103 protein-coding genes, 1 other RNA gene and 1 pseudogene (2 of these 105 running past the window's edge) are annotated in these 111,270 nt (G+C 68.4%); 63 read left to right on the forward strand and 42 right to left on the reverse strand.

Annotated features, from left to right (window positions below; genetic code table 11):
- Together QTN24_RS13175 and QTN24_RS13180 are read left to right on the forward strand one after the other, a co-directional pair.
- Window positions 1–118, forward strand: partial view of an MFS transporter gene (locus tag QTN24_RS13175; protein WP_124682518.1) — the final stretch only. The gene continues 1,133 nt to the left of window position 1, outside the view; only the last 118 of its 1,251 coding nucleotides appear in the window; its start codon lies off the left edge, out of view; its stop codon occupies window positions 116–118.
- A 219-nt stretch (window positions 119–337) separates the two neighbouring features.
- A complete protein-coding gene (locus QTN24_RS13180) occupies window positions 338–898 on the forward strand; it encodes a single-stranded DNA-binding protein (protein ID WP_124682517.1) in 561 nt (186 codons plus the stop codon).
- A gap of 67 nt (window positions 899–965) precedes the next feature.
- Here the strand turns inward: QTN24_RS13180 and QTN24_RS13185 are convergent, their stop codons facing one another.
- From QTN24_RS13185 to QTN24_RS13210, 6 genes are all read right to left on the reverse strand, one after another.
- Window positions 966–1,481: an arsenate reductase ArsC gene (locus QTN24_RS13185; RefSeq protein ID WP_313837609.1), complete on the reverse strand. Its 516-nt coding sequence runs from the start codon at window positions 1,479–1,481 to the stop codon at window positions 966–968.
- A 35-nt stretch (window positions 1,482–1,516) separates the two neighbouring features.
- Window positions 1,517–2,014 (reverse strand): ArsI/CadI family heavy metal resistance metalloenzyme, encoded by a 498-nt coding sequence (locus tag QTN24_RS13190; RefSeq protein WP_313837611.1) that lies wholly within the window; start codon window positions 2,012–2,014, stop codon window positions 1,517–1,519.
- A 3-nt stretch (window positions 2,015–2,017) separates the two neighbouring features.
- Window positions 2,018–2,347, reverse strand: coding sequence for an ArsR/SmtB family transcription factor (locus tag QTN24_RS13195; RefSeq protein WP_124682510.1), 330 nt, complete (start codon window positions 2,345–2,347; stop codon window positions 2,018–2,020).
- A gap of 75 nt (window positions 2,348–2,422) precedes the next feature.
- The gene (gene cax, locus QTN24_RS13200; RefSeq protein WP_313837614.1) at window positions 2,423–3,487 is read right to left on the reverse strand and encodes a calcium/proton exchanger; all 1,065 of its coding nucleotides are present in this window, start codon (window positions 3,485–3,487) and stop codon (window positions 2,423–2,425) included.
- Between the two features lie 9 nt (window positions 3,488–3,496).
- A complete protein-coding gene (gene aspT, locus QTN24_RS13205) occupies window positions 3,497–5,188 on the reverse strand; it encodes an aspartate-alanine antiporter (RefSeq protein ID WP_313837616.1) in 1,692 nt (563 codons plus the stop codon).
- A 73-nt stretch (window positions 5,189–5,261) separates the two neighbouring features.
- Complete coding sequence (locus QTN24_RS13210) at window positions 5,262–6,896, reverse strand: bifunctional aspartate transaminase/aspartate 4-decarboxylase (RefSeq protein WP_313837618.1); 1,635 nt, start codon at window positions 6,894–6,896, stop codon at window positions 5,262–5,264.
- A 256-nt stretch (window positions 6,897–7,152) separates the two neighbouring features.
- Here QTN24_RS13210 and QTN24_RS13215 point away from each other — a divergent pair, with 256 nt between their 5' ends.
- The 6 genes from QTN24_RS13215 to QTN24_RS13240 all read left to right on the forward strand — a co-directional run bounded on the left by QTN24_RS13215 (window position 7,153) and on the right by QTN24_RS13240 (window position 14,147).
- Complete coding sequence (locus tag QTN24_RS13215) at window positions 7,153–9,918, forward strand: decarboxylase (protein ID WP_313837620.1); 2,766 nt, start codon at window positions 7,153–7,155, stop codon at window positions 9,916–9,918.
- Between the two features lie 121 nt (window positions 9,919–10,039).
- Window positions 10,040–10,633: a hypothetical protein gene (locus QTN24_RS13220; RefSeq protein WP_313837622.1), complete on the forward strand. Its 594-nt coding sequence runs from the start codon at window positions 10,040–10,042 to the stop codon at window positions 10,631–10,633.
- A 366-nt stretch (window positions 10,634–10,999) separates the two neighbouring features.
- On the forward strand, window positions 11,000–11,788 hold the full coding sequence (locus QTN24_RS13225; protein ID WP_313837624.1) for an amino acid ABC transporter substrate-binding protein: 789 nt from the start codon (window positions 11,000–11,002) through the stop codon (window positions 11,786–11,788).
- 52 nt (window positions 11,789–11,840) lie between these two features.
- Window positions 11,841–12,494 (forward strand): amino acid ABC transporter permease, encoded by a 654-nt coding sequence (locus tag QTN24_RS13230; RefSeq protein WP_313837626.1) that lies wholly within the window; start codon window positions 11,841–11,843, stop codon window positions 12,492–12,494.
- Window positions 12,495–12,522: 28 nt separating this feature from the next.
- Window positions 12,523–13,272: an amino acid ABC transporter ATP-binding protein gene (locus tag QTN24_RS13235; protein ID WP_313837760.1), complete on the forward strand. Its 750-nt coding sequence runs from the start codon at window positions 12,523–12,525 to the stop codon at window positions 13,270–13,272.
- Between the two features lie 101 nt (window positions 13,273–13,373).
- Window positions 13,374–14,147: a DeoR/GlpR family DNA-binding transcription regulator gene (locus QTN24_RS13240; protein ID WP_124682503.1), complete on the forward strand. Its 774-nt coding sequence runs from the start codon at window positions 13,374–13,376 to the stop codon at window positions 14,145–14,147.
- Between the two features lie 10 nt (window positions 14,148–14,157).
- On the opposite strand, the gene QTN24_RS13245 is transcribed toward QTN24_RS13240, so the two are convergent.
- Complete coding sequence (locus QTN24_RS13245) at window positions 14,158–14,709, reverse strand: cytochrome P460 family protein (protein ID WP_313837628.1); 552 nt, start codon at window positions 14,707–14,709, stop codon at window positions 14,158–14,160.
- Window positions 14,710–15,001: 292 nt separating this feature from the next.
- On the opposite strand from QTN24_RS13245, the pseudogene QTN24_RS13250 reads away from it, so the two are divergent.
- A pseudogene (locus QTN24_RS13250) lies at window positions 15,002–16,663 on the forward strand (SulP family inorganic anion transporter); the annotation flags it as partial.
- A gap of 16 nt (window positions 16,664–16,679) precedes the next feature.
- Here QTN24_RS13250 and QTN24_RS13255 read toward each other — a convergent pair.
- Both QTN24_RS13255 and QTN24_RS13260 read right to left on the reverse strand, forming a co-directional pair.
- Entirely contained in the window at window positions 16,680–17,471 is a 792-nt protein-coding gene (locus QTN24_RS13255) for an IclR family transcriptional regulator (protein WP_124682500.1), read from the reverse strand.
- A complete protein-coding gene (locus tag QTN24_RS13260) occupies window positions 17,468–18,247 on the reverse strand; it encodes an IclR family transcriptional regulator (RefSeq protein ID WP_313837629.1) in 780 nt (259 codons plus the stop codon). Before QTN24_RS13260 ends, QTN24_RS13255 begins: the two co-directional genes overlap by 4 nt.
- A 253-nt stretch (window positions 18,248–18,500) precedes the next feature.
- Here QTN24_RS13260 and QTN24_RS13265 point away from each other — a divergent pair, with 253 nt between their 5' ends.
- The 4 genes from QTN24_RS13265 (at window position 18,501) to QTN24_RS13280 (ending at window position 22,823) form a co-directional block, all read left to right on the forward strand.
- On the forward strand, window positions 18,501–19,460 hold the full coding sequence (locus QTN24_RS13265; protein WP_124682498.1) for an MBL fold metallo-hydrolase: 960 nt from the start codon (window positions 18,501–18,503) through the stop codon (window positions 19,458–19,460).
- 89 nt (window positions 19,461–19,549) lie between these two features.
- Window positions 19,550–21,310 carry an FAD-dependent oxidoreductase gene (locus tag QTN24_RS13270; RefSeq protein WP_313837632.1) on the forward strand — a complete coding sequence of 587 codons (1,761 nt, stop codon included), beginning with the start codon at window positions 19,550–19,552 and terminating at the stop codon, window positions 21,308–21,310.
- A 25-nt stretch (window positions 21,311–21,335) separates the two neighbouring features.
- A complete protein-coding gene (locus tag QTN24_RS13275; RefSeq protein WP_124682496.1) occupies window positions 21,336–21,548 on the forward strand; it encodes a DUF2783 domain-containing protein in 213 nt (70 codons plus the stop codon).
- 75 nt (window positions 21,549–21,623) lie between these two features.
- Window positions 21,624–22,823: a pyridoxal phosphate-dependent aminotransferase gene (locus QTN24_RS13280; RefSeq protein WP_313837634.1), complete on the forward strand. Its 1,200-nt coding sequence runs from the start codon at window positions 21,624–21,626 to the stop codon at window positions 22,821–22,823.
- 429 nt (window positions 22,824–23,252) lie between these two features.
- Here the strand turns inward: QTN24_RS13280 and QTN24_RS13285 are convergent, their stop codons facing one another.
- The 5 genes from QTN24_RS13285 to QTN24_RS13305 are packed head-to-tail and all read right to left on the reverse strand — an operon-like array spanning window position 23,253 to window position 28,533.
- Window positions 23,253–24,716: an efflux transporter outer membrane subunit gene (locus QTN24_RS13285; RefSeq protein WP_313837636.1), complete on the reverse strand. Its 1,464-nt coding sequence runs from the start codon at window positions 24,714–24,716 to the stop codon at window positions 23,253–23,255.
- 15 nt (window positions 24,717–24,731) lie between these two features.
- Window positions 24,732–25,895, reverse strand: coding sequence for an ABC transporter permease (locus tag QTN24_RS13290; protein ID WP_313837638.1), 1,164 nt, complete (start codon window positions 25,893–25,895; stop codon window positions 24,732–24,734).
- Complete coding sequence (locus QTN24_RS13295) at window positions 25,892–26,881, reverse strand: ABC transporter ATP-binding protein (RefSeq protein WP_313837640.1); 990 nt, start codon at window positions 26,879–26,881, stop codon at window positions 25,892–25,894. The genes QTN24_RS13290 and QTN24_RS13295 overlap by 4 nt, the downstream gene beginning before the upstream one ends.
- Window positions 26,878–27,834 carry an HlyD family efflux transporter periplasmic adaptor subunit gene (locus QTN24_RS13300; RefSeq protein ID WP_313837642.1) on the reverse strand — a complete coding sequence of 319 codons (957 nt, stop codon included), beginning with the start codon at window positions 27,832–27,834 and terminating at the stop codon, window positions 26,878–26,880. The genes QTN24_RS13295 and QTN24_RS13300 overlap by 4 nt, the downstream gene beginning before the upstream one ends.
- Before the next feature lie 27 nt (window positions 27,835–27,861).
- The gene (locus QTN24_RS13305) at window positions 27,862–28,533 is read right to left on the reverse strand and encodes a TetR/AcrR family transcriptional regulator (RefSeq protein ID WP_313837644.1); all 672 of its coding nucleotides are present in this window, start codon (window positions 28,531–28,533) and stop codon (window positions 27,862–27,864) included.
- A 194-nt stretch (window positions 28,534–28,727) separates the two neighbouring features.
- Here QTN24_RS13305 and QTN24_RS13310 point away from each other — a divergent pair, with 194 nt between their 5' ends.
- Window positions 28,728–30,098, forward strand: a complete 1,371-nt coding sequence (locus QTN24_RS13310; RefSeq protein ID WP_313837646.1) for a carbohydrate porin — start codon at window positions 28,728–28,730, stop codon at window positions 30,096–30,098.
- 255 nt (window positions 30,099–30,353) lie between these two features.
- Here QTN24_RS13310 and queF read toward each other — a convergent pair whose 3' ends face one another.
- The gene (gene queF, locus QTN24_RS13315; RefSeq protein WP_313837648.1) at window positions 30,354–31,187 is read right to left on the reverse strand and encodes an NADPH-dependent 7-cyano-7-deazaguanine reductase QueF; all 834 of its coding nucleotides are present in this window, start codon (window positions 31,185–31,187) and stop codon (window positions 30,354–30,356) included.
- Window positions 31,188–31,195: 8 nt separating this feature from the next.
- Window positions 31,196–32,731 carry a threonine ammonia-lyase, biosynthetic gene (gene ilvA / locus QTN24_RS13320; protein WP_313837650.1) on the reverse strand — a complete coding sequence of 512 codons (1,536 nt, stop codon included), beginning with the start codon at window positions 32,729–32,731 and terminating at the stop codon, window positions 31,196–31,198.
- Between the two features lie 201 nt (window positions 32,732–32,932).
- Between ilvA and otsB the strand changes: the two genes are divergently transcribed.
- Genes otsB through QTN24_RS13335 form a run of 3 tightly spaced genes read left to right on the forward strand, consistent with a single transcriptional unit; the run spans window position 32,933 to window position 37,021 of the window.
- Entirely contained in the window at window positions 32,933–33,733 is an 801-nt protein-coding gene (gene otsB, locus QTN24_RS13325; protein ID WP_313837652.1) for a trehalose-phosphatase, read from the forward strand.
- Entirely contained in the window at window positions 33,730–35,595 is a 1,866-nt protein-coding gene (locus QTN24_RS13330; protein WP_409559019.1) for a glycoside hydrolase family 15 protein, read from the forward strand. Before otsB ends, QTN24_RS13330 begins: the two co-directional genes overlap by 4 nt.
- A 31-nt stretch (window positions 35,596–35,626) precedes the next feature.
- The gene (locus tag QTN24_RS13335; RefSeq protein ID WP_124682484.1) at window positions 35,627–37,021 is read left to right on the forward strand and encodes a trehalose-6-phosphate synthase; all 1,395 of its coding nucleotides are present in this window, start codon (window positions 35,627–35,629) and stop codon (window positions 37,019–37,021) included.
- 522 nt (window positions 37,022–37,543) lie between these two features.
- Here QTN24_RS13335 and QTN24_RS13340 read toward each other — a convergent pair.
- The 8 genes from QTN24_RS13340 to QTN24_RS13375 form a co-directional block, all read right to left on the reverse strand.
- Window positions 37,544–38,149, reverse strand: coding sequence for a nucleotidyltransferase family protein (locus QTN24_RS13340; RefSeq protein WP_313837655.1), 606 nt, complete (start codon window positions 38,147–38,149; stop codon window positions 37,544–37,546).
- Window positions 38,146–39,201 carry an XdhC family protein gene (locus QTN24_RS13345; RefSeq protein ID WP_313837657.1) on the reverse strand — a complete coding sequence of 352 codons (1,056 nt, stop codon included), beginning with the start codon at window positions 39,199–39,201 and terminating at the stop codon, window positions 38,146–38,148. Before QTN24_RS13345 ends, QTN24_RS13340 begins: the two co-directional genes overlap by 4 nt.
- Window positions 39,174–39,779: a carbon monoxide dehydrogenase subunit G gene (locus tag QTN24_RS13350; protein ID WP_313837659.1), complete on the reverse strand. Its 606-nt coding sequence runs from the start codon at window positions 39,777–39,779 to the stop codon at window positions 39,174–39,176. Before QTN24_RS13350 ends, QTN24_RS13345 begins: the two co-directional genes overlap by 28 nt.
- Window positions 39,780–39,810: 31 nt before the next feature.
- Window positions 39,811–41,007: a VWA domain-containing protein gene (locus QTN24_RS13355; RefSeq protein WP_313837661.1), complete on the reverse strand. Its 1,197-nt coding sequence runs from the start codon at window positions 41,005–41,007 to the stop codon at window positions 39,811–39,813.
- A gap of 1 nt (window position 41,008) precedes the next feature.
- Complete coding sequence (locus QTN24_RS13360) at window positions 41,009–41,905, reverse strand: MoxR family ATPase (RefSeq protein WP_313837663.1); 897 nt, start codon at window positions 41,903–41,905, stop codon at window positions 41,009–41,011.
- A gap of 125 nt (window positions 41,906–42,030) precedes the next feature.
- Window positions 42,031–42,831, reverse strand: a complete 801-nt coding sequence (locus QTN24_RS13365) for an FAD binding domain-containing protein (protein WP_124682478.1) — start codon at window positions 42,829–42,831, stop codon at window positions 42,031–42,033.
- Between the two features lie 14 nt (window positions 42,832–42,845).
- Window positions 42,846–45,230 carry a xanthine dehydrogenase family protein molybdopterin-binding subunit gene (locus QTN24_RS13370; protein ID WP_124682477.1) on the reverse strand — a complete coding sequence of 795 codons (2,385 nt, stop codon included), beginning with the start codon at window positions 45,228–45,230 and terminating at the stop codon, window positions 42,846–42,848.
- Window positions 45,231–45,241: 11 nt separating this feature from the next.
- Window positions 45,242–45,757, reverse strand: coding sequence for a (2Fe-2S)-binding protein (locus QTN24_RS13375; protein WP_124682476.1), 516 nt, complete (start codon window positions 45,755–45,757; stop codon window positions 45,242–45,244).
- Window positions 45,758–46,024: 267 nt separating this feature from the next.
- On the opposite strand from QTN24_RS13375, the gene QTN24_RS13380 reads away from it, so the two are divergent.
- The 16 genes from QTN24_RS13380 (at window position 46,025) to QTN24_RS13455 (ending at window position 65,316) form a co-directional block, all read left to right on the forward strand.
- Window positions 46,025–46,603: a YqaA family protein gene (locus tag QTN24_RS13380; protein ID WP_124682475.1), complete on the forward strand. Its 579-nt coding sequence runs from the start codon at window positions 46,025–46,027 to the stop codon at window positions 46,601–46,603.
- 174 nt (window positions 46,604–46,777) lie between these two features.
- Complete coding sequence (locus tag QTN24_RS13385; protein WP_313837667.1) at window positions 46,778–50,752, forward strand: FAD/FMN-binding oxidoreductase; 3,975 nt, start codon at window positions 46,778–46,780, stop codon at window positions 50,750–50,752.
- A 90-nt stretch (window positions 50,753–50,842) separates the two neighbouring features.
- Window positions 50,843–51,277, forward strand: a complete 435-nt coding sequence (locus tag QTN24_RS13390; RefSeq protein WP_313837669.1) for an HIT family protein — start codon at window positions 50,843–50,845, stop codon at window positions 51,275–51,277.
- 123 nt (window positions 51,278–51,400) lie between these two features.
- On the forward strand, window positions 51,401–53,338 hold the full coding sequence (locus QTN24_RS13395; RefSeq protein ID WP_313837671.1) for an ABC transporter ATP-binding protein/permease: 1,938 nt from the start codon (window positions 51,401–51,403) through the stop codon (window positions 53,336–53,338).
- Between the two features lie 51 nt (window positions 53,339–53,389).
- A complete protein-coding gene (locus QTN24_RS13400) occupies window positions 53,390–53,806 on the forward strand; it encodes a gamma-butyrobetaine hydroxylase-like domain-containing protein (RefSeq protein ID WP_124682471.1) in 417 nt (138 codons plus the stop codon).
- A gap of 22 nt (window positions 53,807–53,828) precedes the next feature.
- Window positions 53,829–54,560 carry a bifunctional demethylmenaquinone methyltransferase/2-methoxy-6-polyprenyl-1,4-benzoquinol methylase UbiE gene (ubiE, locus tag QTN24_RS13405; RefSeq protein ID WP_124682470.1) on the forward strand — a complete coding sequence of 244 codons (732 nt, stop codon included), beginning with the start codon at window positions 53,829–53,831 and terminating at the stop codon, window positions 54,558–54,560.
- A gap of 49 nt (window positions 54,561–54,609) precedes the next feature.
- A complete protein-coding gene (locus QTN24_RS13410) occupies window positions 54,610–55,611 on the forward strand; it encodes a Tim44-like domain-containing protein (RefSeq protein ID WP_313837674.1) in 1,002 nt (333 codons plus the stop codon).
- 119 nt (window positions 55,612–55,730) lie between these two features.
- Window positions 55,731–56,408, forward strand: a complete 678-nt coding sequence (locus QTN24_RS13415) for an SCP2 domain-containing protein (protein ID WP_313837676.1) — start codon at window positions 55,731–55,733, stop codon at window positions 56,406–56,408.
- Between the two features lie 56 nt (window positions 56,409–56,464).
- A complete protein-coding gene (gene ubiB / locus QTN24_RS13420; protein WP_124682467.1) occupies window positions 56,465–58,042 on the forward strand; it encodes a ubiquinone biosynthesis regulatory protein kinase UbiB in 1,578 nt (525 codons plus the stop codon).
- A gap of 264 nt (window positions 58,043–58,306) precedes the next feature.
- Window positions 58,307–59,743 (forward strand): sodium:solute symporter family protein, encoded by a 1,437-nt coding sequence (locus tag QTN24_RS13425; protein ID WP_124682466.1) that lies wholly within the window; start codon window positions 58,307–58,309, stop codon window positions 59,741–59,743.
- Window positions 59,744–59,939: 196 nt separating this feature from the next.
- On the forward strand, window positions 59,940–60,269 hold the full coding sequence (locus QTN24_RS13430; RefSeq protein WP_313837678.1) for an FmdB family zinc ribbon protein: 330 nt from the start codon (window positions 59,940–59,942) through the stop codon (window positions 60,267–60,269).
- Between the two features lie 14 nt (window positions 60,270–60,283).
- Window positions 60,284–60,976 carry a DUF502 domain-containing protein gene (locus tag QTN24_RS13435; RefSeq protein ID WP_124682464.1) on the forward strand — a complete coding sequence of 231 codons (693 nt, stop codon included), beginning with the start codon at window positions 60,284–60,286 and terminating at the stop codon, window positions 60,974–60,976.
- A 49-nt stretch (window positions 60,977–61,025) separates the two neighbouring features.
- Complete coding sequence (gene aspS / locus QTN24_RS13440; protein WP_313837680.1) at window positions 61,026–62,834, forward strand: aspartate--tRNA ligase; 1,809 nt, start codon at window positions 61,026–61,028, stop codon at window positions 62,832–62,834.
- Window positions 62,835–63,033: 199 nt separating this feature from the next.
- Complete coding sequence (locus tag QTN24_RS13445) at window positions 63,034–64,005, forward strand: hypothetical protein (protein WP_409559020.1); 972 nt, start codon at window positions 63,034–63,036, stop codon at window positions 64,003–64,005.
- Window positions 64,006–64,090: 85 nt separating this feature from the next.
- A complete protein-coding gene (gene nudB / locus QTN24_RS13450; protein ID WP_124682462.1) occupies window positions 64,091–64,564 on the forward strand; it encodes a dihydroneopterin triphosphate diphosphatase in 474 nt (157 codons plus the stop codon).
- Window positions 64,561–65,316, forward strand: coding sequence for an endonuclease/exonuclease/phosphatase family protein (locus QTN24_RS13455; RefSeq protein WP_313837682.1), 756 nt, complete (start codon window positions 64,561–64,563; stop codon window positions 65,314–65,316). The genes nudB and QTN24_RS13455 overlap by 4 nt, the downstream gene beginning before the upstream one ends.
- Window positions 65,317–65,329: 13 nt before the next feature.
- Here the strand turns inward: QTN24_RS13455 and mobB are convergent, their stop codons facing one another.
- Window positions 65,330–65,842, reverse strand: a complete 513-nt coding sequence (gene mobB / locus QTN24_RS13460; protein WP_313837683.1) for a molybdopterin-guanine dinucleotide biosynthesis protein B — start codon at window positions 65,840–65,842, stop codon at window positions 65,330–65,332.
- Between the two features lie 93 nt (window positions 65,843–65,935).
- Here mobB and clsB point away from each other — a divergent pair, with 93 nt between their 5' ends.
- From clsB to QTN24_RS13495, 7 genes are all read left to right on the forward strand, one after another.
- Window positions 65,936–67,276 (forward strand): cardiolipin synthase ClsB, encoded by a 1,341-nt coding sequence (gene clsB, locus QTN24_RS13465; RefSeq protein WP_409559021.1) that lies wholly within the window; start codon window positions 65,936–65,938, stop codon window positions 67,274–67,276.
- Between the two features lie 353 nt (window positions 67,277–67,629).
- Window positions 67,630–68,220: a TetR/AcrR family transcriptional regulator gene (locus QTN24_RS13470; protein ID WP_026035162.1), complete on the forward strand. Its 591-nt coding sequence runs from the start codon at window positions 67,630–67,632 to the stop codon at window positions 68,218–68,220.
- 88 nt (window positions 68,221–68,308) lie between these two features.
- Window positions 68,309–70,096: an acyl-CoA dehydrogenase C-terminal domain-containing protein gene (locus QTN24_RS13475; RefSeq protein WP_313837685.1), complete on the forward strand. Its 1,788-nt coding sequence runs from the start codon at window positions 68,309–68,311 to the stop codon at window positions 70,094–70,096.
- Between the two features lie 110 nt (window positions 70,097–70,206).
- Complete coding sequence (locus QTN24_RS13480; RefSeq protein WP_313837687.1) at window positions 70,207–72,633, forward strand: 3-hydroxyacyl-CoA dehydrogenase/enoyl-CoA hydratase family protein; 2,427 nt, start codon at window positions 70,207–70,209, stop codon at window positions 72,631–72,633.
- 20 nt (window positions 72,634–72,653) lie between these two features.
- The gene (locus QTN24_RS13485) at window positions 72,654–73,853 is read left to right on the forward strand and encodes an acetyl-CoA C-acyltransferase (protein ID WP_313837762.1); all 1,200 of its coding nucleotides are present in this window, start codon (window positions 72,654–72,656) and stop codon (window positions 73,851–73,853) included.
- 126 nt (window positions 73,854–73,979) lie between these two features.
- A complete protein-coding gene (locus QTN24_RS13490; RefSeq protein ID WP_313837689.1) occupies window positions 73,980–74,936 on the forward strand; it encodes a DegV family protein in 957 nt (318 codons plus the stop codon).
- 32 nt (window positions 74,937–74,968) lie between these two features.
- Window positions 74,969–75,745 (forward strand): enoyl-CoA hydratase, encoded by a 777-nt coding sequence (locus QTN24_RS13495; protein WP_124682455.1) that lies wholly within the window; start codon window positions 74,969–74,971, stop codon window positions 75,743–75,745.
- A 113-nt stretch (window positions 75,746–75,858) separates the two neighbouring features.
- On the opposite strand, the gene QTN24_RS13500 is transcribed toward QTN24_RS13495, so the two are convergent.
- Window positions 75,859–76,263, reverse strand: coding sequence for an acyl-CoA thioesterase (locus tag QTN24_RS13500; RefSeq protein WP_124682454.1), 405 nt, complete (start codon window positions 76,261–76,263; stop codon window positions 75,859–75,861).
- Window positions 76,264–76,375: 112 nt separating this feature from the next.
- Here QTN24_RS13500 and QTN24_RS13505 point away from each other — a divergent pair, with 112 nt between their 5' ends.
- From QTN24_RS13505 to QTN24_RS13520, 4 genes are all read left to right on the forward strand, one after another.
- Window positions 76,376–78,271, forward strand: coding sequence for an ABC transporter ATP-binding protein/permease (locus QTN24_RS13505; protein WP_313837693.1), 1,896 nt, complete (start codon window positions 76,376–76,378; stop codon window positions 78,269–78,271).
- A gap of 172 nt (window positions 78,272–78,443) precedes the next feature.
- Window positions 78,444–79,502, forward strand: a complete 1,059-nt coding sequence (locus QTN24_RS13510; RefSeq protein ID WP_313837695.1) for an ABC transporter substrate-binding protein — start codon at window positions 78,444–78,446, stop codon at window positions 79,500–79,502.
- Window positions 79,499–80,350: an ABC transporter ATP-binding protein gene (locus tag QTN24_RS13515; RefSeq protein WP_124682451.1), complete on the forward strand. Its 852-nt coding sequence runs from the start codon at window positions 79,499–79,501 to the stop codon at window positions 80,348–80,350. The genes QTN24_RS13510 and QTN24_RS13515 overlap by 4 nt, the downstream gene beginning before the upstream one ends.
- A complete protein-coding gene (locus QTN24_RS13520) occupies window positions 80,347–81,126 on the forward strand; it encodes an ABC transporter permease (protein ID WP_409559022.1) in 780 nt (259 codons plus the stop codon). Before QTN24_RS13515 ends, QTN24_RS13520 begins: the two co-directional genes overlap by 4 nt.
- A 17-nt stretch (window positions 81,127–81,143) precedes the next feature.
- Here the strand turns inward: QTN24_RS13520 and QTN24_RS13525 are convergent, their stop codons facing one another.
- Window positions 81,144–81,602, reverse strand: a complete 459-nt coding sequence (locus QTN24_RS13525) for an Lrp/AsnC family transcriptional regulator (RefSeq protein WP_313837701.1) — start codon at window positions 81,600–81,602, stop codon at window positions 81,144–81,146.
- A 54-nt stretch (window positions 81,603–81,656) separates the two neighbouring features.
- A complete protein-coding gene (locus QTN24_RS13530) occupies window positions 81,657–82,226 on the reverse strand; it encodes a cysteine dioxygenase family protein (RefSeq protein WP_124682448.1) in 570 nt (189 codons plus the stop codon).
- A 180-nt stretch (window positions 82,227–82,406) separates the two neighbouring features.
- On the opposite strand from QTN24_RS13530, the gene QTN24_RS13535 reads away from it, so the two are divergent.
- The 6 genes from QTN24_RS13535 (at window position 82,407) to QTN24_RS13560 (ending at window position 88,246) form a co-directional block, all read left to right on the forward strand.
- Window positions 82,407–83,375: a LysR family transcriptional regulator gene (locus QTN24_RS13535; RefSeq protein ID WP_124682447.1), complete on the forward strand. Its 969-nt coding sequence runs from the start codon at window positions 82,407–82,409 to the stop codon at window positions 83,373–83,375.
- A 132-nt stretch (window positions 83,376–83,507) separates the two neighbouring features.
- The gene (locus QTN24_RS13540) at window positions 83,508–84,815 is read left to right on the forward strand and encodes a Glu/Leu/Phe/Val family dehydrogenase (protein ID WP_124682446.1); all 1,308 of its coding nucleotides are present in this window, start codon (window positions 83,508–83,510) and stop codon (window positions 84,813–84,815) included.
- Between the two features lie 311 nt (window positions 84,816–85,126).
- Entirely contained in the window at window positions 85,127–86,026 is a 900-nt protein-coding gene (locus QTN24_RS13545; protein ID WP_124682445.1) for a glutamate/aspartate ABC transporter substrate-binding protein, read from the forward strand.
- Window positions 86,027–86,091: 65 nt separating this feature from the next.
- Window positions 86,092–86,820: an amino acid ABC transporter permease gene (locus QTN24_RS13550; protein WP_313837704.1), complete on the forward strand. Its 729-nt coding sequence runs from the start codon at window positions 86,092–86,094 to the stop codon at window positions 86,818–86,820.
- An 11-nt stretch (window positions 86,821–86,831) separates the two neighbouring features.
- Window positions 86,832–87,515 (forward strand): glutamate/aspartate ABC transporter permease GltK, encoded by a 684-nt coding sequence (gene gltK / locus QTN24_RS13555; RefSeq protein ID WP_124682443.1) that lies wholly within the window; start codon window positions 86,832–86,834, stop codon window positions 87,513–87,515.
- Window positions 87,512–88,246: an amino acid ABC transporter ATP-binding protein gene (locus QTN24_RS13560; protein ID WP_313837705.1), complete on the forward strand. Its 735-nt coding sequence runs from the start codon at window positions 87,512–87,514 to the stop codon at window positions 88,244–88,246. The genes gltK and QTN24_RS13560 overlap by 4 nt, the downstream gene beginning before the upstream one ends.
- Before the next feature lie 54 nt (window positions 88,247–88,300).
- Here the strand turns inward: QTN24_RS13560 and QTN24_RS13565 are convergent, their stop codons facing one another.
- Window positions 88,301–89,131, reverse strand: a complete 831-nt coding sequence (locus QTN24_RS13565) for a class II glutamine amidotransferase (protein ID WP_124682441.1) — start codon at window positions 89,129–89,131, stop codon at window positions 88,301–88,303.
- A 119-nt stretch (window positions 89,132–89,250) separates the two neighbouring features.
- Here QTN24_RS13565 and QTN24_RS13570 point away from each other — a divergent pair, with 119 nt between their 5' ends.
- The 5 genes from QTN24_RS13570 to rnpB all read left to right on the forward strand — a co-directional run bounded on the left by QTN24_RS13570 (window position 89,251) and on the right by rnpB (window position 93,828).
- Entirely contained in the window at window positions 89,251–90,324 is a 1,074-nt protein-coding gene (locus QTN24_RS13570; protein WP_124682440.1) for a tartrate dehydrogenase, read from the forward strand.
- Window positions 90,321–91,619 (forward strand): glycerate kinase, encoded by a 1,299-nt coding sequence (locus QTN24_RS13575; protein WP_313837706.1) that lies wholly within the window; start codon window positions 90,321–90,323, stop codon window positions 91,617–91,619. Before QTN24_RS13570 ends, QTN24_RS13575 begins: the two co-directional genes overlap by 4 nt.
- Before the next feature lie 15 nt (window positions 91,620–91,634).
- The gene (gene pyrC / locus QTN24_RS13580) at window positions 91,635–92,669 is read left to right on the forward strand and encodes a dihydroorotase (protein WP_313837707.1); all 1,035 of its coding nucleotides are present in this window, start codon (window positions 91,635–91,637) and stop codon (window positions 92,667–92,669) included.
- A 4-nt stretch (window positions 92,670–92,673) separates the two neighbouring features.
- On the forward strand, window positions 92,674–93,450 hold the full coding sequence (locus QTN24_RS13585) for a DUF3025 domain-containing protein (protein ID WP_313837708.1): 777 nt from the start codon (window positions 92,674–92,676) through the stop codon (window positions 93,448–93,450).
- Window positions 93,451–93,484: 34 nt separating this feature from the next.
- Window positions 93,485–93,828, forward strand: an RNA gene (rnpB, locus tag QTN24_RS13590) — RNase P RNA component class A.
- A 63-nt stretch (window positions 93,829–93,891) separates the two neighbouring features.
- Here the strand turns inward: rnpB and QTN24_RS13595 are convergent.
- Window positions 93,892–94,314 (reverse strand): OsmC family protein, encoded by a 423-nt coding sequence (locus QTN24_RS13595; protein WP_124682436.1) that lies wholly within the window; start codon window positions 94,312–94,314, stop codon window positions 93,892–93,894.
- Window positions 94,315–95,059: 745 nt separating this feature from the next.
- Between QTN24_RS13595 and rplM the strand changes: the two genes are divergently transcribed.
- From rplM to erpA, 4 genes are all read left to right on the forward strand, one after another.
- Window positions 95,060–95,488, forward strand: coding sequence for a 50S ribosomal protein L13 (rplM, locus tag QTN24_RS13600; protein ID WP_124682435.1), 429 nt, complete (start codon window positions 95,060–95,062; stop codon window positions 95,486–95,488).
- 12 nt (window positions 95,489–95,500) lie between these two features.
- Entirely contained in the window at window positions 95,501–95,893 is a 393-nt protein-coding gene (rpsI, locus tag QTN24_RS13605; RefSeq protein WP_124682434.1) for a 30S ribosomal protein S9, read from the forward strand.
- Window positions 95,894–96,176: 283 nt separating this feature from the next.
- A complete protein-coding gene (locus tag QTN24_RS13610) occupies window positions 96,177–96,653 on the forward strand; it encodes a polymer-forming cytoskeletal protein (protein WP_124682433.1) in 477 nt (158 codons plus the stop codon).
- A 97-nt stretch (window positions 96,654–96,750) separates the two neighbouring features.
- On the forward strand, window positions 96,751–97,119 hold the full coding sequence (gene erpA / locus QTN24_RS13615) for an iron-sulfur cluster insertion protein ErpA (RefSeq protein WP_092135946.1): 369 nt from the start codon (window positions 96,751–96,753) through the stop codon (window positions 97,117–97,119).
- 74 nt (window positions 97,120–97,193) lie between these two features.
- On the opposite strand, the gene QTN24_RS13620 is transcribed toward erpA, so the two are convergent.
- Both QTN24_RS13620 and QTN24_RS13625 read right to left on the reverse strand, forming a co-directional pair.
- Window positions 97,194–98,327: an anhydro-N-acetylmuramic acid kinase gene (locus QTN24_RS13620; RefSeq protein ID WP_313837716.1), complete on the reverse strand. Its 1,134-nt coding sequence runs from the start codon at window positions 98,325–98,327 to the stop codon at window positions 97,194–97,196.
- A 3-nt stretch (window positions 98,328–98,330) separates the two neighbouring features.
- Window positions 98,331–99,725 (reverse strand): M23 family metallopeptidase, encoded by a 1,395-nt coding sequence (locus tag QTN24_RS13625; protein WP_124682431.1) that lies wholly within the window; start codon window positions 99,723–99,725, stop codon window positions 98,331–98,333.
- A gap of 216 nt (window positions 99,726–99,941) precedes the next feature.
- Here QTN24_RS13625 and tyrS point away from each other — a divergent pair, with 216 nt between their 5' ends.
- The 4 genes from tyrS to QTN24_RS13645 are packed head-to-tail and all read left to right on the forward strand — an operon-like array spanning window position 99,942 to window position 103,074.
- Entirely contained in the window at window positions 99,942–101,183 is a 1,242-nt protein-coding gene (tyrS, locus tag QTN24_RS13630; RefSeq protein ID WP_313837717.1) for a tyrosine--tRNA ligase, read from the forward strand.
- A 7-nt stretch (window positions 101,184–101,190) separates the two neighbouring features.
- Window positions 101,191–101,661 (forward strand): D-aminoacyl-tRNA deacylase, encoded by a 471-nt coding sequence (gene dtd / locus QTN24_RS13635; RefSeq protein WP_124682429.1) that lies wholly within the window; start codon window positions 101,191–101,193, stop codon window positions 101,659–101,661.
- Between the two features lie 33 nt (window positions 101,662–101,694).
- On the forward strand, window positions 101,695–102,354 hold the full coding sequence (locus tag QTN24_RS13640) for a YbhB/YbcL family Raf kinase inhibitor-like protein (protein ID WP_124682428.1): 660 nt from the start codon (window positions 101,695–101,697) through the stop codon (window positions 102,352–102,354).
- A gap of 45 nt (window positions 102,355–102,399) precedes the next feature.
- Window positions 102,400–103,074 (forward strand): histidine phosphatase family protein, encoded by a 675-nt coding sequence (locus QTN24_RS13645; protein ID WP_313837718.1) that lies wholly within the window; start codon window positions 102,400–102,402, stop codon window positions 103,072–103,074.
- Window positions 103,075–103,089: 15 nt separating this feature from the next.
- On the opposite strand, the gene QTN24_RS13650 is transcribed toward QTN24_RS13645, so the two are convergent.
- The 10 genes from QTN24_RS13650 to dusB form a co-directional block, all read right to left on the reverse strand.
- Complete coding sequence (locus tag QTN24_RS13650) at window positions 103,090–103,824, reverse strand: queuosine precursor transporter (RefSeq protein WP_124682426.1); 735 nt, start codon at window positions 103,822–103,824, stop codon at window positions 103,090–103,092.
- A gap of 141 nt (window positions 103,825–103,965) precedes the next feature.
- Window positions 103,966–104,553 (reverse strand): YSC84-related protein, encoded by a 588-nt coding sequence (locus tag QTN24_RS13655; protein ID WP_124682425.1) that lies wholly within the window; start codon window positions 104,551–104,553, stop codon window positions 103,966–103,968.
- 49 nt (window positions 104,554–104,602) lie between these two features.
- Entirely contained in the window at window positions 104,603–105,193 is a 591-nt protein-coding gene (locus tag QTN24_RS13660; RefSeq protein WP_124682424.1) for a hypothetical protein, read from the reverse strand.
- Between the two features lie 138 nt (window positions 105,194–105,331).
- Window positions 105,332–106,399 (reverse strand): Holliday junction branch migration DNA helicase RuvB, encoded by a 1,068-nt coding sequence (gene ruvB, locus QTN24_RS13665; RefSeq protein ID WP_313837719.1) that lies wholly within the window; start codon window positions 106,397–106,399, stop codon window positions 105,332–105,334.
- 49 nt (window positions 106,400–106,448) lie between these two features.
- Window positions 106,449–107,027, reverse strand: a complete 579-nt coding sequence (gene ruvA, locus QTN24_RS13670) for a Holliday junction branch migration protein RuvA (RefSeq protein WP_313837720.1) — start codon at window positions 107,025–107,027, stop codon at window positions 106,449–106,451.
- Window positions 107,028–107,100: 73 nt separating this feature from the next.
- On the reverse strand, window positions 107,101–108,267 hold the full coding sequence (locus QTN24_RS13675) for a glycerophosphodiester phosphodiesterase (protein WP_124682421.1): 1,167 nt from the start codon (window positions 108,265–108,267) through the stop codon (window positions 107,101–107,103).
- A 116-nt stretch (window positions 108,268–108,383) separates the two neighbouring features.
- Complete coding sequence (gene ruvC / locus QTN24_RS13680) at window positions 108,384–108,929, reverse strand: crossover junction endodeoxyribonuclease RuvC (RefSeq protein WP_124682420.1); 546 nt, start codon at window positions 108,927–108,929, stop codon at window positions 108,384–108,386.
- Window positions 108,930–108,947: 18 nt separating this feature from the next.
- On the reverse strand, window positions 108,948–110,522 hold the full coding sequence (gene purH / locus QTN24_RS13685; RefSeq protein ID WP_124682419.1) for a bifunctional phosphoribosylaminoimidazolecarboxamide formyltransferase/IMP cyclohydrolase: 1,575 nt from the start codon (window positions 110,520–110,522) through the stop codon (window positions 108,948–108,950).
- Between the two features lie 16 nt (window positions 110,523–110,538).
- Window positions 110,539–110,772, reverse strand: coding sequence for a Fis family transcriptional regulator (locus QTN24_RS13690; protein WP_061954782.1), 234 nt, complete (start codon window positions 110,770–110,772; stop codon window positions 110,539–110,541).
- Window positions 110,769–111,270: the end of a tRNA dihydrouridine synthase DusB gene (gene dusB, locus QTN24_RS13695; RefSeq protein WP_124682418.1), read on the reverse strand. The gene runs 566 nt beyond the window's last position; only the last 502 of its 1,068 coding nucleotides appear in the window; its start codon lies beyond the right edge, outside the window; the stop codon is at window positions 110,769–110,771. The genes QTN24_RS13690 and dusB overlap by 4 nt, the downstream gene beginning before the upstream one ends.

Below are 111,270 nucleotides of genomic sequence, written 5' to 3' on the forward strand. Positions count from 1 at the left end.
CCGCCCGGCAGTGTTCGTGGGCTGCGCGGCCGTGCTGCTGCTCTGGCTTATAATCGCCTGGAGCATGAAGGCGCCGCCGGCCCGCAAGCAGGAAGCCGGCCCGGCCGTGGCGGCTTAGACACACTTTTTAAAGTCTCCGCAACAGCCCGAAACGCTTTTTCCCGATACAGGCGGTAGCATTCGACACGCGCCCGACGGTCTCTCCGGACGGCGCGTGATGTCGTTAACGGGCGGCATCCCGGGCGTTCCGGCGCCCGTCGCGCCGCCACCCATCCCGCGAACCTCGCACTACGTTTAACGCCGCGCTGAAAGGGCGCGGTCCTTGGAGATCTTCACCATGGCATCGGTCAACAAAGTCATCCTCGTCGGCAACCTGGGCGCCGACCCGGAAACCCGCTACATGCCCAGCGGCGACGCCGTCACCAACATCCGGCTCGCGACGACCGACCGCTACAAGGACAAGCAGAGCGGCGAGTTCAAGGAAGCGACCGAATGGCACCGCATCGCGTTCTTCGGCAAGCTGGCCGAGATCGCCGGCCAGTACCTGCGCAAGGGTTCGTCGGTCTATATCGAAGGCCGCATCCGCACCCGCAAGTGGCAGGACCAGTCCGGCCAGGACAAGTACAGCACCGAAATCGTCGCCGACCAGATGCAGATGCTGGGCGCCCGCCAGGGCGGCGGTGGCGGCGGTGACGAGGGTGGCTACGGCGGCGGTGGCGGTGGTGGCGGCGGCTACAGCCGCGAATCGCAAGGCGGCAGCGGTGGCGCCGGCTACGGCGGCGGCCGCGGCCAGGGCGGCGGCGGTGCTGGTGGCAGCGGCGGCCAGCAGGGCGGCCAGCGTCGCCAGCAACAGTCGTCGAACGGCTTCGAGGATATGGACGACGATATTCCGTTCTGAAGCGGCCCCGGCCCCCACGGAAAGACAAGAACCCCGCGATTCGCGGGGTTTTTTTATTGCGGCAGGCTCACGCGCCCGCCGCGGGCGGCTGCTCGCCGATGGCGCGCATTTCGCGGTGGATGGCGTTGCGGTCCAGCACGTGCAGGGGCAGGTTCACGAACAGCGTGACGCGGTTCAGGATCTGGCGGAAGACCTGGTCGAAGACCTTGCGCTTCTCGTCGTCGGAGCCCTGAATGGCGGCCGGGTCCATGAAGCCCCAGTGCGCGGTCATCGGCGTGCCGGGCCAGATCGGACAGGTCTCGCCGGCGGCCTGGTCGCAGACCGTGATGACGAAGTCCATCTGCGGCGCGCCGGGCTGGGCGAACTCGTCCCAGCCCTTGCTGCGCAGGTTCGCGGTGTCGTAGCCAATGGACCGGCACAGGTCGACCGCCATCGGATGGACCCGGCCGGTCGGCTGGCTGCCGCCGCTGTAGGCCCGGAAGCGGCCCTTGCCCAGCACGTTGAACAGCGCCTCGGCCATCACGCTGCGGGCGGAGTTGCCGGTGCAGAGCACCAGCACGTTGTACGTCTTGTTGTCGGACATGGCTGCCTCGGGATGCGGTTGAGGGGGCGGGGGGCTCAGCAGCAGCCGGAGGCCGGCGTGCAGCCACGGGCCGGGGTGGCCGGGGAGGCGGGCTGCGGCACGGCGTCGAACTGACGTGGCACGCAGCAGGCCGACGCCTCGGCGCCGCGGTCGCGCGATTCGCCGTAGGTGGGCGCGTCGCCGAGCGTCTGGAACGATTCCCACGCGATGCCGGTGGGGTCCACCGACCAGTGCTTGCTCGATCGGGCGTAGCAGCAGTTCGTCTCGGACTGCGTCTGCATCGGCAGGTCCGCGCTGGCCAGCCGCGCCTGCATTGCCGCCAGTTCGTCGGCCGTTTCCACCTGGATGCCCAGGTGGTCCACGCCGGGCTGGTCGGTGCGATTCGAGATCGCGAAGTTCACGTGTGGGTCGTCGAGCGCCCACTTGGCATAGTCGTCGCGCACGACGGTGGGTTCGGCGTCGAACAGGGCCGAGTAGTAGCGGATGCTGGCCGACAGGTCGGCCACGCTGACGTGGACGTGAAAGCGCTTCATGGTTCAGGACTCCGTGGCGGCGGAACAGGCGGACACCGGCGAACACGGCGCGCCGCCGCAGCAGTTCTCGGTGAGGTAGCCCAGCAGGGCATTCATGGTTTCGAAGCGGGCCATGTAGACGATGGAGCGGCCTTCCTGGCGGCTGGCCAGCAGGCCCGCGCGGTGCAATTCCTTGAGGTGGAACGACAGCGACGAGGCCGGCATCTCCATCAACTCGGCAATGCGGCCGGCCGGCAGCCCGTCGGGGCCGGCCTGGACCAGCAGACGGAAAACGGCCAGCCGGGCGGCATGGGCCAGTGCGGCGAGCGCTTCGATGGCTTGAGTAGTTTCCATTATTCGAATGTAGTCGAAATATGGAAACTAGGCAAGGTGGGAATGTGTCCCGTGCCGGGGTGGAACTTCCGCAACTTACGCAGGCAGGAAGAAAAACGTCAGCGCCAGCGTGAAGTAGACGACCAGCAGTTGCATGCCCTTGAACCAGTCGGCATACCCGTCGCTGGCCATCTGGGCCGTGACGACCACGGCCAGGATCACCACCAGCACCAGCGCCGGCCGGAACGCCAGGTCCATCGGCACGGGGCCGATGAACAGGCTGGCCAGTACCAGGACCGGGGCGACGAACAGCGCCACCTGCACGCTGGAGCCGACGGCGATGGAAAAGGACAGGTCCATGCGGTTGTTCATCGCCGCGGTAATGGCCGTGGCGTGCTCGGCGGCGTTGCCGAGGATGGCCACCACGAACGCGCCGACGAAGATCGTGCTGAGCCCGTACCGCGCCATCATCGGCGTGATCGACCCCACGAGGATCTCGCTCATCCAGGCCGTGCCGGCGGTGGCAACTACCAGGATCGCCACGGCGCGCGGGATGGAGACGTGGGCCGGGGCCGCCGGCGCGTGCCCCGTGTCGGCCGGGCGGACGCCACGAAACAGGTCCGGGTGCGTGGCCAGCGAGAACACCAGGTACAGCGCGTAGACCAGCAACAGCGCCACGGAGAGATAAACGCTGAGCCAGTTCAGCGTGGCCGATGTACCGCCGACGGTCTCGAACGCCGCGGGCAGGATCAGCGCGATGGCCGACAGGATCAGCATGGTCGCCTGCGAGCGCGCCCCGCGCGGGTTGAACTGCTGCTCGTGGTAGCGCGTGCCGCCGGCCAGCATTGCCGCGCCAAACACCAGCAGCAGGTTGCCGACGATGGACCCGACGATCGACGCCTCCACCACCTCGTGCAGCCCGGCGCGCAACGCCACCAGCGCGATGATCAGCTCGGCCGCGTTGCCGAACGTCGCGTTCAGCAGGCCGCCCACGGCTTCGCCCAGGTGCTCGGCCAGCGCCTCCGTGGCCCGGCCCATCTGCTGCGCCAGCGGCAGGATGGCCACGGCCGAGACGACGAAGATGGCCAGGTGCTGGTGCGGCGCGAGCAGCTCGGCCGCGATGGCGATCGGGACGAAGACCAGCAGGTAGTGCAGCCGCATGCCGCGCCGTCAAGACAGGATCATGATGACCACCATCCCCCAGATCGTCAGCAGCGTGTTGCCGACCGCGTAGGTTACCGTATAGCCCAGCCCCGGCACCTGGCTCCTGGCCGCCTCGCAGACCATGCCCAGGGCCGCCGTGGTGGTGCGGGAGCCGGCGCAGATGCCCAGGATCAGCGCCGGGTGGAAGCGGAACACGTACTTGGCCAGGAACATGCCCAGGATCAGCGGCACCGTGGTGGCGAAGATGCCCCACAGGAACAGGCTGATGCCCAGCTTCTGCAGCCCGGCAATGAATCCCGGCCCGGCCGAGATGCCCACGACGGCGATGAACACGTTCAGCCCCACCGAGTTCATGAACCAGAGCGTCGGCTCGGGAATGCGGCCGAACGTCGGGTGGATGGCGCGGAACCAGCCGAACACGATGCCGGCGATCAGCGAGCCGCCAGCCGTCGAGATCGTGATCGGGATGCCCGCCACGTTGATGACGATGGCGCCGATCAGCGCGCCCACCGTGATCGCCAGCGACACGAACGCCACGTCGGTGACCGTGGTCGGCCGGTCCACGTAGCCGAGCTGCCGCGCGGCGGCGTTGATGTCCTGCGTGCGGCCCACCACCGTGATGACGTCGCCGCGGTATAGCCGCGTCTTCGGCAGCACGGGGATGACCGTCTCGGTCGGGCCGCGCTTGATCTTCTTCAGGAACACGCCGCGCGCGCCGGGCCAGCGCGCCAGCGCCTCCAGCGGCTTGTCGTCCACCTCCTTGCTGGTGATGTAGATGTCCACGCCTTCGGTCGGCATGTTCAGCAGTTCGGCGTCTTCCACCTCGCGCCCGCTCGGGCCCAGCCGCAGGATCATCTGGTCGCGCTTGCCGCCGATGGCCACCACGTCGTTGGCCTCGATCACGGTGTTCTGGTCCACCTCGATGATCTTGCCGTCGCGGCGAATCCGCTCGATGAACGCCCGCACGCCTTCGCGCGTGCCGGCTTCGAGCTCGGCCACCGTCCGGCCGATGAACACGCTTTCCGGCGCCACGGCATAGGCGCGCACCTCGAAGTCGTGCCACTCGGTGGCGCCGCTGGCGCTCGACGTGCCGGCGCCAAGCATCGCCTCGTACTCGCGGCAGGCGCCCACCAGGTCGATGCCGAGCAGCTTGGGCCCGATCTGCGCCAGGATGATGGCCGACCCGACCGTGCCGAAGATGTACGTCACGGCGTAGGCAATGGGCATGCCGTCCAGCAGCACCTTGGTTTCCTCGGGCGAGCGGCCGAGCCGGTTGATGGCGTCGGTGGCCAGCCCCATCGACGCCGAGATGGTCTGCGAGCCGGCAAACAGCCCGGCCGCCGACCCAAGGTCGTAGCCGGCGATCATCGCCGCCGCCACGGCCGCGCCCAGCGAGAACACCGCCATGATCGCCGCGAAGATGGCCTGCGGCACGCCGTCCTTGGCGATGCCGCGCACGAACTGCGGCCCCACCCCGTACCCCACGGCGAACAGGAACATCAGGAAGAAGACCGACTTCACGTTGGCCGATATCTTGACGCCCAGGATGCCGATGACGATGGCCACCAGCAGCGTCGACGTCACCGCGCCCAGGCTGAACCCCTTGAAGCTCTTGCCGCCCACCCAGTATCCGATGCCGAGCGCCAGGAAGATGGCGATCTCCGGATAGGCCTTCAGCGTGTCGACGAACCAGGTCATGGTCTTCCCTCCGGGTGTTCGAGCCGTGTTGTGCGGGAGCGAAAGGGGCAGCAGGGCGCGGGCCGTCCGCGCGCTACGTCTTCTTCGGCTTGTCCGACTTGTTCCCGTTGCCGTTGCCCTTGCCCAGCGCGCGGTACCGTTCCAGGTACTCGTCGCGCAGCTTGCGCACCGAGCGGCCGATCTTCACGTAGTCCTCTTCGTTGAGATTGGCCAGCGAGACGCGGCCCGACGGGTGCCGCGTGCCAAAGCCGCCGCCGGGCAGCAGCACCACGCCGGCCTCCTCGGCCAGCCGGAACAGCAGCTCGTGTGGCTGCACCTGGTCCAGCAGCCAGGTCACGAACTCCGGTCCCACCTCGCGGCTCATCTGCTCGACGTCGAGCAGCGTGTAGTAATCCACCACGTTCTCGTCCACCTCGGCCATCCGGGCGCCCATGCCGCGGTACAGCGCCGCCTTGCGGCTGCGGATCAGGCGCTTCATCGTCTGCTTGTAGGTCTCGGCCGTGTCCATGAGCGAGAACAGCGAGAACAGCACCATCTGCACCTGCTGCGGCGTGGACAGGCCGGCCGTATGGTTCAGCGCCACGGTGCGGCTGTCGGCCACCACGCGGTCGATGAACGGCAGCTTCTCCGGCGCGGTGGTGATCGACGCATAGCGCTTGTTCAGGCCCTCGCGCTCGTCCCTGGGCAGCTCGGCGATCTTGCTGTCCAGCAGGTTGGTCTTGTGCGTGGCGATGACGCCCAGCCGCCAGCCCGTGGCGCCAAAGTACTTCGAGTACGAATAGACCAGGATGGTGTTCTGCGGGCACATGGCGAACAGCGACACGAAGTTGTCGGCAAAGGTGCCGTAGACGTCGTCGGTCAGGATGATCAGGTCGGGCCGCTCCTGCACGATCTCGGTGATGTACTGCAGGCTTTCGTCGCTGACGCGCACCGACGGCGGGTTGCTCGGGTTGACCAGGAAGAACGCCTTGACCTTGGGGTCGCGCAGCCTGTCCAGTTCCTCCCTGGCGTACTGCCAGCCGGCCGCCGGGTCGGCGTCGATCGACAGTTCGGTCAGGTGGTACTCGGCCAGCTCGGGAATCTCGATGTAGGGCGTGAAGATCGGCATGCCCAGCGCGATGGTGTCGCCCGGCTTGAGCAGGTGGTTCACCCGCATCGAGTTGAACAGGTACGTCATGGCCGCCGTGCCGCCTTCCACGGCGTACAGGTCGAAGTCGCCCACGAACGGGTGCCGGCCAATCATCTCGCGGCGGACGTACTGCTTGACGATCTTCTCGGTCAGCCGGAGCATCCGGTCCGGCACGGGATAGTTGCAGGCCAGGATGCCTTCGCACATCTCGTACAGGAAGTCGCCGCCGTCCAGCCCGAGCTGGTCCCGCACGAACGACACCGCGCCGGCCAGGAACTGCACGCCGGGCACGTCGCGGTGCTCGCGGGCGAACAGGTCGAAGCGCTCCTCGATGCCGGCGCGGCGCGGAAAGCCGCCCACGCCGGCCGTCAGGTACGAGAACGACCGCTCCGACTCGATCATCGCGAACAGGCCAAGCTGCCAGAAGCCATGGCGGGGCACCGTGGCCAGGAAGTTCGGATTGCCGCGCCCGGCGTTGAGCATCAGCCGGTTCGTGGCGCTGCCCGCGAGCTTGATCAGCTCGTCCTTCAGTTCGAATGGCGAAAGGTTCTCCAGGCCGGAGGTATCCCGCTTGTTCATTGCCCGTCTCCTCGAATCGTCAGAGGGCCGTCCGCGGCTGCCGGTGTGCCGGGCGCGGGCGTGGCCACAAAATCCCGATACTCAAGCTAGTCGGCGATTGGCACGCGCTCAATTGGCCCAAAGCCCTACCACGGGGCATTGCGTGCATTGCTGCGGTGCACGGGGGACCAAGGTCCAATGGCAGCGGCGTGTGGATGTCCAACATTGATGGGATGGACGCCGGCCCAGGCCGGTCCCTTGCCTGTGGAGGCGAATCATGGAACGTTCCGAGCACCCGTCCCGGCCGCGCGGCCTGCACCAGTTCCTTTCGGCGTCGGAAGGCCGCATCGACCGGTGGCGCACGCTGCATCGGCTGGCGCGCCAGCTGGCCGCGGCGCCGCAGGACGACGCGTCTTACGCCACCCAATGCCGCGAGGTGATCCAGGAGCTGGCGCCGCTGGAGCAGTACAACGGCTATCCGGGCGTGGAACTGTTCGGCCAGGTGGAGGCGCGGCTGGCGCAGCGTGACTGGGCCAGCCTGGAAAAGCTCGTGCGGCGCATCAGCACGGCGCTGCTGTCCAACAGCTACCGCGACGAGCGCGAGGCGTGGCTGGTGGAGGACGAGGGCGAGACGCGGTTGCCCGAGTTCCTGCCGCCGTCGATCGGCAAGGGCCAGAGCCGCAAGCCGTACTTCGAGCTGCTGATCGTGGCGGCCGGCGAGCCGTCCACGTGGGGCGATCTGCGCGCGTCGTTCCGCCGGCTGCGCCGCGACGAGGACGCGTTCATCTACGAGACCGTGGTGGTGGGCAACTTCGAGGACGCGCTGCTGGCGGCGATCTTCAACTACAACCTGCAGTCGGTGCTGATCGTCGACGGCTTCACGTTCGCGTCGCCGAACACGACGCCCGCGCTGCGCGAGATCATCACGCGCAACACGCCGGTGGGCACGGGGCAGGGCACCGGCGATACCGGCGCCACGCTGGCGCGCGTGCTGCGCCGGCTGCGGCCGGAACTGGACGTCTTCCTGTCGACGGACCGCGACGTCGGCCACCTGGCCGGCTCCGACGAGGCCGCGCCGCTGCGCCGCATCTTCTACGGCGCCGAGGAACCGATGGAGATCCACCTGGCCATCCAGGAAGGCGTCAAGGACCGCTACGAGACGCCGTACTTCGACAACCTGAAGCACTACGCCCAGCGGCCCATCGGCACGTTCCACGCGCTGCCGGTGGCGCGCGGCAAGTCGATCTTCAAGTCGAACTGGATCCGCGACATGGGCGAGTTCTACGGCGCCAACCTGTTCCTGGCGGAGTCGTCGGCCACCACGGGCGGCCTGGACAGCCTGCTGGAGCCTACCGGCAACATCCGCCGCGCGCAGGAAAAGGCGGCCCGCGCGTTTGGTGGCGACCGCAGCTTCTTTGTCACGAACGGCACGTCCACCGCCAACAAGATCGTGCACCAGGCGATGCTGATGCCCGGCGACATCGTGCTGATCGACCGCGACTGCCACAAGTCGCACCACTACGGCGTGGTGCTGGCCGGCGCGCAGCCGCTCTACATCGACGCCTACCCGCTGACCCAGTACTCGATGTACGGCAGCCTGGCCATCCGGCCGATCAAGCAGGCGCTGCTGGCGCTGAAGGCCGAAGGCAAGCTCGACCGCGCCCGGATGCTGGTGCTGACCAACTGCACGTTCGACGGCCACATCGCCAACGTGCGGCGCACCATGCTGGAATGCCTGGCCATCAAGCCGGACTTGGTCTTCCTGTGGGACGAAGCCTGGTACGGCTACGCGCGGTTCTCGCCGCTGCTGCGCATGCGCACCGCCATGGGCGCCGCCTACAAGCTGCGCCGGATGATGGCCGACCCGGCCTACCAGAGCCGGTACGAGGCGTACCGCGAGACGGTCAAGGACATCCCCGACGACGACCCGCGGCTGCTGGACATGGAACTGCTGCCCGACCCGGCGCGCACGCGGGTGCGGGTCTACCAGACCGAGTCCGTCCACAAGTCGATGTCGGCGCTGCGGCAGGGGTCGATCATCGTCGTGGCCGACCAGGATTTCCACACGGTGGAGGCGCCGTTCAAGGAGGCGTTCTTCACGCACACGTCGACGTCGCCGAACCTGCAGATCATCGCGTCGATCGACCTCGCGCGGCGCCAGATGGAGCTGGAAGGCTACGAGTTGGTGCAGCGCGCGCTGCAGCTTGCCATCGAGCTGCGCCAGGAGATCAACGAGCACCCGCTGATCTCGAAGTATTTCCGCGCGGCCACGCCGGCCGAGATGATCCCCGAGCAGTACCGGCTGTCCGGCTTTGCCGACTACGCCGCGCCCGACAAGACGCTGGCGGACACCGCCCAGGCCGTGCGCGAGGACGAGTTCTTCCTGGATCCCACCCGCATCACGCTGCTGTGCGGCGCGGCCGGCTACGACGGCACCCAGTTCAAGGGGCTGCTGGCCGAGCAGTACGATATCCAGATCAACAAGACGTCGCGCAACAGCGTGCTGGTGCAGATCAACATCAACAACACCCGCAGCGACCTGGCGCACCTGATCAAGGCGCTGGCCGACATCTCGCGCAACCTGGACCGCAGGCTGGAGGAAGGCGGCGAGAGCGAGCGGGCCACGTTTGCCGCGCGCGTCAAGGCGCTGGTGGAGGACGTGCCGGACCTGCCCAACTTCAGCCGCTTCCACGACGCGCTGCGGCTGGATCCGCGCAGCCAGACGCCCGAGGGCGACATGCGTCGCGCCTACTACCTGGCATACCGGCCGGAATGCTGCGAATGCATCAGGCTGAACGACCCGCGCATCGACCAGCGGCTCGCCGACGGCCCGGAACTGGTATCGGCCAAGTTCGTCATCCCGTATCCGCCGGGCTTTCCGATCATGGTGCCGGGGCAGGTCATCACGCCCGAGACCATCATGTTCATGCGCAAGCTGGACGTGAAGGAGATCCACGGCTTCAACGCGGCGCGCGGGCTGGAGCTGATCCGCCCCGAAGCGCTGGGCGCGGATGGCGACGGGGCGCGGGCGGACCGGGGCTGACGTTGGCCCAAAGGCCATTCGGGAAAGCGGCGCGAACTCCTAGAATCGAGATCGAACGCAGGCCCGGCCCGGCCCGGCCGGGGCCGCCGCAACGCCTCTTTGACCGCGAAGGAGTACCACGATGAGAAAGACGCTGCTCGCATCCCTGTTCATGGCTGCCGGGCTGCTGGCCGCCTTGCCGGGCCATGCACAACCCGACATGAAGACCGACCTGACGCGCACGCCGGGGCAGGCCACCGCGTCGGGCACGGTCACGGCGACCGCCGTCATCACCGCCATCGACGCGGCCAACCGCAAGCTGACGCTGAAGACGCAGCAGGGCAAGACCGTGGAGATGACGGTCGGCCCCGAGGCGCGCAACTTCGAACAGCTCAAGGTGGGCGACAAGGTCACAGTGTCTTACCGCGAGGCGCTGACCGTGAGCCTGAAGAAGGGCAGTGGCGCCGCGTCGATGCAGGAAAAGGAGATTGCCGACCGCGCGCAGCCGGGCGCGCGTCCCGGCGGCACCGTGGGCCGCGAGGTCACGGTGGTGGCCCAGGTGGTGGCCGTGAACCGCGAGGCGCAGATCGTGACCGTCAAGGGCCCGCGCGGCCAGATCGTCGACCTGATGGTCAGCGATCCCGACCAGATGAAGGACGTCAAGAAGGGCGACCGCGTGCAGGCCGTCTACACCGAGGCCGTGGCGGTGTCCGTGGAACCGGGCGCTGCCAAGTAGCCCCGCCGGCGCCGGCCGGGGAGGATCCGGCCCGGCGCGTGGCCTTGTCGAAGTGCCTCGCGCGCAACATATTGCGCCGCTTTCGCACGGATTTTTGCCGCCGCATCAGGGTTTTCGCGGGGAGGGGCGCTGTAGAATAGCGCCCTGCCGACTCCCCGGCCGGCCCGGCGCGCCCTGCGACGCCGCCCGCGCCGGGTAGCCGAGCGTCCAGGCATCCCCGCTTTCCTGCGCGAATCGCCCAGCGCGACTCCGCCGATCGCAATCCCGATCCCGCCTTTTCCTGCCCGCCGGCCGACACTGTCCCTGGGCCGGCGGCGTGACGCGGATGCCGGACGCGCCACCGCGACACCCTTATCTCCTCGAACCATGAAGAAAATTGCAGCCGTATTCCTGATCTCCGGTCTTTCGTTGCTGGCCGCCTGCGGCAAGGGCGACCCGAAGCCGGCGGCCAGCCAGCCCAGCGCCAGCACCGCCATCGTCGTCGGCCTGGACGACAACTTCCCGCCGATGGGCTTCCGCGACGCCAACAACCAGCTCGTCGGCTTCGACATCGACATGGCCAAGGAGGCCGCGCAGCGCCTGGGCATGACCGTGGAGTTCAAGCCGATCGACTGGAGCGCCAAGGAGGCCGAGCTGAACGGCAAGCGCGTGGACGTGCTCTGGAACGGGCTGACGATCACCGAGGAGCGCAAGAAGAACATCAGCTTCACGGACCCGTACATGACCAACCACCAGATCGTCATCGTCACGGCCAAGTCGCCCATCCAGGCCAAGGCCGACCTGGCCGGCCGCATCGTCGGCGCGCAGGACGGCAGCAGCGCCGTGGACGCCATCAAGAAGGAAGCCAGCCTGGCCGCCAGCATGAAGGAGCTGAAGACCTTTGGCGACAACGTCACCGCGCTGATGGACCTGTCCGCCGGCCGGCTGGACGCCGTGGTGGTGGACGAGGTGGTGGGCCGCTACCTGGCAGGCAAGCGCGCCGGCGAATACCGCGTGCTGACCGAGAACTTCGGCACCGAGGACTACGGCGTGGGCGTGCGCAAGGACGACGCGGAGCTGCTGGCCAAGCTGAACAAGACGCTGGCGGCAATGAAGCAGGACGGCACGGCCGGCCGCCTGGCCACGCAGTGGTTCGGCGCCGACATCACCAAGTAAGACTCACCCAGGCCGCCGGCGCCCGGTCGGGCCAGCGGCGTGACGTTTCAGCATGGACTACGTTCTTTCTCTCCTGCCGCCGATGGTGGACGGGGCCAGGGTCACCCTGACCCTGTTCGCCATCACGCTCGCGCTGTCGGTCCCGCTGGGCCTGGTGCTGGCCCTGCTGCGCATTTCGGCCTGGAAGCCGGTCAGCACGCTCGTCAACGGCTATATCTGGCTGATGCGCGGCACGCCGCTGATGCTCCAGATGCTGTTCATCTACTTCGCGCTGCCGTTCGTGCCGTACGTCGGCATCCGGCTGCCGGACTTCCCGGCCGCCGTGGTGGCGTTCGCGCTGAACTACGCGGCGTACTTCGCCGAGATCTTCCGCGCGGGCATCCAGTCCGTGGAGCGCGGCCAGTACGAGGCCAGCAAGACGCTGGGCCTGAGCTACTTTCAGACCATGCGGCGCATCGTGCTGCCGCAGATGATCGGCCGCGTGCTGCCGCCGGTCAGCAACGAGACCATCACGCTGGTCAAGGACACGTCCCTGATCTACGTGCTCGCGCTCAACGACATCCTGCGCACCGCCCGCAGCATCGTGCAGCGCGATTTCACGACCACCCCGTTCCTGGTGGCCGCGCTCTTCTACCTGGTGATGACGCTGGTCCTGACGTGGATGTTCCAACGGCTGGAGAAACGCTATGCAAGATACGATCAATGAGCCCGCCGGCGTGCGCGCGCGCCCGTTGATGGTGGGGGCGCGCGACATCCACAAGTCGTTCGGCCCGCTGGAAGTGCTGAAGGGCGTGTCGCTGTCGCTGCGCAAGGGCGACGTGACGGCCGTGATCGGGCCGTCCGGCTCGGGCAAGAGCACGCTGCTGCGCTGCCTGAACCACCTGGAGGTGATCGACGCCGGCACGCTGGAGATCGAGGGCGAGCGGCTGGCGTACACGGAGGGCGGCGTCGTGCACTACGCGCGGGGCGCCGACCTGCGCCGCATCTGCGGCCGGATGGGCATGGTGTTCCAGTCGTTCAACCTGTTCCCGCACCTGACCGTGCTGCAGAACCTGATCGAGGCGCCGATGACGGTCAAGGGCCTGTCCCGCGACAGCATCGTGCCGGTGGCCGACGACCTGCTGCGCAAGGTGGGCCTGTTCGACAAGCGCGACAGCTACCCGTCGCGGCTGTCGGGCGGGCAGAAGCAGCGCGTGGCGATTGCCCGCGCGCTGGCGATGGCGCCCGACATCATGCTGTTCGACGAGCCCACGTCGGCGCTGGACCCGGAACTCACCGGCGAGGTGCTGCGCACGATGCGCCAGCTTGCCGACGAGCACATGACGATGCTGGTGGTCACGCACGAGATGGGCTTTGCCCGCGAGGTGGCCAACCACGTGGTGTTCATGGACGGCGGCAAGGTGGTCGAGGAAGGCGCGCCGGCGCAGTTGTTCGGCGCCCCGGGCCACGCCCGCACGCGGGAATTCCTGACCCGCGTGTTCTAGGCGGCGCACGCGGCGCCGGGTCAGTGGGAAGGCGTCACGGAAGTGTCACATTCCCGGCTTACATTTTCGTTCGACCATGCACCATGCGCGAATGAAACCCGATGAGCCCGACCCTGACCCCGCGGCAGCGTGAAATCTTCGGCTGGCTGAACGACGCCGGCTACCTGAGCACCGAGCAACTGGCCAGCCGCTACGGCGTGAGCAGCCAGACCATCCGGCGCGACATCAACGAACTGAGCCTGCAGGGGCTGGCACGGCGCATGCACGGCGGCCTGAGCCTGCCGGCCAGCCAGCACAATATCAGCTACCTCCAGCGCAGCACGGCCCACGTTGAGCGCAAGCGCCGCATCGCGCAGGCCGCGCTCGGCATGGTCGAGGCCGATGCCACGGTATTCCTGGGCTACGGCACCACGGTCACCGAGTTCGCGCGCGCACTGCCGGCCGACCTGCCGCTGCGCGTGGTGACCAACAACCTGGGCGTGGTGCACGCGCTGGCCGACAAGCCGCGCATCGAGACCTGGGTGGCCGGCGGCCGGCTGCGCACGGGCGACCTGGACGTGATGGGCAGCGCCACGCTGGACTTCATGCGCCGGTTCCGCGCGCACGTCACCATCTGCAGCGCCGCCGGGCTCGACGAGGACGGCACGTTCTACGAATTCCAGCCCGAGGAGGCCGAACTGAGCCAGGTGCTGCTGGCGCAGAGCCATCTGCGCGTGCTGCTGGCCGACAGCAGCAAGTGCCTGCGCAACGCGCCATGCCGCGTGGCCGGGCTGGAACAGATCGACCACCTGTTCACCGACGCCGGCGCCACCGACACGCTGCCCACGCTGCCGGCCCTCTGCGAGCACGCCAGCGTGGCGCTGCACGTGTGCTGACCGGGCCCGCCTACTGGCCGATGCCGCCGGTATCCACCGGGGCCAGCCGGTTGAACACGTAGTCGCGGTCCTTGACCACGGTGTGGCACGCAAAGCAGGCCTGCGGGTTGCCCGCCGCCTTGCCGCTGTCGAACTCGGCATAGCCCCAGCCGCCCGTGGACGCGTACTTGACCGAATCCTTGACCATGAACTGCACGCCGTTCTTCGGATGCCCGGCCACGTGCGACTGCGGCTTGCCGAACGCGGCGGCGCTCTCGGGCAGCGCGTCGTAGCTCCACGCCAGCCGCGCCAGCACGGTGCCGTCGGGCAGCGGGTACTTGCCGCGTTGCAGCGCGGCAATCGCCACGTCGTTGCCCAGGATGGCGCGGATGTCGTCGTTCTTGCCTTCCTCGCGCGCCACGGTCACCAGCTTCCAGTCGCGGAAGCCGGGCGGGATGCGGACGCCGTTCGGCGCCACGCCGTCCGGGGTGGCGGGTTCGGCGTGCAGGGCCGGCGCGGCGGCTGCGGCGGCTGCGGCGGCCAGGGCCAGCGCGGACAGCCAGGTCGGGATCGATCGCTTCATGGGAATCTCCTGCGCGTCGGGCGCATGTCGTCATGACCGCCAGCATGGCCGCGCGGCGGCGCCGGCCGTTTTGTGCAGCGCGCAGCCGTTTCGGGTTTGCCGGATCGGTCACGCCCGGCTTGCTTTGGCCGCCCCGGGGCCTATGCTGAATCCGACCGGTCGCCCGGCGTGATTCCACGACAAGAAGGGTTCCATGGCATCGACTACCCCCACGCCCAACCCCTCCGGCCCCTCGGGACTGGACGCCCCCGCGCCCCCGGCTGGCTGGCTGCGCTGGCTGCCCGGGCTGGCCATGCTGAAGACCTACCAGCCGGCGTGGCTGCCGCGCGACCTGGCCGCCGGGCTGGTGCTGACCACGATGCTGGTGCCGGTGGGCATCGCCTACGCCGAGGCGTCGGGCGTGCCGGGCGTCTACGGGCTCTACGCGACGATCATCCCGCTGCTGGCCTACGCGCTGTTCGGGCCCAGCCGCATCCTGGTGCTGGGCCCCGATTCCGCGCTGGCCGCGCCGATCCTGGCCGTGGTGCTGAGCGTGTCCGGCGGCGACCCGGCGCGCGCGGTGGCCACCGCCAGCCTGATGGCCATCGTCTCGGGCGTGTTCTGCATCGTGCTGGGCCTGCTGCGGCTGGGGTTCATCACCGAACTGCTGTCCAAGCCCATCCGCTACGGCTACATGAACGGCATCGCGCTGACCGTGCTGGTCAGCCAGCTACCCAAGCTGTTCGCCATCCCGATCGACGACGCCGGCCCGCTGCGCGAACTCTGGCAGCTGGTGCAGCGCATCGCGCAGGGCCAGACCAACTGGTACAGCTTTGGCGTGGGCGCGGCCAGCCTGGCGGTGATCCTGGCGCTCAAGCGCTTCGACCGCGTGCCGGGCATCCTGATCGCCGTGATCCTGGCCACGCTGGCGGTCAGCGTGTTCCAGCTGGATGACCGCGGCGTCAAGGTGCTGGGCGAGATCCCGCAGGGCCTGCCGGTCTTTGCCATCCCGTGGCTGACCGGCGCCGACGTGGTCAAGATCGTGCTGGGCGGCTGCGCCGTGGCGATGATCGCGTTTGCCGATACCAGCGTGCTGTCGCGCACGTACGCCGCGCGCACCCATACCAAGGTCGATCCGAACCAGGAGATGGTGGGGCTGGGCGCGGCCAACCTGGCGGCAGGTTTCTTCCAGGGCTTTCCGATCAGCAGCAGCGCATCGCGCACGCCGGTGGCCGAGGCGGCCGGCGCGCGCTCGCAACTGACCGGCGTGGTCGGCGCCCTGGCCGTGGCCGCGCTGCTGCTGGTGGCGCCCAACCTGCTGCGCTACCTGCCGAACAGCGCGCTGGCCGCCGTGGTCATCGCCGCCGCCATCGGCCTGTTCGAGTTCAAGGACTTGCGGCGCATCTACCGCATCCAGCAGTGGGAGTTCTGGCTGTCGATGCTGTGCTTCGCGGCCGTGGCCGTGTTCGGCGCCATCCCGGGCATCTGCCTGGCGATCGTCGTGGCCGTGGTCGAGTTCCTGTGGGACGGCTGGCGGCCCCATTTCGCGGTGCTGGGCCGCGTGCCGAACCTGCGCGGCTACCACGACCTGAAGCGCTACCCGCACGCGGCGCGCGTGGACGGGCTGGTGCTGTTCCGCTGGGATGCGCCGCTGTTCTTCGCCAACGCCGAGCTGTTCCAGCAACGGCTGCTGGAGGCCGTGGAGGCATCGCCCACGCCCGTGCGCCGTGTGGTGGTGGCCGCCGAGCCCGTGACCAGCGTCGACGTGACGTCGGCCGACATGCTGCGCGAACTGGGCCAGCACCTGGCGCAGGACGGCATCGCGCTCCATTTCGCCGAGATGAAAGACCCGGTGCGCGACAAGCTCAAGCGCTTCGAGCTGACCGAGGTGTTCAGCGACCACCGCTTCCACCCGACCGTGGGCAGCGCGGTCGACGACTACATGGACAGCCGCGGCATGCGCAAGCCGCCCGAAAAGCTGGCGCTGACGGTCAGCCGCCCAGCGCGGCGCCGAAGCGCCACGACAGCCGCCGCGCGGCCTGCCGCACCACCTGGGCCACGTCGCTGTCGGTCGCGCTGTCAAAGCTGCCGCTGCTGCCCATCACGGCGATGACCAGCGCCAGCGCGCCGGTGTGGTCGAACACCGGGGCGGCGAGCGTGTCGATGCCGGGCACCGGCCGGCTCACGGCGTGGTCGATGCCGGCCGCGCGGATCGCGCGCCAGCGCGGCGCCCATTCGGCCTGCAGCGCGGCGTCCACCGCCACGCCGGCCATGCGGATCGCGTCCTGCGCCAGCGCCTGCGCCAGCACGTCGTCGGGCAGATGGGCCGCAAAGGTCCGGCCGATGGCCGTGTTGACCATCGACAGCACCGTGCCCACGCGCAGGCTCACATGCTGCGGGCGCGACGCTTCTTCCAGCCGGATCACCGTGGGACCCAGCGGCCCGAATACCGCCATCGCCACCGACAGCCCCGTGGCATGCGCCAGCGCCACCACCTCGGGCTCGGCCTCGCGCGTGGGCGACAGCCGCTGCAGCGCCACCAGCCCCAGGTCCAGCGCCAGCGGGCCGGCTTCGAAATCGCCATCGGCATTGCGCGCCAGCAGGCCGATCTTCTGCAGGCTGACCAGGTGCGGAAACGCCTTGGCCGGCACCATGCCGGCCGCGCGCGCCAGTTCGCCAAGCGAAAGCGGGCGGCCCGCGTCGGCCAGCGCATCGAGCAACTGGCCGGTGTTGTCCAGCGACTGGATGCCGCGCTGGGGCTTGCTGTCTTCCGGCTGGCTCATGCGGGCTCCATCTCGCGGGCGATGCGGTCGAGCGTGTCGCGCATCGCGCGGGCCACGGGGCCCCGCCAGCCGACGTCGATCGCGCCCGTCGAGCCAATCGCGGTCAGCACCAGCCGCAGCGCGCCGTCGGCGCCGGCCAGCGGCATCGCCAGGCTGCTGACCGCCGGGCTGGGGGTGTCGATGCTGTGTTCCATGCCGCGCGCGCGGATGGCGTCCAGTTGCGCCTGAAAGGCGGGCAGCGCGGCGGCCGACGCGCCGGTCTGCTGGCGCGCCCAGATCGGCTGCCAGTGCGACGCGGGCTGGAACGCGCAATAGGTGCGGCCCGTGGCCGTGGTCGCCAACGCCATCACGGTGCCCACGTGCAGGTTCACGTGGAGCGGCGTGCCGGCCGGGGCAAAGTGGACGATGGTCGGCCCCTGCGGCGTCGGCAGGCTGATCGCCACGTTGCAGCCGATGGCCGCCGCCAGCGCGCGCACGTGCGGCACGGCCGCGCGATAGGCGGGCGCATGGTCCAGGTGCAGCATGCCCAGCCGCAGCGCCAGCGGGCCGGGCTCGTAGCTGCCGTCCAGGTGGTCGCGCTTGATCAGCCCGAGCCGCGTCAGGCTGACCAGGTAGGTGTGGGCCTGCGCCGGCGCCAGTTGCGCGGCGGCCGCCAGTTCGGCAAGGCCCAGCGGTCGCCGCGCATCGGCCAGCGCCCGCAGCAGGCGGCCGCCCACCTCCACGCTCTGGATGCCGCGCTGCGTCTTGCCGGCGGGTTCGCCCGGGGGTCGTGCCATGTCCGCGTGTCGGGTTGGAAAGGTGCCCATGGTAAGCGATCCGCCCCGCGCGGGCGGCCCCGGCGCCGCATGGGGCGGCTGCGGGGCGCTGGGGGTTTTCCCGGGGGCGGGCACGGTGCGGCAAGGGTTTGCGGTCTGTTTATCCAATAGCAAGCGGATTTGCCATTGATTAAAAACGGCGGCCTTCCTAAGATTCAGTCACGCCGATCCCCACAGATCGCTGGCCCATACCTATCGAGACAACGAGGCAGACATGGCAAAAGCATTCGCATCCCAGGCCGACCTGGAAGCCAAGCAGATCACCTTCACGCAGCTCTCCGAGAACGCCTGGGCCTACACGGCCGAGGGAGACCCCAACTCGGGCGTGATCATTGGCGACGACGGCGTGATGATCGTCGACACCACGGCCACGCCCGCCATGGCGCAGGACCTGATTGCCCGCATCCGCACCATCACCGACAAGCCGATCAAGTACGTGGTGCTGTCGCACTACCACGCGGTGCGCGTGCTGGGCGCGTCGGCCTACTTTGCCGAGGGCGCGCAGCAGGTGATTGCCAGCCGCGGCACCTACGAGATGATCGTGGAGCGCGGCGAGGCCGACATGAAGTCCGAGATCGAGCGCTTTCCGCGCCTGTTCGCCGGCGTGGAGACCGTGCCCGGCCTGACGTGGCCGACGCTGGTCTTCGACCAGGAAATCACGCTGTTCCTGGGCAAGCTGGAGGTGCGCATCGCCCACCTGGGCGCCGGCCACACCAAGGGCGACACCGTCGTCTGGCTGCCGCAGCAGAAGGTGCTGTTCTCGGGCGATCTGGTCGAGTACGACGCGGCCTGCTACTGCGGCGACGCCCAGCTCGAACAATGGCCCGCCACGCTCGACGCGCTGGCCGCGCTGCAACCCGAAAAGCTCGTGCCCGGCCGTGGCCCCGCGCTGACCAGCCCGGCCGAGGTGGCCAAGGGCCTGGCCTATACCAAGGATTTCGTCTCCACGCTGCTGCAGGCCGGCCGCGAGGCCGTGGCCGGCAAGATGGACCTGAAGGCCGCCATGGCGCACACCCGCAAGTCGATGGACCCGAAGTTCGGCCACGTCTTCATCTACGAGCACTGCCTGCCGTTCGACGTCTCGCGCGCCTACGACGAAGCCGCCGGCATCCAGCATCCGCGCATCTGGACGGCCCAGCGCGACCAGGAGATGTGGGCCGCGCTGCAGGCGTAGGGCAGGCGCGGCGGTTTTCCCGCTCGCCCGGATGGCGGGGGCGGGCAGCAGAACAAGCGTGACGACACGCACACATGGACGGAGACACCATGCGCAGTACGCCGGTCGACATCGACTACCAGAAGCAAACGTACGCCTACGCGCCGTGCGCCGAGCAGCAGCCGGGCCACTGCGCCGGCGCCCCCCACCCGGTGGTGGTGGTCGGCGCCGGGCCCGTGGGCCTGGCCACGGCCATCGACCTCGCGCGCCAGGGCGTGCCCGTAATGCTGGTCGACGACGACTGCACGCTTTCCACCGGCTCGCGGGCCATCTGCTTCGCCAAGCGCACGCTGGACATCTTCGACCGGCTGGGCTGCGGCGGCCGCATGGTCGACAAGGGCGTGCGCTGGCACGTCGGCAAGGTGTTCCTGCAGGACCGGCAGATCTACGCGTTCGACCTGCTGCCCGAAGGCGGCCACCAGCGCCCGGCGTTCATCAACCTGCAGCAGTATTACGTCGAGGGCTACCTGCTGGAGCTGGCGCAGTCGCTGCCGAACCTGGAAATCCGCTGGAAGAGCCGGGCGGTGGGCGTGGCCCAGCACCCCGACCACGTGGCGCTGACCATCGAGACGCCCGACGGCTGCTACACGCTGTGCGGGCGCTACGTGGTGGCGGCCGATGGCTCGCGCAGCCCGCTGCGCAAGCTGCTGGGGAAGGAAAGCCACGGCCACACGTTCCGCGACCGCTTCCTGATCGCCGACGTGAAGATGGAGGCGCCGTTCCCGGCCGAGCGCTGGTTCTGGTTCGACCCGCCATTCCATCCGAACCAGTCGGTGCTGCTGCACCGCCAGCCCGACAACGTCTGGCGCATCGACTTCCAGCTCGGCTGGGATGCCGATCCGGTGGCCGAGAAGGCGCCCGAGCGCGTGATCCCGCGCGTGCAGGCGCTGCTGGGCCCCGACGCTAGGTTCGAACTCGAATGGGTCAGCGTCTACACGTTCTCGTGCGTGCGGATGGACAGCTTCCGCCACGGCCGCGTGCTGTTTGCCGGCGACGCCGCGCATGGCGTGTCGCCGTTCGGCGCGCGCGGCGCCAACAGTGGCGTGCAGGATGCCGAGAACCTGGCCTGGAAGCTGGCCTACGTGCTGCAGGGCAAGGCGCCCGACAGCCTGCTGGACAGCTACGCCAGCGAGCGCGAGTTCGCCGCCGACGAGAACATCCGCAATTCCACGCGTTCCACCGACTTCATCACGCCCAAGAGCCCGGTCAGCCGCGTGTTCCGCGATGCCGTGCTGACGCTGGCGCGCGACCATGCATTCGCCCGGCAACTGGTGAACAGCGGCCGGCTGTCGGTGCCGGCGGTGCTGCACGGCTCGCCGCTCAACACGGCCGATCTCGACGGGTTTGCCGGCCCGATGGTGCCCGGCGCGGCCTGCGTCGATGCGCCCGTGGCCGAGGCCGCCGACGGGGCGGGGCGACCCTGGCTGCTCCAGCACCTTGGCGATGCGTTCGTCGTGCTGGTGTTCGGCGCGCCGTCCGGCCTCGACGCCGCGCAGGCCCAGGCGCTGCGCACGCTCCAGCAGGGCGGCATCCCGCTGCGCGTGGTGTTCGTGACCGATGCGTCGATCTCGGCCTCGGCGCAGGCGTGGCCCGGCGCCACCGTGCTGCGCGACGCCGAGGGCCTGGCCGCCCGCCGCTACGACGCGCGCGCCGGCACGTGCTACCTGATCCGCCCGGACCAGCACGTCTGCGCCCGCTGGCGCGGCGTGGACAGCGCCCGCATCGGCGCCGCGCTGGCCCGCGCCACCGGCAACGCCCCGGCATCGCCGCTGCCGCAGCCGGCCCCGGCCACCGCCGCGGCCCTGGCCTGACGGCCCCGCAACCCAGGACAGGCCCATGCCACTGAACACCGCCCCCAACCTCGCCCGCCCCGACGACTTCTACGAGGCGCTGATCGACATGCACCGCGACCTCGACGACGCCGCCAGCCAGGCCGCCAACGCGCGGCTGATCCTGCTGCTGGCCAACCACATCGGCGACCACGACACCCTGGTCGAGGCGATGCGGCTGGCCCGTTCGGCAGCCCACGCCGACGCCCCGGCCGCTTGATTCCGATCGGCAGCGGGCGTGGGCGGAAATCCGGTACGCTAGGCGCTTCATCCATTTCCGCCGCAAGGAGTGCCGATGTCCGCCAGCCTGCCCCGCCAGTCTTCCGCCCCAGACGCCGCGCCGCTGGCGCGGGACGTCGTCCACGGCCTGCGCGCGTCGCGCATCCGCGAGGTAGCCAACGCCGGCATCGGCCTGCCCGACGTGCTGCCGTTCTGGTTCGGCGAATCGGACCAGGTAACCCCGGCGTTCATCCGCGACGCCGCGGCCCGCGCGCTGGCCGAAGGGGCCACGTTCTACACCCACAACCTCGGCATCGCGCCGCTGCGCGCGGCACTGGCCGGCTACGTGACGCGGCTGCACGGCGACACGGCCGTCGACCACATCGCCGTGACCAGCGCCGGCGTCAACGCGCTGATGCTGGCCGCGCAGGTGGTGACCGGGCCGGGCGACCGCGTGGTCTGCGTCACGCCGCTCTGGCCGAACCTCGTTGAAATCCCGCGCATCCTGGGCGCCACCGTGGAAACGGTCACGCTGGACTTTGGCGCCGACGGCTGGACGCTCGACGTCGACAAGCTGCTGCGCGCGCTGACGCCCGGCACGCGCGCCGTGATGATCAACTCGCCGAACAACCCCACGGGCTGGGTCATGCCGCGCGCGCAGCAGCAGGCGGTGCTGGACCACTGCCGCCGGCACGGCATCTGGATCATCGCCGACGAGGTCTACGAGCGGCTCTACTACGGCGCCGAGGGCGGCAACGCGCCGTCCTTCCTCGACATCGCCAGCCGCGACGAGCGCGTGATCGCCGTGAACTCGTTCTCGAAGGCCTGGCTGATGACGGGCTGGCGGCTCGGCTGGATGGTGCTGCCGGCGTCGCTGATGGACGACCTGGGCAAGCTGATCGAGTACAACACGTCGTGCGCGCCATCGTTCGTCCAGCAGGCCGGCATCGTCGCCGTGAACGAGGGCGAGCCCTTCACGCAGGATCTGGTGCAGCGGCTGCACACGTCGCGCGACCATCTGGTGACCCGGCTGGCAGCGCTGCCCGGCGTGGAAGCCCACGCGCCCGACGGCGCGATGTACGTGTTCTTCCGGCTTGCGGGCACCACGGACAGCCTGGCGCTATGCAAGCGCCTGGTCCGCGAGGCCCGGCTGGGCCTGGCCCCCGGCAGCGCCTTCGGCGACGAGGGCGAGGGGTTCGTCCGGTGGTGCTATGCGTGCGACACGGCCAGGCTGGACGAAGGCGTGCAGCGGCTGGCGGGGTTTCTGGGGCGGTAGGGGGGCGGTTTTGGTTCTCCTCGCGCGCGTGGGAGACGGGTTGGGGGAGACGGTCAGGGGGTTCAAATTGCCACACGTCGGCAAGCAGAGGCTCGACGCCCTCACCCCCGGCCCCTCTCCCGCCAGGCGGGAGAGGGGAGCAAACCGACAGCGTCTGAAGCTCCGACTGTTTTCTCCCCTCTCCCGCGCGCGGGAGAGGGGCCGGGGGTGAGGGCCAGCGCATCCAGAGCAAACAGCCGGTGCTTCAGATGCTGCTGTTTTCTCCCCTCTCCCGCGCGCGGGAGAGGGGCCGGGGGTGAGGGCCAGCGCATCCAGAGCAGATAGCCGGTGCTTCAGATGCTGCTGTTTTCTCCCCTCTCCCGCCCGCGGGAGAGGGGCCGGGGGAGAGGGCCAGCGCATCCCATTGCCACCACCGCCCCCGTCAACACCTCACCGCCCGCCCACCACCGTCTCCCCTTGCCACCACCCGCCGCCCAGCGCCTGCATCAGCGCGGCGGAATCAGCCAGCCGCGCCGCGCGGGCCTGGGCCAGGTCCAGTGCGGCCTGGCGGGCCTGGCGTTCGGCGTCGATGACCGTGAACTGGCTGACGCCGCCAAGCCGGTATTGCTCGCTGACGATGGTCAGCGTGTCGCGCGTCTGGCGGGCGTTGTCGGCGCGGGCCTGTAGCGTGGCGGCGTCGGCTTCCAGCGCGCGCAGCGTGTCGGCCACGTTCTGCAGGCCCTGCAGCACGGCCTGCTGGTAGGCGCCCAGCGACTGCTCGTACGCCGCTTCCTTGGCCCGCTTCTGCGCGCGCAGCTCGCCGCCGTGGAACACCGGCTGCACCACGCCGGCGGCCAGGCTCCAGACGTTCAGGCTGCTGAACAGGTCGCGCGCGCGCATCTGCTGCGTGCCGCCGCTGGCGGTCAGCGTGATCTGCGGGTACAGGTTGGCCGTTGCCACGCCGATGTCGGCCGATGCCTGGTGCAGCAGCGCCTCGGCCGCGCGGATGTCGGGGCGGCGGCGCGCCAGTTCGGCGGGCAGGCTGACCGGCAGCGATTCGGGCAGGTGCAGGTCTTCGAGCCGGAATTCCGGCAGTTGGGCGCTGGCCGGGGTCTGGCCCGTATAGACGGCGAGCTGGTGGCGCGTGGCGTCGAGCTGCTGCGACAGCCCCGGGATCAGCGCCTGCGTCTGCGCCAGTTCCGCCTGCTGGCGCTGCACGTCCACGCGCGCCACGCCGCCCGCTTGCAGCCGCTGCCGCATGATGTCGAGCTGGCGCTGCTGCGCGGCGGCGATGGCTACCGTATCGGCCAGTTGCGCGCGCAGGCCGGCTTCGCGGATGGCGGCCGTCGCCACGTTGGCGGCCAGCGACAGGCGCGCCGCTTCCAGTTCGTAGCGCTGGTAGTCCACGGCGGCCCGCAGGCCCTCCAGCTCGCGCCGCTGTCCGCCGAACAGGTCCAGCGCGTACGACACCTGCACGCTCGCGTTGTACAGCGTGAATGGCCCGGGGCTCGGGAACTGCGTGATGCCGACCGACGTCAGGTCCACCTGCTGGCGCGTGGCGTTGAGCTTGGCGTCCACCTGCGGGAACTGGGTAGCGCCGGTGCGCGCGTTCAGGTTCTCCTGCGCCTCGCGCAGCCGGGCGCGGGCCTGCGTCAGCGTGGGGCTGCTGGCCAGCGCCAGGCGCACGGTCTCGTCCAGCGGCGCGCTGCCGAAGGCGGTCCACCAGTCGGCCGGGATGTCGCCGGGCGCCACGGTCTGGGTGGGATAGCCCTGCGCGGCCATCTGCGACGGCTGCGGGCCGGCCGTGAAGCGCGGGTCGGCCGGCGCGTCGGGCGTGCGGAAGTCGGGGCCGACCGCGCAGCCGGCCATCAGCAGGACGGCGGCGGCGGTGGCAAGAAGGGGTGGGATACGCATGACGACGCTCCGCAGTCAGTCGAGCGTGCGCTTGTAGAAGCGCACCGCAATGGCCATGACGATGACCGTGAACAGCGCCACGGGCCAGACGTTGGGCCACAGTTCGGTCCAGCCGCTGCCCTTGAGCATGATGCCGCGGACCATCCGGTTGAAATAGGTCATCGGCAGCACGTTGCCGATCCACTGCGCCCAGGTGGGCATGCCCGCGAACGGGAACATGAAGCCCGACAGCAGGATGTTGGGCAGGAAGTAGAAGAACGTGAGCTGCACCGCCTGGAGCTGGTTGGCCGCCAGCGACGACAGCGTGATGCCGACCGTCAGGTTGGCCGCGATGAACAGCAGCGCCGCCAGGTAGACCGCCACCACCGACCCCAGGAACGGCACGCCGAACACGAAGTGCGCGGCCAGCACGATGATCGTGGCCTGGATCAGGCCGATGAAGATGTACGGGACGATCTTGCCCGAGATGACCTCGATAGGCTGCACCGGCGTGGCCAGCAGGTTCTCCATCGTGCCGCGCTCGCGTTCGCGCGTCATCGCCAGCCCGGTCATCATCACCATCGTCATGGTCAGGATCACGCCCATCAGCCCCGGCACGATGTTGTACTGCGTGATGCCCTCCGGGTTGTACAGCCGCTGGACGTTGACGTCGAACGCCGGCGCCCCGCCGGCCAGCGGCGCCAGCGCGCCCTTGAGGTCGACGCGGGCGACGGTGGCCGGCAACTGCGCCAGCGCGCCGATGGCCGGGCCCGTGGCCGACGGGTCGGTGGCGTCGGCCTCCACCAGGATCGCCGGGCGGTCGCCGTGCAGCAGCCGGCGCGAGAAGTCCGTGGGGATGGTGACCACGAACTGCACGTCGCCTCGCAGCAGCGCCTCGCGGCCGCTGCGCTCGTCGGGCATCGTGCGCACGACCTTGAAGTACGTGGTGTTTTCCAGCGCGGCGACGAACGACCGCGAGAAATCGCTGTGCTCGGCCACGATCACGGCCGTGGGCATGTGGCGCGGGTCGCTGTTGATCGCAAAGCCGAACAGCAGCAGCTGCACGATGGGCAGGCCGACGATCATGCCGAATGTGATGCGGTCGCGCCGTAGCTGCAGGAATTCCTTCAGGACGATGCTCCACCAGCGCTGCACCGAGAACCGGCGCTGGCGCGGGGCGGCCGGGCGGGCGGTGCTCATGGCGCCTCCTTCGGGCCGACGGCCGGCTGGCGGGCCGGCGTGGCCATGTTGTCCTGCGCGCCGCCCATCATGTGGATGAACACGTCTTCCAGGCTGGTCTGCGCCTGGGCGATGCGATGGCCGGTGCCGGCGTACTGCCGCAGCGTGCGTTCCAGCTGGCCGGCGTCCTTGCCGGTCACGTGCAGCGCGGTGCCGAAGGCCACGGTCTGGTCGACGCCGGGCTTGCCCTGCAACTGCGCGGACAGCTCGGCCAGGTTGTCGCCTTCCACGCTCCAGGTGCTCAGGTGCTGGCTGGCCACCACTTCGTCGGACGTACCCTGCGCCAGCAGCGTGCCATAGGCGATGTAGGCCAGCTTGTGGCAGCGCTCGGCCTCGTCCATGTAGTGCGTACTGACCAGCACCGAGATGCCCCGCGCGGCCAGTTGGTGGAGCTGTTCCCAGAAGTCGCGCCGGGCCTTGGGGTCCACCCCGGCGGTGGGCTCGTCCAGCAGCAGTAGCTGCGGCTCGTGCAGCAGGCAGGCGGCCAGCGCCAGCCGCTGCTTCCATCCACCCGACAGCGATCCGGCCAGCTGCTCGGCGCGCGACTGCAGGCCCAGGTCTTCCAGCGCGCGGTCCACGGCCTCGCGTCGGCTGGGCATGTCGTAGACGCGGGCGACGAAGTCCAGGTTCTCGCGGATCGAAAGGTCTTCCCAGTACGAGAAGCGCTGCGTCATGTAGCCGACGTTGCGCTTGATCTCGGCGGCCTGGGTCAGGATGTCGTAGCCCAGGCAGGTGCCCGAGCCGGAGTCTGGCGTCAGCAGGCCGCACATCATCCGGATCGACGTGGTCTTGCCGCTGCCGTTGGGGCCCAGGAAGCCGAAGATCTCGCCACGCGCCACCTGCATGGTCAGGTTGTTGACCACGTGCTTGTCACCGAAATGCTTGTTCAGGTCGCGCACGTCGATGGCCAGCTCGCCGTTGCGGGCGGGGGAGGGGGACGTGCTCATGACCGCGCCACCTCCACGGGCTGGCCGGGGCGCAGCCGGGGCGCGTCGGCGGCGGTGGGGCGGGCCTCGATCAGGAACACGAGCTTGCCGCGCGTTTCGTTGCTGTAGATGACCGGCGGCGTGAACTCGGCCTCGTTCGACACGTAGGTGATCTTCGCCGGCACCGGGGCCGCGCAGCCGTCGCAGCGGATGGTGATGGCCTGGCCCGGCTGCAGGGCGCCGACCACGGCTTCGGGCACGAAGAAACGCACCTTGACGTTGCCCGGCGGCAGCATCCGCACCACGGCGCTGCCGGCCGGCACCCATTCGCCGGGGCGGAACGGCACGTCGTAGACCAGGCCCGGCACGGTGGCGTTGACCGACTTGCGCGACAGCTTCCACTCGGCCTGCGCCAGCGCGGCCCGCGCGGCGTCGATCTGCGCGCGCTGGGCGGCCAGCTGGTCCTTGCGGCCGGGCAGGCGGGCCACTTCGATGTCGCGCTGCAGCTCGCGCACGCGCGCGGCGTCGGCATCGGCCGTGGCGCGGCTCTCGTCAAGCTGGGCGCGCGAGATGCCGCCGATCTCGAACTGGGCCTCGTCGCGCCTGCGTTGCGCGGCGCTGCGGGTGGCCTGCGCCTGGGCCTGCACGAGCTGGGCCTGGTTGACGGCCACTTCCACCGGCCGCTTGCCGGTCTGGATATCGGCAAGCTGCGCCTCGGCCACGCGTACCTGCTCGGCGGCCTGCTGGCGCGCGGCGCGTTCGTCGTCGGATTCGAGCACGAACAGCGGGGCGCCGGTGCCCACCTGCTGGCCGCGCTCGACCGACAGCGTTTCCAGGCGGCCGGCGAACGGCGAGGCCACGGCCACGAATTCGCCTTCGACGTAGCCTTGCCACGTGTCGGGCTTGTCGTTGCCGCAGGCGCCGAGCAGCGCGGCGGCCAGCAGCAGGGGCGGGGTGCGGAGGATCAGGGACATGGATGCGGGCTCCGGAGAGATGGCGGTTCAGGCGGGATCCTTGGGCGGCACGGACAGGCCGTGGGCCAGCAGCGCGGTGACGTGGCGCACCAGCGTGTCGGTATCGATATCGGCCGCGCCGGGCAGCGCGCGCCAGATGTGGGTGGTGGCCAGCGGCAGCATCGTCAGGCCGATCAGCGAGACCATGACCAGCGCCGGCTCCAGCCCCGGATTGAGCTGGCCCTGCGCATGGGCGGCGGCCAGCGGGCCGGCGATCAGCTGGGCGCGCTGCGGGGCCACGCGCTGCAGCAGCCGTTCGCGGAGGTGGCCGTCGACGCTGACGATCTCGCGGATCCACAGGCCCGGAAACCATGGCGTGCCCGCCGCGGTGCGGATCAGCTGCGCGGCCAGGCCCTGGATGCGCGTGACCGGGTCGGCGTCGCCGGCCTGCAGCGCGCCGAACACGTGGTCGATCATCGGCTGCAGCCGTTCCTCGAAAATCGCGTCCAGCAGCGCCTCGCGGTCGCGGAAGTAGTAGTGGACCAGCGCCGGCGTGACGCCGGCCTCGGTGGCGATGGCCTTGGTCGACGTGGCGGCCACGCCGTGCCGCGCGAACATCGTCACGGCGGCGTCGATCAGCAGGTCGCGCTGGCCGGCGTCGGCCGTGCGGGTGGTCGGTCGGCCGGGTCGGCGTTTCGGGTCGGACGGGGCGGAGGGCATGGATGGTCTGGATGCTGGCGGGCTTCGCTCGAATATTAATTTTCGAATTAATTAATACAAGGACTGTTACAGGTTGGGCGGCGTTGTTGCGATGCAGCATGGGCGGTGGACAGGTCATGTCGGCTTGGCTATGCTCGCGCAGCCAAGGGGCCGCCCAGCCGGGCGGCGTATCCAACCCTTCTTTCCGATCTTCCATGCCGCGTCACGTATTGCTGGCCGCCCGGCGGCCGCGCCCCCGCTTTGTCCGTCGACTCGCCGCGTTGCTGGCCAGCGCGGCCTTGCCGTGGGCGGCGCAGGCGCAAGAGGCCGCGACGCCACCCGATACCGAGAACCCGTTCGCCATCCACGGGCAGGCCACCTACATCTGGACCCGCAAGCCGGCGTTCGACGCGCCGTATTCGGGCGAGAACAGCCTGACGCCCGAGCGCGCCAAGAGCTATTCCTTCACGAGCACGCTGGACCTGGGGCTGCGCCTGTGGCGCGGCGCGGAGTTCCACTTCAATCCCGAGGTGTCGCAGGGCGTACCGTTCTCGGACCTGCACGGGCTGGGCGGGCTGTCCAACGGCGAGCTGGCCAAGACGGCCAGCACGTCGCCAAAGTTCTACCGGGCGCGCGCGTTCGTCCGCCAGTACTGGGGCATGGGCGGCGGCGACGAGACGCTGGACGCGGATTTCAACCAGTTCGCGCGCACGGTGGACAAGCAGCGGCTGGTGCTGACGGCCGGCAACTTCGGCGTGATCGACGTGTTCGACCAGAACCCGTACGGGTCAGACCCGCGCACGCAGTTCATGAACTGGTCGTTCCTGACGCATGGCTCGTGGGACTACCCGGCCGATTCGCGCGGCTACAACTGGGGCGCGGCGCTGGAGTACATCGGCGACGGCTGGTCGGCGCGCGTCGGCCACTTCCTGCAGCCGCTGGAGTCCAACGGGCGCGAGCTGGACACGCGTGCGTTCAAGCACTACGGCCAGATGCTGGAGCTGGAAAAGCGCTACGAGATTGCCGGCCGCCCCGGGCAGGCGCGGCTGCTGCTGTGGCGCAACCGCGCCAACATGGGCGCCTTCAACGACGCCATCGCGTTCGGCCAGGCCAACGGCGTGACGCCCGACGTGGCCGACGTGCGGCGCGAACACACCAAGTGGGGCGTGGGGCTGGCGTTCCTGCAGGAAGTGACGCGCGACGCGGGCGTGTTCCTGCGTGCCAACTGGTCCGACGACAAGACCGAGACCTACGCCTTCACCGAGATCGGCCGGCAGGTGGCCGGCGGCGGCACGCTCAAGGGCGCGCTATGGGGCCGCCCGAAGGACGAGGTGGGACTGGCGATGGCCGTCAACATGCTCGGGCCCGCGCACCGCAACTACCTGGCGGCCGGCGGCCTGGGCGCCTTCCTGGGCGATGGCGCGCTGCGCTACGGCCCGGAACAGATCGTGGAGATCTACTACAGCTTCGCCGTGTGGAAGACGCTGACGCTGAGCCCGGACTTCCAGTACATCCGCAACCCCGGCTACAACCGCGACCGCGGCCCGGCGAAGTTCATCGGCGTACGGGCGCACGCGGAGTTTTGAGGGGGCCGGGGCGTTTCGCAGTGGCTTGGGGTTTTCTCCCCTCTCCCGCGATGCGGGAGAGGGGTCAGGGGAGAGGGCTGGCAGTTCTATTTGCGACATGTCGCGTTTTGAACCTCAACGCCCTCACCCCCAGCCCCTCTCCCGCAAGCGGGAGAGGGGAGCAAGACCGCCGGCGGGAGCAAGACCGCCGGCGGGAGCAAGACCGCCGGCGGGAGCAAAACCCGGTGTCGGCACGACTCGCCGTCGCCCCGCTCCCTACTGCCTCGCGTTCCGGCGGTTATCCGGCCACGGTGTGTTGAAGTTGGTGCGGAACGGGTTGATGTCCAGCCCGCCGCGGCGGGTGTAGCGGGCGTAGACGGCCAGCTTGACCGGCTTGCACATGCGCAGCACGTCCGTGAAGATCCGCTCCACGCACTGCTCGTGGAACTCGTTGTGGTTGCGGAACGAGATCAGGTACTTGAGCAGCCCTTCCTGGTCGATCGGGGCGCCCACGTAGCGGATCTGCACGCTGCCCCAGTCGGGCTGGCCCGTGACCAGGCAGTTCGACTTGAGCAGGTGCGACACCAGCGTTTCCTCCACCGGCGATGCCTCCTGGTCGGCCTTGAGCAGCGAGGCGTCGGGCTCGTAGATGTCGGTCTCGATGTCCAGGCGGTCCAGCAGCAGGCCGTCCAGTTCGCCCATCTTCTGCGTGCCCAGGTCCGCCTCGGTGACCAGCCGCACCTGCACGGTGCCGCCCGTGGCCTGCGACAGGTCGTGGTGCAGCAGTTGCTGCAGTGCCTCGGCAGAGGCGATCCGGCTCTGGTTGAACGAGTTCAGGTACAGCTTGAAGGACTTGGACTCGACGATGTTCGGCGTGTCGGACGGGATGATGAACGTGGCCAGCGCCACCTGCGGCTTGCCCTTCAGGTTCAGCCACGACACCTCGTACGCGTTCCAGATGTCCACGCCGAAGAACGGCAGCGCGCGGCCCTCGGTCAGGCCGATCTCGGTGCGCTTGGGCTGGCGCGGGATCGGGAACAGCAGCGTCGGGTCGTATTCGGTCTTGTACGCCGAGGGCTTGCCCAGCGGCGAGTGCTCAGGAAGCGTCATTGCGGGTCTCAGGCCAGGAACAGCTTGTAAACGGGGTTGTCGGTCTCGTCCCAGTGTACGTAACCGAGCGTGGAAAGGAAGGTGCGGAACGCGCGCTTCTCGTTCTTCGGCACCTGGATGCCCACCAGGATGTTCGACGTGTCCGCGCCCTGGTTCCGGTAGTGGAACAGGCTGATGTTCCAGTTCGGGGCCATGCTGGACAGGAACTTCATCAGCGCGCCCGGCCGCTCCGGGAATTCGAAGCGGTACAGCAGTTCGTCCTGCGCCAGCGGCGAGTGGCCGCCCACCATGTAGCGGATGTGCTGCTTGGCCAGTTCGTCGTTGGACAGGTCCAGCGTGTCGAACCCGTGGCGGCGGAAGTTGGCGGCGATCTTGTCGTTCTCGCTGCGCGCGGCGATCTGCAGGCCCACGAAGATGTGCGCCACGCCCTTGTCGGCGATACGGTAGTTGAACTCGGTCACGCTGCGGGTGCCCACCTGCTCGCAGAAGCGCCTGAAGCTGCCGCGTTCCTCGGGGATCGTCACGGCGAACACGGCCTCGCGGGCCTCGCCTACCTCGGCGCGCTCGGCCACGAAGCGCAGGCGGTCGAAGTTCATGTTCGCGCCGCAGGCGATGGCCACGAGCTGCTGGCCCTTGAGCTTCTCGCGCTCGGCATAGGCCTTCAGGCCGGCCACGGCCAGCGCGCCGGCCGGTTCCAGGATGCTGCGGGTGTCCTGGAACACGTCCTTCAGGCCCGCGCAGATCGCGTCGGTATCGACCAGGATGATGTCGTCCACCAGCTCGCGCGTGATGCGGAAGGTTTCCTTGCCCACCAGCTTCACGGCCGTGCCGTCCGAGAACAGGCCCACGTCCTTCAGTTCCACGCGCTTGCCGGCGTCGACCGAGCGCTTCATCGCGTCGGAATCGAACGTCTGCACGCCAATGACCTTGATCTCGGGGCGCACGGCCTTGACGTAGGCGGCAATGCCCGAAATCAGCCCGCCGCCGCCGATGGCCACGAAGATCGCGTGGATCGGGCCCGGGTGCTGGCGCAGGATCTCCATGGCGATGGTGCCCTGGCCGGCAATCACGTCGGGGTCGTCGAACGGGTGGATGAAGGTGAGCTTCTGCTTGGCCTCCAGCTCGGCCGCGTGCAGGTAGGCGTCGCTGTACGACTCGCCGTGCAGCACGATGCGGACCCATTCGCCGCCGCGCTCGCGCACCGCGTCGATCTTCACCTGCGGCGTGGTGGTGGGCATGCAGATGATGGCCTTGCACTGCAGCCGGGCGGCGGCCAGCGCCACGCCCTGGGCGTGGTTGCCGGCCGACGCGGCGATCACGCCGCGCTTCAGTTCCTCGTGCTTCAGCGACGCCATCTTGTTGTACGCCCCGCGCAACTTGAACGAGAACACGGGCTGGGTGTCCTCGCGCTTGAACCAGACCGCGTTGCCGGTCCGCGCCGACAGGGCCGGGGCGTAGGTCAGCTCGGTCTCCTGGGCCACGTCGTAGACCTTGGCGGTCAGGATCTTCTTCAAATAGTCGGGCTTGGGCGGAGTGCGGGTCATGGTCAGCGGGGGCGCCACGCGGGCGGCGTGCAAAAAAAGCCGGAAAAATCGGCGGAAACCGCCAATGATAATGGATGGCGCCGGCGCGGGCCCCACCACGGCCGCACCGCGCACCGGCCACGCCGGCGTGCCGCAAGGGCCACAGTTGTAGGACAGCGCCCGGTGGACGCTTGTCAAAACCACGTGTTACGGTTTCACGCGATGCCCCCGTTACCTCTGATCGAACCCAACACCGCGCTATTCCTGGACTTCGACGGCACGCTTGCCGATCTTGCGCCGCTTCCGCACCTGGTGCAGGTGGAACCGGAACTGGTTGGCACGCTGCGCGCGTTGCATACCTGCCTGGGCGGCGCGGTGGCCATCGTGTCCGGCCGGCCCGTCGCCGAGCTGGACGATTTCCTGCAGCCCTTGCGCCTGCCGGCCGCCGGCATCCATGGCGCCGAGTTCCGCAATGGCGCCGAGCGCATCGCGCGGCCGCCGGCGCCGGGCATCGGCCCGCTGCTGCCCAAGCTTGAGGCGCTGGTCGCCCGGCATCCGGGGCTCAGGCTCGAACGCAAGTCCGTGGCCGTGGCCGTCCACTATCGCCAGGTGCCAGACCTGGAGCCGCTGGTGCGGGCCGCCGTGGCCGACGTGCTGCGCGACGCCATCGGGCTGGAGGCGCTGCCCGGCAAGATGGTCATCGAGATCAAGCCGGCCGGCGTGGACAAGGGCGGCGCGATTGCCGCGTTCATGCGCTCGCCGCCGTTCGCCGGCCGCCTGCCGCTGTTCGCCGGCGACGATGTCACCGACGAAGCCGGCTTCACCGTGGTGCGCGAACTGGGCGGCATCGGCCTGCTGGTGGGCCAGCGCGCCTCTGCCGCGTCGCACAGCCTGCCCCGCCCGGCGGACCTGCGCGAGTGGCTGCACCAGTCCGCCCATGCGCTGACGCACCTGCTGGCGCAGCGCCAGGACCCCCCGTCCGACCCCCTCTCACCCCCATCTGCCCGGGAGGATACGTTGTGAGCGAACCTGCCAACCTGAACCCTGCCATCGCCACGGAGGCCCCCGCCGTCAATACCGATTCCGATACCTCGTCGCGCCACGCCGATCCGTCGCTGTCGCTCGGGATGATCGGCAATTGCGCGTTCTCGGCGCTGGTGGACGGCCGCGGCCGCATCGTCTGGTGCTGCATGCCCCGCTTTGACGGCGACCCGGTGTTCAACGCGCTGCTGGACCCCAGCGAGAACGCCGGACACTTCAACATCGAGATCGAGGACTTCCAGGAAGCCACGCAGTGGTACGAGCCGAACACGGCCGTGCTGCGCACCCAGCTCACCGACCGGCACGGGAGCTGCCTGGAAATCACCGACTTCTGCCCGCGCTTCTTCCGGCTCGGGCGCTATTTCCGACCGTTGACGCTGGTACGGCGCATCCGCCCGATCCGGGGCGCGCCGCGCGTGCGCGTGACGCTGGCGCCGCGCTACAACTACGGCCGGCACGCGCCGCACGTCACGCGCGGCAGCAGCCATGCGCGGTTCGTCGGCGAGGACATGACGCTGCGCCTGACCACCGACGCGCCGCTGGCCTACGTGCTGTCGAACACGCCGTTCCTGGTTACGCGCGGCTACAACTTCATCCTGGGACCCGACGAGACGCTCACGCACAGCGTGGAGGACATCGCGCGCGATTTCGAGCAGGAGACCACGGCGTACTGGCGCCTGTGGAGCCGCCGGCTGGCCGTGCCGCGCGAGTGGCAGGACGCGGTGATCCGCGCGGCCATCACGCTGAAGCTGTCGCTCTACGAGGAAACCGGTGCCATCGTGGCCGCCATGACCACGAGCATCCCCGAGGCGCCGGGCAGCGGCCGCAACTGGGACTACCGGTTCTGCTGGCTGCGCGACGCCTTCTTCGTGGTGCGGGCGCTGAACAGCCTGTCCGAGGTCGGCACGATGGAGGACTACCTGCGCTGGCTGTCGAACGTCGTGATGCAATCCCAGGACGGCCATATCCAGCCGCTCTACGGCATCGGCCTGGAGCGCGAGCTGCCCGAAAGCATCCTGGACCACCTGGGCGGCTACCGCGGCATGGGGCCGGTGCGGGTGGGCAACCAGGCGCAGGAACACTTCCAGCACGATGTGTACGGCAACGTGGTGCTGGCCGCCGCGCAGGCGTTTCACGACCACCGGCTGCTCCATCGCGGCGGCCCGGCCGAATTCCAGAAGCTGGAGGACGTGGGCGAGCAGGCCGTGCGCGTGTTCGGCACGCCCGACGCCGGCATGTGGGAGCTGCGTACGCGCGCCCGCATCCATACGTCGTCGGCGCTGATGAGCTGGGTGGCGTGCGACCGCCTGGCCAAGATCGCCGTGAAGCTGGAGCAGCCCGCGCGGGCCGCGTACTGGCACGACCACGCGGACCGCATGAAGCGGCGCATCCTGGAGGAGTCCTGGAGCGAGAAGCGCCAGGCGTTCGCGGAAAGCTTCGGCGGCAAGGAACTGGACGCCAGCGTGCTGCTGATGGCCGAGGTCAACTTCATCGACCCCCGCGACCCGCGCTTCGTGTCGACCGTGAAGGCGCTGGAAGAATCGCTGTGCGACGGCCCGTACATGCGGCGCTACGAGGCGCCCGACGACTTCGGCAAGCCCGAGACCGCGTTCAACATCTGCACGTTCTGGCGCATCGACGCGCTGGCGCGTATTGGCCGGCGCGAGCAGGCGCGCGAGATCTTCGAGGCCATGCTGGCCGCGCGCAACCCGCTGGGCCTGCTGTCAGAGGACACCCACCCGGTCACCGGAGAGATGTGGGGCAACTTCCCGCAGACCTATTCGATGGTCGGCCTGATCAACGGTGCCATGCGGCTGTCGGCACCCTGGGACACCGTGATCTGAGGAAAGGATTCGCAACAACAAGAAGCGATATATGGGCAGACTAGTAGCAGTATCGAACCGGGTCGCGGACCCGCGCAACCACGCGGCGGGCGGGCTCGCAGTGGCGCTTTCCGAAGCGCTCAACAAGACGGGCGGCCTCTGGTTCGGCTGGAGTGGCAAGGTGTTGGAAACCGCGCAGGGCGGCACGCCCGGCGAGGGCGAACTGCATCAGACGCAGGCCGGCAACGTGACGCTGGCCACCGTGGACCTGTGCCGTGAGGACCACGACGCGTATTACCTGGGCTACAGCAACGGCGTGCTCTGGCCCGTGCTGCACTACCGCGTGGACCTGGCCGACTTCGACGCCGGCGGCAACCTCAACGCCTACCGCCGCGTGAACCAGCTGTTCGCGCGCAAGCTGGCGCCGCTGCTGAAGCCCGACGACGTCATCTGGATCCACGACTACCACCTGATCCCGCTGGCGGCGGAACTGCGCGCCATCGGCTGCGGGCAGCGCATCGGCTTCTTCCTGCACGTGCCGCTGCCGCCGCCGCTGATCCTGGCGGCCATCCCGCAGCACGAATGGCTGATGCGCGCGCTGTTTGCGTACGACCTGCTGGGCTTCCAGAGCCAGGCGGACCTGGACCACTTCTCGCGCTACGTGCAGGGCGAGGCCGGCGCGGAGCCGATGGGCGAGTACCGCTTCCGGGCCTTCCACCGCACGGTGCGCGCGCAGGCGTTCCCGATCGGCATCGACGTCGACGAGTTCGCGGAACTGGGCCGTGGCGACGAGGCGATGGAAACCTACGAGATGATGCGCGGCCAGTACTCGACGCGCCGGCTGCTGCTGGGCATCGACCGGCTCGACTACTCGAAGGGCCTGCCGCAGCGGCTCAAGGCGTTCCAGACGCTGCTGTCCGAATACCCGGAAAACCGCTCCAGCGCCACGCTGATCCAGATCGCGGCACCGTCGCGCGAATCGGTGGACGCCTACGCCGACCTGCGCCGCGAGATGGAAGGCATCACCGGCGCCATCAACAGCGAGTACGGCGAGCTGGACTGGATGCCAGTGCGCTACATCCACCGCTCGACATCGCGCCGCCGGCTGCCCGGGCTGTGCCGCGCCAGCGCCGTGGCGCTGGTCACGCCGCTGCGCGACGGCATGAACCTTGTCGCCAAGGAATACATCGCCGCCCAGGACCCGGACGACCCCGGCGTGCTGGTGCTGTCGCGCTTCGCCGGCGCGGCGGAGCAGTTGAAAGAGGCGCTGCTGGTCAACCCGTACGACACCCGCGCCACGGCCCAGGCCATCCAGCAGGCGCTGCACATGCCGCTGTCGGAACGCCGCTCACGGCACCAGAAACTGCTGGAACGCATCCGCCAGCAAGACGTGCACTGGTGGAGCAGCGAATACCTGCGGGCGCTGATGGAGACAGAGGGCGGCTGAGGGCTGGTGCTTTGCGTCCGGCTCCCGCGTGTGAGATGGGAGCCGGCATGCGGTCATGCAGGCCGCGTCAGCCAGCACTACGTTTGCGCCCGACGCTTGTTTGCTCCCCTCTCCCGCAACGCGGGAGAGGGGCCGGGGGTGAGGGCTGGCGGTCCAAATTGCGAATTGTCGGCAAGCAGATCCTCGACGCCCTCACCCCCAACCCCTCTCCCACTGCGTGGGAGAGGGGAGCCGGCATGCGGTCATGCAGGCCGCGTCAGCCAGCACTACGTTTCGCCCGACGCTTGTTTGCTCCCCTCTCCCGCAACGCGGGAGAGGGGCCGGGGGTGAGGGCTGGCGGTCGCAAATTGCGACCTGTCGGCAAGCAGATGCTCGACGCCCTCACCCCCAGCCCCTCTCCCACTGCGTGGGAGAGGGGAGCCGGCATGCGGTCATGCGGGACGCGTCAGCCAGCACCGCGTGGCATCGGCGAGCCAGCCGCCGGCGCATCGCTGTCTCTCAGCGCCGGCGCATCGCTGTCTCTCAGACCAGGTCGCCCGGCACGTCGATATCGCGGAATGCGGCGTCGTCCTCGGTGAGGATGCGGGTGACCGGCTGGGATTTCAGCAGCGCGCGGGCGCCTTCGTCGCCGTCCAGTTTCAGCAGTTCGTCGCGCCATGCGGCGCCGAAGCCGACAGGATGGCCGCGGCGGCCGTCGCGCCAGGGGGCGGCGATGGTGTCGCGCGAGGTGATGGTCAGCGCCACGGCGCGGACCAGTTCCATCGACAGCCACGGCATGTCGGCCAGCGCGACCACCCAGCCGCGGGCGTCGGCGCTGGCGGCCACGCCGGCGCGCAGCGCGGCGCCCATGCCGGCTTCGGCTTCGGCCGATTCGATGACCCTACAGCCGCCGCGTTTCAGTTCGGCCGCCAGTTCCGGGTGGCCGGGCCGCACCACCGCGATCGAGTTTGGCAGGCCGGCCGCCAGTGTGCGGGCGCTGCGCCATGCCACGGTGCGGCCGTCAGGCATCGTTTCCAGCAGTTTGTTGCGCAGGCCGGCCGGGTCGAAGCGGCGGCCAAAGCCGGCGGCCAGCAGGATGCCGGTGGGCAGGTCGGTCTGCGTGAGCGGGGCGCGGGCGGGCCTGGTCATGGCTGGCTGGCGGTCACGGGTGCGCCGCCCGGCAGGATCGGGCACTCGGCCTCGCCCGCGGCAATCTCGCGTGCGGCCTTGGCGCCTTCCACCTGCAGGATGTCGGGCAGCGACACGTGGTTCTTGGCGGCGACCACCTCGGCCAGGATCGAAATGGCGATCTCGGGCGGCGTGCGGCTGCCGATGTAGATGCCCACCGGCCCGTGCAGCCGGGCCAGTTGCTGCTCGCTCAGGTCGAACTCCTTGAGCCGCTCGCGGCGCGCGGTGTTGTTGCGGCGCGAGCCCAGCGCGCCGACGTAGAACGCCGGCGTGCGCAGCGCCTCCATCAGCGCCAGGTCGTCGAGCTTGGGGTCGTGCGTCAGCGCGATGACCGCGCAGCGCTCGTCCAGCCGCATGGCCTCGACGGTGTCGTCGGGCATCGTGCGGACCATGGTCACGCCGGGGATGTCCCACGTCTCCGTGTACTCCTCGCGCGGGTCGCAGACGGTGACCTGGAAGCCCAGCCCCACTGCGATCTGGCACAGGTACTTCGATAGCTGCCCCGCGCCGATCACCAGCATGCGGTAGCGCGGCCCGTGGATGGTCATCAGCGTGCGGCCGTCGAACGACAGCCCGTCGGCCGCCTGCGCGTGGCTCAGCGTGGCGCGGCCGGTGGCCATGTCCAGCGAGCGCGCCACCAGGCGGCCCTGTTCCACGGCGCCGAGCAGTTCGGCAATGCCGCTCTGCGGCCCCAGCGGCTCGGCCACCAGTTCGATCGTGCCGCCGCAGGGCAGCCCGAAGCGGTGCGCTTCCTCGGCGCTGATGCCGTACTTCATCGCCTCCGGGCCCGCCGCGCGGATGCCCTCCTTGTGCACGCGATAGATGATGTCGTCCTCGATGCAGCCGCCCGAGACCGACCCGACCACCAGGCCGTCGTCGCGCACCGCCAGCATCGCGCCTTCGGGGCGGGGCGACGAGCCCCACGTCCTGACCACCGTCACCAGCAGCACGCCGTGTCCGGCCTGCTGCCACTTCACACTGCTCTTCAGGACTTCGAGATCCACGCTGTCCATGATCGTTTCCGCTTGCCTGCCTGTTCCTCGCCACCGTCGGCGTCGCCGTCTTCGGTGGCCCCATTGCTCTGGGAGTTGTCGTTGTTGTCACTGCCCGGCGCCATGCCGTCGCCGTCATCGCCCGCCTCTGCGGGGCCGCCGGTCACCGCCTCGGTGAAGCGCGCGAAGAACGTGTCCGCCATCTTGCGCGCGGCGGCGTCCACCAGCCGCGAGCCGATCTGCGCGATCTTGCCGCCCACCTGCGCCTGCACCGTGTAGGCCAGCAGCGTGGCCGCGTCACCGTCGGGGGTCAGCGTGACGCGGGCCGACCCCTTGCCGAAGCCGGCCGCGCCACCCTGTCCGTCGAACTGGATCGTGTAGCTGTCCGGCGCCTGGATGTCCTGCAGCGCCATGCGGCCCTTGAAGCGCGCCTTGACGGGGCCGACCGCCGCGGTGAGCGCGAGCTGGTAGGCGTTGTCGCCATCGGGCTCGATGCTCTCACATCCGGGAATACATTGCTTGAGCAGGGCCGTGTCGTTCAGCGCCTCCCATGCCACCTGCTGCGGCACGGGCAGCCGCTGGGTCTGGATCATTTCCATCGCGGATTTCCTCCTGTAGGGCCGGTTTGTCTCACCGGTGGGACAGACGGGGCGGGCGGTCGTCCGCCAGCAGCGTTTCCAGCGCCAGCAGGCTGTCCAGGTTGTGCGCGGGGCGCAGCGCGTCCACGTACGGCAGGATGGCCTGGATGCCGCGCGCCTGTGGCGCAAAGCCCGCATAGCGCAGCAGCGGGTTCAGCCAGACGATGCGGTGCGCAAAGCGCCGCAGCCGGGCCATTTCCTGCGCCAGCAGGTCGATGTGTTCGAGGTCGATGCCGTCGCTGACCAGCAGCACCGTGGCGCGCCCGGCCAGCGTGCGGCGCGCCCATTGCCGGTTGAACGCGGCCAGCGCCGCGCCGATGCGCGTGCCGCCGGCCCAGTCGCGCACCTGCCCGGCGATCAGCGTCACGGCGTCGTCCGGGTCGCGCTCGCGCAGCCGGCGCGTGACGTTGGTGAGCCGCGTGCCGAACAGGAACACGTGCATGCGCTCGCGCGACTGCATCAGCGCGTGGCAGTAGTACAGCACCGCGCGCGAGTACTGGCTCATCGACCCCGAGATGTCGAGCAGCAGTACCACGGGCGGCTTGCGCGCGACCTGCCGGCGGTGCTTCCAGCGCAGCCATTCGCCATGCTGGCGCACGGCCAGCCGGGCGCTGGCGCGCAGGTCGGCGTGGGTGCCGGCCGTGGCGGCGCGCAGCCGGCGCGTGCGTTGCAGCGCCAGGTGGGCGCGGCGGGTGCGGACCAGGTGCTGCAGCGCGCGCCATTCGTCGGCCGTGAGCGTGTCGAAGTCGCGGCTCGACAGCCGTTCCTGGGCCGAGAACGTCAGCGGCGCGGTAAAGCGTTCCTCGCGCATCGGCGTGTCGGGGCGGGCGGCGGCCGGCTGGCGGGCGGCCAGCGCGTCGGCCAGCCGGTTGCTGCGCCGGGGCGGCGGCGCGCCGGCATCCACGCGCGGCAGCAGCATCGCGCGCAGCTTGCCCTCCCAGTCGGGGTCGCGCCAGAACAGGTCGAAGGCGGCGTCGAACAGCGGCCGCTGGTCTGGCCCGGACAGCATCAGCGCCGCCAGCGCCGCGCGTACTTCCTGCCGGGCGCCGATGTCGACGTGGCGCAGCGCCTCCAGCGCATCCACGGCGTGCGCCGGCGACAGCCCGAAGCCGGCATCGCGCAGCAGCCGCGTGAAATGCGTGACGTTGCGCGCCAGCATCGGCAGGGCGGGTGCGGCGGCGGGCGTCATCTCAGGCCGCCGGGGTGGCGCCGGCCAGCAGCTCGGCGATGGTCGGGCCGTCGGCGCGCGCCAGGTCGTCCTGGTACTTGAGCAGCACGCCAAGCGTGTCGCGCACCGACTGCGGGTCCAGTTCGGTCACGCCCAGCGCGGCCAGCGCGCGGCACCAGTCGATGGCCTCGGCAATGCCGGGCGCCTTGAACAGGTCGATGCCGCGCAGCCGGTGGATGAAGTCGACGGCCTGCCGCTGCAACGCGGCGGCGGCCTCGGGCGCGCGGGCGGCCACGATGCGCAGTTCGCGGTCGCGGCCCGGGTAGCCCATCCACTGGTAGAGGCAGCGGCGCTTGAGCGCGTCGTGCACCTCGCGCGTGCGGTTGGACGTGATCACGATCAGCGGCGGCCGTTCGGCCTGGATCACGCCGATCTCCGGGATCGACACCTGGTATTCGGACAGGATCTCCAGCAGGAACGCCTCGAACGGCTCGTCGGCGCGGTCGATCTCGTCGATCAGCAGCACGCGCGGCACGCCGGGCGCGGCGGGGTCGGGCAGCAGGGCTTCTAGCAGCGGGCGCTTGAGCAGGTAGTCGTCGTGGTAGAGCGACTGCTGCTCGGGCCGCTCGCCGCGCGCCTCGGCCAGCCGCAGCGCCATGATCTGGCGCGGGTAGTCCCACTCGTACAGCGCGCTGGCCGCGTCCAGGCCCTCGTAGCACTGCAGCCGCAGCAGGCGTGTGCCCAGGATGCCGGCCATGGCATGCGCCAGCGCGGTCTTGCCCACGCCGGGCTCGCCTTCCAGGAACAGCGGCCGCTGCATGCGCAGGGCCAGGTACAGCACCGTGGCCGCTTCGCGGTCGGCGTAATAGTGCTGGGTTTCCAGCGCGGCGAGGGTCTGGTCGATGGAGGTGGGGAGCATGGGCTACGCCGCTAGAGACATGGGACAAGGCTGCCGGGTCGATCCGGGCCGGTGGCGGCCTGGCAGGCCGGGCTCTCGGCCCCCGGCCCCTCTCCCGCGCGGGAGAGGGGCGCACCCAGGCGCCGTCACCCCTTCAGCGCCTGCTCCACCGCGCGGGCGGCCAGCACGGGGATCAGGTGGGCCCGGTACTCGGGAGAGGCGTGGAGGTCGCCGTTCAGGCCGGACGGGTCCATCCTGACCGCGCGGGCGGCGGCGGGGGTGAAGCTGGCCGACAGGGCCTGTTCCAGCGCCGGGGCGCGGAACACGCTGTCGGCCGCGCCGGTTACCGCCACGCGGACGGTGTTGCCGGTGCGGGCCACCATCACGCCGACCAGGGCGAAGCGCGATGCCGGGTTGCGCATCTTCTCGTAGCCGGCCTGGTCAGGTACGGGAAAGCGCACGGCCGTGATCAGCTCGTCGGGCGCCAGCGCGGTCTCGTAGAGGCCCTTGAAGAAGTCGTCGGCCGCAATGCTGCGGCGGTCCGTGACCACGGTGGCGTTCAGCCCCAGCACGGCGGCCGGATAGTCGGCGGCGGGGTCGTCGTTGGCCAGCGATCCGCCCAGCGTGCCCACCGCGCGCACCTGCCGGTCGCCGATCACGTGGGCCAGCGCGGCCAGGGCCGGGATGCGGCGCATCACGTCGGGGTGCGCCGCCACGTCGGCGTGCCGGGCGCAGGCGCCGATCACGAGTTCGTCGCCCTGCACGTGGATCTCGGCCATGCCGGGGATGCGGTTGATGTCGATCAGCGTCGATGGCGCCGCCAGCCGCAGCTTCATCGCGGCCAGCAGGCTCTGGCCGCCGGCCAGGATCTTGGCGTCGCCGTCGGCCTTGAGCTTGGCCACGGCGGACTGGGCGTCCGTGGCGCGTTCGTACTGGAATGCGTACATGGTCGTCTCCCCGGTTATGCCGCGCTACCCTGCGCGGACTGGATGGCCTGCCACACCCGGTGCGGCGTGGCGGGCATCTGCACGTCGCGCACGCCCAGCGGCGCCAGCGCGTCGACCAGCGCGTTGATGAAGGCCGGCGGCGAGCCGATGGCGCCGGCCTCGCCGCAGCCCTTCACGCCCAGCGGGTTGTGCGTGCAGGGCGTGCCGCTGGAGGTTTCCACCGTGAAGTCGGGCAGGTCGCCCGCGCGCGGCATCGCGTAGTCCATGTACGACCCGGTCAGCAGCTGGCCGCTGTCGGGGTCGTAGATGCACTGCTCCAGCATCGCCTGCCCGAGCCCCTGGCCAATCCCGCCGTGCACCTGGCCCTCGACGATCATCGGGTTGATGACGTTGCCGAAGTCGTCCACGGCCGTGAACTTGATGACTTCCGATTCGCCGGTGTCGGGGTCCACCTCCACCTCGCAGATGTAGGCGCCGGACGGGTACGTGAAGTTGGTGGGGTCGTAGAACGCGTTCTCGTTCAGGCCCGGCTCCAGCTTGTCGAGCGGGTAGTTGTGCGGCACGTAGGCGGTCAGCGCCACCTCGCCGAAGGTCTTGGTGCGGTCGGTGCCGGCCAGCCGGAACACGCCGTCCTGGAACTCGATGTCGGCGTCGGACGCTTCCAGCAGGTGGGCCGCGATCTTCTTGGCCTTGGCCTCGATCTTGTCCAGCGCCTTCATGATCGCCGACCCGCCCACGGCCAGCGAGCGCGAGCCGTAGGTGCCCATGCCGAACGGCACGCGGCCGGTATCGCCGTGCACGATCTCCACGGCGTCCAGCCCGATGCCCAGCCGGTCCGCCACGATCTGCGCGAACGTGGTCTCGTGGCCCTGCCCGTGGCTGTGCGACCCCGTGAACACCGTGACGGTGCCGGTGGGATGCACGCGGATCTCGCCCACTTCGAACAGCCCGGCCCGGGCGCCGAGCGCGCCGGCGATGTTCGACGGGGCCAGGCCGCACGCCTCGATGTAGCACGAGTAGCCCAGCCCGCGCAGCTTGCCGCGCTGTCTGGCCGCCTCGCGCCGCTGGGGAAAGCCGGCCACGTCGGCCAGCTCCTCGGCCCGCGCCAGGCACGGCTCGTAGTCGCCGGTGTCGTAGGTCAGGCCCACGGGCGTGGCGTACGGGAAGGTGCGGATGAAGTTCTTGCGGCGCAGCGCGGCCGGGTCGGTGCCGGTCTCGCGCGCGGCGGCTTCCACCAGCCGTTCCACCACGTAGGTGGCCTCGGGGCGGCCCGCGCCGCGGTAGGCATCGACCGGCGCGGTGTTGGTGAAGACGGCCTGCACCTCGGCGTAGATGGCCGGCGTGGCGTACTGGCCGGCCAGCAGCGTGGCGTAGAGGATGGTCGGCACGCTGCTGGCGAACGTGGACAGGTACGCGCCCATGTTGGCCACCGTGTGCACGCGCATCGCCAGGAACTTGCCGTCGGCGTCCAGCGCCAGCTCGGCCCTGGTCACGTGGTCGCGGCCGTGGGCGTCGGTCAGGAACGACTCGGACCGCTCGGCCGTCCACTTGACCGGCCGGCCCACCTTCTTCGACGCCCACGTGAGCGCCACGTCCTCGGGGTACAGGAAGATCTTCGAGCCAAAGCCGCCGCCCACGTCGGGCGCGATGATGCGCAGGCGCGACTCGGGCAGCCCCAGCACGAAGGCGCCCATCAGCAGCCGTTCCACGTGCGGGTTCTGGTTGGCCACGTAGACCGTGTAGCTGTCGTCCTGGCGGGTGTAGCTGGCGTTGACCGCGCGCGGCTCGATCGCGTTCGGGATCAGCCGGTTGTTGACGATTTCCAGCGTGGTCACGTGGGCCGCGCGCGCAAAGGCGGCGTCGGTGGCGGCCTTGTCGCCGTGGCCCCAGGTGTAGCAGGTGTTGGCGGGCACGTCGTCGTGGACCAGCGTGGCGGCCGACGCGGCGTTGGCCGGGCTGACCACGGCGGGCAGCTCGTCGTAGTCCACGTCGATCAGCTCCGAGGCGTCGCGCGCCTGCTGCAGCGATTCGGCGATCACCAGCGCCACCTGGTCGCCCACGTGGCGGACCTTGCCGTGCGCCAGGGCGGGGTGGGGCGGCTCCTTCATCGGCGTGCCGTCGATGCTGTGGATCAGCCAGCCGCAGGGCAGGCCGCCCACCTTGTCGGCGGCCATGTCGTCGCCGGTCAGCACGGCGATCACGCCCGGCGCGGACCGGGCCGCCTGCGTGTCGATCGACCGGATGCGCGCGTGCGCGTGGGGCGAGCGCAGGAAGTAGCCGTAGCTCTGGTGCGGCAGCGTGACGTCGTCGGTGTACTGGCCGTTGCCGGTCAGGAAGCGGTAGTCCTCCTTGCGCAGGACGGGCGTGCCGATGAACGGGTGCTTTTCGGGTGCGTTCATGACGGTCTCCGTTATTCGGCGCTGGCCGCGGCCAGGTCGCTCTGCTGCGGCGTGCCCTGGCCCTGCATGATCGCCTGCCCCTTCTGCACGGCCCGCACGATGTTGTGGTAGCCGGTGCAGCGGCACAGGTTGCCGTCCAGCTGCTCGCGGATGGCCTGCGCGTCGGCGTTGGGCTGGTGCTGGAGCAGCGAGGTGGCGGCCATGACCATGCCCGGCGTGCAGAACCCGCACTGCAGGCCGTGGCATTCGCGGAATGCCTGCTGCACCGGGTGCATCTGGCCATCGGGCGCCAGCCCCTCGATGGTGGTCACGGTGGCGCCGTCGACCTGCACGGCAAGCAGGTTGCACGACTTCACGGCCTGGCCGTCCAGGTGGACGGTGCAGGCGCCGCACTGCGCGGTGTCGCAGCCCACGTGCGTGCCGGTCAGGCGCAGCTGTTCGCGCAGGAACTGGACCAGGAGGGTGTTGGGTTCGACCTGGGCGTCAACGGGCTTGCCGTTGACCGTCAGGCGGATCGGAATGGCCATGCTTGTCTCCATGTGGGGTGTGCGCGCATGGCCAGCTCCGCCGATTCCCGAATGGATGACTGCGCGGGACTGGCCACGACGCGGTACTGCCGCTTGGTTGAGACGGCTATTTCGTGATATTGGTGCTGCCGGGTTTGCCCCGGCCGGCGCGGCGTAGTGAACGAATCGCCGCAACTGGCTCTAAAAGTAAATCACAAATCCTCAGGCCCTGCCATGCGGGTTGCCCTCCGGGGCCCGCGGCCAGGCGGCCTGGCCCACGCGCCGCCCATGGAAGCCTTTCTCGACTGGCTGTTCGACACCGTTGCCTTGCCCAAGGTGGGACTGCCCGCCATCTTCGTCGTCAGCCTGATCTCGGCCACGCTGCTGCCGCTGGGCTCGGAGCCGGCCGTGTTCGGCTACGTCAAGCTGAATCCGGACATGTTCTGGCCGGCCGTGCTGGTCGCCACGGCCGGCAACACGGTGGGCGGCGCCATCGACTGGTGGCTGGGCTACGCGGCCAAGCTGGCCGTGGTGCGCTTTCGCCAGCACCGCCAGCACCACGAGCACGAGGTGGAGCACGCCGAGCACCGGCCGCACCCGCGCAAGCCGCACAAGCCCAAGCTGGACAAGAAATATTCGCGCTGGATGCGCCGCCACGGCCCGCCGACGATGCTGCTGTCGTGGCTGCCCGCCATAGGTGATCCGCTCTGCACACTGGCCGGCTGGCTGCGGATGCCGTTCTGGCCGAGCCTGTTCTATATGGCGATCGGCAAGTTCCTGCGCTACCTGGTCATGACCGCCAGCCTGCTCTGGATCCCGGATTCGTTCTGGCAGGGCGCCGGCGAGGCGATCCGCCAGTGGTTCTGAATGCGCCGGAAGTCGGGAATTGCATGCAATCCGCGCGGGATTCCTGACAAATTCAGGGGTTATTGGTCCGAACCGCCGATGGTGCGGCGCAGCAAAACGAAGCGGTGCAGTACAATCGCGCTTTAATGAAAAACGCGCACTGTCCCCGTGCGCAGTTTCGAAGCGGTCCCGCCCATGAATGCCCCACTCGTGCTCGACGCCAAGCTCGCAGCGCAGGACGCCCCGCCGCGCCTGCGCGAGATCCCCTATAACTACACGTCGTTTTCGGATCGCGAGATTGTCATCCGTCTGCTCGGCGAGGAAGCCTGGCGCATCCTCCACGAACTGCGGGGCGAGCGCCGCACCGGCCGCTCGGCGCGGATGCTCTACGAGGTGCTGGGCGACATCTGGGTAGTCCGCCGCAATCCCTATCTGCAGGACGACCTGCTGGAAAATCCCAAGCGCCGCCAGATGCTGGTGAGCGCGCTGCACCACCGCCTGGCCGAGATCGAGAAACGCCGCGCCGCCGACCGTGCCGAGCACGCCGAGCCGGCCGCCGAGGACCGCTCGCACCGCGTGGAGCAGCTGGTGGCATTCGCCAAGCAGGCGATCGAGGCGTTCCAGCAGGAATTTGCCGATGCCTACGCGCTGCGCAAGCGCACCCAGCGCGTGCTGGGCAAGGTGACCCAGAAGGACAACATCAAGTTCGACGGCCTGTCGCGCGTGTCGCACGTGACCGACGCCACCGACTGGCGCGTGGAATACCCGTTCGTGGTGCTGACCCCCGACACCGAGGAAGAGATTGCCGGGCTGGTCAAGGGCTGCTTCGAACTGGGCCTGACGATCATTCCGCGCGGGGGCGGCACCGGCTACACCGGCGGCGCCGTGCCGCTGACGCCGTTCTCGGCCGTGATCAACACCGAGAAGCTGGAACAGCTGGGCGACGTGGAGATGACCGACCTGCCGGGCGTCGACCACAAGGTGGCCACGATCTACTCGGGCGCCGGCGTGGTGACGCGCCGCGTGGCCGACGCGGCCGACAAGGCCGGGCTGGTGTTCGCGGTGGACCCGACGTCGATCGATGCGTCGTGCATCGGCGGCAACGTGGCGATGAACGCCGGCGGCAAGAAGGCGGTGCTGTGGGGCACGGCGCTGGACAACCTGGCGTGGTGGCGCATGGTCGATCCCGAGGGCAACTGGCTCGAAATCACGCGGATGGACCACAACCTCGGCAAGATCCACGACGTGGCCGTGGCGACGTTCGAACTGACGTGGTCGGACGGCAACCGCCGGCCCGGCGAAAAGGTGCTGCGCACCGAGACGCTGGCCATCGAGGGCCGCAAGTTCCGCAAGGAAGGGCTGGGCAAGGACGTCACGGACAAGTTCCTGGCCGGCCTGCCCGGCGTGCAGAAGGAAGGCTGCGACGGCATCATCACGAGCGCGCGCTGGATCCTGCACCGCATGCCGAAGCACATCCGCACGGTCTGCCTGGAGTTCTTCGGCCAGCCGCGCGACGCCATTCCGAGCATCGTCGAGATCAAGGATTTCCTGGACGCGGAATCGAAGCGCGAGGGCGGGGCGATCCTGGCCGGCCTGGAACACCTGGACGAGCGCTACCTGCGCGCCGTGGGCTACGCCACCAAGAGCAAGCGCAACGCGTTCCCGAAGATGGTGCTGATTGGCGACATCGTCGGTGACGACGAGGACGCCGTGGCGCGCGCCACGTCCGAGGTCATCCGCATGGCCAACGGCAAGAGCGGCGAGGGTTTCATTGCCGTGAGCCCCGAGGCGCGCAAGAAGTTCTGGCTGGACCGCTCGCGCACGGCGGCCATCGCCCGCCACACCAACGCGTTCAAGATCAACGAGGACGTGGTGATTCCGCTGCCGCGGATGGGCGAGTACACCGACGGCATCGAGCGCATCAACATCGAGCTGTCGGTCAAGAACAAGCTCAAGCTCGTGGACGAGCTGGAAGCGTTCTTTGCGCGCGGCAACCTGCCGCTGGGCCGCAGCGACGACGCCAACGAGATTCCCAGCGCCGAGCTGCTGGAAGACCGCGTGCAGCACGCGCTGACGCTGCTGCGCGAGATCCGCGCCCGCTGGCGCTACCTGCAGGACCACCTGGACACGCCGCTGCAGACGGCCCGTGCGTCGCTGATCGGCCACGGGCTGGGGCTGCTGGGGCCGGCCTTCGACCAGCGGCTGCAGGTGCAGCCGGACGCGGCCGTGTTCCACCTGATGCAGGACCGCACGATCCGCGTGAGCTGGAAGAGCGAGATCCGCGCCGAGCTGCGCAAGATCTTCAACGGCGGCGAGTTCAAGCCCATCCTGGACGAGGCGCAGAAGATCCACAAGCAGGTGCTGCGCGGCCGGGTCTTCGTGGCGCTGCACATGCACGCCGGCGACGGCAACGTCCACACGAACATCCCGGTCAACTCCGACGACTACGACATGCTGCAGGACGCGCACCGCGCGGTGGCCCGCATCATGGACCTGGCGCGGTCGCTGGACGGCGTGATCTCCGGCGAGCACGGCATCGGCATCACCAAACTCGAATTCCTGACCGAGGACGAGATTGGCGAATTCCGCGCGTACAAGCAGCGCGTGGACCCGCAGGGCCGCTTCAACAAGGGCAAGCTGCTGCCCGGGGCCGACCTGCGCAATGCCTACACGCCTTCGTTCGGGCTGATGGGGCACGAGTCGATCATCATGCAGCAGAGCGACATCGGCGCCATTGCCGACAGCGTGAAGGACTGCCTGCGCTGCGGCAAGTGCAAGCCGGTCTGCGCCACGCACGTGCCGCGCGCCAACCTGCTGTACAGCCCGCGCAACAAGATCCTGGCCACGTCGCTGCTGGTGGAGGCGTTCCTGTACGAGGAACAGACGCGCCGCGGGGTGTCGATCAAGCACTGGGACGAGTTTTCGGACGTGGCCGACCACTGCACGGTCTGCCACAAGTGCGTGACGCCGTGCCCGGTCAAGATCGACTTCGGCGACGTGTCGATGAACATGCGCAACCTGCTGCGCAAGATGGGCCAGAAGAAGTTCAATCCCGGTGCCGCGGCGTCGATGTTCTTCCTGAACGCGACCAACCCGCAGACCATCAACCTGGCCCGCACGGCCATGATGGGCGTGGGCTACAAGGCCCAGCGCCTGGGCAACGAGGTGCTGAAGAAGTTCGCGAAGAAGCAGACCCAGCATCCGCCTGCCACGGTGGGCAAGCCGCCGGTGCAGGAGCAGGTGATTCACTTCATCAACAAGAAGATGCCGGGCAACCTGCCCAAGAAGACGGCCCGGGCGCTGCTGGACATCGAGGACAACGAGATCGTCCCGATCATCCGCGACCCCAGGCTGACCACGCCCGAGACCGAGGCCGTGTTCTACTTCCCGGGCTGCGGCTCGGAGCGGCTGTTCTCGCAGGTGGGGCTGGCCACGCAGGCCATGCTGTGGCACGTGGGCGTGCAGACCGTGCTGCCGCCGGGCTACCTGTGCTGCGGCTACCCGCAGCGCGGCGCCGGCCAGTATGACAAGGCCGAGAAGATGGTCAGCGACAACCGCGTGCTGTTCCACCGCGTGGCCAACACGCTGAACTACCTCGACATCAAGACCGTGGTGGTGAGCTGCGGCACGTGCTACGACCAGCTTGCCGGCTACGAATTCGACAAGATCTTCCCGGGCTGCCGGATCATCGACATCCACGAGTACCTGCTGGAAAAGGGCGTGAAGCTGGAAGGCGTGACCGGCACGCGGTACATGTACCACGACCCCTGCCACACGCCGATCAAGACGATGGACCCGACCAGGCTGGTCAACGACCTGATGGGCGGCAACCAGGGCGGCGGCAAGATCGAGAAGAACGACCGCTGCTGCGGCGAATCGGGCACGCTGGCCGTGACGCGGCCGGACGTGTCGACGCAGATCCGCTTCCGCAAGGAAGAGGAAATGCGCAAGGGCGCCGGCAAGCTGCGCGCCGACGACTTCAACGGCGACGTCAAGATCCTGACGAGCTGCCCGTCGTGCCTGCAGGGCCTGTCGCGCTACAACGAGGACGCCGCGGTTACCGCCGACTACATCGTGGTGGAAATGGCCAGGCACCTGCTGGGCGAGAACTGGATGCCCGAGTACGTGGCCAAGGCCAACGCGGGCGGGATCGAGCGGGTGCTGGTGTAACGCGGCAACGTCCGTCCGCGCCGTCTCAACGCCCCGCTCCCGCTTGGCGGGAGCGGGGCGCCAACCATCCACATCCCCAGGCCGACCACCATGCACCGACTGCCCTCCTGTCCCCTCTGCGAAACCGACGGCGGCGAGCTGGTCTGGATGGGCGACCGCGCCCGCGTGATTCTGGTGGAGGCGGAACGGTTTCCAGGGTTCTGCCGGGTGGTCTGGAACGACCACGCGGCCGAGCTGACCGACCTCGACGAGCCCGACCAGGCCTGGCTGATGCGGCTGGTGGCGCGCGTGGAGCGGGTGGTGCGCGAGGTGATGGGGCCGGACAAGGTCAACCTGGCGGCGTTCGGCAACATGGTGCCGCACCTGCACTGGCACATCATCCCGCGCTACCGCTGGGACACTCACTTTCCCGAAGCGGTCTGGGCCGCGCCGCAGCGCAACGCCGATGCGGCGCGCATTGCCGAGCTGCAGACGCGGCTGCCCACGCTGCGGGCGGCCCTGTCCGCGCTGGGCGCTGCCGACTGACGCCGTCCTTGGTAAAGTGCCGTAGCCGTCAGGCGAGGAACCCGCCCCGGTGGCGGTACGTCTGACACCGGTCGAACAACAACATGCCCGCCGGCCGTTGGCGGCGGGCCAACCGCTGGCGCCATGTCTTCCACCCCTTCGTCCGTTACCGTGCCGGGCCCGGCCGTCCCCGCCGAGGCCCTGAAGAACCAGAGCCGGCTGCGCCTGGCGGCCACCTGGGCACTGATCAAGCCGTACTGGCGTTCCGAGGACCGCAAGGCCGGGCTGGGCCTGCTGGCGCTGGTCGTGGCGCTGAACCTGGGCATCGTCTACATCAACGTGCTGCTCAACGAGTGGAACCGCGTGTTCTACAACGCCATCGAGCAGCGCGACTTCGTGTCGTTCAAGGCGCTGCTGCTGCGGTTCTCGTGGATCGCGGCCTGCTTCATCGTGCTGGCCATCTCGCGCCAGTACTACCAGATGATGCTGCAGATGCGCTGGCGGACGTGGATGACCGGCACGTTCCTGCGGCGCTGGCTGGGCCACCAGGCGTACTACCGCATCGAACAGACCCATTCGACCGACAACCCCGACCAGCGGCTGGCCGACGACCTGCGCCAGTTCACCGACGGCGCGCTGACGCTGTCGATGGGGCTGCTGAACTCGGTGGTCACGCTGGTGTCGTTCATCGGCATCCTGTGGGTGGTGTCGGGGCCCATCAGCTTCGTGCTCGGCGGCGTCGACGTGACCATCCCCGGCTACATGGTCTGGTTTGCGATCGGCTACGCCGTGGTCGGCTCGCTGATCGCCCACTTCGTCGGCCGGCCGCTGATCGGCCTGTCTTTCCAGCAGGAACAGTACGAGGCTAATTTCCGTTTCATGCTCGTGCGGCTGCGCGAGAACAGCGAGCCCGTGGCGCTCTACCGCGGCGAGCCGACCGAGGAAGGCGGCCTGCGCGCCCGCTTCGAGCGGATCCGGGCCAACTGGAACCAGCTCATGCGCTACACGCGGCGGCTGACGTTCGTGAACTCGGGCTACGGCCAGTTCGCGATCATCTTCCCGCTGCTGGTGGCCGCGCCGCGCTACTTCTCGGGCAAGCTGACGCTGGGCGGCCTGATGCAGATTAATTCGGCATTCGGCCAGGTGCAGGGCGCGCTGTCCTGGTTCGTCGACAGCTACGCGACGCTGGTGGGCTGGAAGGCGGCCGCCAACCGGCTGATCGACTTCCAGGAAGCCATGCGCGTGGCCGAGCGGCAGGACCTGACGCACGAGGGCCCGGGCGACATCGAGGTGGTGACGGCCACCGACGGCGCGGATGCCGGCATCGCCATCAGCGGGCTGGCGCTGGCGCTGCCGGTGCGCGGCGGGTTTGGCGTGGACGACGAGGGCGTGGCCGGCGAGGGCGTGGAAGGCGCCGGCCAGCCCGGCATGCGCCCGCTGGTGGCGCCGTTCTCGCTGTCGATCGCGCCGGGCGAGCGCTGGCTGGTCAGCGGCCCGTCGGGCTGCGGCAAGAGCGTGCTGTTCCGCGCGCTGGCCGGCATCTGGCCCTACGGGTGCGGCCGCATCACGATGCCGGCGCGCCGCACGCTGTTCCTGCCGCAGCGCAGCTACCTGCCGATCGGCACGCTGGCCGATGCGCTGTCCTACCCGGACGCCGGCAACGCCCATTCGCGCGAGACGCTGGCCGACGTGCTGCGGCGCGCGCAGCTAGGCTTCCTGGCGCGGCATCTGGACGTCTTCGACAACTGGTCGCTGCGGCTGTCGCCCGGCGAGCAGCAGCGGCTGGCCTTCGCCCGGGCGCTGCTGCAGAAGCCCGACTTCCTGTTCCTGGACGAGGCCACCAGCGCGCTGGACGAGGACACCGAGCGCGCCATGTACCAGTTGATGGTCGATGCGCTGCCCGGCGCGGCCATCGTCAGCATTGCGCACCGCAGCACCGTGGCCGCGTTCCACAACCGGCGCCTGCGCTACGTGCCGGCGGCCGGCCCGGCCAACGGCGCCAGCGACGAAAGTGGCGGCGGGCCGCGGGATGGGCAAGGCGAGGGGGGTGGAGTAAGCTATCGGGTCGTAGAAGACGCGTGACGACGCCGGCGCCGCCCCTGGAGCCGGGCCGGCGGCGCGGCACTCCTGATCATGGCTGGCCTGGACAAAGACACTCCTCATCCCACCGCGCTGACCGTCCACACGCAATCGCGCGTGCTGGAAATCGGCTTCGACAATGGCCGCACCTGGCGGCTGCCGTTCGAGCTGCTGCGCGTATACTCGCCCTCCGCCGAAGTCCAGGGCCATGGGCCCGGACAGGAAACGCTGCAGACCGGCAAGCGCCACGTCGGCATCGCCGCCGTGGAGCCGGTGGGCAACTACGCGATCCAGATCCGTTTCGACGACGGCCACGACACCGGCATCTACACGTGGGAACTGCTGTACCGCCTGGGCGACCAGCAGGAATCGCTGTGGACGGGCTACCTGCAGCGGCTGCAAGCCGCCGGGCTGGACCGCGACGCGCCGATGCCTGCGGCCGGCGGCCACGCCTGCGGCCATCATCACTGAATCAAGCACCTGGAGTCCAAGAATGAGCGAAACCCACTTCGGGTTCGAGAAGGTCGACGAAACGGAAAAGGCTGGCAAGGTCGCCGGCGTGTTCCATTCGGTGGCCGGCAAGTACGACGTGATGAACGACCTGATGTCCGGCGGCATGCACCGGGTCTGGAAGATGTTCACGATCGCCCAGGCCAACGTGCGGCCCGGGCACAAGGTGCTGGACATCGCCGGCGGCACGGGCGACCTGGCCAAGGCGTTCGCCCGGCAGGCCGGCCCCAGGGGCGAGGTCTGGCTCACGGACATCAACGAGTCGATGTTGCGCGTGGGCCGCGACCGCCTGCTGGACAAGGGCGTGGTGACGCCCGTGGCGCTGTGCGACGCCGAGAAGATTCCGTTTCCGGACAACTACTTCGACCTGGTGACCGTGGCGTTCGGCCTGCGCAACATGACGCACAAGGACCGGGCGCTGGCCGAGATGCGCCGCGTGGTCAAGCCGGGCGGCAAGGTGATGGTGCTGGAGTTCTCCAAGGTCTGGAAACCGCTGGAGAAGTTCTACGACATCTATTCCTTCAAGGTGCTCCCCTGGCTGGGCCAGCGCGTGGCTGGGGATGCCCCGAGCTATCGCTATCTGGCGGAATCGATCAGAATGCATCCGGACCAGGGTTCACTTGTACGCTTGATGGAACAAGTCGGGCTTGAACAAGTCGAATACTTCAATCTGACGGCCGGAGTCGTGGCGCTCCACGTCGGGAGAAAGTACTAATTCGCCATGTTCGGCCGCATAGGCCGGAAATGACAGGGGAAAGCTAAAAATGTCTTCTTTTCGTGGAAAATTCCTGGCCGTGTCGCTGATGGCGACGCTGGCCCTGGGGGCAGCGCTGGACGCCAACGCGAAACGCCTGGGCGGGTCGCGCAGCGTCGGCAAGCAATCGTCGACGGTGACGCAGCAGCGCCAGGCCACGCCGCCGCAACAGACCGCGCCGGCCCAGCAGCCCGCGCAGCAGGCCGCACCGGCCACGGCCGGCGCCGCCGGCACGGCAGCCGCGGCCGCCCCGAAGCGTAACTGGGGCGGCATGCTCGGCGGCCTGGCAGCCGGCCTGGGTCTTGGCTACCTGCTGTCGCACTTCGGCCTGGGTGGCGCGGCGGCCAGCTTCTTGGCAAACGCCATCCTGATCGCCATCATCGCCATGATCGCGTTCTGGCTGATCCGCAAGTTCCGCGGCGGCGCGGCCCGGTCGCGGACCCCGGCCTATGCCGGCATGGGCAACAGCCAGGGCAATAACTCGCCGTTTGGCGGCATGGAGCGCAACACCGAACCGACGCTGCGCCAGGCCGAACCGGTGCAGCCGGCCGCTGGCTACGGTGGCGCCGCGGCCAACCCCGTGATGGGTGGCGCGGCCGCGGGTGCCGCGGCGGCAACGGTGCAGCAGCCGTGGGGCGTGCCGGCCGACTTCGATACCGAAGCGTTCCTGCGCAATGCCAAGGTTCACTACGTCCGCCTGCAGGCCGCCTGGGATGCCGGCAACCTCGACGACATCCGCGAGTTCACCACGCCGGAAATGTTTGCCGAGATCAAGATGGACCTGTCCGACCGCGGAGTGGCCGTCAACAAGACCGACGTCGTCACGCTGGAAGCCCAGTTGCTCGGCATCGAGTCGACGCCGTCGCAGCACGTTGCCAGCGTGCGCTTCTCGGGCATGATCCGCGAGACCGCCGGCGAGCCGGCGCAGCCGTTCGGCGAGGTGTGGAACCTGGCCAAGTCGGCGTCCGGCGACGGCGGCTGGCTGCTGGCCGGCATCCAGCAGGAATCCTGAGTGGCGTCTGGGCCGTCGGCGCATGGATGACATGAAGCGGCGGCCGAGTAGCTTAGAATGGAGGCCCACGTAAGCGTGGGCCTTTTTTATTGGGCAGCACTGCCCGGATACCCGACGCCATGAACGCCTTGCCCTCACCGCTGGCCGCGCCGATCGTCGCCGCGTTGAATCACCTGATCGAACAGGAGCCATGGGCCTGCAGCCTGCTGGCCCCGTTTGCCGGCCGCGTGATCCGGTTCGATGCCGCCGCGTTTGCGCTGTCGCTGCGGATCACCGATCAGGGCTGCATCGAGCGGGCGGCCGAGGCCGAGGTGGCGGCCGTGACGCTGATTGTGCCGCTGCAGCAATGGCCGCTGGTGGTGGCCGACGTGGCCGAGGGCGGCCAGGCCGCCGCGATGCGCCATGTGCGGATAGACGGCGACGCCGAGCTGGCCAATGCGGTGTCGACGCTGGCGCGCAACCTGCGCTGGGATGCGGCCGAAGACCTGTCGCGCGCGCTGCGTGGCGTGATGGGCGGCCCGATCAGCGACAGCGTGGCGCAGCGCGTGGTGGACGGCGCGCGCCAGGCGCATGAAAGCGCCAACCGCGTCGGCCGGGCCCTGCTCGACAATGTGACCGAATACCTGCTGGACGAACAGCCGACCCTGGTGCGCCATGCCGCGCTCGACGGGTTCGGCGCCGATGTGGCACGGCTGCGCGACGACCTGGCGCGGCTCGAAAAACGGCTGGAACGCCTGGAACGCGGGGGCGGACAGGGGGATCACGCGCCGGGCTCGCTCCCGTCGGCCCACCGCTAACCGCCATGCCGTCCCCCGTTGCCGCCCCGCGCGGCGCTGCCACCTGAACATCCCGAATGACCCGCCTGCTGCGTCTCTGCAAGATCATCTTCGTCGTCCTGTACTACGGGCTCGACGAACTCGTGCTGTCCGGTTTCAAGAGCCGGCGCATCAAGTTTCTGGTTCGCGTCATCACCATCGGCCGCAAGCTGGAGCAGCCGCGCGGCGAGCGGCTGCGGCTGGCGCTGACCGCGCTGGGCCCGATCTTCGTCAAGTTCGGGCAGGTGCTGTCCACCCGGCGCGACCTGATGCCGCCCGACATCGCCGACGAACTGGCCAAGCTGCAGGACCAGGTGCCGCCGTTCGATTCGGCGCTGGCGGTGAAGATCATCGAGAAGTCGCTGGGCCGGCCGCTGGGCGACCTGTACGAGAATTTCGAGCTGCAACCGGTGGCCAGCGCGTCCATCGCCCAGGTGCACTTTGCCACGCTGCGCGGCGGGCCGAACCATGGCCGCGAGGTGGCCGTGAAGGTGCTGCGGCCGGGCATGCTGCCGGTCATCGACAGCGACCTGGCGCTGATGGGCGACATGGCCACGTGGCTGGAGCGGGTCTGGGTCGACGGTCGGCGCCTGAAGCCGCGCGAGGTGGTGGCCGAGTTCGACAAGTACCTGCACGACGAGCTGGACCTGATGATCGAGGCGGCCAACGCCAGCCAGCTACGCCGCAATTTTGCCGACAGCGAGCTGCTGTGCGTGCCCGAGGTGTACTGGGACTGGTGTACCAGCACCGTGTTCACGATGGAGCGGATGCATGGCATCCCGATCTCGCGGACGGAGTCGCTGAAGGCCGCTGGCGTCGACATGCACAAGCTGGCCGAGGAAGGCGTCGAGATTTTCTTCACGCAGGTGTTCCGCGATGGCTTCTTCCACGCCGACATGCATCCGGGCAATATCCTGGTGTCGGTGCAGCCGGAGACGTTCGGGCGCTACATCGCGCTGGACTTCGGCATCGTCGGCGCGCTGTCCGAGTTCGACAAGAACTACCTGGCGCAGAACTTCATCGCTTTCTTCCGGCGTGACTACCACCGCGTGGCGCTGCTGCACGTGGAGTCGGGCTGGGTGCCGGCCGAGACACGCGTGGAGGAACTGGAGTCGGCCGTGCGCGCCTGCTGCGAGCCGTACTTCGACAAGCCGCTGCGCGAAATCTCGCTGGGCATGGTGCTGATGCGGCTGTTCCAGACCTCGCGCCGCTTCAATGTGGAGATTCAGCCACAACTGGTGCTGCTGCAGAAGACCCTGCTCAATATCGAAGGGCTGGGCCGCCAGCTCGACCCCGACCTGGATCTCTGGAAGACCGCCAAGCCGTTCCTGGAACGGTGGATGTACGAGCAGGTGGGCTGGAAGGGCGCCTGGGAGCGGGTCAAGGTGGAGGCGCCGCAGTGGGCCAAGATGCTGCCGGACTTCCCGCGCCTGGCCCACCAGTTCCTGGAACGCCGGGCGCTGCAGGGCAACGGCGAGCAGGAACGGCTGCTGGCCCAGCTAGTGATCGAGCAACGGCGGACCAACCGGCGGCTGTCCACGGCGTTGCTGCTGATGGGTGGCTTCCTGGCCGGCATCGTGATCGTCCAGGCCATGGCCTGGGCCGGGTACTGGTAGCGAAAATCCCGCAAACAACACATTTGTGCACGAATTCGTGCATTTGGCGGCTGTCCGGGAATTTTTTTCGACCGGAAAAGTCTCCGTCGCTATAATCCGCGTTTTGATTCGGCTACGACCGCCTCTGCCCGTTCCCGGGCGCCCGCGGCCCCGACCGATGAATTGGACTCCGGGCGGAGTCGGCCCGGGACATCCCAGGCCACCGGCCGGCATTCGGTTTTTCGCCTCCAGGGCATCTCTGGCACATTGGGATAGGGCAGCGGCATGCTGATCTGGTTCGTCATCACCTATTGGGTTATCTCGGTCGGCATCGGCCTGTGGGCGGCGCTGCGCGTCAAGGGCACCGCCGACTTTGCCGTGGCCGGCCGCAGCCTGCCGTTCTACATCGTCACCGCCACGGTGTTTGCCACATGGTTCGGCTCTGAGACCGTGCTGGGCATCCCGGCCGTGTTCCTCAAGGAAGGGCTGTCCGGCGTGGTCTCGGACCCGTTTGGCTCCTCGCTCTGCCTGATCCTCGTGGGCCTGTTCTTCGCCCGGCCGCTGTACCGGATGAACCTGCTGACGATCGGCGACTACTATCACAACCGCTACGGGCGCCTGGCCGAAGTGCTGACCACGCTGTGCATCGTGGTGTCGTACCTGGGCTGGGTGGCCGCCCAGATCAAGGCGCTGGGGCTGGTGTTCTATACGGTGTCCGACGGCGCGCTGTCGCAGGACGCCGGCATGATGATCGGCGCGGCCAGCGTGCTGGTCTATACGCTGTTCGGCGGCATGTGGTCGGTGGCGGTGACCGATTTCATCCAGATGATCATCATCGTGATCGGCCTGCTCTATATCGGCTACGAGGTGAGCGGCCAGGCCGGCGGCGTGTCGGCCGTGGTGTCCCACGCGGCCGCGGCGGGCAAGTTCGAGTTCCTGCCGTCGCTGGACCTGGTGCAGATCATCGGGTTTGCGGCGGCGCTGTTCACGATGATGCTGGGGTCGATCCCGCAGCAGGACGTGTTCCAGCGCGTCACGTCGTCGAAGACCGAGCAGATCGCCGGGCGCGCGTCGGTGCTGGGCGGCGTGCTGTACTTCTTCTTCGCGTTCATCCCGATGTTCCTGGCCTATTCGGCCACGATGATCGACCCGCAGATGGTCGAGAAATACATCAATTCCGATTCCCAGCTGATCCTGCCGCAGTTGATCCTGACCCACGCGCCGATGTTCGCGCAGGTCATGTTCTTCGGCGCGCTGCTGTCGGCCATCAAGAGCTGCGCGTCGGCCACGCTGCTGGCGCCGTCGGTGACGTTCGCGGAGAACATCCTGCGGCCGTATTTCCGCCATTTGAGCGACAAGCAGTTCCTGCGCGTGATGCAGGCGGTGGTGCTGGTGTTCACGACGCTGGTGACGCTGTTCGCGCTGAATTCGCACCTGTCGATCTTCCACATGGTCGAGAACGCATACAAGGTAACGCTGGTGTCGGCGTTCGTGCCGCTGGCGTTCGGGCTGTTCTGGAAGCCGGCCACGCGGCAGGGCGGCCTGCTGGCCATCATCCTGGGGCTGACGTCGTGGCTGACCTGCGAGGTCGCCTTTGCCGACGCGACGGTGCCGCCGCAGATGGTTGGCCTGCTGTTCTCGATCGGCGGCATGGTGTTCGGGTCGCTGCTACCACAGTGGATCAGCGACCGGCCGCAGGTCCGCGAAGTGCATATTGCTTAACTTTTAAGCGGCGGGGCGGCATCGCGACGATTACGCCCCCGAAAGCCCCCATTTCCTCCCGGTAGACGCCCCGCCGACGGTTTATAATCCGAGGCTTTGCATCGCCGCGCATGCCATTTTTTTGGGTCCGCACCCTTGTCGATCCGGGGCGGCGCTGCCATCTACCCGCTTTACGTTCAGATTCCACGAAAGAACCATGCCGATCTATGCCTACCGTTGCGACGCCTGCGGCCACGGGCGCGATGTGCTGCAGAAGATGAGCGATGCCCCGCTCACGGACTGCCCATCCTGCGGCGCCGCCGGGACCTTCAAGAAGCAACTGACCGCGGCCGGCTTCCAGCTCAAGGGCTCGGGCTGGTACGTGACGGATTTCCGCGGCGGCAGCGGCGGCACCAGCGCCACGGCTTCGGGCAACGCCCCGGCCGCTGACGGCGCGTCGGCCGCCCCGGCGGGCACCGCCCCGGCTTCCTCCACGGCATCGGCCGCCCCGTCCGGCGGCGGCGCCGGCTCGAGCGCCAGCCACTGAGCGCCGGGCACACCGTGGCTACCAAGAAAACGTCCGCCATCAAGACCTGGTTCCTGACCGGGCTGCTCGTCCTGGTGCCGCTGGGCATCACGCTGTGGGTGCTGAACCTGATCATCGGCACGATGGACCAAAGCATGGCCCTGCTGCCGCTGGCGTGGCAGCCCGAAAACCTGTTCGGGCGCCGCATCCCCGGGCTGGGCGCCATCCTGACGCTGCTGTTCATCCTGCTGGTGGGCGTGCTGACGCACAACTTCATCGGGCAGCGGCTGGTGCGCTGGTGGGAGGCGCTGCTGGGCCATATCCCCGTGGTCGGGCCGATCTACACCAGTGTCAAGCAGGTGTCGGACACGCTGCTGTCGTCGTCCGGCAACGCATTCCGCAAGGCGCTGCTGGTGCAGTATCCGCGCGAGGGATCGTGGACCATTGCATTTCTGACCGGGCGACCGGGCGGAGACGTGCAGAATCACCTGCAAGGCGAATACGTCAGCGTGTACGTGCCGACCACGCCGAACCCGACTTCCGGCTTCTTCCTGATGATGCCGAAGGCCGACACCATCGAGCTGGACATGAGCGTCGACGCGGCGCTCAAGTACATCGTGTCGATGGGCGTCGTGGCGCCCACGGAGCTGCCGCGCAGGAACGGCGAGGGCCGCCCGGCCGACGCCGTGACCGCCGCCGACGAAGTCGCCGACACCCATACCAACTGATTCTCGCGCGGCGCGCCCGGCGTGCCGCGTCTTACAGGGACTCTCTCCTATGTCTTCCATGCGTACACACTACTGCGGTCTGGTGACCGAACAACTGACCGGCCAGGAAGTGGCCCTGACGGGCTGGGTGCAGCGCCGCCGCGACCATGGTGGCGTGATTTTCGTCGACCTGCGCGACCGCGAGGGCCTGGTGCAGGTGGTGTGCGATCCGGACCGCCCGGAGATGTTCAAGGCGGCCGAGGAAATCCGCAACGAGTTCTGCATCCGCGTGGTGGGCAAGGTGCGTCCGCGCCCGGCCGGCACGGAGAACGCCAACCTGACGTCGGGCAAGATCGAGGTGCTGTGCCACGAGCTGACCGTGCTGAACCCGTCGGTCACGCCGCCGTTCCAGCTCGACGACGACAACCTGTCGGAAACCACGCGCCTCACGCACCGCGTGCTGGACCTGCGCCGCCCGCAGATGCAGTACAACCTGCGCCTGCGCTACAAGGTGGCGATGGAAGTGCGCAAGTACCTGGACGCCCAGGGCTTCATCGACATCGAGACGCCGATGCTGGGCAAGAGCACGCCCGAGGGCGCGCGCGACTACCTGGTGCCGTCCCGCGTGAACCCGGGCCACTTCTTCGCGTTGCCGCAGTCGCCGCAGATCTTCAAGCAGATGCTGATGGTCTCGGGCTTCGACCGCTACTACCAGATCACCAAGTGCTTCCGCGACGAGGACCTGCGCGCCGACCGCCAGCCCGAATTCACGCAGATCGACTGCGAGACGTCGTTCCTGACCGAGCAGGAGATCCGCGACCTGTTCGAGGACATGATGCGCACCGTGTTCAAGAACGCGATCGACGTGGACCTGGACGCCAAGTTCCCGGTCATGGAGTTCCGCGAGGCCATGGCGCGCTTTGGCTCGGACAAGCCCGACCTGCGCGTCAAGCTGGAATTCACCGAGCTGACCGACGTGATGAAGGACGTCGACTTCAAGGTGTTCTCGGGCCCGGCCAACAGCGAGAACGGCCGCGTGGTCGGCCTGCGCGTGCCGGGCGGCCATGCCATCTCGCGCGGCGAGATCGACGCCTACACGCAGTTCGTGGCCATCTACGGCGCCAAGGGCCTGGCCTGGATCAAGGTCAACGAGGTGGCGAAGGGCCGTGACGGCCTGCAGTCGCCGATCGTCAAGAACCTGCACGACGCGGCGATTGCCGAGATCCTGAAGCGCACCGAAGCCCAGGACGGCGACATCATCTTCTTCGGCGCCGACAAGGCCAAGGTCGTGAACGACGCCATCGGCGCGCTGCGCCTGAAGATCGGCCATTCGGAGTTCGGCAAGAGCACCGGCCTGTTCGAGGACACCTGGAAGCCGCTGTGGGTCATCGACTTCCCGATGTTCGAGTACGACGAGGAAGACGCCCGCTGGGTGGCGATGCACCACCCGTTCACGAGCCCCAAGGACGAGCACCTGCAGTACCTGGAAACCGACCCGGGCAAGTGCATCGCCAAGGCGTACGACATGGTGCTGAACGGCTGGGAAATGGGCGGCGGCTCGGTGCGGATCTACCGCGAGGACGTGCAGAGCAAGGTCTTCCGCGCGCTGAAGATCGGCGACGAGGAGGCACGGGCCAAGTTCGGCTACCTGCTGGACGCGCTGCAGTACGGCGCGCCGCCGCACGGCGGCCTGGCGTTCGGCCTGGACCGCATCGTGACGATGATGGCCGGCGCCGACTCGATCCGCGACGTGATCGCCTTCCCGAAGACGCAGCGCGCCCAGGACCTGCTGACCCAGGCCCCGAGCCCCGTCGACGAGAAGCAACTGCGCGAACTGCATATCCGCCTGCGCGCGCAGGAGCCCAAGACGACCGCCTGACCGGCGTCGCCAAACCGGATCATTCCGGTTCCGGCATCGAAAGCCGCGCGAAAGCGCGGCTTTCTTGTTTTCGGCGCAAGGATGCGTTTCCATTTGTTACCACCCGGAACGAAGTGGCGCCGCATGATGTCTTTCTGCCTGATGCGCGCGATGCTCGCCCACCCGAAAGGCCGGCCGTGACGCGGGAGGACAAACCACCATGCTGCAACTCGATGCGGAAACGATCCGGGCCTTCCTGCTGGCCCATGCCGAAACCATACTGACCTGGCTCGTGGCCGGCCTGCTGATGATGCTGCTGGCGCGCTTCGAGCTGCGCCGCGCGGTGCGCAAGTCGGCGCAGGCCATGTCCGAATCGGTGGCCACCACGGTGGCCGCCTGCGTGCCCGACATCGCCCACGCGGCGCAGGGCGCCCAGCCGGTGGTGGACTACGGCGCCGCCGCCCAGGGGCCGGAGCCCGTGGCGGCGCAGCGCGCCGAGGCGCTGCGCAAGCTGGCGCTGGACACGGTGGCGACGGTGATGGCCCGGGGCCGCTGGCTTGAAGATGTCGGCAACCTGCGGCTGCCCGAGGATGCGCTGCTGTCGGGCCGCCGCTCCGGTGGCGCCGATCCGCTGCTCGTGGTGGCGCCGCAGCCGGTGGTGCAGGCGTACCTGACCGCCCAGCGCACGTTCGACGACGAGGCGTCGCGGCTGCAGACCCACCGGCGCGAGGCGCTGCGGCTGCAGGAGGCGCTGCAGCAGCTCAGCGCGGAGGCGGCGCACGTCGAGCAGGAAACCGCCAGCATCGTCATGCGCTTCGAGCAGGTCAACGCCCAGGCCGCCCAGGGCGTGGAAGCCGGCGACTACCAGCGCTTCCTGATCCAGAAGTACAACCAGCTCGGCACGCGCGAGAAGGATATCGCCCAGGAACGGGCCGAACTGGCCACCCAGGTGCAGGAAAGCACCGACGCGCTGGCCGAGCATGCCCATGTGGCGTCGCAGCGCTACACGCAGGCGCTGGCGCCGCTGATGCAGCAACTCCGCGCGGCCTGGGGCCATGGCGATTCGCCGGAGGTGTTCGATACCTGGCTGCGCAGCATGCCCGGCGCCACCCCGGACGGCATGGCTGCGCCGGGCCCCGACGGCGGCCATTTCCTGACGCCACGCCATCCTGGCGAGCGGACGATCGCCTGATTCCACATCGCGGTAATCGGACAGCGGAGGACGCCCAAGCCCGCGCGGCTGCGCTATGCTTGGGTTCTGTCGCCTTCACCGCCCCATGCGCTACAAGATTCCCGAATCGGTACTGGTCGTGATTCACACGCCAGACCTGCAAGTCCTGTTGATCGAGCGAGCCGACCGGCCGGGCTTCTGGCAATCGGTCACCGGCAGCCTCGATGCCGAAGACGAGCCGCTGGCGGCCACCGCCGCCCGCGAGGTGGCCGAGGAAACCGGCATCGTCGCCAGCCAGCACCAGTTGACCGACTGGCAGCACACGATCGACTACGAGATCTACCCGCAGTGGCGCCACCGCTATGCGCCCGGCATCACGCGCAATACCGAGCACTGGTTCGGCCTGTGCGTGCCCGAGCCGCTGCCCGTGACGCTGGCGCCGCGCGAGCACCTGCAGTACGCGTGGCTGCCCTGGCAGGACGCCGCGGCGCGTTGCTTTTCGCGCAGCAACGCCGAGGCGGTACGCCAGCTGGCGTGGCGCGCGGCGGCCCGGGAGGATGCCGGGGAGGTGGCACGATGAAGCTGCGCGTCGTCACCTACAACATCCACAAGGGGGTGAAGGGGTTCAGCGGCAAGCCGCGCATCCAGAGCGTGCGCACCGGGCTGCAGGCGATGGACGCCGACATCGTGTTCCTGCAGGAAGTGCAGGACCGCAACGACCGTCTGGTCGCCGCCGAGCTGTTCGACCCGGACCATACCCAGCTCAACTACCTGGCCACGGACGCCTATCCGCACTCGGTCTACGGCCGCAACGCGGTGTACGAGCACGGCCACCATGGCAACGCGATCCTGTCGCGCCATCCGATCCTGATGTCCGAGAACCTGGATATTTCCGATCACCGTTTCGAGCAGCGCGGGCTGCTGCACGCGGTGGCGGACATCCACGGCGTGGAGGCGCACCTGATCTGCGTGCACTTCGGGCTGTTCGCGCGCAGCCGCGTGCGGCAGGCCACGGCGCTGGTGGAGCGCGTGCGCTCGGTGGTGCCCGACGGCGCGCCGCTGGTCATCGCCGGGGATTTCAACGACTGGAACCACAAGCTCGACAGCAAGATCTGCAACACGCTCAATGCGGTGGAATCGGCCCATGCCAAGAACGGCCGGATTCATACCTTTCCGAGCCACATGCCGTGGTGGCAGCTCGATCGCATCTACGTGCGCGGCTTCGACATCGAGCGGACGCAGGCGCTGACGGGCCGCGAATGGGCGGAGCGCTCGGACCACGTGCCGCTGATGGCCGAACTGGCCCACCGCGTGGCGATTCCCGAGGCTTGACCGGGCCTGGGCGTCAGGCCGACGCCAGGTAGTCGCGGATCCAGCCGTAGATGGCGTCGACGTCGGCCAGGTCGATGACCGGCAGCGCGGTGTTGGTGGCCACTTCGTCCACGGCGTCCGTGGCGACGGCGACGATGCCCGGCACCTCGGTCCAGAGCGGCGGCTTGCCGTGGGCGGGCCGGTAGATCTCCAGCTTCGGGAAATCGCTCCACTTGTAGCCTTCGACCATGACGAGGTCGGTGTCGCGCGGCAGCACGGCCAGCGCCTCGCCAATCTCGGGCGACGGCTTGTCCTCGGGGTAGTGGCGCATCAGCGTCAGGTGCCGCGCGCCGACCAGCACCACGTTTTCGCACCCGCCCTGGCGCATCCGCCAGGAATCCTTGCCCGGCGTGTCGGGGTCGAAGCCGTGGTGCGTGTGCTTAATGCCGGCCACGCGCAGGCCGTCGGCCACGAAGCGGGGGATCAACTGGTCCAGCAGCGTCGTCTTGCCGCTGCCAGAGGAACCGGCAATGCCGAATACCTTCACAATGCTTTCCCTGTTGGGCGTCAGAATGCCCTGACAATAGCAGAGTTGGTCCGGGCGATGTGCAGGAGCCGCCCGTTGGCCGATAATCGAGCCATGTCAGGGATCTACGACCGCAACACACCGCCAGACCCCCAGCCGCCGGCCACCGCGCCCAAGGCGGGGATGCCCGCATCGGTGACGGACCTGGGCACCGCCGGCGCCCGTACCCGGGCCCGCGTGCTGCACTGGATGCGCCGCCGCGGCAGCCCGGTGCCGGGCAACCATGTCGACTTGCTCTGCAACGGCCAGGCGTTTTTTCCGGCGCTGATCGAGGCCATCGACGCGGCGCGGGTGCACGTCGTGGTGGAGACCTATATCTATGCCGACGACGCCGTCGGCGCCCGCGTCGGCGATGCGCTGATCGCGGCGGCGCAGCGCGGCGTGGACGTCCGGCTGGTGGTGGACGGCTTTGGCGCCGGCGACCTGCCGGCCGCGCTGCAGGCGCGGCTGCGCGACGGCGGCGTGGTGCTGGAGATCTACCGCCCGCTGCGCGGCTTCAAGTTCGCGCGCCGCCATCTGCGGCGGCTGCACCGCAAGATCGCCGTGATCGACGGCAAGGTCGCCTTTGTCGGCGGCATCAACATCATCGACGACCACAACCACGGCCCGGTGGATCTTCCCGAGATCGGCCCGCGCTTCGACTTTGCGGTGCGCGTGCGGGGTCCGCTGGTGGCGCAGATTGCGCTGGCGTCGGCGCGGCTCTGGTTCCGCATCGCACAACGCCGGGGCCTGCGCGAGACTGCCAGTGCCTTTGCCGAAGTGGAAACGCTGACGCGCGGCGCGCGCCAGGCGCGGTCCGACGTGCAGCCGGGCGGGGTGCCGGCCAGCCTGCTGCTGCGCGACAACCTGCGCAACCGTCGCACCATCGAACGCGAATACCTGTACGCGCTGGGCGCCGCGCGGCACGACGTGATCCTGGCCAACGCCTACTTCCTGCCCGGCCACAAGATGCGCCGAGCGCTGCTGGCCTGCCGCGAGCGCGGCGTGCGCGTGCGGCTGCTGCTGCAGGGCATGGTCGAATACCGGCTGCAGCATTACGCCACCCACGCGCTGTACGCGCGGCTGCTGGAGGCCGGCGTCGAGATCTACGAGTACGAGGAAAGCTTCCTGCACGCCAAGGTGGCGGTGGTGGACGACATCTGGGCGACCGTGGGATCGAGCAACATGGACCCGTTCAGCCTGCTGCTGGCCCGCGAGGCCAACGTGGCCGTCTACGACCCCGCCTTTGCCGGCACGCTGCGCACGCGGCTGGAGGCGGCAATGGCCCAGCGCAGCGCGCGGGTCATGCCCGAAGCCCACGCCGGACTGCCGCGTTTGCGGCGATTTGCCAATTGGGCGGCCTACTACGTGTTGCGTCTCGGCGTCGTCATCGCGGGTGTGACGGGGCGCTACTGAGGCGCCTCACGGTACCATGTTGCCCTGCCGCAGCACGGCCAAGGCGCCCCCGCGTCACCCGCCGGATCGGCGCGCTTTTCAGCCTTTGCTGCATTGCGCTGCGGCGCGCCGGGTGTTTAGAAACTCCGGTCTAATTAAAAACTTGATGCCAGTCGGCCTCGCCAGAATAATCTGAACGACCGTTCTTTTTTGGCTTAGACTTCGTGCATTTACGATGGCAATCTCGCTGTCGACAGTGCCTGCCGAACGCAGTGTCAGGCCAGGAACAGCAGCCTTCGGGGTGCTGCAGAGAACGGAGAGAAACCATGCGACACCAGTCAGTTCGTCTTGAATCCGCCGCCGCGCCCGCGCCCTTGCGCAAGGGCGAGATGACGCGCGTGGCGATTCTCGATGCCGCACTGGAACTGTCGTCCCGCGACGGGCTGGAAGGGCTGACCATCGGCCTGCTCGCGGAACGCATGCAGATGAGCAAGAGCGGCGTGTTCGCGCATTTCGGTTCGCGCGAGGACCTGCAGGTGGAAGTGGTGCGCGAGTATCACCGGCGGTTCGAGCAGGAGGTGTTCTACCCCTCGCTGCAGGAACCGCGCGGGCTGCCTCGCCTGTGGTCGATGGTGCGGCGCTGGATGGAAAAGCGCATCCAGGAAGTGACCACGGGTTGCATCTACATCAGCGGGGCCGTCGAGTACGACGATCGCGCGGAAAGCCCGGTACGTGACGAACTGGTCAAGAGCGTCACGATCTGGCGGGCCGCGCTGATGCGTGCGATCGACCAGGCCCGGGAAGAGGGGCACCTGCGCGCGGACTGCGATCCGCGCCTGATGCTGTTCGAGATGTACAGCCTTGAACTAGGCTTGCATCACGACGCCCGCTTTCTGCGCCTGCCGGACAGTGCCGAGCTTGCCATGGTCGCCCTCAACAAGCTGATTCAGTCTTACCGTACCTGAGCCGCCCCCGGCAACGGTCGCACGCGCCCCCCGCGGGGGCGTGCGGCATGCGTGTGTGGCGGCATTGAAAACCTCCAAGGAGTCTTTGATGGGCCAGTACACCGCACCGTTGCGCGACATGCAGTTCGTGCTCCATGAACTGCTCGGCGCAGAAGCCGAACTCAAGGCGATGCCCAAGCACGCGGACATCGACGCGGACACCATCAACCAGGTTATCGAGGAAGCCGGCAAGTTCTGCGCGGACGTGGTGTTCCCGCTGAACCAGCCCGGCGACCGCGAAGGCTGCACCTACGTGGGCGACGGCGTGGTGCGCGCGCCCAAGGGCTTCAAGGAAGCCTACCAGCAGTACGTCGAGGCCGGCTGGCCCGCCCTGGCGTGCGATCCCGAATTCGGGGGCCAGGGCCTGCCGATCGTCGTCAACAACGCGCTGTACGAGATGCTGAACTCGGCCGGCCAGGCGTGGACGATGTACCCGGGCCTGTCCCACGGCGCGTACGAGGCGCTGCACGCACACGGCACGCCGGAACTGAAGCAGGCCTACCTGCCGAAGCTGGTGTCGGGCGTGTGGACCGGCACGATGTGCCTGACCGAGCCGCACTGCGGCACCGACCTGGGCATCCTGCGCACGAAGGCCGAGCCGCAGGCCGATGGCTCGTACGCCATCACGGGCACCAAGATCTTCATCTCGGCCGGCGAGCACGACCTGGCCGAGAACATCATCCACCTGGTGCTGGCGCGCCTGCCGGACGCACCGCAGGGCACCAAGGGCATCTCGCTGTTCGTGGTGCCGAAGTTCATCCCCGACGCCAGCGGCAACCCGGGCGAGCGCAACGGCATCAAGTGCGGCTCGATCGAGCACAAGATGGGCATCCACGGCAACGCCACCTGCGTGATGAACCTGGACGGCGCGCGCGGCTGGCTGGTGGGCGAGGCCAACAAGGGCCTGAACGCCATGTTCGTGATGATGAACGCCGCCCGCCTGGGCGTGGGCGCGCAGGGCCTGGGCCTGACCGAAGTGGCCTACCAGAACTCGCTGGCCTACGCCAAGGACCGCCTGCAGATGCGCGCGCTGACCGGCCCGAAGGCGCCGGACAAGGCCGCCGACCCGATCATCGTCCATCCGGACGTGCGCCGCATGCTGCTGACGCAGAAGGCGTACGCCGAGGGCGGCCGCGCGTTCAGCTACTGGACGGCGCTGCAGATCGACCGCGAGCTGTCGCACCCGGACGAAACCGTGCGCAAGGAAGCCGCCGACCTGGTGGCGCTGCTGACGCCGGTGATCAAGGCGTTCCTGACCGACAATGCGTTCACCTCGACCAACGAGGGCATGCAGGTGTTCGGCGGCCACGGCTACATCTCCGAGTGGGGCATGGAGCAGTACGTGCGCGACGCCCGCATCAACATGATCTACGAAGGCACCAACACCATCCAGTCGCTGGACCTGCTGGGCCGCAAGATCCTGGGCGACATGGGCGCCAAGCTCAAGGCGTTCGGCAAGATCGTGCAGCAGTTCGTGGAGGAAGAGGGCACGAACGAGGCGATGCAGGAGTTCGTGAACCCGCTGGCCGACATTGGCGACAAGGTCCAGAAGCTGACGATGGAAATCGGCATGAAGGCGATGGGCAACCCCGACGAAGTGGGCGCGGCCGCCGTGCCGTACCTGCGCGTGGTGGGCCACCTGGTCTTCTCGTACTTCTGGGCCCGCATGGCCAAGATCGCGCTGGAAAAGCAGGACAGCGGCGACAAGTTCTACGTGAGCAAGCTGGCCACGGCTCGCTTCTACTTCGCCAAGCTGCTGCCCGAGACCGCCGCCGAAATCCGCAAGGCCCGCGCCGGCTCGGCCACGCTGATGGCGCTGGACGCGGATTTGTTCTGATTGTCCTGACCCGCTGAGGGTTTGCTCCCCTCTCCCGTCTCACGGGAGAGGGGAGTCAGACTTCGGCAGACCTATCTTCTCCACAAACGCTCACGACTCTAGGAGCGCGCATGTCCAATTTCATCGTCAAGCAGGTCGCCGTGCTGGGTGCCGGCGTCATGGGGGCGCAGATTGCCGCCCATCTGGTCAATGCCCGCGTGCCCGTGGTGCTGTACGACCTGCCCGCCAAGGAAGGCCCGAAGAGCGGCATTGCCGCCCGCGCCATCGAGAATCTCAAGAAGCTGTCGCCCGCGCCGCTGGGCATCAAGGAAGAGGCCGGGCTGATCCGCGCCGCCAACTACGAGGACGATATCGCGCTGCTCAAGGACTGCGACGTGGTGATCGAGGCGATCGCCGAGCGCATGGACTGGAAGCACGACCTCTACAAGAAGGTGGCGCCGCACCTGGCGCCGCATGCGATCTTTGCCACGAACACCTCGGGCCTGTCGATCACGTCGCTGTCCGACGGCTTCGACGCCGAGCTCAAGGCGCGTTTCTGCGGCGTGCACTTCTTCAACCCGCCGCGCTACATGCACCTGGTGGAGCTGATCCCGACGGCCGCCACGCAGCCCGAGATCCTGGACCGGCTGGAAGCCTTCCTGACCACCACGCTCGGCAAGGGCGTGGTGCGTGCCAAGGACACGCCCAACTTCATCGCCAACCGCGTCGGCATCTTCTCGATCCTGGCCGTGTTTGCCGAGGCCGAGAAGTTCGGCATCCCGTTCGACGTCGTCGATGACCTGACCGGCACCAAGCTGGGCCGCGCCAAGTCCGCCACGTTCCGCACCGCCGACGTGGTGGGCCTGGACACGATGGCGCACGTGATCAAGACGATGCAGGACGGCCTGGGCGGCGACCCGTTTGCGCCGGTCTACCAGACGCCGGCCGTGCTCAAGGGGCTGGTCGATGCCGGCGCGCTGGGCCAGAAGACCGGCGCCGGCTTCTACAAGAAGGAAGGCAAGGCCATCAAGGTGCTGGACGCCAAGACGGGCCAGTACGTCGACGCGGGCAAGAAGGCCGACGAGATCGTCGTGCGCATGCTGAAGAAGGACCCGGCAGAGCGCATCAGGCTGCTGCGCGAATCGACCAACCCGCAGGCGCAGTTCCTGTGGAGCGTGTTCCGCGACGTGTTCCAGTACATCGCGGTCTACCTGGAGCAGATCGCTGGTTCGGCGGCCGACGTGGACCTGGCGATCCGCTGGGGCTTTGGCTGGAACTCGGGTCCGTTCGAGGACTGGCAGGCCGCCGGCTGGACGCAGGTGGCGCAGTGGGTCAAGGAAGACATCGACGCCGGCAAGGCGCTGGCCAACGTGCCGCTGCCCGCCTGGGTGTTCGACGGCGCGGTGCCCGGCAACGGTGGCGTGCACGGCGCGCAGGGCTCGTGGTCGCCGTCGACGAACAGCTTCGTCAAGCGTGCCGCGCTGCCCGTGTATGAGCGCCAGGTGTTCCGCGCCGCGCTCAAGGGCACCGACGCCGCCGACCCGCGCAAGGCCGGCAAGACCATCGAGGAGAACGACGGCGCCCGCATCTGGACCAGCGATGGCGCCGATGACGTGCTGATCATCTCGTTCAAGAGCAAGATGAACACGCTCGGGCCGGACGTGCTCGACACGGTGGTGCGCGCCGTGGAACTGGCCGAAGCCGGCTACAAGGGCCTGGTCGTCTGGCAGCCGACGTCGCTGCAACTGGGCGCGCCGGGCGGCCCGTTTTCGGCCGGGGCCAACCTGGAGGCGGCGATGCCGGCCTTCATGATGGGCGGCGCCAAGGGCATCGAGCCGTTCGTCAAGAAGTTCCAGGACACGATGATGCGCGTGAAGTACGCGGCGGTGCCGGTGGTGCCGGCCGTGTCCGGCATCGCGCTGGGCGGTGGCTGCGAGCTGATGCTGCAGTCGGCCAGGCGCGTGGTGGCGCTGGAAAGCTACGTCGGCCTGGTCGAAGTGGGCGTGGGCCTGGTGCCGGCCGGCGGCGGCCTCAAGGAGGCGGCCATTGCGGCGGCCCGTGCGGCCCAGGCCGCGGGCAGCACCAACTACCTGAATTTCCTGACCAACCGCTTCCAGGCGGCGGCGATGGCCAAGGTGTCGACGTCGGCGCTGGACGCGCAGAAGATCGGCTACGTGCAGCCGACCGACACCATCGTCTACAACGTCCACGAACTGCTGTACGTGGCGCAGAGCGAAGTGCGCGCGCTGGCCAACGCCGGCTACCGTGCGCCGCTGCCGGGCCAGTTGATCCCGGTGGCCGGCCGCTCGGGCATCGCCACGATCCAGGCGTCGCTCGTGAACATGCGCGACGGCAACTTCATCTCGGCGCACGACTTCCTGATCGCGTCGCGCATCGCGGAAGTGGTCTGCGGCGGCGACGTCGAGGCCGGCTCGCTGGTCAGCGAGGAATGGCTGCTGGCGCTGGAACGCAAGGCGTTCATCGACCTGCTCGGCACGGGCAAGACGCAGGAGCGCATCATGGGCATGCTGCAGACGGGCAAGCCGGTGCGCAACTAATCCGCCAACGAGGAACCGACATCATGAAACAACTGCAAGACGCCTACATCGTTGCGGCTACCCGTTCGCCGATCGGCAAGGCGCCCAAGGGCGCGTTCCGGAACACCCGTCCCGACGACCTGCTGGCCACGATCCTGAAGGCCGCCGTGGCCCAGGTGCCGGGCCTGGACCCGGCGCTGATCGAGGACGCCATCGTCGGCTGCGCCATCCCCGAGGCCCAGCAGGGCCTGAACGTGGCGCGCATCGGCGCGCTGCTGGCCGGCCTGCCGAACACGGTGGGCGGCATTACCGTGAACCGCTTTTGCGCGTCGGGCCTGTCGGCCGTGGCGATGGCGGCGGACCGCATCCGCGTGGGTGAGTCGGACGTGATGATCGCAGCCGGCGTGGAATCGATGAGCATGGTGCCGATGATGGGCAACTCGCCGTCGATGTCGCCGTCGATCTTCGCGCGTGACGAGAACGTCGGCATTGCCTACGGCATGGGCCTGACCGCCGAGAAGGTGGCCACGCAGTGGCAGGTCAGCCGCGAGGACCAGGACGCGTTCTCGCTGGCGTCGCACCAGAAGGCCATCGCCGCGCAGCAGGCCGGCGAGTTCCAGAACGAGATCACCCCGATCGAGGTGGTCGAGAAATTCCCGGACCTGGCCACGGGGCAGGTGGGCGTCAAGACGCGCACCGTGGCGCTGGACGAAGGCCCGCGCCCGGACACGTCGGTCGAAGGGCTGGCCAAGCTGCGCGCGGTGTTTGCCAACAAGGGCAGCGTGACGGCCGGCAACAGCTCGCAGACGTCGGACGGCGCCGGCGCGCTGATCCTGGTCTCGGAGAAGATCCTCAAGCAGTTCAACCTCGTGCCGCTGGCCCGCTTCGTGTCGTTCGCGGTACGCGGCGTGCCGCCCGAGATCATGGGGATTGGCCCGAAGGCGGCCATTCCGGCCGCGCTGAAGGCGGCCGGCCTGACGCAGGACCAGATCGACTGGATCGAGCTGAACGAGGCATTCGCCGCGCAGTCGCTGGCGGTGATGCGCGACCTGGAGCTGGACCCGGGCAAGGTGAACCGCATGGGCGGCGCGATTGCGCTGGGCCATCCGCTGGGCGCCACGGGCGCGATCCGCTCGGCCACGGTGGTGCACGCGCTGCGTCGCCACAATCTCAAGTACGGCATGGTGACCATGTGCGTGGGCACGGGCATGGGCGCCGCCGGCATCTTCGAGCGCGTATAAGCATCGACCAAACGCGCCGCACAGGGACAGCCCGGCGAGGCTGTCCCAACCTTCGATCAGATGAGGAAATGTATGGACACGGAGATGCCAACACGTTGACGCACTGATACGGAGGAGAACAACAACATGCAGGAGACAGCCATTCTGGCCGACGCGGCGTGCGACATGCCGCGCACGATGATGGACGCACTGGGCGTGCGCACCATCCCGTTCCGCATTCGCGCCGGCGACCGCTTCGTGGTCGACACCCGCGACGAAGCGGCGCTGCCCGAGCTCTACCAGCAGTACCTGGTGGGCAAGCAGGACCACTACGCCGAATCGATCCCGCTGCTTGAACGCGAGCTGGAAGACCACCTGCTCAGGCACGTGGTGGCCGGCTGCGACCGCGCCATCCTGCTGACGATTGCCAGCAGCCGCAGCAAGCTCTACGCCAATGCCACGGGCGCCGTGGTGGGCACGGTGGCGCGCAGTTTCAAGCTGCGCAAGGACGCCGGGCGCAGCGGGCTGTTCGACCTGACCGTGATCGACACGGGCGCCATCGGGCCGGGCCAGGCGCTGATCGTGCGCGAGGCCGCGCGCATGCTGGCTGACGGCGCCAGCGCGGCGCAGGTGGTGGATGCCGTGGAGCATCGCCTGCGCGATGCCGCGCACATGTTCCTGATTCCGGACGAACTGCTGTACATGTACACGCGCGCGAAGCACAAGGGCGAGAACAGCATCACGTGGGGCCGCTACATGCTGGGCAGCGCGTTCAATATCCGGCCGGTCATCCGCATGCACCAGGGCGAGACCGAGGCCATCGCCAAGGTGCGCGGCACCGACGAGGGCATCCGCCGCCTGCTGGGCCATGCGGAAGCGTGCATCCGGGCCCGCTGCCTGCTGACCCCGGCCGTGGCCGCGGCCTACGCGGGCGACCCGGACGACGTGGCGGCCTGGCCCGCGTGGCAGTCGCTGGCCGATACGGCGCGCCGCTACGACGTGCAGCTCATGCTGGCGCCGATGAGCCTGACCGTCGCGCTGAACGTGGGCGCGGGCGCGTTCGGCCTGAGTTATCTTTCCGAAGTGCCGCCACCGTTCGTGTGAGCGGCGACCATTACGACCGAGACGAGGAAGACATGAGCATTGCTACCCGCATCGACCAGGGCGTCCTGACCATTGGTTTCGATCGCATCGACAAGAAGAACGCCATCACCGCCGCCATGTACCAGACCATGGCCGATGCGCTGCGCGCCGCCGAGACCGACAACGCCGTGCGCGTGATCGTGATCGAGGGCAAGCCCGAGATCTTCACGGCCGGCAACGACCTGGAAGACTTCATGAAGCGCCCGCCCACGCAGGGCAGCGACGGCGCCGAGCCGCCGGTGTTCCAGTTCCTGCACGCGATCAGCCACGCCAGCAAGCCCGTGGTGGCATCGGTCAGCGGGGCGGCCGTGGGCATCGGCACCACGCTGCTGCTGCACTGCGACCTGGTCTACGCGTCGGACACCGCCAGGCTGTCGCTGCCGTTCGCGCAGCTGGGCCTGTGCCCGGAAGCGGCGTCCAGCCTGCTGCTGCCGCGCCTGGTGGGCTACCAGCGTGCGGCGGAAAAGCTGCTGCTCGGCGAGGCGTTCAGCGCGCAGGAGGCATTCTCGATCGGGCTGGTGACGAAGGTGCTGCCCCTGGCCGAGCTGCCCGATTTCGTGCGCCAGCAGGCCGCCAAGCTGGCGGCGCTGCCCGCATCGTCGCTGCGCGAGACCAAGCGGCTGATGAAGGGGGGCGATGTGGCGGCCGTGGAGAAGAAAATGGCCGAGGAGGGCGAGGTCTTCCGCCGCATGCTGGTGGCACCCGAAGCCAAGGAGGCTTTCACGGCGTTCTTCGAAAAGCGCAAGCCGGATTTCTCGAAGTTCGATTGAGCAGGGCGCCGGCGGCCAATCGACGACCTGTCGTGTCAGAACCGCCCGGCCCTCGCCCCTGACCCCTCTTCAGCCATGCGGAAGAGGGAACCCAGAGCAACGAAGGACGCCGGTCAAGCCGTCGGCAACACCCTCGGCATCCGGCTTTCATCCGTCGCCACGTACGTCAGCGTGGCTTCCGTGACCTTGACGATCTCGTGGCTGTGGCGCATGCGTTGCGCGTAGACCTCCACGGAGACCGTGATCGAGGTGCGGCCCGTCTTGACGATATCCGCGTAGAAGCTGACCAGGTCGCCCACGAACACGGGGTGCTTGAACAGGAACGAATTCACCGCCACCGTGGCCACGCGGCCCTGGGCGCGTTCCACGGCCGGGATGGAGCCGGCGATGTCGACCTGCGCCATGATCCAGCCGCCGAACACGTCGCCGTGGACGTTGGCGTCGGCGGGCATCGGCACCACTCGCAGGGCGGGGTTCTTGCCGGGCGGCAGTTCGGAGAGGGGGGCGGATGTGGACATGTCGGGGACCGAGGAGAGCGGGAAATACGGGGCGTTCATGGGCGGTGGGGCAGTGGCCTGCCGGACGTGGCGATCTCTGCGACAATCGCGGCATTGGCACGAATTCTACCGTATGCGCCGCTATTCCACGACCGCCGAGCCCGCCCCCGCCGAGCCGGCCAATCCCCTGTTCCAGGGCGCTGGCGCCCCGCGCAGCGACTGGCAGACCGTCCGCAACCTGCTGCCCTACGTCTGGCACTACAAGTGGCGCGTGATGCTGGCGCTGGCCTGCCTGGTGGCCGCCAAGGTGGCCAACCTGGGCGTGCCAGTGCTGATGAAGAAGCTGGTCGACAGCATGGACCTCAAGGCCGGCGACGCCACCGCGCTGCTGGTGGTGCCCGTGGGCCTGATCGTCGCCTACGGGCTGCTGCGGCTGTCTGGGTCGCTCTTTACCGAGTTGCGCGAGATCCTCTTTTCGAAGGTGACGCAGAGCGCCGTGCGCGAGATCGCGCTGCAGGTGTTCCGCCATCTGCACGCGCTGTCGCTGCGCTTTCACCTGGAGCGGCAGACCGGCGGCATGAGCCGCGACATCGAGCGCGGCACGCGCGGCATCCAGTCGCTGATTTCGTACTCGCTGTACAGCATCCTGCCCACGCTGGTGGAAATGTCGCTGGTCATCGGCTTCTTTTTCCTGCACTACGACATCTGGTTCGCGGCCATCACGCTGTGCGCGCTGGTGGGCTACATCGTCTTCACGATCGTCGTGACCGAGTGGCGCACGCATTTCCGGCGCCGGATGAACGAGCTGGATTCGCGCGCCAACCAGAAGGCCATCGACTCGCTGCTGAACTTCGAGACCGTCAAGTACTTCGGCAACGAGGAGTACGAGGCGCGGCGCTATGACGAGAACCTGCGCACGTACCGCGCGGCGGCAATCCGCTCGCAGAACTCGCTGTCGTTCCTGAACTTCGGCCAGCAGGCCATCATCGCCACGGGGCTGATCCTGATCCTCTGGCGCGCCACGGTGGGCGTGGCGGCCGGCAAGCTCACGCTGGGCGACCTGGTGCTGGTCAACACGCTGATGATCCAGCTCTACATCCCGCTGAACTTCCTGGGCGTGATCTACCGCGAGATCAAGCAGTCCACGACCGACATGGACCGGATGTTCGTGCTGCTGGGCACCAACCAGGAGGTGGCGGATGCCCCCGACGCGCCGCCGCTGCGCGTCAACGGCGCGGCGGTCCGCTTCCGGCATGTCGGGTTCGGGTACGAACCCAACCGGGTGATCCTGCACGACGTGGACTTCACGATCGCCGCCGGCACCACCACGGCCGTGGTCGGCCACAGCGGCTCGGGCAAGTCGACGCTCGCCCGGCTGCTGTTCCGCTTCTACGACGTGTCGCAGGGCGCGATCGAGGTGGACGGGCAGGACATCCGCGCGGTGCGCCAGTCCACGCTGCGTGCGTCGATCGGCATCGTGCCGCAGGACACCGTGCTGTTCAACGACAGCATCTACTACAACATCGCCTACGGGCGGCCCGAGGCCACGCGCGAGGAAGTGATCGCCGCCGCGCGGGCCGCGCAGATCGACCACTTCATCAGCGAACTGCCGCAGGGGTACGACACGCCGGTGGGCGAGCGCGGGCTGAAACTGTCGGGCGGCGAGAAGCAGCGCGTGGCCATCGCCCGGACGCTGCTCAAGAACCCGCCGATCCTGGTGTTCGACGAAGCCACCTCGGCGCTGGATTCGCGCACCGAGCAGGCCATCCAGGCCGAGCTGATGCGGCTGGCGCAGAACCGCACCACGCTGCTGATCGCGCACCGGCTGTCCACGGTGGTCCATGCCGACCAGATCCTGGTGATGGACCACGGCCGCATCGTCGAGCGCGGCACGCACGCCGAGCTGATGCGCGCCAACGGCCGCTACGCCGAGATGTGGCAGATCCAGGCGCGCAACGCGGCCAAGGGCGTGCCCGACGGCGACGATGCACGCGACATCGAGGTGGGCGACGCGACGCAGGACGCCTGACGATTGTCGACAATGGCGGGCGGCAACACCCGCCAACACCGGCCCGCGCACAATCGTGGGTCGTCAATGCACCGCGGCCACGCCTCGCGCCGGTGCATGACAACCCGGTGAAAGGCTGGCACGCCCCTTGCGGAAAGCCTGCTCCAGAGAGATCAACAACTGGAGAAGGTCCATGCCGCAATCCCCCGTGCGCCGTCATCTGCTGAAGCTGTGCACCGCCCTGGGCACCACGATGGTGCTGTCGACACTCTGCGCGGGCATCGCCCAGGCGCAGGCCGCGACCAAGGTGCGCTTTCAGCTCGACTGGCGCTTCGAAGGGCCGTCCGCCCTGTTCCTGCTGGGCGAGCAGAAGGGCTACTTCAAGGCCGAGAAGCTCGACGTGTCGATCGACGCCGGCAACGGGTCGGGCAACGTGGTCAACCGCGTGGCATCGGGCACGTACGACATGGGCTTTGCCGACCTGGCGTCGGTGATGGAGTTCTACGGCAACAACCCCGACGCGCGCAACAAGCCGGTGGCCGTGATGATGGTCTACAACAACACGCCGGCCGCCATCCTGGCGCTGAAGAAGTCCGGCATCAAGGCGCCCAGGGACCTGACCGGCAAGAAGCTGGGCGCGCCGGTGTTCGACGCCGGCCGCCGCGCGTTCCCGATCTTCGCCAAGGCCAACGGCCTGCAGGCCGCGTCGTTCAACTGGCAGGCGATGGACCCGACGCTGCGCGAGACGATGCTGGCGCGCGGCGACCTTGATGCCATCACCGGCTTCTCGTTCACGTCGATCCTGAACCTGAACGCGCGCGGCGTGAAGGACGAGGACATCGTCGTGCTGCCGTACCCGCAGTACGGCGTGAAGCTCTACGGCAACGCCATCATCGCGTCCGAGCAGTTCCTCAAGGCCCATCCGGAGGCCGTCAAGGCGTTCCTGCGCGCGTTTGCCAAGTCGGCGCGCGACGCCATCGCGCGGCCGGAAGAGGGCATCAAGGCCGTGAAGGCGCGCGACGGCATCATCGACGAGAAGCTGGAGGTGCGCCGGCTGAAGATCGCGCTGGACAGCGTGGTCAAGTCGCCCGATGCAAAGGCCGAAGGGTTTGGCCGCGTCAGCAAGCCGCGCCTGTCGCTGATGGCGTCGCAGGTGGCCGACGCGTTCGGCACCAAGGGCCGCATCGACGCCGATGCCGTGTGGACCGACGCCTACCTGCCGTCGGCCGCCGAACTGGACGTGCTGCGATGATGGCAAGGCAGGCACAGATGCCCGCGGCAGGCGGCGCGGGCACCGACGCCGGCGGCAAGCCGTTCGTCGACTTCAACCGCGTCTGGCTGGCCTACGACGACGACCTGGCGCGCCGGGGCGAATTCGCGGTCGAGGATATCTCGCTGCAGGCGGCGCCGGGCGAGTTCATCGCCATCGTCGGTCCGTCCGGCTGCGGCAAGTCGACCTTCATGAAGCTGGCCACCGGCCTGCGCCCGGCCACGCGCGGCGTGGTGACCATCGACGGTGAGCGCGTGACCGGGCCGCTCAAGCAGGTGGGCATGGCGTTCCAGGCGCCCACGCTGCTGCCGTGGCGCACGACGCTGGCCAACGTGATGCTGCCGCTGGAGATCGTCGAGCCGTACCGGTCGACGATGCGCCGGCGGCGGGCCGAGTACGAGGAACGGGCGCGCGCGCTGCTGAAGACCGTGGGGCTGGCCGGCTACGAGGACAAGTACCCGTGGCAGCTCTCTGGCGGCATGCAGCAGCGGGCGTCGATCTGCCGGGCGCTGATCCACCAGCCGCGCATGCTGCTGCTGGACGAGCCGTTCGGCGCGCTGGACGCCTTCACGCGCGAGGAACTCTGGTGCGTGCTGCGCGACCTCTGGCAGGCGCAGCGCTTCAACGTGATCCTGGTCACGCACGACCTGCGCGAGGCGGTCTTCCTGGCGGACACCGTCTACGTGATGAGCGCCCGGCCGGGCCGCATCCTGCTGCGCAAGGAGATCGACCTGCCGCGCCCGCGCCCGCTGGACATCACCTATACCGAACCCTTTGCCGAACGCGTGCACCTGCTGCGCGAGAAGATCGGCCACGTCAGGCAATCATGATCATGGCAACCATGTCCGCTGCCCAGGCGAAGCGCGTCCAGCGCGTCGCCCCCTGGATTCTTCTTGGCGCCTGCCTGCTGCTGTGGCAGGGCGCCTGCCTGGTGTTCGACGTGTCGGACTTCATCCTGCCGAGCCCGTCGGCCATCGTCGCCTCGCTGGCGGAATACGGCGGCGTGATCGCCGGCCACGCCTGGCGCACGTTCTGGACCACGATGGTCGGCTTCGGCCTGGCCATCGTGGTGGGCGTGGTGCTGGGCATGCTGATGGGGTCGTCGCGGCTGGCCTATGCCGCCACCTATCCGCTGATGACCGCGTTCAACGCGCTGCCCAAGGCGGCGTTCGTGCCGATCCTGGTGGTCTGGTGCGGCCTGGGCGCCGGCCCGGCCATCCTCACCGCGTTCCTGATCTCGTTCTTCCCGATCATGGTGAACATCGCCACCGGGCTGGCCACGCTGGAGCCGGAACTGGAAGACGTGCTGCGGGTGCTGGGTGCGCGGCGGCGCGACGTGCTGCTCAAGGTGGGCCTGCCGCGCGCGATGCCGTTCTTCTTTGCGTCGCTGAAGGTGGCCATCACGCTGGCCTTCGTCGGCACGACGGTGTCGGAGATGAACGCGGCCAACGAGGGCATCGGCTACCTGCTGGCGTCGGCCGGCTCGGCGATGAAGATGCCGCTGGCGTTTGCCGGGCTGGTCGTCATCGCGGTCATGGCGATGGGCATGTACGAGCTGTTCGCCGTGGTGGAAAAGCGCATGACCGGCTGGGCGCACCGCGGCTGACCGGGGTGGCGCCGGGCTCAGGCGTAGTCGAGCGGCAGCGCGGTGGTGTACTTGATCTGCTCCATCGCAAAGCTGGAACTCACGTCGGCCAGCTCGGCGCCCTGGATCAGCTTCTTGTAGACCGCGTCGTAGGCGGCGATGTCGGGCACCACCACGCGCAGCAGGTAGTCGGTATCGCCGGCCATGCGGTAGAACTCGGTGACTTCGGGAATCGAGGCCACGAGGTCGTGGAACGCCTTCAGCCACTTCACGTTGTGCTGGCTGGTGCGGATCGACACGAAGACCGTGACGCCCACGTTCAGCCGGGCGGCGTCCAGCAGCGCCACGCGCTTGCGGATGACGCCGGACGCCTCCAGCTTCTGCACGCGGCGCCAGCACGGCGTGGAAGTCAGCCCCACGCGCTCGCCGATCTCGGCGACGGGCACGGCGGCATCCTCCTGCAGGATGTTCAGGATCTGGCGGTCATAGCGGTCCATGGGCGTCTCGAAGGGGTAGGTCGGCCGGCGCCGGCCGTCCCCGCGCGGCCGGTGCTAGCTGACGATGGTATCCACCAGCAGGTTCACGCCGGTGGCGATGCGGTCCTGCTCCACGCCGTAGATGTGCAGCGACACGGCCACCGTGTCGCCGTCGTTGCCGAGCGCGTGGATATGGCGCAGGCCGGCCGGCACGCTGAACGTGTCGCCCACGGCGCGCGGCACGGCGCCGGTCTGCTCGGCCGTGCGGCTGGCCGGATTCCACCGGTAGTGGCGCTCGGACAGCGTGCCGCGCAGCACGCGGTACGCACACCATGTGCGATGGCCATGCACGGGGCTGTGCTGGCCGGGGCGCCAGACCAGCACCATGATGGAGAACCGCTCGAAGGGGTCGGCGTGCACCAGGTGGCGCGTGTAGTGGTCGGGGCTGCCGTCCAGCGCGCCGGGCGGCAGGGCGGCCAGCAGCGTGTCGATATCGTCCATGCCCGCCGCCACGTGGGCAGCCACCATGCGCGCGCTCTGGGCCAGCGTCGCCTCCATGCCGGCGGCCAGCCGGGCGAACGGGGAGGGCGGGACGGGCGGGAACGGCAGGTCGGACAGGTTGGCCGGGACGGACGTGGCTGGCATGGCGCGCTGATTGTGGGGGGATCGCAATGGCATCCATGTTAAAAGCCCGCTCCGAGCAGAAACCTGCAAGATATGGTGGGAAAGACGGTGGAATGGTAATCCTATTCTCCATTCTGGGCGAGAACAGGAAAATTATTGCCCGTCACGCCATCCGGCGCCGGCCGGGCGATAATCCGCGCCATGGAAATCAAATGGCTTGAAGACTTTGTCAGCCTGGCCGAGACGCACAGCTTCTCGCGCTCGGCCGAGCTGCGGCACGTCACGCAGCCGGCGTTCTCGCGCCGCATCCAGTCGCTGGAGGCGTGGGTGGGCACCGAGCTGATCGACCGGTCCAGCTATCCCACCAGCCTGACGGCGGCCGGGAAGGTGTTCTACGAGCAGGCGCTGGCGATGCTGGCGCAGGTCAGCGAGACCCGTGCGCTGATGCGCGGGCAGCGGTCGGCCAACGCCCAGGTGCTGGAATTTGCCGTGCCGCACACGCTGTCGCTGACGTTCTTCCCCGAATGGCTCAAGGGCGTGGAAAGCCAGCTCGGCACGCTGCCGTGCCGGCTGCGGGCGCTCAACGTGCACGACGCCGTGCTGATGCTGGTGGAAGGCGGCTGCGACCTCGTCATGGTCTATCACCATCCGCGCCAGGCCATCCAGCTCGATCCGGCCCATTACGACATGCTGGTGCTGGGCACCGAGCGGCTGTCGCCGTACAGCGTGCCCGACGCCGGCGGCCGGCCGCTGTTCCGGCTGCCCGGCACCGACAAGAAGCCGGTGCCGTTCCTGAGCTATACGCCCAATGCGTTCCTGGGCCGCATGGTGGACATGCTGCTGGCCGAGTCGGCCGATACGCTCAAGCTGGACAAATGCTACGAGACCGATATGGCCGAGGCGCTCAAGGTCATGGCGCTGGCCGGGCACGGCATGGCGTTCCTGCCCGAGAGCACCGTGCGCGAGGACGTGGCGGCCGGGCGGCTGGTGCGCGCCGAGGCCGCGCGCGGGCTGCCCCAGTCGATCGACATGGAGATCCGGCTCTACCGCGAGCGGCCGGCCGAGAACGGCGGCGACCGGCGCGCCGGGCCGCTGCGCCGCAAGCGCCAGCTGGTGGACAAGATCTGGGCGACGCTGGTTGCGCCGTCAACGGGATCGGCGGGCGGCTGAGCCGGGCTGGAGGGGCCGGTGCAACGTTATGCGTGCCTTGCATAATGGCGCCGGGGCGGATGACCAATCGGCATTGGATTCCGGCAGGGGGGCGCCGATATGCTGCGTGTCACCTTCACTCGGAACCCAACGATGTCTTCCGCAGCACCGACGCAAAACGTCTCCAATGCTCACGCCCTGCCTTCGTACCTGAACGCCGACCACCTCGGCCCGTGGGGCATCTACCTGCAGCAAGTCGACCGTGTCACGCCCTACCTGGGCTCGCTGGCACGCTGGGTGGAAACGCTGAAGCGCCCCAAGCGCGCGCTGATCGTCGACGTACCGATCGAGATGGACAACGGCACCATCGCCCACTTCGAGGGCTACCGGGTGCAGCACAACCTGTCGCGCGGCCCGGGCAAGGGCGGCGTGCGCTTTCACCAGGACGTGACGCTGTCCGAGGTGATGGCGCTGTCGGCGTGGATGTCGGTCAAGAACGCGGCCGTGAACGTGCCGTACGGCGGCGCCAAGGGCGGCATCCGCGTGGATCCGCGCACGCTGTCGCAGGGCGAGCTGGAACGGCTGACGCGCCGCTACACCAGTGAAATCAACATCATCATCGGGCCCAGCAAGGACATCCCGGCGCCCGACGTCAACACCAATGCCCAGGTCATGGCCTGGATGATGGACACCTACTCGATGAACTCGGGCAGCACGGCCACCGGCGTGGTGACCGGCAAGCCGATCTCGCTGGGCGGCTCCCTGGGCCGCCACGAGGCCACCGGCCGCGGCGTGTTCGTCGTGGGCTCGGAAGCGGCCCGCAACCTGGGGCTGGACATCAAGGGCGCGCGCGTGGCCGTGCAGGGCTTCGGCAACGTCGGCGCCGTGGCCGCCAAGCTGTTCCACGAGGCCGGCGCCCGCGTGGTGGCCGTGCAGGACCACCGCACCACGCTGTACAACCCGGCCGGCCTGGACGTGCCGGCCATGATGGAATACGCGTCCCACAGCGGCACCATCGACGGCTTCCAGGCCGAGGTACTGCGCGGCGATCAGTTCTGGGAAGTGGACTGCGACATCCTGATCCCGGCCGCGCTGGAAGGCCAGATCACGGCCGAGAACGCGCCGAAGATCACGGCCCGGCTGGTGATCGAGGGCGCCAACGGCCCGACCACCCCGCAGGCCGACGACATCCTGCGCGAGCGCAACATCCTGGTCTGCCCGGACGTGATCGCCAACGCCGGCGGCGTGACCGTGTCCTACTTCGAATGGGTGCAGGATTTCTCCAGCTTCTTCTGGACCGAGGAGGAGATCAACGAGCGCCTGGTACGGATTATGCAAGAAGCCTTCCGGGCGATCTGGCAGGTAGCCCAGGACAACAAGGTCACGCTGCGGACGGCTGCGTTCATCGTGGCGTGCTCGCGGATCCTGCAGGCGCGCGAGATGCGCGGTCTGTACCCCTGATGCGGGCGGGTCTGATGTCGGAGGGCTGGCGCTGCTGCAATGCAACAAATCCTCCGGTTCTCAGCATCCACTGAAAAGCGGCGGCCGGATTTTCCGGCTGCCGCTTTTTTATTGGCCGGGGGTTTGGCGCAACTGGCAAGCGGGCGTTTGCAGATGTGTCTCATTTTGGCGCATCGCCGCGAAACCATGCCCGCAATGGCACCACTTAGGGGAAAAACCCGTTGTCTTGGGTCAATTGCTAAGCAATACTGTTTCGCCGGCAGGACTGTCTGATACAGTCCCGCCTTTCTCTTCATGGTCAAGGAGATGTTATGAATGTTGCCAAGTTGGCTGGCCTGATGATTGCGGCAGGCATGCTGTGCGCGAGCGCGCAGGCAGCCGAGCCGCTGACGGGTACGCTGCAGAAGATCAAGGATACGGGTGTCATCACGCTGGGTGTGCGGGACTCTTCGATTCCGTTCAACTACAACCTGGGCGGCGTGCGCCAGGTGGGCTATTCCTACGATATCAACATGAAGATCGTGGAAGCCATCAAGGACCAGCTCAAGCTGCCGAACCTGCAGGTCAAGGAAATCCCGATCACCTCGCAGAACCGCATCACGCTGCTGCAGAACGGCACGATCGACATCGAGTGCGGCTCGACGACGAACAACCTCGAACGCCAGAAGCAGGCATCGTTCACCACCAGCATCTTCATCATTGGCACGCGCATCATGGTGAAGAAGGACGGCGGCATCAAGGACTGGGCCGACCTGAAGGGCAAGAACGTGGTCACCACGGCCGGTACGACGTCCGAGCGCCTGCTGCGCAAGATGAACGACGACCAGAAGCTGGGCATGAACATCATCAGCACCAAGGACCATGGCCAGTCGTTCCTGACGCTGGAATCGGGCCGTGCCGTGGCGTTCATGATGGACGACGCGCTGCTCTACGGCGAGCGCGCCAAGGCCAAGAACCCGAACGACTGGATCGTCGTGGGCAAGCCGCAGTCGCGTGAGTCGTATGGCTGCATGATCCGCAAGGACGACGCGCCGTTCAAGAAGCTGTCCGACCAGGTCATCACCGGCCTGATGAAGGATGGCTCGATCAACGCCATGTACACGAAGTGGTTCCAGCAGCCGGTCCCGCCGAAGGGCCTGAACCTGGACTTCCCGCTGTCCGAAGACATGAAGGCGCTCTTCAAGAACCCGAACGACAAGGCACTCGACTGATCTGCACGATCGGAGCAGTGCGAAACGGAAGGAGCAGTCCTTCCGTTTCTTTTTGAGGACGCACTATGGATTACATCTTTCACTGGGGAGTGTTCCTCGAGCAGGCCGCCTCCAACGAGACGTACCTGGACTGGATGATCTCCGGTCTCAAGGTCACGATCGCGCTGGGCCTGTCGTCGTGGGTCATCGCCCTGATCATCGGCTCCGTGCTGGGCGTGCTGCGCACCGTGCCGAACAAGTGGCTGTCGGGTTTCGCGGCCACCTACGTCGAGATCTTCCGGAACATTCCGCTGCTGGTGCAGCTTTTCATCTGGTACTTCGTGGGCCCCGAGCTGCTGCCGGGCGGCGAGGCGATCAAGCAGATGAACCCGTTCACCCAGCAGTTCCTGGCCGCCATGCTGTGCCTGGGCACGTTTACCGCCGCCCGGGTCTGCGAACAGGTGCGCTCGGGTATCAATTCGCTGCCGCGCGGCCAGAAGAACGCCGGGCTGGCCATGGGTTTCACGCTGGCCCAGACGTACCGCCACGTGCTGCTGCCGATGGCGTTCCGCGTCATCGTGCCGCCGCTCACGTCCGAATTCCTGAACATCTTCAAGAACTCGGCCGTGGCGTCGACGATCGGCCTGCTGGAACTGGCCGCGCAGGGCCGCCAGCTCGTGGACTACACGGCGCGGCCGTATGAGTCGTTCATCGCGGTGACGCTGCTGTACGCCGCCATCAACGTGACGGTGATGCTGCTGATGCGCTCGGTGGAACGCCGCACCCGCGTGCCGGGCTTCATCGGCAGCAAGTAAGGAGCTGGAACATGGCATACGAATTCGATTTCAGCTCGATCAATGCGTCGACCATCCACGTGCTCGGCGAGGGCATGGCGGTGTCGCTCAAGATCACGGTCACGGCCGTGATCGTGGGCATTGTGTGGGGCACGATCCTGGCGATGATGCGCCTGTCGTCGTTCCGGCCGCTGAACTGGTTCGCCCAGGCGTACGTGACGGTCTTCCGGTCCATCCCGCTGGTGATGGTGCTGCTGTGGTTCTTCCTGATCATCCCGCAGCTGCTGCAGAAGGTGTTCAACCTGTCGGCCGCGTCCGACCTGCGCATGACGTCCGCGCTGATCGCGTTCTCGCTGTTCGAGGCCGCGTACTACTCGGAAATCATCCGCGCCGGTATCCAGAGCGTGTCGCGCGGGCAGATGTTCGCCGCGCAGGCGCTGGGCATGACCTATGGCCAGACGATGCGGCTGGTGATCCTGCCGCAGGCGTTCCGCAACATGGTGCCGCTGCTGCTGACGCAGGGGATCATCCTGTTCCAGGACACGTCGCTGGTGTACGTGAGCGCGCTGGCGGACTTCTTCGGCCAGGCCTACGGCATTGGCGAGCGTGACGGCCGCATCGTGGAGATGCTGCTGTTCGCGGGCCTGGTGTACTTCCTCATTTGTTTCTCCGCTTCACTGCTGGTCAAGCGTTATCAGAAAAAGGTGGCCGTATGATCGAGATTAATAACGTTTCCAAGTGGTACGGCACGTTCCAGGTGCTGACCGATTGCACGACCCGCGTGGCCAAGGGTGAAGTGGTGGTGGTGTGCGGCCCGTCGGGCTCGGGCAAGTCGACGCTGATCAAGACGGTCAACGCGCTGGAGCCGTTCCAGAAGGGCGACATCCTGGTGGACGGCACCTCGGTCGGCGACGCGAAGACCAACCTGCCCCGGCTGCGCTCGCGCGTGGGCATGGTGTTCCAGAACTTCGAGCTGTTCCCGCACCTGTCGATCACCGAGAACCTGACCATCGCGCAGATGAAGGTGCTGGGCCGCTCGAAGGAGGAAGCCATGGCCAAGGGCCTGAAGTACCTGGATCGCGTGGGCCTGAAGAACCAGGCGGCCAAGTACCCCGGTCAGCTTTCGGGCGGCCAGCAGCAGCGCGTGGCCATCGCCCGTGCGCTGTCGATGGACCCGATCTGCATGCTGTTCGACGAGCCCACCTCGGCGCTGGACCCCGAGATGGTCAACGAGGTGCTGGACGTGATGGTGCAGCTCGCCCAGGAAGGCATGACCATGATGTGCGTGACCCACGAGATGGGCTTTGCCCGCAAGGTGGCCAACCGCGTGATCTTCATGGACGCCGGCAAGATCGTCGAGGACTGCGCCAAGGAAGAGTTCTTCGGCAACATCGACGCCCGCTCGGAGCGCGCCCGCCAGTTCCTGTCCAAGATCCTGCACCATTAAGCCGGTGCCTGGCTTCCCTCTCCCGCCGTGCGGGAGGGGGAGCCTCCCTGACCCTCAGGTACAGGCCGTATTCGCCGCATTCTTCGCCTGGACTTCGGGCGGAATGGGCACGGTCCACGTCATGGTCGGCCGCCCGGCCTCGAACATGATCAGCTCGCCGGGCGCGAACTGCGTCCAGGTCTCGTTGTCGGTCAGCGGGGCGGTGGCGATGACGGCCACGCGGTCGTCGGGCGTGGTGACCTGCGCGAAATCGATCGACAGGTCCGCGTCGATCAGGTGCGCCTTCGAAAACGGCCACTGCCGCACGATGTAGTACAGCCGTGTCGAGCAGTGCGCAAACAGCGCCTGTCCATTACATAGCAAAAAGTTGAAAACGCCGTGCAGCGTGATGTCCCGCGTGATGTCCGCCAGCGCGTGGCCCAGCTCGTTCAGCGGCGGCTGCGAGCCCGGAAAGCGCTTGCGCAGGCCCTGCATCAGCGTGCAGAACGCCAGTTCGCTGTCGGTATCGCCCACCGGCTGGTAGACGCCGGACAGGAACGGCGTGAACCCGTGCAGGTCGCCGTTGTGGGCAAAGATCCAGTGCCGGCCCCACAGCTCGCGCATGAACGGGTGGCAGTTCTCCAGCAGCACCGTGCCCTGGGTGGCCTTGCGGATGTGCGAGATGACGTTTTTCGACTTGATCGGGTAGCGCTTGATCAGGTCGGCCACGGGCGAGGTGCCGGCCGACTGGTTGTCGATGAACAGCCGGCAGGCCTTGTCCTCGAAGAACGCCACGCCGAAACCGTCGGCGTGATGGTCCGTGACGCCGCCGCGGGCGGCAAAGCCGGTAAAGGAAAACGTCACGTCGGTGGGCGTGGCGCAGTTCATGCCTAGAAGCTGGCACATGGCAAGGGCACCGTGCGGCAGGGGGCTGCCGCTTTGCAATAGAATGCAGACATTATCCTGCGCGTGCCCGGTGCTGCCAAGCCGGGTGCCGCGCCCCGCCACCTCGCCCCTTCCCAGCCATGAGTCAATACAAGATCGCTGTCATTCCCGGAGACGGAATTGGAACGGAAGTGATGCCGGAAGGCATCCGCGTCATGGACGCCGCCGCGCGCCGCTTTGGCGTCGACTTCCAGTGGGACCATTTCGACTTTTCCAGCTACGCCTACTTCGAGCGCCACGGCAAGATGCTGCCGGACGACTGGTTCGACACGCTGGTCAAGTACGACGCGATCTACTTTGGCGCGGTGGGCTGGCCGCAGAAGATGCCCGACCACGTGTCGCTGTGGGGCTCGCTGCTGCAGTTCCGGCGGTCGTTCGACCAGTACGTGAACCTGCGGCCCGTGCGGCTGATGCCCGGCATCAAGAGCCCGCTGGCCGACCGCAAGCCCGGCGACATCGACTTCTACGTGGTGCGCGAGAACACGGAGGGCGAGTATTCCAGCATCGGCGGGCGGATGTTTCCGAACACCGAGCGCGAAATCGTGGTGCAGGAGACCGTGATGAGCCGGCACGGCGTGGACCGCATCCTCAAGTTCGCGTTCGAACTGGCCCGGAAACGGCCGAAGCAGCATCTCACGTCGGCCACCAAGTCCAACGGCATCTCGATCACGATGCCGTACTGGGACGAGCGCGTGGAGGCCATGGCGGCCAACTATCCCGGCCTGAAGGTGGACAAGTACCACATCGACATCCTGACAGCCCACTTCGTGCAGCATCCGGACTGGTTCGACGTGGTGGTGGCCAGCAACCTGTTCGGCGACATCCTGTCAGACCTGGGCCCGGCCTGCACGGGCACGATCGGCGTGGCGCCGTCGGGCAACATCAACCCTGACCGCGTGTACCCGAGCCTGTTCGAGCCGGTGCACGGCTCGGCGCCCGACATCGCGGGCAAGGGCATCGCCAACCCGATCGGCCAGATCTGGTGCGGCGCGATGATGCTGGAGCACCTGGGCCATGCCGATGCCGGCGCGGCCGTGCTGCAGGCCATCGAGCAGGTGCTGGCCGCCGGCCCGGGCCACGCGCCGCTGACGCGCGACATTGGCGGCACGGCGTCCACGGCCGACCTGGGCCAGGCCATCGCGGAGGCGCTATGACATTCCAGGGCTGCCCCCGCACCTTGCTGCTCGAAAGCTTTCGCGCCGCCGTGGCCGCCGCGGACCCGCTGGAAATCGTCGCCGGCCACCTGCCGCCGCCCCACGCGGGCGGGCGCACGCTGGTGGTGGGCGCCGGCAAGGCGGCCGCGTCGATGGCGCTGGCCGTCGAGCGCGCCTACGAAGGCAAGGCCACGCTCGAAGGCGTGGTCGTCACGCGCTACGCGCACGGCCTGCCGACGCAGCACATCCGCGTGATCGAGGCCGGCCACCCGGTGCCCGACGAGGCCGGCGAACAGGCCGCCGCCGATATCCTGGCCCAGGTGCAGTCGCTGGGCCCCGACGACCGGCTGATCGTGCTGGTATCGGGCGGCGGGTCGAGCCTGCTGTCGCTGCCGGCCGAAGGCATCCCGATGGCCGACCTGAAGGCCACCACGCGCGAACTGCTGCGCTGCGGCGCGCCGATCACCGACATGAACATCGTGCGCAAGCATGTCTCGCGCATCCAGGGCGGGCGGCTCGCGCAGGCCAGCCGGGCGCCGGTGACCACGCTGATCGTCTCCGACGTGGCCGGTGACGACCCCAGCGCCATCGCCTCGGGCCCCACCGTGCCGGACCCCAGCACCTATGCCGATGCGCTGGCGATCCTCAAGCGCTATGGCGCGACGGTGCCGGCCAGCGTCCAGTCGCACCTTGAACGCGGCGCGCGCGGCGAGATCGCCGAGACGCCAAAACCGGGCGATTCCCTGTTCGCCCGCGTCGACAACCGCATGATCGCCACTGCCCACGGCAGCCTGGAGGCGGCCGCCGCGCTGTTCCGCCGCCAGGGCATCCAGCCCGTGGTGCTGGGCGACACCGTGACCGGCGAGGCGCAGGAAGTGGCGCGCGTGTACGCGGCGCTGGTGCGCGAGATTCGCCAGTACAATGCGCCGTTCTCCGCGCCGGTGGTGCTGATCTCCGGGGGTGAATGCACCGTCACATTGCCCAGCGGCGGCGCGCAGCAGGCGCGCGGCGGGCGCTGTTCGGAATTCCTGCTGTCGCTGGGGATCGAGCTGGGCGGCGCGGCCGACATCCACGCCATCGCGGCCGATACGGACGGCATCGACGGCTCGGAAGACAACGCCGGCGCGCTGCTGGCGCCCGATTCGCTGGCGCGGGCCGAAGCGGCCAGCGTGTCCGCCCGGCACCTGCTCGACGCCCACGACGCCTGGGGCTTCTTCGATGCCATCGGCGACCTCGTGGTGACCGGCCCCACGCGCACCAACGTCAACGATTACCGCGCCATCCTGATTCTCTAAGTAGTGTTTGTCCCCATGACCCAGAAGCTAACGATTACCCGTCCCGACGACTGGCACCTGCACGTGCGCGACGGCGCCGCGCTGTCGGCGGTGCTGCCCGATACCGCGCGCCAGTTCGCGCGGGCGATCATCATGCCGAACCTGAAGCCGCCCGTGACCACGGTGGTCCTGGCCAGCGCCTACCGCGACCGCATCCTGGCCGCGCTACCCGCCGGCATGGCGTTCGAGCCGCTGATGACGCTGTACCTGACCGACAACCTGCCGCCCGAGGAAATCGTCGCGGCCAAGGCCAGCGGCTTCATCCACGCGGTGAAGCTGTACCCGGCCGGCGCCACGACGAACAGCGACGCGGGCGTGACCGACATCCGCCGCTGCGCCGCCACGCTGGAGGCGATGCAGCGCGAGGGCCTGCCGCTGCTGGTGCACGGCGAGGTGACGGACGGCGACATCGACATCTTCGACCGCGAAGCCGTGTTCATCGAGCGCGTGATGCAGCCGCTGCGCCGTGATTTCCCGGAGCTCAAGGTGGTGTTCGAACACATCACCACGCGCGACGCGGCCCAGTACGTGGCCGAGGCCGAAGGCCCGATCGGCGCCACGATCACCGCGCACCACCTGCTGTACAACCGCAACGCGATCTTCACGGGCGGCATCCGGCCCCATTACTACTGCCTGCCCGTGCTCAAGCGCGAAGTGCACCGCGATGCGCTGGTCAAGGCGGCCACGTCGGGCAGCGCGCGGTTCTTCCTGGGTACCGACAGCGCGCCGCACGCCCGCGGCCTGAAGGAGCACGCCTGCGGATGTGCCGGCTGCTACACGGCGCTGCACGCGATGGAGCTGTACGCCGAGGCCTTCGACACCGCCGGCGCACTGGACAAGCTCGAAGCGTTTGCCAGCTTCAACGGCCCGGCCTTCTACGGCCTGCCGCGCAACACCGGCACGCTGACGCTGACGCGCGAGGACTGGCAACTGCCGGCCGAGCTGCCGTACGGCGATACCACGCTGGTGCCGCTGCGCGCCGGCGAAACGCTGCGCTGGAAGGCCAGCTAAGGCGTTGCTGGCCGACATCGACTGGACGCGGCCGTGGTTCCGGCCGTTCGCGGCGTCGGCCCCGGTCTTCGACCATGGCGACCTGCGCCAGGCGCTCAATGCCCGCGCCGGGTCGCTGCGCAACGCCAGCGGCCTGCCGCTGCGGTTCGTGCCGCAGGCCGACCTGCCGGCGGGCGTCGCCTATGAATCGCACATTGCCGCCACCGGCCAGGTGCCCACGCGCGACAACCTGCACGATGCCTTCAACGGGTTGATCTGGCTGCACTTTCCGCAGACCAAGCGGCTGCTGAACCGGCTGCAGGCCGACGCCATCGACCGCGACGGGGTAGGGCAGGTGCGCGGCGGCGTGCGCGATGCCGCAACGCTGTTCGACGAAAACGCCGTGATCTTCATCTCCGAGGTGCCGCCGCTGGCCGACGCCCTGCGCGGGTTTGCGTGGCGCGAGCTGTTCGTCGCCCGCCGCGACGCGTGGCACGACCAGTGCACGGCCATCCCGTTCGGTCATGCGCTGCTCGAAAAGCTCGTGCAGCCGTACAAGTCCGTGACGGGCCACGCGTGGTGGGTGCGTGCGGCGCCGGGCATCGCGCCCGAAGCCCTGGACGGCCGTCTGGCCGACACGCTGGCCGCCGCGGCAGGCGCGGGCGGGCTGGCCGGCGGCCGCAGCTTCTGGCCGCTGCCGGTCATGGGCATCCCCGGCTGGTGCGACGAAAACGCCGCGCCTGGCTTCTACGACGACACCGCCGTATTCCGCCCCGGACGCCGCGGCACCGCTGCGGGCTGACCGGGCCGGCCATCGGTGTTAGACTGCGGCCCGCAAAGCAGGCCAGACAATCGCTGCTTGTCTCGCAAGGGGCAAGGGGAGGAAAGTCCGGACTCCACAGGGCAGGGTGTTGGCTAACAGCCATCCACGGCAACGTGCGGAATAGGGCCACAGAGACGAGTCTTGCCGCCGGCTTCGGTCGGCGGGAAGGGTGAAACGCGGTAACCTCCACCTGGAGCAATCCCAAATAGGCAGACGATGAAGCGGCCCGCCGAGTCTGCGGGTAGGGAGCTGGAGCCGTCCGGTAACGGGCGGCCTAGAGGAATGGTTGTCACGCGCCGCCAGCCCGCAAGGGTGCGCGGTGTGCACAGAATCCGGCTTATCGGCCTGTCTTTGCTTCTTCGGATATGGAAACGCCCGGCACTGGCCGGGCGTTTTTCTTTTGGCGGCGTGCGTCGGGGTTCAGCCCTCGACGATCTCCGTCGTGTGCGTGATCTCGGCCGTCTTGGCCAGCATGATCGACGCCGAGCAGTATTTCTCGTGCGACAGCTCGATCGCGCGTTCCACCTTGGCCGGATCGAGATTCTTGCCCGTCACCGTGAAATGGAAGTTGATCCTGGTGAACACCTTCGGATCGGTGTCGGCGCGCTCGGCTTCCAGCTTGACCGAGCAGCCGCGGATGTCCTGCCGCCCGCGCTTGAGGATCAGCACCACGTCATAGGCCGTGCAGCCGCCGGTGCCAAGCAGCACCATTTCCATCGGGCGCGGCGCCAGGTTGTTGCCGCCGCCGTCCGGAGCGCCATCCATCGCCACAAGGTGCCCGCTGCCGGTCTGGGCGATGAAGCTCATGCCCTCCGGACCCGACCATGTCACTTTGCATTCCATTTTTTTCGTTCCTCGGTTCCTGTTTGGTTCTTTTCGCTCACGCCAGCGCGCAGGCGCATCTTGCTTTCCGCGAGTATAGGCCAATCTCGACGGCCGTCCCGGCTACGGGATTACCCCTAAGATTCAGAAGGTTTCCTCTAGTGTGGCATCCGCGCAGCACGTCAAGTCTTCACTTAAGTTTTTGATTTATATGAATTTATGGCATTTGTCTGCGATGGATTCATCATTTCGCATAATGATATGCCATTTCACAGTGCAAATTTTCTTGCATCCACCGGACCCGTATGTATAATCCATTCCATCGAACGACGGCGCACGAGAGCGCGCCAGAGTGCGAAAGCGAAGCCGGTTTCAGACCCCATCGCCCCTCGCACCGCCCGCCATGACCGGCCCCGTCGATCGCCCGGTGTCTCCTCCACCCTCCTCCTTTGGTGGATTCAAACCCAAGTCCAAACCGACTTGGGTTTTTTTTCGCCGATTGCAAGGCCCGGCATAGCCCACGCTGTGGCGCTGGCGGCGCTTCCCGGGCGTCCGGGCGCCATCTTGACGAAAAGCCACATCTTTGCTTGTGCGATCGGCGCCGCGGACAGTATAATCGTCGGCTTTCCGGTCATTGCCCCCGGAAGAGATTCAGGGAGAGCCTGCAGATACAAGCAGGAAGGTCAGGTCCAAAGGGCCGGCCGTTCGACAGGACGCTAAAACGGCGACCGTCATCTCGGGCAGTTTTCAAAATTCAGGAAAAATCATGAAGACCTTTTCCGCCAAGCCTGCAGAGGTAAAGCGCGACTGGTACGTGATTGACGCGACGGACAAGGTCCTCGGCCGTGTTGCCAGCGAAGTGGCACGCCGACTGCGCGGCAAGCACAAGCCGGAATTCACTCCTCACGTCGACACCGGTGATTTCATCATCATCGTCAATGCGGCCAAGCTGCGCGTGACGGGTACCAAGGAACAGGACAAGAAGTACTACCGCCATTCGGGCTACCCGGGCGGTATCTACGAAACCACTTTTGGCAAGATGCAGCAGCGCTTCCCGGGCCGTGCCCTGGAAAAGGCTGTCAAGGGCATGCTGCCGAAGGGTCCGCTGGGCTACGCGATGATCAAGAAGCTGAAGGTTTATGCCGAAGGCGAGCATCCGCATGGCGCACAGCAGCCCAAGGTGCTGGAAATCTAAGGGGGCCAATCCATGATCGGTAACTGGAATTACGGTACTGGCCGCCGCAAGAGCGCTGTGGCTCGTGTCTTCATTAAGTCGGGCAAGGGCGAGATCGTCGTCAACGGCAAGCCCATCAACGAGTACTTCGCTCGCGAAACCTCGCTGATGATCGTGCGCCAGCCGCTGGAGCTGACCGCTCACGCCGAAACGTTCGACATCAAGGTCAACGTGACCGGCGGTGGCGAAACCGGCCAGGCCGGTGCCGTGCGCCACGGCATCACGCGCGCCCTGATCGACTACGACGCCACGCTGAAGTCGGCCCTGTCGAAGGCTGGCTACGTCACCCGTGACGCCCGTGAAGTCGAGCGTAAGAAGGTCGGTCTGCACAAGGCACGCCGCCGCAAGCAATTCTCGAAGCGTTAATCCGCTTCCTGCAGGGTTCGGCCTTCGGGCGGATCCGGCACCCAGAAAACCGCACGCTTGGTCGTGCGGTTTTTTTTTCGTCCGTTGCGCGGGCGCCATCACGGTTTGGCACATGCTTGCCATTTCTTACACTTTTCATCGGCGTGGGGATCGCGTGGCGATACAATCACGGGCCTGCAGAACACAGGAATAGACGATCGCTGGCGACCATTTGGCGCGGTTGCCGCCAGGGGACGACATACCGGACGCTGCGGCCGGGTCTGCGACACGAGGGGGGTTGAACATGCTGTTTTCGAAGAAGAAGGGTTTGTCCATCGATACGCTGGTAGGCCAGGACGCCGCCATCGAGGGCGATGTGACCTTTTCCGGGGGCTTGCGGCTCGACGGCCGTGTACGGGGCAACGTACTGGCGGCGGACGGCAAGCCCAGCATGCTCGTGATCAGCGAGAAGGGCGTGGTCGAGGGTGAAGTCCGCGTCGACCATCTGATCCTGAACGGCACCGTGACCGGGCCGGTGCATGCCGCCGAACTGCTGGAGCTGCAGGCCAACGCGCGCGTCTATGGCGAGGTGCGCTATGCGGCACTTGAAATGCACCAGGGCGCCATCGTCGAAGGCCGCCTGGTGCCATTGGTCCAGGGCGAGATCAAGGCCTTGCCGAACCATATGCCGCCTGCCGAGGTCAACGAAGAACCCGCTGCCACGGCCGAGCCGGCCGACGACGGCGACAAGGCCCCGGCCGATGCCAAGGTGCCGGCCTGAGTGGCGAAAACGTCCAGAGCCCCTTGAAAACAAAGGGTTTCGGCACGATTTGTGAGTAGCGCTTAGAATACGGGCGTATCTAACCAGGAGAATCCCCATGAACGCAGTCGCAGAGGCACCCGTTACCGAGGACGTGCCGGCACCGTTCGTCTTTACCGACAGCGCGGCCGACAAGGTCAAGCAACTGATCGAGGAAGAGGGCAATGCCGAACTGAAGCTGCGCGTGTTCGTGCAGGGCGGCGGTTGCTCCGGCTTCCAGTATGGCTTCACGTTCGATGAAGACGTCAACGAAGACGACACCACGATGGTCAAGAACGGCGTCACCCTACTGATCGACTCGATGAGCTACCAGTACTTGGTTGGCGCCGAGATCGACTACAAGGAAGACATCAACGGCGCCCAGTTCGTGATCAAGAACCCGAATGCCTCGACCACCTGCGGTTGCGGCTCGTCGTTCTCGGTCTGACGCCTGGCCCTACGGCCTTGCCAGAAAATAGCGCACCACCCGGTGCGCTTTTTTATTGCCGCGGGCCGATGGTTTCAGCGCGGGTAGACCGCCCCCAGCACACGCGGCCCGGCCGCGCCCGTGACGGTCGGCACGTTGCCCGGCGCGCGGCGCACGCATTGCCGCGCCAGCCAGGCAAAGGCCAGCGCCTCCACCTGCGAGACCGGCACGCCGAAGTCGTCGGTGGTCTGGACGGTCACGTCGGGCAGCAACTGCTCCAGCATCGCCATCACGTGCGCGTTGCGCGCGCCGCCGCCGCAGACGATCAGCCGGTGCGCGTTCGGGGCGTGCGACTGGACGTCGCGCGCGATGGCCGTGGCCGTCAGCGTGGCCAGCGTCGCCTGGACGTCGGCCGGATCGGGCGGCGTGGGCAGGCCATCGAGCACGTCCTGTAGCCAGCCCGGATGGAACAGGTCCCGCCCGGTGCTCTTGGGCGGCGGCGCGCGGAAGTAGGGCTCGGCAAGCAGCCGGGTCAACAACTCGGCATGCGCCTGGCCGCTCGCGCCCCAGGCACCGCCATCGTCGAAGGCCACGCCGCGATGTCGATGGATCCACGCATCGAGCAGCGCATTGCCCGGGCCGCAGTCGAAGCCCGTCACCGGCCGGCCCGTGCTGGCCGCCGGCAGGATGCTGATATTGGAGATACCGCCGATATTGCAGACCACGCGCGTTTCGTCGCGGGCGCCGAACAGCGCGGCGTGCACGGCCGGCACCAGCGGCGCGCCCTGGCCGCCCGCGGCGATGTCTCGGCTGCGGAAATCCGCCACCACGTCGATATCGGTCAGCTCGGCCAGCAGCGCCGGATGCTGCGACTGCCGCGTGTAGCCGATGCCGTCGTACAGCCCGGGCCGGTGCCGGATCGTCTGCCCGTGCGCGCCGATGGCGGCCACCTCGGCCGGATCGCGGCCCGCCACCTTCAGCAGTTCGGCCACGCAGTCGGCATAGACGCGCGCCAGCGCGTTGGCGGCCACGGCCTCGCGGTGGATCTCATCCTCGCCAGGCTGCTGGAGCGCGCCGAACGCGGCGCGCAGGTTATCGGGAAAGGGGGTGTGGGCCGCCGCCAGCACCACCGGCTGCGGCCCCGAGAAGTCGACGAGCACGCCATCCGCCCCGTCCATGCTGGTGCCCGACATCAGGCCGACATAACACTCGCTGGACGAGACGGACATGGATCAGTTGCTGGCGGTCAGGACGTTGTAGGTGCGCAGCATGTTGATGCGGCTTAGCATGGCGCTCGTGTAGGAAAGGAATTCCGCGCGCGACTTGCCGGTCAGCGTCGGCGCTTCCATCAGCGTCGTGGTCAGCGGGTTCTGCGGCACGTCGTTGTAGCGGAATTCGTAGTGCAGGTGCGGCCCGGTCGCCCAGCCCGTCGAACCCACATAGCCAATCACCTGGCCCTGGTTCACGTGCTGGCCCTCGCGGATGCCTGCAAAGCCGGACAGGTGGGCGTAGTACGTGGAATAGCCGCCCGCGTGCTGCAGCACGATGATGTTGCCGTAGCCGTTCTGCTGGCCGACGAACTCCACGGTGGCATCGCCGGTGGCAAAGACCTTGGTGCCCTGCGGCGCGGCAAAGTCCACGCCCTTGTGCTGGGCCCACTGGTGGTGCAGCGGATGGTCGCGGCCGCCAAAGCCCGACGACATCCGCGAATACTCGACTGGCGACCGCAGGAACGGCCGTTTCATGCTGCGGCCATCGAACGTGTAGTACGCGCCGGGTTCGCCGTCCTCGGGCGAATACCAGAGCGCCTGGTACAGCGTGTTGCGGTTGATCAGCTCGATGGCCACCACGCGCCCGTTGCGCACGAACGCGCCGTCGCGGAAGCCGGCCTCGTAGACGATGCGGAAGCGGTCGCCGCGGGCGATGTCATGGTGGAAGTCGATCACGCCCGAAAAGATCGAGATCATCTGGCTGACCACCTCGTCGGGCACGTTGGCGGCGTCCATCGACTTGAAGAAGCCGGCGGCGTCGATCGCGCCCGACGCCATCTCGTAGTGCACGTCGTTGTCGACCGACGCGATGCGCGCCTTGTACGTGTAGTCGCCGCCGTCTTTCTTTGGCGCCACGCGCTCGATCACCAGTTCGCGCGACGCCGTGGCGTCGCCGCCCAGGTTGGCCTGCAGCGACACCAGCAGGTTGCTGTCGTCGATCTCGGCCTGCACGGTCTGGCCCGGGTTCAGGCTGAACAGCCCGCGGGCGGTGGGATTCTTGAGGATGAACGCCTGGGCGTCCGGGTCCTCGACGCCAAGCCGGCGCAGCAGCGTGGCGATGGTGTCGCCGCGCTGCATGCGCTCCTGGCGCACGTAGACGCTGCCGCCGTCGGCTTCGGTCAACTGGGCAAGCTGCTCGCTGACGTCGGGCATGCGCAGGGGCTGCTGCACGCGCGGGGCGAGCGGATCGTCGAAGGCGTTGCGGGGGGCAACGCCCATCGCGGCCGCCATGCCGAGCGTGAAGACCGTGCCGACGGCAACGGTCAACTGCTTGCGGCGGCGCGCATGCTGGGGATTCGTAGGGTCGACAAGGACCACCAGCTCACGCGCGAAAACTTCGCGGAGACTAGACCACATCACGTAGAATTCAAGCTTTCGGTATTGCCAGGCCGCTGCCGCGACGATATGTCTCGTCTGCCTTCCTCCCCCGAGGTGCGGTGCGGGCGTTGTCTGTGTGCCGCCTGCTTGGCGGCCGGCCGACGGATCGGGTCCGTCAGGCACGAAGCGCGGATTATACCAGAACAATGCTGGCCGTCCGTCGCAATTTCTTTATAGATTTCAAAGACTTACGTCATGAGTGAAGTGTCCTCGGCCGCCGCGCCCCAATATCCACTTACGCCGTCGGTGATGCGCGCACTGGAGATCACCAAGCGCGGCTGCGACGAGCTTCTGGTCGAATCCGAGTGGCTCCAGAAGCTCGCGCGCAGCGAGGCCACCGGCGTGCCGCTGCGCATCAAGCTGGGCCTGGACCCGACCGCGCCCGACATCCACCTCGGCCATACGGTCGTGCTCAACAAGCTGCGCCAGTTGCAGGACTTGGGTCACCAGGTGATCTTCCTGATCGGCGATTTCACGTCGACGATCGGCGATCCGTCGGGCCGCAACAGCACGCGCCCGCCGCTGACTCGCGAGCAGATCGAGGCCAACGCCCAGACCTACTACCGGCAGGCCAGCCTGGTGCTGGACCCGGCCCGCACCGAGATCCGCTACAACAGCGAGTGGTGCGATCCGCTTGGCGCGCGCGGCATGATCCAGCTTGCCGCAAAGTACACCGTGGCCCGCATGATGGAGCGCGACGACTTCACCAAGCGGTTCCGGTCTGGGATTCCCATTTCGGTCCATGAGTTCCTTTATCCGCTCATGCAGGGCTACGATTCGGTCGCGCTGAAGTCCGACCTGGAGCTGGGCGGCACCGACCAGAAGTTCAACCTGCTGGTGGGGCGCGAGCTGCAGAAGGAATACGGCCAGGAGTCGCAGTGCATCCTGACCATGCCGCTGCTGGTGGGCCTGGACGGCGTCGAGAAGATGTCGAAGTCCAAGCACAACTACATCGGCGTGACCGAGGCCCCGAACGACATGTTCGGCAAGCTGATGAGCATTTCGGACGACCTGATGTGGCAGTACTTCACGCTGCTGTCGTTCCGGCCGATGAGCGAGATCGACCTGATGAAGCAGGAGATCGCGGTGGGTCGCAACCCGCGCGACTGCAAGGTGGCGCTGGCGCAGGAGATTGTGGCGCGCTTCCACAGCCAGGCCGATGCCGAGGCGGCGCTGGAGGCGTTCAACCACCGCGCCCGCGGCGGCATCCCCGACGACATCCCGGCGGTCAGCCTGGCCGGCGCGCCGCTGGGCATCGCGCAACTGCTCAAGCAGGCCAACCTGGTGCCGTCGACGTCGGAAGCCAACCGCAACATCGAGCAGGGCGGCGTGAAGATCGATGGCGAGACCGTCAGCGACAAGGCGGTGAAGATCGCCGCCGGCACCTACGTGGTCCAGGTGGGCAAGCGCCGCTTTGCGCGCGTGACGCTGTCCTGAGCCCGCGATGATCGCCCTGATCCAGCGCGTATCGCAGGCCCGCGTGACCGTCGGCGGCCGGACCACCGGCGAGATCGGCGCCGGCCTGCTGGCGCTGGTCTGCGCCGAGCGCGGCGACACCGAGGCCCAGGCCGAGCGGCTGCTGGCCAAGCTGCTGTCGTACCGCGTGTTTGCCGATGCCGAGGGCCGGATGAACCTGCCAGTGCAGAACATCGACGGCAACGGCACGGCGGGCGGGCTGCTCGTGGTGTCCCAGTTCACGCTCGCGGCCGATACCAACAGCGGCACGCGCCCCAGCTTTACCCCGGCGGCGTCGCCCGAGGACGGCCGCCGGCTCTATGATCACTTCGTGGCCCGCGCCCGCGCCGCGCATCCGACGGTCCAGACCGGGGAATTCGGCGCCATGATGCAGGTCAGCCTCACCAACGATGGTCCCGTCACGTTCTGGCTGCGCGTGCCGCCGGCCGGCACGGCCTGACGGGCGCCGCCTGACATATCGAAGGAGATTGCCATGAAACTGTGGAGCAACGCCTTTGCGGACAACGCGCCGATCCCCGGCGAGTTCGCGTTCTGCGTGCCGGATGCCGCGGCCCATGTCACGCTGTCGGCCAACCGCAATCCGGACCTGCACTGGGACGACGTGCCGGCCGGCACGCGGTCGTTCGTGCTGCTGGCGCACGATCCCGACGTCCCGAGCCGGGGCGACGACGTGAACCAGGAAGGCCGCGAGGTGCCGGCGTCGCTGCCGCGCGTGGACTTCTTCCACTGGGTGCTGATCGATATTCCGCCCGGCCTGAACACGATCTCGGCCGCCACGCACAGCGACGGCGTGATCGCGCGCGGCAAGCCGGGCCCCGAGGCGCTGGTGGGCACGGCCACCGCGGGCGGCCTGCGCCATGGCGTGAACGACTACACGGGCTGGTTTGCCGGCGACGAGGACATGAAGGGCCACTACTTCGGCTATGACGGCCCGTGCCCGCCGTGGAACGATGCCATCCCGCACCGCTACATCTTCACGGTGTACGCGCTGGATATCGACCGCGTACCCGTGGAAGGCCATTTCACCGGGGCCGACGTGCGCCGCGCGATCGAAGGCCACGTGCTGGCCGAAGCCAGCTACACCGGCACCTACACGCTCAACCCCCGGCTCCTGCAGCAGGCGGGCCAATAGGCAAGCCGGCGCCCGAACCGAATCCGTCGCCCCCAAGGAACCGGCATGTTGCAAAGCTCCGGCCCGCAGTCGCTGGCCTACACCCACCTGATCGTGATCCGCCATGGCGAGACGGCCTGGAACCGCGAACGGCGGCTCCAGGGCCAGATCGACATCCCGCTCAACGACACGGGCCGGGCGCAGGCCCGCGCGCTGGCCGAGGCGCTGACCGGCGAGCCGATCGACGCGGTGTACACCAGCGACCTGGGCCGCGCCCGCGAAACGGCCATGCCGCTGGCCCAGGCGCTGGGTCTGACGGTGCACGCCGAGCCGCGGCTGCGCGAGCGCTGCTATGGCGACCTGGAAGGCATGACCTATGCCGAGGTGGCGGAAAAGCGTCCTGAGGATTTCGCGCGCTGGCAGGCCCGCGTGCCCGACTACGCGCCGCCCGGCGGCGAGTCGCTGCGCGAATTCCACGAGCGGGCGGTGGAGGTGGCGCTGTCGCTGTCGCGCCGCCATCCGGGCGAGCGGATCGCGCTGGTGGCCCACGGCGGCGTGCTCGACTGCCTGTATCGCGAAGCCACCGGCATGACGCTGGAGGCGCCGCGCACGCATGAACTGCTCAACGCCAGCGTCAACCGGCTGCGCTGCGACAGCGCCAACCTGACGCTGCTGCAATGGGGCGATGTCAGCCACCTGGAAGCGCTGACGCTCGACGAGGTCGACCGCCGGGTTCCTTGAAATCCGGCCCGGCCCTCAGACGCGCAGCCGGAACGGCGTGAAGTTCGTGTCGCGGTCGTACCAGTCCTCGTTCTCGGCACGCTTCAGGAACGCCACCACCTTGTAGGTGACCGGGGTCATCACGACCTCCCAGCCGGTCTTCAGCACGTACTGTGCGATGGCTACCTGGATGACCTTTTCCAGCGGCCAGATCCCGTAGAACGCAATCACGTAAAACAGCGACGAATCGACCAGCTCGCCGGCCAGCGTCGAGCCGATCGTGCGCGTCCACAGCCAGCGCCCGCCGGTCCACAGCTTCATCTTGGCCAGCGTGTAGCTGTTGGCGAAACTGCCACAGCAGAACGCGATCAGCGATCCCAGCGCGATCCGCCAGGTGTTGCCGAACACGTCCTCCAGGCTCTTCTGGTAGTCGTGCATGAAAGGCGCCACCGGCATGCGCAGCACCACGAAGGCCATGAACGTGGCAAACGCCAGCGCCGCAAAGCCGGCCCACACCACACGGCGGTCGCGCCCGTAGCCGTAGACCTCGGTCAGCACGTCGCCAAAGATGTACGAGACCGGGAAGAACAGCACCCCCGCGCCGAAGGTGACCGGGCCGATGACAGGCAGCGTCACCTGCGCCGCCTTGGCCGCGCCGATCAGGTTCGAGCACAGCAGCACCGTGACGAACGCCACCATCACGAGGTCGTAGTAGCGATAGACGCGCCCGGTGTGGCCGGAGGGGGCGGGGGCGGCAAGCGGGTCGGGCATGGGGAGATCCGGGGGCGGGGACAGGTTCCGGGCGATTATGCCAGCGGCGCGGCGGATGCGTCGCACGGACGAAAAAAAGCCCGGCCGGAGCCGGGCATCGTCCATCTGCCACCCCGGCGGCGGGGCGGCACCATCGAACCGCTACAGGTCCAGCTTGCTGATCTTGGCGCCGTTCAGCGACACATCGACCATCAGGCCGGCGTTGGTCTGCACGAAGGCGATTACCGGCTGCTGGGCCGTGACCGTGTCGACCATGCCATTGGCGCCCACCTTGGCCAGCGCCACGCTGGCGTCGGCGCCCACGGTCCAGCCCTTGGACTGCACGAACTTGTTGTACGCGTCGGGCGTCATGAACATGATGATGACCGAGCGCGACTGGCCGCCGGCGGTCAGGCCGATCGACCCGGCAATGGTCCGGTAGTAGCCCTGCGTGGCGCCCTTGCTGCGCAGCGCGCCGTCGCCGTACTCGCCGCCCACCACCAGCCCGCCGGACAGCACGCGCGGGAAGATCAGGATGCCCTGCGCGCGGTTGCCCAGCTCCTGGGCGTTCTTCACCGACGCATAGAGCCGGTTCAGCGCGCCGTCCGCGCCGGCGTCGATTTCCTTGCGCTTGGCCGCCGCATCGGTGCCGGCGCCGGTGCCGGTGGTCGTACAGCCGGCCGCAAAGGCGGCGGTGGCCACCAGCAGGCCCGACCCGGCCACGCGGGTCACGAACTGACGTCGATCCATTTGTCGTCTCCTGGAATAGGTGCTGCGTCAGAGGGAGGGGGGAGGCGGCTCAGCCGGCGGCCGGCGCCTTGACCGTGATCGCCACCACTTCCTTGATCACGAACTTGGCCATCTGGCCCTTCTTGATCGATGCCAGGTCGATGTTCGGGTCCTGGACCTTGACGGTGCGCAGCGTCTCGCGCGGGCCGCGGAACGTGACGGTGCGGCGGGCCGTGTCGACGTTGGTGATCTGCGCGGTGATGGTCGTGGTGATCTCGCGCATCACGCCGGGCTTGCCGCCCTCGGGCGCGCGCGACACGCGCTCCACCTGTTCCATCAGCGCCGTGTCCTTGCTGCCGATCGGCTCCAGCGCGGCCACGATGGCGGCGCCGCGCGTCAGCGTGACGATGTCGCCCTTCCGGACGTTGCCGATGTTCTTGGCCTCGTCGCCGGCCACGATCTCCACCAGGTTGCCGCGCGGGCCCTGCACCAGCACCGCATTGGTCGAGGCGTCGATGTCGACCACCTTGCCGCTGACCACGGCCTCCTCGGCCACGCCGATCGGCGCGGGCGTCGACGGCTTTTGCGCATGGGCGGCGCCGGCCCAGGCGAACATCAGGCAGGCGGCGGCGGAAAGGGCGGTTCTGGCTCGCAGTTTCATGGCAGTCCTTAAGGCGCGTAGGCGCGTTTTGTAAAAAGGATGCAGCCATTGTGGACAACCCGCCATAGGCGGGCAATCCACTTCGAAAAAATTTGCAGGCCCTGAGAAAACGTTTAATTGACGGCCCGCGATGGCGGGCTAGGGGGCGTCGAACATGTCACCGCCGGCGTCCGACCGGGGCGTAGCCAGGCCGAAATGACGGTACGCGGCGGCCGTGGCCACGCGCCCGCGCGGGGTGCGCTGCAGGTAACCCTGCTGGATCAAATACGGCTCCAGCACGTCCTCGATCGTGTCGCGCGCCTCGCCAATGGCGGCCGCCAGGTTGTCCACGCCCACCGGGCCGCCGTCGAACTTGTGCAGCACGGCCTCCAGTAGCTTGCGGTCCATCAGGTCGAAGCCGACCGTGTCGACGTCCAGCATCGCCAGCGCCTTGTCGGCCAGATCGCGCGTGATGGTGCCGTCGCCCTTGACCTCGGCGTAGTCGCGCACGCGGCGCAGCAGCCGGTTGGCGATCCGGGGCGTGCCGCGCGCCCGGCGGGCAATCTCCAGCGCGCCGGCCGGGTCGATGGCCGCGTTGAGCAGGTGCGCAGACCGCGCCACGATGCGCGCCAGTTCGTCGGGCGTGTAGAACTCCAGCCGCGCCACGATGCCGAACCGGTCGCGCAGCGGGTTGGTCAGCATGCCGGCGCGCGTGGTGGCCCCCACCAGCGTGAACGGCTGCAGGTCCAGCTTGACCGAGCGGGCCGCCGGGCCTTCGCCGATCATGATGTCGATCTGGTAGTCCTCCAGCGCCGGGTACAGGATTTCCTCGACCACGGGCGACAGCCGGTGGATCTCGTCGATGAACAGGACGTCGTTGGCTTCGAGGTTGGTCAGCAGCGCGGCCAGGTCGCCGGGCCGTTCCAGCACCGGGCCGGACGTCTGGCGCAGGTTCACGCCCATCTCGCGGGCGATGATGTGCGCCAGCGTGGTCTTGCCCAGGCCGGGCGGGCCGAACAGCAGCACGTGGTCCAGTGCCTCGCGGCGCTTGCGGGCCGCGTGCATGAAGATGTCGAGCTGGCCGCGCACCTTTTCCTGGCCCACGTACTCGTCCAGCAGCTTGGGCCGCAGCGCGCGTTCGAAGGCTTCCTCCTGGGTGGAGGCGGGCGTGGCGGCGATGACGCGCTCGGGCGGGCGGTCACCAGTCAGCTTGTCGGTTTCTATCATGGCGGGTCACAGGCGGGATGGCGCCATTCTACCCGCCATGGGCCGCGTCCTAGCCCTTCGACAGCGCCTTGAGTGCCAGCTTGATGCCCTCGGACACGCCGGTGCCGGCCGGCACCTGCTTGATGGCCAGCGTGGCTTCCTTCTCGGAGTAGCCCAGCGCCAGCAGCGCGTTCAGGATGTCGGCGCTGTCCGGCGCCGGCGTGGTGCCCGGCGCGTGGCCCAGCTCGGCGCCCAGCTTGCCCTTCAGCTCCAGCAGCAGCCGCTCGGCCGTTTTCTTGCCGATGCCGGGGATCTTGGTCAGCCGGCCCGCTTCCTGCATCGTCACGGCCTGCGCCAGTTCCGCCACGGACAGCCCGGACAGCACCGCCAGCGCCATCCGCGCGCCGATGCCGGTGATCTTGATCAGCTCGCGGAACGTGTTGCGCTCGGTGGCGCTGCCGAAGCCGAACAGCAGGTGGGCGTCCTCGCGGACGATCTGCTGCGTGAGCAGCGTCACGGGATGGCCCACGGCCGGCAGGTTGTAGAACGTGCTCATCGGCACAGCGATCTCGTAGCCCACGCCGTGGCAGTCCACTAGCAGGTGCGGAGGGTTCTTTTCGAGCAGGGTGCCGGCGATGCGTCCAATCATGATGGGTGCGAAGGATGAATTGCGCGCCAGTGTAGCGCGGCCGCGTGCAACGCAGGGCGCCGCAATGGCCCGGTCAGCGCCCGTCCACCGCGCGGCGGCCCAGCGCCGGGTCGTCGGTGAAGAAGCCGTCCACGCCGGCCGCGATGAACGCCTGCACCTCGCGCACCATGCCGTCCGGGCTGCGCGTGGCGTCGCCGCCCGGCGCGCGCAGCGGCCGGGGCAGGAAGCTGTTCTCGGGCCGGAACGTGTACGGATGGACGGTCAGCCCGGCCGCGTGGGCGTTGGCCACCAGCGCCGTGGGCGCGCCCAGGCCGCCGGCATGGTCGCGCGGGATCACCAGGCTTTTCTCGGGGCCGATGCCGTTGGCGTAGGTGGCCACCTCGCGCAGGCCCAGCGGGGTCAGCATCGACGCATAGGTGCGGCTGTCGCCGGCCAGGCGCCAGTCGGCGGGGCGGCCCTGGGCGCTGCCCAGCAACTGCACGATCCGCACGTTGGGCATCGACGCGCCCAGCAGCCGCTTCATCGTGCGCAGCGGGCCCACCTCGAACGACTGCACGTAGACGGGCGCGGTGCGGGCGTAGCTGCTGTGCTGCAGCGCGGCGGCCAGCTTTTCCTCCAGCGGCAGGCCGATGCCGCGGAAGTAGCTCGGGTGCTTCAGTTCGGGATAGATGCCGACGCGGCTGCCGCGCCGGGCGGACGCCTGTTCGGCCAGCTTCAGGATCTCGTCGAGCGTCGGAATCTCGAACTGGTCGTTCAGCTTGGCGTTGTAGGGCCGCAGGTTCGGAATGCGCTCGCGGGCGCGCAGCGTCTTCAGCTCGGCCAGCGTGAAGTCCTCGGTGAACCAGCCGTCGATGCGTTCGCCGTCGATGACCTTGATGCGGCGCCGGCCCGCAAATTCGGGCACCTCGGCCACGTTGGTGGTGCCGGTGATGTTGTTCTCGTGCCGCGCCACGAGCACGCCGTCGCGCGTGGCCACCAGGTCGGGCTCGATGATGTCGGCGCCGTCGTCGATGGCCTTCTGGTACGACGCGAGCGTGTGCTCGGGCCGCAGCGCGCTGGCGCCCCGGTGGCCAATGACCAGCGCGGGCGGGGCCGGCGGGCGGGCCGTCGCGGCCGGCGCCGGGGCCTGCGCGGCCGGCGGCGCCGGAGCCACCGGCGCGCGCGGCGGCGTGGCGCAGCCCGCAATCAGCGTGGCAGTGGCGGCGGCAAGGGAAAGACGGCGGGCAAGGGCGTGCGGCATCGGGGGCGTTCCTGGCGGGATCTCGAACGCAAATTCTAAGCGAGCCGGGCGGGGGAGGAGAGGGCGGCGGACGGGCGGTCCGCCGAAGCGCATGGGCCGATCAGCCGATCAGCCGATCAGCCGATCAGGCGGCCGCGCCGGACGCGCAGCCCCTTGCGGGCCAGGTCCGGCGCCATCCCGGCGAGCGTGCCGAGCGTGTCGCCGCCGTTGGCGTGGCAGATCGCCACGCCCAGCGCGTCGGCCGCGTCGGAACTGGGGCGGCCGGACAGCGACAGCAGCCGCATCACCATCTCCTGCACCTGTTCCTTGTTGGCCCGGCCGTAGCCGACCACGGCCACCTTGAGCTGCAGCGCGGTGTACTCGTGCACCGTCAGCCCCTGGCCCACCAGGCCGCAGATGGCGGCGCCGCGCGCCTGCCCCAGCATCAGCGTGGACTGCGGGTTGACGTTGACGAACACCTTCTCGATGGCCGCGCAGTCGGGTGCGTAGGTGCGCGCCACCTCGGCAATGCCGTCGTAGAGCGTCTTCAGCCGCTGCGGGAGGCTTTCGTCGCCATTGCTGCGGATGGTGCCCGACGCCACGTACGCCAGCTTGCTGCCGTGCTTTTCCAGCACGCCAAAGCCGGTGGTCCGCAGGCCGGGGTCGATGCCGAGGATGCGCATGAAGCGGCGGGCGCCGGCTTAATGCCGGAAGTGCCGCGTTCCGGTCAGCACCATGGCGATGCCGCGCTCGTCGGCCGCGGCAATCACCTCGTCGTCGCGCATCGAGCCGCCCGGCTGGATCACGACCGTGGCGCCGGCGTCCACCACCACGTCCAGGCCGTCACGGAACGGGAAGAACGCGTCCGACGCCACGGCTGAGCCGGCCAGCGACAGCCCGGCGTTCTGGGCCTTGATGCTGGCGATGCGGGCCGAATCCACGCGGCTCATCTGGCCGGCGCCCACGCCCAGCGTCATGCCGTTGCCGCAGAACACGATGGCGTTCGACTTGACGAACTTGGCCACGCGCCACGCGAACATCAGGTCGTCCATTTCCTTGGGCGTCGGGTGGCGGCGCGTCACCACGCGCAGCTCGGACGGCTGCACGTTGCGCGCGTCCGGGCCCTGCACCAGCAGGCCGCCGCCCACGCGCTTCAGGTCGAACTGGTTCACGCCGCCGCCCAGCGGAATCTCCAGCAGGCGCACGTTCTGCTTGGCCGCGAACACGTTGCGCGCGGCGGTGCTGAACGACGGGGCAATCAGCACTTCGACAAACTGCTTCGCCACGGCCTGGGCGGCCGCTTCGTCCAGCTCGACGTTGAACGCGATGATGCCGCCGAAGGCCGAGGTCGAGTCGGTCTTGAACGCCTTTTCGTACGCTTCCAGCGCGTTGGCGCCCACCGCCACGCCGCACGGGTTGGCGTGCTTGATGATCACGCAGGCCGCGCCGGCTGCCGCCTCGAACGACTTCACGCACTCCCAGGCCGCATCGGCGTCGGCGATGTTGTTGTACGACAGTTCCTTGCCCTGCAGCTGCACGTAGTTGGCCAGCGCGCCGTCCACGGCCTTCAGGTCGCGGTAGAACGCGGCCGACTGGTGCGGGTTCTCGCCGTAGCGCATTTCCTGCACCTTCTCGAAGGCCAGGTTCAGCGTCTGCGGGTAGCTGCTGCGGCCCTGGTGGGACTTGTCGCTGCCCAGGCTGGTCAGGTAGTTGGTGATTGCGCCGTCGTACTGGGCCGTGTGCGCGAAGACCTTGGTCGCCAGGCGGAAGTTCGTGTCGTAGCCCACGGCGTTGCCGTTGGCGCGCATTTCGTCCAGCACCACGGCGTAGTCGGCCGGATCGACGATCACGGTCACGTCGCGGTGGTTCTTGGCGGCCGAGCGCAGCATGGTGGGGCCGCCGATGTCGATGTTCTCGATGGCGTCGGGCAGCGTGCAGTCGTCCTTGGCCACGGTCTGCTGGAACGGGTACAGGTTGACCACCAGCAGGTCGATCGTCGGGATCTTGTGCTCGGCCAGCGCGGCCATGTGCTCGGGCAGGTCGCGGCGGGCCAGGATGCCGCCGTGCACCTTCGGGTGCAGCGTCTTGACGCGGCCGTCCAGCATTTCGGGAAAGCCGGTGTAGTCGGCCACTTCCGTGACCGGCAGCCCGGCGTCGGCCAGCAGTTTGGCGGTGCCGCCGGTGGAAAGCAGCGTCACGCCGAGCGCGTTCAGTTCGCGCGCGAAGTCGACGATGCCGGTCTTGTCGGAGACGGAAAGGAGTGCTTGCTTGATCATGGCTTGGGGGAACGCGTCAAAGTAATCCGTGTTGCTGCAGCTTCTTGCGAAGGGTGTTGCGGTTGATGCCCAGGTACGCGGCCGCCAGCGACTGGTTGCGCTCGGCGCGCACCATCACGGCTTCCAGCAGCGGCCGCTCCACGGCCTCCAGCACCATGTTGTACATGTTGGACGGCACTTCGCCGTCCAGGTCGCGAAAGTAGGTATCCAGGCTGTCCCGGATACATTGGTCGATGGCGTTGCGGCTCATGCGGCAAGCAGTTCCCGTTTCTTGTTGTTGTCGATGTTGTCTTGTGCGTCCGGCGCGGCGGCGTCGTCGACGTAGACCAGGCGGTCCGAGATGGCCGCCTGCTCGTCGAAGAACGCATTCACGGCCTCCAACTGCGCGTCCGTGGTTTCCAGCGTGTTCATCCGGTGGCGGAACAGGTTCGCGCCCTTGAGCCCGCGCGTGTACCAGGCGATGTGCTTGCGCGCGGTGCGCACGCCGGTGAACTCGCCGTAGAACGCGTAGTGGTCGGCCAGGTGGTGGTTCATGATCGCGCGGATCTCGGCCACCTCGGGCGACGGCAGCAGCTCGCCCGTCTTCAGGAAGTGCTCGATCTCGCGGAACAGCCACGGGCGCCCCTGCGCGGCGCGGCCGATCATGATGGCGTCGGCGCCGGTCACCTGCAGCACGTGGCGCGCCTTCTGCGGCGACGTGATGTCGCCGTTGGCCACCACGGGGATGCGCAGCGCCGCCTTGACCGCG

Source organism: Cupriavidus sp. SZY C1, assembly GCF_032190535.1.
GTDB lineage: Bacteria > Pseudomonadota > Gammaproteobacteria > Burkholderiales > Burkholderiaceae > Cupriavidus > Cupriavidus pauculus_C.

What these genes read in the sequence shown, in the direction of transcription:
- QTN24_RS13425 (WP_124682466.1), top strand. Translation starts at nt 58,307, where the DNA reads ATGCTGATCTGGTTCGTCATCACCTATTGGGTTATCTCGGTCGGCATC.
- QTN24_RS13235 (WP_313837760.1), top strand. Translation starts at nt 12,523, where the DNA reads ATGGTGGGGGCGCGCGACATCCACAAGTCGTTCGGCCCGCTGGAAGTG.
- ruvB (WP_313837719.1), bottom strand. Translation starts at nt 106,399, where the DNA reads ATGATAGAAACCGACAAGCTGACTGGTGACCGCCCGCCCGAGCGCGTC.
- QTN24_RS13480 (WP_313837687.1), top strand. Translation starts at nt 70,207, where the DNA reads ATGTCCAATTTCATCGTCAAGCAGGTCGCCGTGCTGGGTGCCGGCGTC.
- aspS (WP_313837680.1), top strand. Translation starts at nt 61,026, where the DNA reads ATGTCTTCCATGCGTACACACTACTGCGGTCTGGTGACCGAACAACTG.
- QTN24_RS13240 (WP_124682503.1), top strand. Translation starts at nt 13,374, where the DNA reads ATGAGCCCGACCCTGACCCCGCGGCAGCGTGAAATCTTCGGCTGGCTG.
- QTN24_RS13220 (WP_313837622.1), top strand. Translation starts at nt 10,040, where the DNA reads ATGAGAAAGACGCTGCTCGCATCCCTGTTCATGGCTGCCGGGCTGCTG.
- ilvA (WP_313837650.1), bottom strand. Translation starts at nt 32,731, where the DNA reads ATGACCCGCACTCCGCCCAAGCCCGACTATTTGAAGAAGATCCTGACC.
- QTN24_RS13535 (WP_124682447.1), top strand. Translation starts at nt 82,407, where the DNA reads ATGGAAATCAAATGGCTTGAAGACTTTGTCAGCCTGGCCGAGACGCAC.
- QTN24_RS13510 (WP_313837695.1), top strand. Translation starts at nt 78,444, where the DNA reads ATGCCGCAATCCCCCGTGCGCCGTCATCTGCTGAAGCTGTGCACCGCC.
- QTN24_RS13640 (WP_124682428.1), top strand. Translation starts at nt 101,695, where the DNA reads ATGAAACTGTGGAGCAACGCCTTTGCGGACAACGCGCCGATCCCCGGC.
- otsB (WP_313837652.1), top strand. Translation starts at nt 32,933, where the DNA reads ATGCCCCCGTTACCTCTGATCGAACCCAACACCGCGCTATTCCTGGAC.
- QTN24_RS13310 (WP_313837646.1), top strand. Translation starts at nt 28,728, where the DNA reads ATGCCGCGTCACGTATTGCTGGCCGCCCGGCGGCCGCGCCCCCGCTTT.
- QTN24_RS13245 (WP_313837628.1), bottom strand. Translation starts at nt 14,709, where the DNA reads ATGAAGCGATCGATCCCGACCTGGCTGTCCGCGCTGGCCCTGGCCGCC.
- rpsI (WP_124682434.1), top strand. Translation starts at nt 95,501, where the DNA reads ATGATCGGTAACTGGAATTACGGTACTGGCCGCCGCAAGAGCGCTGTG.
- QTN24_RS13350 (WP_313837659.1), bottom strand. Translation starts at nt 39,779, where the DNA reads ATGGAAATGATCCAGACCCAGCGGCTGCCCGTGCCGCAGCAGGTGGCA.
- QTN24_RS13215 (WP_313837620.1), top strand. Translation starts at nt 7,153, where the DNA reads ATGGAACGTTCCGAGCACCCGTCCCGGCCGCGCGGCCTGCACCAGTTC.
- QTN24_RS13295 (WP_313837640.1), bottom strand. Translation starts at nt 26,881, where the DNA reads ATGAGCACGTCCCCCTCCCCCGCCCGCAACGGCGAGCTGGCCATCGAC.
- purH (WP_124682419.1), bottom strand. Translation starts at nt 110,522, where the DNA reads ATGATCAAGCAAGCACTCCTTTCCGTCTCCGACAAGACCGGCATCGTC.
- QTN24_RS13265 (WP_124682498.1), top strand. Translation starts at nt 18,501, where the DNA reads ATGGCAAAAGCATTCGCATCCCAGGCCGACCTGGAAGCCAAGCAGATC.
- QTN24_RS13340 (WP_313837655.1), bottom strand. Translation starts at nt 38,149, where the DNA reads ATGACCAGGCCCGCCCGCGCCCCGCTCACGCAGACCGACCTGCCCACC.
- QTN24_RS13430 (WP_313837678.1), top strand. Translation starts at nt 59,940, where the DNA reads ATGCCGATCTATGCCTACCGTTGCGACGCCTGCGGCCACGGGCGCGAT.
- QTN24_RS13190 (WP_313837611.1), bottom strand. Translation starts at nt 2,014, where the DNA reads ATGAAGCGCTTTCACGTCCACGTCAGCGTGGCCGACCTGTCGGCCAGC.
- QTN24_RS13410 (WP_313837674.1), top strand. Translation starts at nt 54,610, where the DNA reads ATGTCTTCTTTTCGTGGAAAATTCCTGGCCGTGTCGCTGATGGCGACG.
- QTN24_RS13515 (WP_124682451.1), top strand. Translation starts at nt 79,499, where the DNA reads ATGATGGCAAGGCAGGCACAGATGCCCGCGGCAGGCGGCGCGGGCACC.
- QTN24_RS13530 (WP_124682448.1), bottom strand. Translation starts at nt 82,226, where the DNA reads ATGCCAGCCACGTCCGTCCCGGCCAACCTGTCCGACCTGCCGTTCCCG.
- QTN24_RS13625 (WP_124682431.1), bottom strand. Translation starts at nt 99,725, where the DNA reads ATGTGGTCTAGTCTCCGCGAAGTTTTCGCGCGTGAGCTGGTGGTCCTT.
- QTN24_RS13650 (WP_124682426.1), bottom strand. Translation starts at nt 103,824, where the DNA reads ATGCCCGACCCGCTTGCCGCCCCCGCCCCCTCCGGCCACACCGGGCGC.
- QTN24_RS13255 (WP_124682500.1), bottom strand. Translation starts at nt 17,471, where the DNA reads ATGAGCCAGCCGGAAGACAGCAAGCCCCAGCGCGGCATCCAGTCGCTG.
- QTN24_RS13285 (WP_313837636.1), bottom strand. Translation starts at nt 24,716, where the DNA reads ATGCGTATCCCACCCCTTCTTGCCACCGCCGCCGCCGTCCTGCTGATG.
- QTN24_RS13500 (WP_124682454.1), bottom strand. Translation starts at nt 76,263, where the DNA reads ATGTCCACATCCGCCCCCCTCTCCGAACTGCCGCCCGGCAAGAACCCC.
- gltK (WP_124682443.1), top strand. Translation starts at nt 86,832, where the DNA reads ATGGCATACGAATTCGATTTCAGCTCGATCAATGCGTCGACCATCCAC.
- QTN24_RS13375 (WP_124682476.1), bottom strand. Translation starts at nt 45,757, where the DNA reads ATGGCCATTCCGATCCGCCTGACGGTCAACGGCAAGCCCGTTGACGCC.
- QTN24_RS13300 (WP_313837642.1), bottom strand. Translation starts at nt 27,834, where the DNA reads ATGTCCCTGATCCTCCGCACCCCGCCCCTGCTGCTGGCCGCCGCGCTG.
- QTN24_RS13455 (WP_313837682.1), top strand. Translation starts at nt 64,561, where the DNA reads ATGAAGCTGCGCGTCGTCACCTACAACATCCACAAGGGGGTGAAGGGG.
- QTN24_RS13595 (WP_124682436.1), bottom strand. Translation starts at nt 94,314, where the DNA reads ATGGAATGCAAAGTGACATGGTCGGGTCCGGAGGGCATGAGCTTCATC.
- rplM (WP_124682435.1), top strand. Translation starts at nt 95,060, where the DNA reads ATGAAGACCTTTTCCGCCAAGCCTGCAGAGGTAAAGCGCGACTGGTAC.
- clsB (WP_409559021.1), top strand. Translation starts at nt 65,936, where the DNA reads ATGTCAGGGATCTACGACCGCAACACACCGCCAGACCCCCAGCCGCCG.
- QTN24_RS13660 (WP_124682424.1), bottom strand. Translation starts at nt 105,193, where the DNA reads ATGAAACTGCGAGCCAGAACCGCCCTTTCCGCCGCCGCCTGCCTGATG.
- QTN24_RS13575 (WP_313837706.1), top strand. Translation starts at nt 90,321, where the DNA reads ATGACATTCCAGGGCTGCCCCCGCACCTTGCTGCTCGAAAGCTTTCGC.
- nudB (WP_124682462.1), top strand. Translation starts at nt 64,091, where the DNA reads ATGCGCTACAAGATTCCCGAATCGGTACTGGTCGTGATTCACACGCCA.
- QTN24_RS13355 (WP_313837661.1), bottom strand. Translation starts at nt 41,007, where the DNA reads ATGACGCCCGCCGCCGCACCCGCCCTGCCGATGCTGGCGCGCAACGTC.
- QTN24_RS13540 (WP_124682446.1), top strand. Translation starts at nt 83,508, where the DNA reads ATGTCTTCCGCAGCACCGACGCAAAACGTCTCCAATGCTCACGCCCTG.
- QTN24_RS13280 (WP_313837634.1), top strand. Translation starts at nt 21,624, where the DNA reads ATGTCCGCCAGCCTGCCCCGCCAGTCTTCCGCCCCAGACGCCGCGCCG.
- ruvA (WP_313837720.1), bottom strand. Translation starts at nt 107,027, where the DNA reads ATGATTGGACGCATCGCCGGCACCCTGCTCGAAAAGAACCCTCCGCAC.
- QTN24_RS13360 (WP_313837663.1), bottom strand. Translation starts at nt 41,905, where the DNA reads ATGCTCCCCACCTCCATCGACCAGACCCTCGCCGCGCTGGAAACCCAG.
- tyrS (WP_313837717.1), top strand. Translation starts at nt 99,942, where the DNA reads ATGAGTGAAGTGTCCTCGGCCGCCGCGCCCCAATATCCACTTACGCCG.
- QTN24_RS13335 (WP_124682484.1), top strand. Translation starts at nt 35,627, where the DNA reads ATGGGCAGACTAGTAGCAGTATCGAACCGGGTCGCGGACCCGCGCAAC.
- erpA (WP_092135946.1), top strand. Translation starts at nt 96,751, where the DNA reads ATGAACGCAGTCGCAGAGGCACCCGTTACCGAGGACGTGCCGGCACCG.
- QTN24_RS13490 (WP_313837689.1), top strand. Translation starts at nt 73,980, where the DNA reads ATGCAGGAGACAGCCATTCTGGCCGACGCGGCGTGCGACATGCCGCGC.
- dtd (WP_124682429.1), top strand. Translation starts at nt 101,191, where the DNA reads ATGATCGCCCTGATCCAGCGCGTATCGCAGGCCCGCGTGACCGTCGGC.
- QTN24_RS13545 (WP_124682445.1), top strand. Translation starts at nt 85,127, where the DNA reads ATGAATGTTGCCAAGTTGGCTGGCCTGATGATTGCGGCAGGCATGCTG.
- QTN24_RS13550 (WP_313837704.1), top strand. Translation starts at nt 86,092, where the DNA reads ATGGATTACATCTTTCACTGGGGAGTGTTCCTCGAGCAGGCCGCCTCC.
- QTN24_RS13385 (WP_313837667.1), top strand. Translation starts at nt 46,778, where the DNA reads ATGAATGCCCCACTCGTGCTCGACGCCAAGCTCGCAGCGCAGGACGCC.
- QTN24_RS13620 (WP_313837716.1), bottom strand. Translation starts at nt 98,327, where the DNA reads ATGTCCGTCTCGTCCAGCGAGTGTTATGTCGGCCTGATGTCGGGCACC.
- aspT (WP_313837616.1), bottom strand. Translation starts at nt 5,188, where the DNA reads ATGACCTGGTTCGTCGACACGCTGAAGGCCTATCCGGAGATCGCCATC.
- QTN24_RS13210 (WP_313837618.1), bottom strand. Translation starts at nt 6,896, where the DNA reads ATGAACAAGCGGGATACCTCCGGCCTGGAGAACCTTTCGCCATTCGAA.
- QTN24_RS13390 (WP_313837669.1), top strand. Translation starts at nt 50,843, where the DNA reads ATGCACCGACTGCCCTCCTGTCCCCTCTGCGAAACCGACGGCGGCGAG.
- QTN24_RS13370 (WP_124682477.1), bottom strand. Translation starts at nt 45,230, where the DNA reads ATGAACGCACCCGAAAAGCACCCGTTCATCGGCACGCCCGTCCTGCGC.
- QTN24_RS13225 (WP_313837624.1), top strand. Translation starts at nt 11,000, where the DNA reads ATGAAGAAAATTGCAGCCGTATTCCTGATCTCCGGTCTTTCGTTGCTG.
- ubiB (WP_124682467.1), top strand. Translation starts at nt 56,465, where the DNA reads ATGACCCGCCTGCTGCGTCTCTGCAAGATCATCTTCGTCGTCCTGTAC.
- QTN24_RS13655 (WP_124682425.1), bottom strand. Translation starts at nt 104,553, where the DNA reads ATGGATCGACGTCAGTTCGTGACCCGCGTGGCCGGGTCGGGCCTGCTG.
- QTN24_RS13275 (WP_124682496.1), top strand. Translation starts at nt 21,336, where the DNA reads ATGCCACTGAACACCGCCCCCAACCTCGCCCGCCCCGACGACTTCTAC.
- QTN24_RS13675 (WP_124682421.1), bottom strand. Translation starts at nt 108,267, where the DNA reads ATGCCGCACGCCCTTGCCCGCCGTCTTTCCCTTGCCGCCGCCACTGCC.
- QTN24_RS13365 (WP_124682478.1), bottom strand. Translation starts at nt 42,831, where the DNA reads ATGTACGCATTCCAGTACGAACGCGCCACGGACGCCCAGTCCGCCGTG.
- QTN24_RS13520 (WP_409559022.1), top strand. Translation starts at nt 80,347, where the DNA reads ATGATCATGGCAACCATGTCCGCTGCCCAGGCGAAGCGCGTCCAGCGC.
- QTN24_RS13495 (WP_124682455.1), top strand. Translation starts at nt 74,969, where the DNA reads ATGAGCATTGCTACCCGCATCGACCAGGGCGTCCTGACCATTGGTTTC.
- QTN24_RS13570 (WP_124682440.1), top strand. Translation starts at nt 89,251, where the DNA reads ATGAGTCAATACAAGATCGCTGTCATTCCCGGAGACGGAATTGGAACG.
- QTN24_RS13380 (WP_124682475.1), top strand. Translation starts at nt 46,025, where the DNA reads ATGGAAGCCTTTCTCGACTGGCTGTTCGACACCGTTGCCTTGCCCAAG.
- QTN24_RS13475 (WP_313837685.1), top strand. Translation starts at nt 68,309, where the DNA reads ATGGGCCAGTACACCGCACCGTTGCGCGACATGCAGTTCGTGCTCCAT.
- QTN24_RS13525 (WP_313837701.1), bottom strand. Translation starts at nt 81,602, where the DNA reads ATGGACCGCTATGACCGCCAGATCCTGAACATCCTGCAGGAGGATGCC.
- QTN24_RS13445 (WP_409559020.1), top strand. Translation starts at nt 63,034, where the DNA reads ATGCTGCAACTCGATGCGGAAACGATCCGGGCCTTCCTGCTGGCCCAT.
- pyrC (WP_313837707.1), top strand. Translation starts at nt 91,635, where the DNA reads ATGACCCAGAAGCTAACGATTACCCGTCCCGACGACTGGCACCTGCAC.
- QTN24_RS13345 (WP_313837657.1), bottom strand. Translation starts at nt 39,201, where the DNA reads ATGGACAGCGTGGATCTCGAAGTCCTGAAGAGCAGTGTGAAGTGGCAG.
- QTN24_RS13505 (WP_313837693.1), top strand. Translation starts at nt 76,376, where the DNA reads ATGCGCCGCTATTCCACGACCGCCGAGCCCGCCCCCGCCGAGCCGGCC.
- QTN24_RS13645 (WP_313837718.1), top strand. Translation starts at nt 102,400, where the DNA reads ATGTTGCAAAGCTCCGGCCCGCAGTCGCTGGCCTACACCCACCTGATC.
- QTN24_RS13305 (WP_313837644.1), bottom strand. Translation starts at nt 28,533, where the DNA reads ATGCCCTCCGCCCCGTCCGACCCGAAACGCCGACCCGGCCGACCGACC.
- QTN24_RS13195 (WP_124682510.1), bottom strand. Translation starts at nt 2,347, where the DNA reads ATGGAAACTACTCAAGCCATCGAAGCGCTCGCCGCACTGGCCCATGCC.
- QTN24_RS13690 (WP_061954782.1), bottom strand. Translation starts at nt 110,772, where the DNA reads ATGAGCCGCAACGCCATCGACCAATGTATCCGGGACAGCCTGGATACC.
- QTN24_RS13560 (WP_313837705.1), top strand. Translation starts at nt 87,512, where the DNA reads ATGATCGAGATTAATAACGTTTCCAAGTGGTACGGCACGTTCCAGGTG.
- QTN24_RS13290 (WP_313837638.1), bottom strand. Translation starts at nt 25,895, where the DNA reads ATGAGCACCGCCCGCCCGGCCGCCCCGCGCCAGCGCCGGTTCTCGGTG.
- QTN24_RS13180 (WP_124682517.1), top strand. Translation starts at nt 338, where the DNA reads ATGGCATCGGTCAACAAAGTCATCCTCGTCGGCAACCTGGGCGCCGAC.
- QTN24_RS13565 (WP_124682441.1), bottom strand. Translation starts at nt 89,131, where the DNA reads ATGTGCCAGCTTCTAGGCATGAACTGCGCCACGCCCACCGACGTGACG.
- QTN24_RS13270 (WP_313837632.1), top strand. Translation starts at nt 19,550, where the DNA reads ATGCGCAGTACGCCGGTCGACATCGACTACCAGAAGCAAACGTACGCC.
- ubiE (WP_124682470.1), top strand. Translation starts at nt 53,829, where the DNA reads ATGAGCGAAACCCACTTCGGGTTCGAGAAGGTCGACGAAACGGAAAAG.
- QTN24_RS13415 (WP_313837676.1), top strand. Translation starts at nt 55,731, where the DNA reads ATGAACGCCTTGCCCTCACCGCTGGCCGCGCCGATCGTCGCCGCGTTG.
- QTN24_RS13610 (WP_124682433.1), top strand. Translation starts at nt 96,177, where the DNA reads ATGCTGTTTTCGAAGAAGAAGGGTTTGTCCATCGATACGCTGGTAGGC.
- QTN24_RS13395 (WP_313837671.1), top strand. Translation starts at nt 51,401, where the DNA reads ATGTCTTCCACCCCTTCGTCCGTTACCGTGCCGGGCCCGGCCGTCCCC.
- ruvC (WP_124682420.1), bottom strand. Translation starts at nt 108,929, where the DNA reads ATGCGCATCCTCGGCATCGACCCCGGCCTGCGGACCACCGGCTTTGGC.
- QTN24_RS13185 (WP_313837609.1), bottom strand. Translation starts at nt 1,481, where the DNA reads ATGTCCGACAACAAGACGTACAACGTGCTGGTGCTCTGCACCGGCAAC.
- QTN24_RS13260 (WP_313837629.1), bottom strand. Translation starts at nt 18,247, where the DNA reads ATGGCACGACCCCCGGGCGAACCCGCCGGCAAGACGCAGCGCGGCATC.
- queF (WP_313837648.1), bottom strand. Translation starts at nt 31,187, where the DNA reads ATGACGCTTCCTGAGCACTCGCCGCTGGGCAAGCCCTCGGCGTACAAG.
- cax (WP_313837614.1), bottom strand. Translation starts at nt 3,487, where the DNA reads ATGCGGCTGCACTACCTGCTGGTCTTCGTCCCGATCGCCATCGCGGCC.
- QTN24_RS13230 (WP_313837626.1), top strand. Translation starts at nt 11,841, where the DNA reads ATGGACTACGTTCTTTCTCTCCTGCCGCCGATGGTGGACGGGGCCAGG.
- QTN24_RS13400 (WP_124682471.1), top strand. Translation starts at nt 53,390, where the DNA reads ATGGCTGGCCTGGACAAAGACACTCCTCATCCCACCGCGCTGACCGTC.